Source organism: Gemmata palustris (assembly GCF_017939745.1).
Classification (GTDB): domain Bacteria; phylum Planctomycetota; class Planctomycetia; order Gemmatales; family Gemmataceae; genus Gemmata; species Gemmata palustris.
In genome coordinates this window covers 8,047,285-8,162,627 of sequence record NZ_JAGKQQ010000001.1, presented here as the reverse complement: position 1 = coordinate 8,162,627, position 115,343 = coordinate 8,047,285, and the positions used below count along the sequence as shown (strand labels likewise).

Sequence of the window (115,343 nt, the reverse complement as noted above, 5' to 3'; positions counted from 1 at the left end):
GCTGCCGGGCGATTGCGGGTACGTGGCACTGTGGCGCCCGGGTGCGGCCGTCAATTTGCCCGCGCCCGCACTCCTCGCGTGGGGACCGGACGAGGCCGCAGCTCTGGGCGCGAGCGTCCCCCCCGCGGCCCGGCGACTGATGTTCCGGGCGTGGGCCGCGCCGCTCGTCATCGAGGTGCCCGCGGCCGCGTACATCCCGGCGAGCGCGAACGGCTTCGTGCGGTTCCGCTACCCCGGACACCCGCTGTTCGACTTGGTGGTCCCGGCCGTTGCGGAACTCGGACCGGTCCTGGTCGCCGACACCGGTGACGCGACCGCACGGGCCGCAGCAGAGCGGTTGCGCCAAACGGTTGAGCTGGTCGTGAACGCGGGCACGCGAAATGCCAACGCGAAGCCGACCGTGGTTCGGGCCACCGACGCGGGCTACACGATCACCGAGCCGGGTGCGTTCCCGGGCGAAGAGATCGCGCGTCTGGCGGCGCGAATCATCCTGTTCGTCTGCACCGGGAACACGTGCCGCAGTCCGCTCGCCGAGGGATTGGCGAAGAAATTGCTTGCGGACCGACTTAAATGTACCGTGGACGAATTACCCGCGCGCGGGTTCTGGGTGCTGTCGGCGGGGGTCGCGACCTATGGCGGCAGTCCCGCGGCCGCGGAATCGTGTACGGTCGCGGCCGAGTACGGCGCGGACCTGAGCACCCATGCGAGCCGCCCCGTAAACGCGCAACTGTTGCTCGCCGCCGACGATGTGATCGCGATGACGCAGAGTCACATGTACGCGATCGCGGCTCGGTACCCCGACACCGGCCCGGTCCCGCGACTCCTGTGCGGGACCGAAGACTTGGACGACCCGATCGGGGCGGGGCCGGACGTGTACCGAGCGTGTGCCGAGACCATCTTTCGGCACCTGGAGCGGATCCTTCCAGAATGGGTGGTGTCATGAAGGTCGCCGTGGGCAACGACCACCGCGGGGTGAACGTCAAACTGCGCGTGGTCGGCTTGCTGACCGAACTCGGTCACGAAGTTCACGACCTCGGGGCGACCGGACCCACGGGCGTGGACTACCCCGACTACGCGATCCCGGTGGCCGAAGAGGTGAGCACCGGTAAGGCGGACCGGGGCGTTTTGATCTGCGCCACCGGCCACGGAATGTGCATCGCCGCGAACAAGGTGTGCGGCGTCCGGGCCGTGAACTGTCGCGACGTGATCGACGCCGAACTGAGCCGCCGACACAACGACTCGAACGTCGTGTGTGTTGCCGCCGACCTGCTTGGCGAGGACCAGATCGAGCGGATGGTTCGCGCATGGCTCGTCACCGATTTCGAGGGCGGGCGCCACACCCGCCGCCGGGAGAAGGTCACGGCTTACGAAAAGGCACACGAACCACCGGCGTAAACGAGTTCACCCCTTGGTCCGCGGGGCGGGCCGCACCCGTGCGAGCCACCCGAGCCCCGCCCCTCCCGCAGAAGACAAATCATCGGCTGGCACCGACGCGGCCACGCGCACCCGCGTCGCCCATATCGTCACCGCACACAGCATTAGCGCCTGCGCGTTGACCAACAGCCCACGTAGTGGCCACGGACTGGACACTTTTAGAAGTACCACTCCGAGAACGAACCCGATCACCGCACCCGCCCGCACCCGAGGGAGCCGGGACGGGTCAGCCGCGATCGCGAGGAGCACTACCGCCGGGACGACGAGCGGAACTAGATGGTACACTTCCAAATACGGGTTCACCGCGACCGGTCCGAGAACGAGCAGCGACACGTGCGCCAGGACGCGCGTCCCGTCGCGTTCGCTCTTGCCCCAGGACGTAGCGGCCCCCGCCAGTCCGACCAGCACCCACGCCGCGCACACCGCAAGCGCAATCCCCTTCGCGGTCCCCGCGTCGCCGGGGGCCGCATACGCAGCCGCCTTGTCGAGCGAGATCAGGATCGGGTGCTTGTGCTTCAACTCCGGGTCGGTCGCGCGGGTCAGTTCACCCGCCCAACCGCGGTACACTTCACGGGAGCCATCCGCGCCGAACGCGACCACGGGCACCGCCACCCAAAGTACGAGCGAGCACGCAGCCGCCGCGACGAAGGCGCGCCACCGGCGCGTCCAAGCCAGATACGGGAGCACTAATATGGGGAGCACCTTCAGCGCAACCGCGAGCGCGAACCAGAAGCCCGCGGCCACATCGCGCCGGCGCGTGAGCGCAGCGCACCCGAACAGAATCGTCGCGAGGACGACCAGGTTGCAGTTAATGGACCGCATGTCCCATTGGAAGTAGTACGCGGCGACGAGATGCGCGAGCGGCAGGAGGCAGAGCAACCCGGGGCGCCGGTACAAGCCGAGAGTGCGCGCGAGGGTGAAGTAACAGGCTACTGCCGCGAGCCCCGTGAGCGCGAGCCAGAGTGACGCGGCTACCGCAAACGGAAACACGGTGCCCGCCGCGTGAATCGCGACGGCCGGCGGCGGGTACGGAAAGTTGGCCGTGTACTGGTGCGTCTCGACGACGTGGCGGCTCGAGTGATACAAGATGCAGTAATCGACGGCCGACTGCGGCCACGGAGCGGCGCCGAACAGCGTGCGCGCGGTGAGATCGAACAGGAGCCACCCGACCAACCCGACAACGGCGGCGACGTCCCACCGCCGCCACGCACGTTCGTATCCCATTCGCATCCAGCGAACCCCGCGAGCCGGCGGTGAGCCGGAGAGTATTGAGAATTAGTCGGGCGTCGCGGTTTCGAGCCTGTAACGAAAAACGGGCCCGCCACTTTCGGCGCGCCCGTTATGACACAAACAGCGGTCGCAGTCTATCCAACTTACCCCTGCGCCTTGTACATCCAGGCGAGTACGCGGGCGCAATGTTCATCCCGCCGCGAACGATGACTCCCTCGCAGCGCGAAGCGCGCGACAGAATCTGCACGCACCCGCGCTAAATCACGTACTGCAACGGTTGGCCCGAATCGACGAGGTGAGCAAGCGTGGTCTGTTTGAGGATCGCGGCTTGACTCTTGAGGAACTCGTCGTGCGCGATGCGGACGCGGTCCCACACGTCGTCGAGCGCTGCGGCCAACGGCGACGCGGGCTTGCGAGCCTTGGTCCGCGTACCGGCCTGTTCGGTGCCCTCGACCGCCGCGACCACATCGGCCAGGGTGATGTCCGCCGGGCGCTTCGCGATGTGGTACCCGCCGGCCGCACCGCGGGTGCTCGTGACCAGCCCGGCCTTGTTCAACTGGATCAGAATCTGCACCAGGAACCGGGGCGACGAAATCCCGTGCTTGTTGGCGATTTCCGTCAATCGCACCGGCTTCGGGTCGCCGTACTGTGCGGCCAGCTCCAGCATCGCGAGACACGCGTACTCGGCGCGAGCGGAAAAAAGCATTGTGAAAGTCCCAAGTCGTAAAGTCGAACGTCGCAAAGTCGAGGGCCACAAGATCCGGGCCTTACGCCGTTCGACTTTCGTCAGATGCCTTCCCCGTCCTTGACCTCGATCACGTGCAACCCGCACTCCTTTTTGACCTTCCCGGCCCAGCGCCCCGCCCGATCGTCCTCGCCCTCGGCGACCGGGCGCGTACAGGGCCAGCAGCCGATGCTCGGGTAGTCGCGATCGTGGAGCGGGTTGTACGGCACGTCGTTCTTGTGGATGAAGCCCCACACGTCCTTCTTCGTCCAGTTCAGCAGCGGGTTCAATTTCACGAGATTGAATTTCGCGTCCCACTGCACCACATCGGCCTTCCCGCGATCGGTGGTCTGGTCCTTGCGAATGGCCGAGATCCACGCGAGCGGGGCGATGCGCTCCACCGCGAGGCGCAGGGGAAGAACCTTCCGGTCGTAACAGCACTGGTCGGGGCGGTGCGAGTACAACGGGCCGCCGTGCTCGGCTTCGTACTCCGCGACCGTCAGTTCGGGGCGGATGAACTCCACCTCGATCCCGTACTTCTGCTTGATTCGTTCGCGGAGCTCGAGCGTTTCCGGGAACTGGTAACCCGTTTCGAGATTGATGACCGTCGTGGCGGGCTGAATTTCGGCGAGCATGTGAATGATGCAGCAGCCTTCCGCACCGAACGCGGTCGCCATCAATAAGCGCGGGTGGAATCGCTCGGCGGCCCAGCGCAACACGGCTTGCGGCGACGCGGACCGGAGGCGCTCGTTTGCTTCCGCGATCTCCTCCATTGTCGCCTGCTTCACCGACATCCTGCACTCCTGGCCGATTCTAACAGAACCCGCATTACTATCGTAAGGATTATATACCTCAAAGAAAAGGCGAACGGTTAGTGTGAGCCACCAATCTTGGGCGAATGCCCCTAAAAATGGCCACCGGTCGGTGCGAGGCGGCCCGGGAACAGAGCGAATCCTTCGCGTCCGCTCTCCGGGCCGTCTCGCACCGACCGGTGGCCGGTGTCTTTCAGATCAATACCGGGTCAGATCCTGCGTGATCTGCCGTTGCGTTTCCGGGTCCGTGCCGACGTACATGTGCAGGTGGTCCTTGTCGATGTAGATGACTTGGACCCGCTGCTTCTTGACGTAGACCGGGAACGGGTAGTCCGACTGCACCAGTTCGGTGTAATAAATCACACATTCCCAGTGGCAGTGGTGGAGTTGCGCCTGGCCGACGAGCGGGAAGAAGCGCGGCGGATCGATCTTGTCCACGAGCCGGTTCTTGACGATCACGATGTCGTCGCGGAACGTCTCGTAGAAGTACGGCACGCCGCGCGGGTTCCGCGGCATCGCGCGGAGCACTTCTTGGTCGCTCGGCGCGTCCTCACAGATCGGGTCCGGGTACCCGGCGCGGAGCGGCGGCATGATCGGCACGCGCCCGTCGTTCTTGTGGTTGAGTTTCTGCTCCATCCGCTCCGCGGTCCACGGTTGCACCGGGACCGGCGTGAGGAAACCGAGCGTGAACGGGTTGCAGCCGGAGGCGCCCGCGAGGACGCCCACCGCCAGTACCCAGAGTTTGCGACGAATCCAGGACATACTCCCCTCCGAGCCTTGACGATTTAGCCGCGTGTGCCTGATGTATCGTCCACGCGGCGCGGAGAGTTTAAGCCGAAGTTCCAAGTTCTCACTTCCGCGTAGAAGATTTCAAAACCGTGTTGGCAGCCCGGGCAAGCGGCGCAAAATACGGGCGTGGAGCCTCGCCCGAATCCGAACGAGAACTCGGCGCTATGGTCTTTCTCTCGCGCATCTACACGAAGTCCGGCGACGGCGGTGAAACGGGCTTGGGTGACGGCTCGCGCGTGCCAAAAGACGCAGCGCGCGTCGAAGCCTACGGCGAAGTGGACGAACTGAATTCCGTTCTGGGCCTCGTTACTGCGAACTGCCCGGACTGTCCCGAAAGCAAGCTCCTGCGGGTCATCCAGAACGACCTCTTCGACGTGGGAGCAGATTTGTGCGTGCCGCAAGCTGATGGCGAAGGATCCGGAAAAGCACTGCGCGTGGTGCCCGCACAGTACGAGCGATTGGAGTGGGCCATCGATCGGTTGAACGAGGGGTTACAACCACTGAGGAGTTTCATTCTGCCGGGCGGAACGCCGGCCGCCGCGTGGTTGCATCTGGCGCGAACCGTGTGCCGACGGGCCGAACGCGCGGTGGTCACCCTTCAACGCACGGAGCAAGTCAACACACACGCGCTGATCTACCTGAACCGACTCAGCGACTTTTTGTTCGTGCTCGCCCGCGTCACGAATGACGGCGGAAAGGGAGACGTGCTTTGGGTTCCGGGAGCGAGCCGCGAGGGATAATGCACGGCGAAGAAGAGCCGCAGACAACGCGGATGAACGCAGATCAAATCGAAGAGCGAATTTGAGCATTGCCTTCTGGTTTGATCTGCGTTCATCCGCGTTGTCTGCGGCTCTTCTCTTCCCACACCTGCGCTCTGTTACTTCTCCAGGCCGCCGGGCGCACCGCCGTAGAAGTGACACGAAGCACACGACTTCGTCAGTCCGGTGAATGCCTCGGTCGCGGCCTTCTTGTCTTTGCCCCCGGCCGCCTTGCTCAGCGCCGTTGTGCTCTCGATGTACTTCGCGGGCGACGTGTAGTTGAGATTCACCTTCTGGAACGCTTCGCCCATCGCGACGAACGCCTTCACGTCTTTGGTGATCTCCTCCCAGTCGGGCGCGTCCTTCTTCAATTCTGCGGCAGTGCGCGCGTGTGGCGATTTCGCCCCGTGGTGGGCGTCCTTCATCATCTTGCCGAGATCCTTCTTCGTCAGCTTCGCATCAGTCTTCTTCGGCTCGTCGGCGGTCAAACCGTTTGCGGCCAGCAGTGCGGCGCCGAACAGTGAGAGCGCGAATACAAATCGTCGCATGGCTCATCTCCTTGAATCGGGACAGGGTTACTTTTTCTCGTTTTTTTGAAGCAAATCCGCGGGAGCGAAGTCGTCCGGCTTGACGCGCGCGGTGGCCGCGAAGAACCCGACTGATGAGCGCCGCGTGTATCCGACCGCGTGCCACAAGTTCTTGTCGCTCGCATCCCGCACGAAGATCATTGGCTCGCTACGCACTGTCAGTTCGAGAAGGCGGGCGACCGGGGTGTCGAACGAAATCGGCACCAGTTTCATGCTCGCGCCATAGGCCGCGACCCGTGGGCCGTCCGTATTGAACGACGCCTGATCCACGAATACGAATTCGAGCGGCCCTTTCGCGCCGTAAATCAGCTTCTCTCGCAGGGCATCGGGCACGACAGCGACCAACACCGGTTGCCGGTGAAAGAACTCCACGAACGTCTCGTGTCGATCGGAAACGATGGTGATGTCGCGGGCCGGGTTCGTCAGCACGAACCGGGCGTCTTTCGCAGCGCCCGCGTTCTCGCCGGCAGGCTTATCAGTGGCGGCATCGGCGAGGACCGCCGGTGCGGATCGCGCCCACGCGGCGCCGGTCGATTGTGCCCCGTTGGTCTCGACGGACTCCAGCGGGAACGGCTTCGCGGGCGACACCGGTGACACGATCCGAGGGCCGTACCCGCCGCACGCCCACACGGTCGCAGCGCCGGCCCCGGCGACTCCAACGGCGGTGAGCAGAGCCACCGCCACTGTCCTGAGTTTGCTTGAAAACATGGTTCGTATTACCTCCTTCGCCAGCGCCTCCGCGCTGGGCGAAGGGTGGCTCAACAACACGGAACACGTGAGCGCCGGAACCGCGGATGCGTGATTCGTTCCGAGAGTTGCAGCCAATCCCAGTGCCGGAACCACGACCCCGCGGCGCATCAATCGATCGGCGAGCAGCGCACGCCCGCGGGCCAGGCGGCTCGCAACCGTCCCCTCGGACCACCCCAGGCGCCCGGCCGCTTCCGACCGGGTGCGCCCCTCCAGGTCACAGGTCACCACCGCTGCCCGGTAAGCGTCTGGTAGGCCACTAAGCTCCTGGTCGATCACTTCGCGCAGGTCGTTATTCACTGGCTCCGGCCCCGGTACTTCGACCGTGAGTTCCTGCACCCGGCGCCGCGAGTTCGTATCGCGCCCGCGCCGGGCCACGTTCACCGCGACGCCGTAGAGCCAGTTGCCAAGTTGGTTTCGCGGCCGAACGGCTTCGGCCTTGCGGAGCAACACGATGAACACCGCTTGAAAAGCGTCGTCCGCATCAGTGTCATTACGGAGCACACGCCGGCACACCCCGCGGACCATCGGCCCGTGGCGCTGAACGATCGCGGCGAATGCTTCGTCCGCGATTTGGGGAACGCCGCGGCCGACCTCACGGTGCGCGAGGAAGTCGCCGAGCAGGTGTTCGTCGGTCGTCTCGCCCTCGCGATTGGAGAGCCGGGATTGCAGTCGCTGAATCAGGGAACGCATGCGTGACACTCGCGGAGCCCCGCGAGCGGCCGACCCGCGGTTCTGTCATTCTTTCCCGCGACTCGGGGGGAATTGATCCCAAAAAAGTGCGCGAAGTGAAAAAAGAACCGCCTCGCCAGTGCGAAGCGGTTTGAAGTGCGTCCGGGCAAGTACCGCCTACGGTGCGATCCAGGCGCGATTAATGTAGATGACGTTGTCCGACGAACTGGAGTATTCGCCCTTGATCTTGACCCGGTCGCCCGCCTTCAGAGTGGCGATTTGTTTCTTGGCGTCGGACGGGAGGGTCACCTTGATCCGAACCGTGCTCTTTTTCAGGTTACCAACGACATAGAGCGACTGGTCACCGTCCTTGCTCTCGATCAGTGCGCTGGTGATGGTAATCGGTTTGTCCTTGTATTTTTCATCGGTCGCTTCGTTGCCCCGGCCGTACTCTGCGATCAGGGTTGATGCCGTTACGGTCGAGGAAAGATCGGCGCCGGCGCTGTCAAAGGTCGCGTTCGCGATGTTGATTTCCAACCCGCCAAACGTCCCGTTGCACTTTCCCTTGAATTTCGCGGTCTGGCCGCGCGAAATTCCCAACACCTTATTGGTGTCGGACTTGGCCACGAACACACGAACCGTCGTAGCGAGCCGGCCGGGCGAGGCCGGGACACCGTCCAGGATCACCTGGAGTTCGCCCTCGAAGCCGTAGGTAAAGTCGTTTAGTTTCCCTTCGACGAGAACGGTCTTGTTCTTGTACTTTTCGTCCGCGGTGGTCACGTTGTCCTTGTACGCTTGAGCCAGATCCTCGGCCGTAACCGAAGTGCCGCCCGGCGGGTACTGCTGCGCGAACTTGACGTCGTTCAGCTCGCCCTCGCGTAGCGCCGCTCCACTCTTGGGGTGCCATTCCTTCGCCTGGAGGCGCGCGTTTCCGTCGGCCGTCGGATGGAACGCCGCAATGAGGTAGTCGTCGCCGTTCTGCCACAGAATCGCGCGCTTCTGGCGAACTTTGTCCGACCAGACGTCCGTGCGCCCGGGATCGGCCGCGAACACTTTCGGCAAGTCGGCATCGGTCGCGATCCGCCCGGTGCCCAATTTCGCGTCGGTCTCGGTCCGGGTGGCGGTTCCGACTTCCAGTTCGCCGTAAGTGAGAGCACCGACCCGGAAATTGATCTTGTCGACCGCCTCGACAAAGTCGTCTTTGGCCTTCTTCGCCTTGCTGTAGAGCCACCACCCGCCGTACCCGGCTCCGCCGCAGCACGTCAGCAAAGTGCCGCACAGAATCGCGACGATAATAATCGGCCCCTTTCCACCCTTCTTGCCCTCGGGCCGGTCATCGTCGCCGTCGTCGCGCGGCCGGCGGCGACGAACCGGTCGGTCGTCGTCTCGACCGGCAGCCCCTCTCCTGGTGCTCGGTCGATCGTCTCCGTTGCGCTCGTCGCGCGGGCCTCGGCGCCGTGCGGGCCGGGCCTCCTCGTCGTACTCATCGCCCTCGGGCACCGGAGTTACGGGCCGCCCGACGATCTTCCCACCCTTGGGAGGGGCCGGTTCGTCGGGTACGCCGAACAGCTCGGGGGGCGGTTCCGGCGCCGGTTCGGGAAGTGGCAGCGCCGGCATTACGGCGCGCGAGGGCGGGGGCACCGGGGCACCCGGTTGCGACGCGGGGATCACGCCCCCGCACTTTGGGCACCGCACCGCGCGCCCGGCGAACTCGTCCTTCACCGACAGCGTCGCCGAACACGACGGGCACACCAAACGCACCGGCATCGGCCTCTCCTCAAAAAGCGTGGGAACGCGCACGAGGCGCGGGTCGCGTGCAGTCGAGTGTATACGCCCGTCCGCGGGGCGAAACGAAAAAAAGCCCGGCAATTGCCGGGCTTCTCCCCGTCGTGCGACGGGCTTTTACGCCTTGATGATGTCCTTCACGGTCATGTTGGCGGGGATCATCGGGAGCACGTGCTCCTGGTGCGGCACGTGGACGTTCAGCAGGAACGGCCCGGGCGACTCGATCATCTCCACGAGGGCCGCGTCCAGATCGACCTTGTCGGTGACGCTCTTCGACGTGACCCCGAAGCCCTCGGCGATCTTGCAGAAGTCCGGGTACGGCGGTTGGTCGTCGCCCGCGCCCAAGTAGGTGTGACCGCGGTTCGAGCCGAAGAACCGGTCCTCCCACTGCATCACCATGCCGAGGTGCTGGTTGTTGAGCAGCAGCACCTTGGCCGGGATCTTCTCGGCGTAAGCGGTCGCCAGTTCCTGAACGTTCATTAGGAAGCTGCCGTCGCCGTCGATGTCGATGACGAGGTTGTTCGGGAACGCGACCTTCGCCCCCAGCGCGCTCGGCAGCCCGAAGCCCATCGTGCCCAACCCGCCGCTCGTGATCCACTTGCGCGGCGTGTTGAAGTGGAAGAACTGCGCCGCCCACATCTGGTGCTGGCCCACGCCGGTCGTGATGATCGTCTCGTTGAGCTGGTTCCGATCGCGGAGGATCTCCCACAGCCGCCGGATCGCGTACTGCGGAATGATGAGGTGTTCCGGCTCCGCGAACTTGAGCGGCTCGGCCGCGCGCCAGGCGTCGATCTGCCGCCACCAGTCCGGGTAGCGCCCGCCGGCGGTGAGGTCCGCGTTCTTCGAGTCCTTCAACATCGTGTTGAGGTCCGTCAGCGCGTGCTTCAGGTCGCTGTGGACCGGGACGTGTGCGAACTTGTTCTTATGAATTTCGCTCTGATCGATATCGATGTGTACAATCTTACCGTGCTTCGCGAACTCGGTGAGTTTGCCCGTCACGCGATCATCGAACCGCACGCCCAGCGCGATGAGCAGGTCGGCCTCGTTGACCGCGTAGTTGGAGTACACCGTGCCGTGCATGCCGAGCATTTGCAGGCACAAGTAGTGGTCGGACGGGAAGTTACCGAGCCCGTGAACGGTGAGACCCACCGGCGCGCCGACCAGTTCCGCGAACTCCTTCAGTTCCGCCGCGGCGTCGCTGTGCGTCACCCCGCCGCCGGCGTAGATGAACGGTTTCTTGCTCGCGCGGATCGCCGCGATCACGGCTTCCAGTTCCGGGCGCGTGGCCTTCCGCATCGGCCGGTACCCGGGCAGGTCCATCGGCGGGTCCCAGTCCGGCACGATGGCCTTGATCTGCACGTCCTTGCACACGTCGATGAGCACCGGCCCGGGGCGCCCCGTCGTCGCGATGTGGAACGCTTCCTTCACCACGCGGGTGATGTCCTCGGTGCGGGTGAGCAGGTAGTGGTGCTTGGTGATGCCGCGGCAGATTTCGACCATCGGCGTTTCCTGGAACGCATCGTTCCCGAGAACGGCCGTGGGCACCTGCCCGGTGATCGCGATGAGCGGGATGGAGTCCATCTTCGCGTCGGCGATGCACGTCACGAAGTTGGTGGCGCCGGGGCCGCTGGTCGAGACGCACACGCTCGCTTTACCGGTGGTGCGGCTGTACCCGTGGCCCATGAACCCGCCGCCCTGTTCGTGGCGCGGGAGGATCGTGCGGAGCTGGCCCGTGACGCGCGTGAGCGCTTGGTGGATCGGCATGCTCGCGCCGCCGGGGTACGCGAATACCGTATCGACCCCGTGCCGGATGAGGCTGTGAACAAGGATGTCGGCCCCACTCATGGGGGTGTTGGCGGGGGTCGGGGTCGTGTTCGGATCGGCCATTTCTGGTCGCCTGGTTAGTGGGAGGGCGCGAACTCTCTCGACATCGAGAAATTAGTATACTGCCCGATCGCCGGTCCGGGAACCAATTCGAGCGAAGATGTGGGCGGCGCCCTCACCCTTCGGCCGCCCTCAATCGAATCGCATCGGCCGGACAAACGAGTTCGCACACGGAACACGACACGCAGTCGCGGGGCCGCGGGAGCCACGGGCGCGGGCCGCCCATCGCGAGGCAGTCCGCCGGGCACGCGGTCACGCAGTCCCCGCACCCCGTGCAGCGGGTCGCGTCCAGGACCGGCAGTTCGGCCAGCGGGTTCATTCGTGCAACTCGTCGTCCGCGAGGTCGATCACGTCTTCCGCCGGCGCCGGGCGCCGCGGGCGCGGTTTGGGTTTCGGCTTGTCGGGCGGCGCTGCGGGCTCGGTAACGATCCCCGCGCGAACCGTCGCGGCGCCCATCAGCCCACTGACCACGTCTTCGAGTACGGGCCGGGTGAGTGGCGGGAACAGGGCGTAGCGCGCGCCGAGGTCGAACAGCGATGCGGTCCACGCGACACGGTCTGCGTCGTTGAATTTCACGTCACTCACCGCGATCACGGGCACGTCGGGGCACAGCCGGTTCGCGTCGGAAATGATTTCGAGCGCGGGCGATTTGTCGTCGGCCGGGTCCACTTGAACCACCAGTACCGACGGGCGCCGGGCGCGAACGAGCGCCACCGCACTCTCGGCGGACCACGTCCCGCGCACCAGCCACGCATTTTCGGTCGTGAGATCGCCCAACAGTCGGGCGATCCACCCATCCGTTTCGACGATTACCAGTTGCGGCGCACGCACGACGACATCCTACCGGGGACCGACGGCTAACATTCGCTAACATTTTCGGGGTGCCAGATTGTTAGCCATTTCGCCACAAGCCCCGCGACGCAATCCAGTTGCAAGAAACCAGGCGCGGGCCGGACGTTAGCCATCTTGCTCGCGAACGACCCGCGACCGCGAGGGAGCGAGAGGCACAACCGGCATCTAACGAGCCGCGACCGCAACAGTAGTTTCAAGGCGTTGCGTTGGTTGTAAGTGTATTGTGTGGCAGGGTAATACATCGTGTGCGTGGGTATCGTGAGCGGATCCGTTGCGTGAGCCAGTCGAGCATCTCGGCCAACGGGAACTGGGCGACCCAGGCGGTCGGCGCGAGCCCGCGTGCCCGAGCGATCCGGAGCGTCAGGTACACCCACACCTGGCGCAACAGCAGGGCCACGCCCTCGAGCAGCAACCGGTACTCGGGGTTGGTGCTGGTGGTCCACCCGCGGGCCTGGTTCTTCTGCCGATAGCTGGTCTCGATCCCGAACCGCTCTCGGTACCGCCGGCGCCCCAACCGAGCCCGGTTCGCCTCCGACACGGCGGTCGCATCGCCCCACCCGCGGAACGCGTACACCCGGGCGTGCGATTCGCCCTTCCGTTGCCACACGAGCACCCGAGTCGATACCGCCTTGCGGCTCTTCTCGGTGACCCACTCCATGGTGGTGATGGTGCCGTGGGGTTGGGTGTAGCTGGCGTTGCGGCGGTTGGTACCGGTGCCCTTCTTGCGCATCGGGACCGTGTAGCTCAGGTTCCGTTCCTGCAACAGCAACAGGGTCTCCCCGCTGTCGAACCCGGCGTCCAGAACCACCCCGCGGACCGTGAGCCCGCGGGCCGCCACCTGGTCCAGAAGGGTCTGCACCTGCTGGTGCGGCTTGGTTCCTTTCGTCACGCTCATCAGCCCCACGGTGTACCGCCGGTGCTTGTGAATCAGTACCCCGGTGGCGTACGCGTGAAAGAACGAGGTCCCGGCCTTCTTGGGTCCGCCGATGATCCCCGGGGTGCTGCGATCCCCATAAAAGGGGACGTAATGCACATCGATGGCACACGTCCACCGGCGCCTCCGGTCCCGGCGCGTGAACCCCGCCACCTGGTGAAGGGCATCCACCAACCGGGCCGTGAGTTGGTCCCGGGAACCCCGGTTGGCGTGCATCGCCTGTCGCGCGGTCTCGTGGGAGAACCCGAAGTACCGGGTCACTACCGCGAACAACGTGCGGGTGGTGCCCGCGATCAACAGCACCAGGTCGAGCAACTGGGTGCGCGTGACCGACCGCTTGTAGTCGGTCCAACCCAGGGCCCGTTCCAACGTTCGGCGCGTCAGTGCGTGGACCACCGCCGGGGTGATCGTAGAGTAACCACGTCGCATGGGAGGCTCCCGTTCAAGTGCCTGAGAACCTTGAACTTAGGAACTCCCATGCGGCACTGCCAAATCACTTGAAACTACTGGCAAGGGAGCGGGAGGCGCAACTCGTTTGTCGGCACAGTTCAACGCACGGGAAGCCCCGCTCCCTTGCGGTCGCGGCTCGTTCGCCGCGGCTCGAATTTCGGCCAACGTCGACATCCGTCAGCAGCGCGGCAGTTGTTACCCGGTTTGGCTAACAATCATCCAAAAACCACGTTTTCTGGCTAACATTTCGCCAATAATGGCTCCAAATACTCCACCACTCACCGACCCGTTCGACGCGCAATTAGCCGACTATTGCAATCGAGATATTACCACACCACCCTATGTGAACACAAGTACAAATTCGGGACACACAGGGCTTCCGCCCTGTGCTACGAAAGTCGGCCCCTCCGGGGCGAAGACAACAACCCACCAACCGCAGCGGCGCGGTCGGCGCCAATCACGCACATCTCGTTCTCGCTACGGCGGTGAGAACCAATGCCTTTCCGCCCCGGAGGGGCCGGCGTTTGTAGCACAGGGCGGAAGCCCTGTGTACCTGCGACACCCTGTGCATCTATGACTTGCGGTGGCCCGTTCATTCCTTGCGCGGCTTCGGCGGTTGAGGCGGAATCGGGATGCCGAGCGCGTCGAGCCGGCGCCACAACTTGGCGCGGAACACCCCGAGCAGTTCCGCCGCTTCCGTCTGGTGGTTGTTCGCCTTCCGCAGAGCGAGTTGAATGATTCGCTTTTCGACCGCTTCGAGAATCGCGTCCAAGTTCAGTGATTTCGGCGGCCCCGCGCGCATGAGTCCGGCCTTCAGTCGAAGTTCGTGCGGCAGATGCTCGCGCAGAATCGGTCCGGTTCTCCCCTCCCCTGCGGCCTCGTGCAACACGTCCACTAATTCGCGCAGGTTCGACGGCCACGTGTGCCCCCGCAACACGGCGAGCGCGGCCGGGTCGATGGTGCGATTCAGAAGCCGCGTTGCGATTCGTGGGATGTCTTCGAGGCGTTCGCGCAACGGCGGAACGTGCAATTCAAACGCAGAAAGAGACGTCTGGAACGCGGGAACCAGTTCGCCGGTCGCGACCGCGGCTTGTGCGGTACGTTCGGAACCGCAGACGAGCCGCGCGGAAGTGGGTTCGGTGAAGTGATCCGCGAGCCGCTGCTGCATGTCGCGTGGGAGCGCACGCGGCTCCTTCAGGTACACCGTACCCAGGCGATCCGAAGCACTCAGCCCGCCGTGACCGAACAGCAAGCTCTCGATCAGGTACGGCTGGAGCCCGGCACAATCGATCGCGACGAACGCACGATCTCGGAGCGCGCTCGTGTGGTGAACGACGCGGGCCACGGTTTCTTTTCCGCTGCCAACTTCGCCCACGATCCACACCGGCGCGGCGATCTGGGCCGCGAGCCGCGTTTGGGCTACCAATCGCGCGGAGGCAAGTGATTCTCCTGCGAGAAGATCCGGGCTGAAATGCGTCGCGCGCCGGTCCCGGAGCGCGGCCACACTCGGGGGCACCTTCCGCGCGGCCGCGGGAACCGGTTCACCAACCACCGCGATGAACCCGACAAAGCCGAACAGCGCGTCCCCCGCTTTCGCCGGCCCCGGTGCAGCTTCGCGCGGGCTGCCGTCACCAGCGAGCGGCGCGAACGTCACGTCCCACCACGGCGGGCCGTTGCGCCCAGGCGGTGCGGGCCTTCGCGCGCGGTCAGGGCGCCCCGCGAGTGCTTCTGGTGTCGGTGCGAGCGCTGAGGCGAGTGGCGTGCTGTGCCGGCGCTGGGAACAGACCATTCCGAGTGCTTCCGCGAGCTTCACGCCCGCGAGTTTCTCCCACGCGGGGTTCGCGTACCGCAACCGCCGACTCTTTCCGAGTACGAAAATGGGCGTCGCAGATTGGTGGAAGAAGGCGCGCCACGCGAACCCGCTCGAATCGGCCGGACGGCCCCTACCGGACGGTGGCGGCGTGGACATAGGAGAAGACACAAGTGAGTGAAGCCGAGAAGGGGCGAATGTAACCGTTCTTTTCGTTCTGACAGTCTATCCGCGCCCGCCCGCGAAGAGAACTCGGCTCTCGTCAGTGGCGACTTCGAGCGCGCGGGAATACAGCAACCAGCGACACTTCGCGCTGCGCCTCCAACTCTCGCGGTGACTCATGGCCGACGTCGAAATACCCGACCCGAAGGAAGCCGAGGAAAAGGCCGGCGACCCGTTCACCCGGCAAATCGCGCTGTGCGTGGCCGTGTACGCGGTCGCGCTGGCGGTGACCGCGCTGGGCGGCAGCAACGCCGGCAAGGACATGGTGATGGCCCAACAGCAGGCCAGCAACCAGTGGGCGTATTACCAAGCGAAGGTGATGCGCGAGAACATGTACGTCCTGGAAACCGAGAAGTTGCAACTGGACATGGACCTGCTCGGCACCGAGTTGAAGCCCGCCCAGCGCGCCCGAATGGAACAGTCGCGGAGCAAGTACCAGGCGAAAGCCGAGGAGTACAAGAAGGAAAAAGAAGAGATCATGGCGGAGGCGAAGAAGCTCGAAGCCGAGCGCGACGTGGCCGCCCGGCGCGACCCGTACTTCGACTACGCCGAGGTACTGCTCCAGATCGCGATCGTGCTCGCGTCCGTCGCGATGCTCTCGGGCAAGCGCTGGGCGTTCTACGGCAGCCTCGCCCTCGCTGGTTTGGGTGCTCTACTGTGCGCGAACGGCTACGGACTATTCCTGAAACTGCCGGGACTGGGGTGAATTGGGCGAACGGCCGGTGTAAGCCGGCCGGTGGGGTATAGCGCCAGAGTGACGAGAAGCCAGGCCCTCACCGGCCGGCTTACACCGGCCGTTCGCCCAATTGCGGCTCACTTCTTCGCGAACAGGTCGGCGACGAAGTCCCAGTTCACGACGCTGAACCACGCACTCACGTAGTCGGCGCGCTTGTTCTGGTACTTCAGGTAGTAGGCGTGCTCCCACACGTCGCACCCGAGCAGCACGGTGTGGCCGTCGGTGATGGGGTTGTCCTGGTTCGCGGTCTTCACCACGGCCAGCGGCTTGTCCTTGCCCTTCACCAGCCACGCCCACCCGCTGCCGAACTGCGTCGTCGCGGCGGTCCCGAACGCCTTCAAGAAGCCGTCGATGGAGCCGAAGCTCGTTTCGACGGCCTTCAGCAGTTCGCCCTTCAGTGGGGTGCCGCCCTTCGTCATCATCTGCCAGAACCACGAGTGGTTCAGGTGCCCGCCGCCGTTGTTGCGCACCGGCGCTTGCAGTTCCATCGGGAGCTTCTTGTAATCGCGGACCAGTTCCGCGATCGGTTTGCCCAGCCACTCGGTCTTCGCGAGGGCCTTGTTCAAGTTGTCCACGTAAGCTTGGTGGTGCTTTCCGTGGTGGATCTCCATCGTCTTCGCATCAATGCTCGGCTCAAGGGCGTCGGTCGCGTAGGGCAGTTTGGGCAGCGTGTACCCCTTCGCGTCATCGGCGCGGCCGAACGAGGGGAGGGCCAGCGCTGCGGCGCCGGCGGTCGCGGAACGGAACAGTTCGCGGCGGGAAATCATGGTGGAACGGCTCCAGCGGAGTGTGGGACGAAGAGTGGGCAGGGGCATCGTAGCGACGCGTGCTGATCGACGCCACCGGCTCGTGCCCGAAGTAGCGGATGCACTCCGTGTGCCGACTACCGTGCGGTTGCTGTATCGAGAAGTGGGGACCAGTAGGCTGGCAGCGGGGCTTCGACGGTCAGCTCTTGTTTCGTGAACGGGTGCGTGATGATCAGCCGGCGCGCGTGAAGGGCAACGACGTGATCGCGGGGCAGTTCCGCGGGCGGCCCGAACGCGCGCGGGCTGCCGTACATGGTGTCACCCAGCACGGGGTGCCCCCGCCACGCGGTCTGGACCCGGAGCTGGTGCATCCGGCCGGTTAGAGGCGCGAGTTCGAGGTGCGTGACCGAATCGAGGTGCTGAAGAACGCGGTACTCGAGCGTCGCCAGCTTCGCGCCGGGCGCTTCGGCTTCCGCGCGTTCGACACGCGCCTCGTCCGTGATCTTCCGAATCCAGTCGTCCCACACGCCCGCGTCCGGCGCCACAAGGCCCTCAACGAGCGCCCAGTACACTTTGCGCACGGTGTGCTCAGCAAACTGCGCATGAACGCGCTGCGCGGCCTTGGTGTTGCGCGCGAAGCACACGACGCCACTCACGGGCCGGTCGAGCCGGTGCGGGACGCCGAGGTACACCCCTGCGGGCTTCGCGTACTTCTCTTTGATGTAAGATTTGACCAGTTCTTCGAGGTTCGGCACGCCCGGCGGCGCTTGCGTGAGTAGAGGCGCCGGCTTGTTCACGATGAGCAGGTGGTGGTCTTCGTACAGCACGTGGGAAGAGAAGGGGTGAAAAGGCAAACCGGCGCTGGTGCCGGTCGCAACCTGGTCGTTCTGGTCGTTCGACTCCGTCACCCGTTCTCCCCTTCACCACGATCGCCCCTAGTGTTCGTGGCACGGACCTCTGGTCTGTGGGAGCGCTTCCACAGGCCAGAGGCCCAATGGCACTTACTTTGTCTGTCTGTAGCCGGGGTCTGTGACCCCGGAACTACACGTTTCCTGGAGTTCCGGGGTCACAGACCCCGGCTACAGAAGACCGGTAAATCACAAAGTAAGCGCCATTGGGCCAGAGGCCTGTGCCACCAAAAGAGTTTCACCGGCCGGCTTACACCGGCCGTTCGCCCCGACCCTTGGCGAACCGCGAGTGTTAACGAGCGGGTGGTGTTTCTCACCCCTTCACCCCCTCACACTCTCGCCCCTTCTCCGCCAGGGCTCACCCGGAGATCATCTCCGGTAACCGGCGCGGCAGCGGGGGCGCGAAGCCCAAACCGCCGATCTTCTTTTTGAGCACTTCGAGCGCCTTATTCAACGGCTGGTCCACGAACGGCTTGGAGTCGTCCATGAGCGGCTTGCCGTCCAACCCCTTCGGTGTCGGTGCCGGCCCCGGCTTGAGCCCCTCGACGCCGGGCTTGCCCGCCACCCACTGAAGCTTCAACTGCTCGAGATCGGCACGCATCTTCTCTTCTTTCGTCATCGGCACATCAATGTCGGGCTTCACGCCCCACTGGTCCGGTGCGTCTTCCGGGGCACGCACGCGATCGATGTTCACCCCGCTCGGGCGCCAGTACGTCTCGGTCGTCAGCTTCACCGCCGCCTTCTGGTCGCCCTCGCCGCCCAGGCGCAGGAGCTTCTGCACGCTGCCCTTGCCGTAAGTGCGCTCGCCGATGACGACCGCCCGCTTGTGGTCCTGGAGCGCGGCCGAAACGATCTCGCTGGCGCTCGCGCTGCCGTCGTTCACCAGAACCGCAATGTGTTTCTGCTCGGCGGGCAGGAAGAGGGTGCCGTCCTTCTTGGCCTCGAGCACGCGCTCCTTGTTGCGCCGGTCCCGCGTGCTGACGATCCTCCCCTCGGTGAGGAACAGGTCCACGACGTCGACCGCCTGGTTCAGCAGCCCGCCGGGGTTGTCGCGCAGGTCGAGCACCAGGGCCTTCCCGCCGTCGCGCTCGATCTCCTCGACCGCGGCCCTCAGTTCCTTCGTGGTCAACTCGTTGAACGCGCTGAGCCGGATGTACCCGATGCCGTTGGGCTTGTCGAGGAACCACTCCCACTTGTTCGGATCGTCCGCCCGGCGCCGGACCCCGGAAACGGGGTGCTGGGCGATCTGGGCGCGGGTCAGCGTCACTTCCTCGTCCGCGGGGTTGCGCCCCGCGCGGCGAACGGTGAGTTTGACCTGCGTGCCCGGCTCGCCGACGATCAGCTTCCGCGCGTCGGGGATCGTGGTGCCCTCGGTGGACGTGTCACCGATCTTCACGATGAGATCGTCGGCAATGATCCCGGCTTCGTAGGCGGGCGTGCCCGGCGTCGGGTGGTTGACCTTGAGGAACTTCGTCGGCGGATCGAGCGTCAACAGGATGCCGACCCCGCCGAAACTGCCCTGCGCGTCCGACTCGAACCGCTTCAGTTGATCGGCGTTGAAGTATTCGGAGTGCCGGTCGAGCTTCTGCAGCCCGCCGTTAATCATGTCCTCGACGAGCTGCTGCTTTTCTTTCTCCGAGAGCTCGCGGTAGAAGTTCGCATCCACCTCCGCGAGCACGTTCACGATCTGGCGAACGCGATCGTAGTCGCGGTCCGGTGGGGGGGCGCTGAAACTGATCGCCAGCGCCAGCCCGACGATCGCCGGTACCACCAGGAACCAGGCCAGATTGCGAAGCGGCATGTCGTCTCCTGGGTGTCTCGTTCGGACCCGCGCTGCCGCGCGACGCGCACCGGCCGAGCACCAAAACGCCAAACACATCGGGTTGTGCCGATTATACGTGACGAACGTGTCACGCGGGAGTTGAACCTCGCCCGCGTACCCAGTTGTAAAGATTACTTCAAGTCGATTTGCCCACGCAATCCGCGCCGGTTATCCTCGCGCTGTAGGCTTCGCAAAGCCTCCAATTTAACAGGCCACGAGCGAGGACCGCAAATGTACAGCATCGTGCTGATGACCGCACTCACCGCATCGCCAGATGCTCCACAATTTAACGGCTACTTCCGCGACATGTTACGCGGGAACAGTTGCAACGGGTGTAACGGGTGTTCCGGCGGCGTGCGGTACAGTTGCTACGGCGGCGGGTGCTCCGGCGCGGTCGCGTACCCGACCTCGTGCAGCGGGTGCAGCGGATCGTCGTGCTACGGGTCGTCGTGCTGCGGCGGCAGTCTCTTCGGGCTCGGCGTGGGCGACCGCGTGCGGAGCTGGTTCGAGCCGTCCGGTTGCTGCGGCTCGCGCAGCTACAACTGCTCCGGCGCGAGTTACTCGTGCAGCGGGTATTCCTGCAGCGGCTACTCGTGCTCCGGCTCCGCGTACTCGTGCTTCGGGAGCAGCCTCTCGTGCCAGGGCGGGTACCCGATGTTCCCGTCACCGGGAATGGACCAGTTCCCTCCGTACCCCAGCCAGCCGCTCATCCCCTACGCGGACCCCAGCCCCGCGCCCGGTACCTTCGGGTTGCGACCCGCGACGTTCGTTGCGCCCGGAGCGCCCCCGACGTCGACCGTGGCCAACACCCAAACCGGGCGCGCCTCGGTCATCGTGAAGCTGCCGGCCGACGCGCGCCTCTCGGCCGACGGCCGCGCACTGAACCTGACCGGCGCGGAGCGCCAGTTCGTCTCCCCGGAACTGCCACTGAACCAGGAGTTCGTGTACCGCTTCAAGGTGGAGTACGAGCGCGACGGCGAAACGGTGAGCGTGACGAAGAAGGTGAACGTGCGGGCCGGCGGAACGGTCACGATCGAGTTCACGGACCTGACCGCGTCGAAGCCGCCCGCGGCTGGTGCGGGCAAAACGACCTCGACGACTCCGGCCGCGCCCGCTTCGACGGAGCCCACAAAGGCCGAACCGCCGGTGCGCGAATCGCCAGCCGCGCCGACCGGCACCGGCGACCGTGCGACAATTACTGTGAAGCTCCCACCGGGCGCAACTCTTTATGTTGACGACCGCAAGAGCCCGTCGAAGGACGCGGTGCGCCAGTTCGCGACCCCGCCGCTGCCGGCCAACCGCGAGTTCGCTTACTTGCTGAAGGCAGAAATCCTCCGCGACGGCCAGCCCGAAACGCTGACCCAAAAGGTTCCGTTCCGCGCCGGCGAGCGGATCACGGTGGACTTCACCTCGCTCGGCGGCAAGTAAGCCCGCACCATACGCCCGGCGCGATTTCATGCGCCGGGCGAACCTCTCCTCGCGTCTTCATGATTTCCACTCATCTTCATTATTTCTTCGTTTGAAAGATTCCGCAACCCGTCTATTATTCTCATACGTCAGCTCCTCTCCGCCTCATATTTGACGCCCACACGCGATACGGCGCCCGTGGGATTCGGACAGCGACTTCGACGCAAAGCCGTCGGGTACCCATATTTGTGTGCCCGACCCCCGACGGGGAAACGTGATCGATCGGCCCGGCACTCCACATGGTGTGGAGAATGCGCGCCGGGATTCGTCACCTTATCCTCCCGAGGGAACGCGATGCGTTTTCACTCCGGTCCTCGTCGCGCGTTTACGCTGATCGAACTCCTCGTCGTTATTGCCATCATTGCCATTTTGATCGGCCTGCTCCTGCCCGCGGTGCAGAAGGTCCGCGAAGCGGCGGCTCGTCTGAAGTGCTCCAACAACCTCAAACAACTCGGGCTGGCCCTCCACAATTACGAAGGCACCCGCGGCGCGCTGCCCCCGTCGAGCGTCCAGACACCGACCGCGGCCGCTATGTCCGGTTTGAGAGACTTCCAAAAAGTCGGGACCACGGGTACTCTGAATACCGACTACGCGAAGCACTGCTTCCTCGCAATCATCCTGCCTTACATCGAACAGGGGAACGTCCTCCAGCAGAACGGGACCGTATACGACCTCCGGCAGGACTGGTTCGCCCCCAACAACCAAGCGGCGGCGGCGACCCGGATACCCACGTTCGAGTGCCCATCCGTTTCGTATGAGCACAAAATGAACCCGATCCTGGAACCGGCCACCTACGGGAGCGGGTGGAGCCCCGCGACGTCCGATTACATGGCCGTCAACCGGGGTAACAACCGAACCGCGATCTGGACCGCAATGGGACTCACTTACCCCGGGGACGACGGTATCAAGTCCGTTCTCGGTAGCAACGTGTTCACACCGTTGCTCACGGTCACCGACGGGCTGAGTAACACGATCATGCTGGCCGAAGCGGGCGCCCGCCCCCAGAGTTGGAAGTTCGGCGTGCGCCAAACCGACCCGACGTTCATGAACGGGGCGTGGGCGCACTCGGGCAACGATATTGCCGTGGACGGGTCGAACCCGGCCGGGGGCACATTGAGTGCCGCGGCCGATGTTCCCGCCGCGTGCTCGGTCAATTGCGCGAACCAGGGAGAAATCTACGCGTTCCACACCGGTGGCGCGAACGTCACGTTGGGCGACGGGTCGGTGCGGTTCCTGCGAAAGAGCATCAGCCTAGTGGTTCTGCAAAAGATGTGCGCCCGTGCCGACGGGTACCCGGTCGAATTGGACTAACTCGCCCGGGAGGCGCCGATGGTCACGGCTCGTTTGGTGGCGCTGATCGGCGCCGCCATCGCTCTCGCAGGCCTCGCAGCGGGGTGCAAGAGCGGCTCACCAAACCGGGCTCCCGTCTACCCCGTCAAAGGGTCAGTTTCGGCAAAAGGACAAGGGCTCGCACACGTCCGAGTCACGTTCATCGCCCAAGACCGTCAAGACGGGCCGGCTCTTGAAACCGATGTGCTCACGGGCCTGGACGGTCAGTTCACCGCAACCACCTACGAAATCGGGGACGGGCTACCGCCGGGCCGGTACGCGGTGTTACTGGTATGGTCTGAAGTGGTAACAGATGATCCCGCGCCCAACAGTGATCGACTTCGTGGGCGCTACAATAACCGCCAAAAACCGGCCTACACCATCGAGGTGAAACCGGAACCCAACACCCTTCCGCCGTTCGATCTTAAGTAAAACCGCCTAACTACGTGCGATCAAAACCGCGGGCCATCGCCCGGCCCGCGTCAAAACAAGCGGCCCGACCCAAAATGGGTCGGGCCGCTCCGTTTCTGAATCAGCACTGACCCAAACACCCCCGCCCTTGCGGGCAGGGGTCGCCGGATGAGGTTTACTTCGTCAGTTCCCAGTTCTTCTCGTTGGACCCGCGCTTCACCTCGTAGGTGAGCCCGGTCTTCTCGGTCTTACTGTACTTGTCCGGGAGCAGTTCCGCGGTGACCGGCATCTCCGGGCTGTTGGGGGTGTTGTAGATCTTCTTCTTGCTCACCACCTTGGCCCCCGAGATCACCACCTTGGACACCCCGACCGGAACCTTGGTGGCCGTGTACTTCCCGTCCTTGATAGTTCCCCCGGCCGGGTTCTTCCCGTCGGCCGGGTAGAACCGGATCGCCCCGTCCTCGATCGGCGCGCCCTCGAAGCTCACGGTCCCGGTCACCTCGACCAGGTCCGGCTCGTTGGAGCACCCGACCAGTGCGGCCGCGCCCGCGAGCACCGCGACCCCACCGGCCCAACGCAATCCGCGCATGGGTCGCCTCCGGTTACTGGTTGGAAACGACTTCGCCGCCGTTCATGGTGCCCATGTACGACCACGCGGTCGCGTTGACGCTGTTGGTGAAGAACCGGATGCTCCCGTCGCACAGGGCCGCGTTGACCCCGCCCGTGTGCCGGCTCCGGGCCGCGCTGAACTGAGAACCGGCCGTCGAGTACGGCATGTACGGGTCGGTCCCCACGGCCCAGTTCACCACGTCCGGGACGGACGAGTTCGGGGTCGTCAGGGTCATGAACTTGAACACCCCGTCGTCGTTGTGAATGTCCCCGCGCCAGTCGTTGTCGTCGGGGCTCTTGGCCATGAGCGTTTCGGACATCATGAGCGTGTTCGAGGTGCCGTCGGTGATCGAGGTCATCACCACTTTACCCGGGGTGCTCCGGTTCCCGCCCGAGTGGTAGAACGGCGCGAGCCCGGCCGGGGGAGCGGTGTCGTAATACGCGTTGCCCCAGTTCACCACGTAGTTGCCCCGGGCGCGCTGGTAGTACGCCCCCGCCGAGTTCAGGTCCGAGCCGTTGTCGCTCGGGCAGTAGTAGATCGAGACCCGCGCCCCGCACAACCCGTTCATCGTGTTCCCGATGGTCGCCGGGGGCTCGTAGAACTGCTGCGTCGGGTAGTTGATCTTGCTCGAGAGAGCGGTCTGCTCGACGTAGGGCCACAGGTACATGACCCAGGACTGGCGCGGGTTGTTGCGCGCGCCCATCGGGAACTGGCCCACCGCGTCGTGGTACCCGTGCATCGACAGGCCCCACTGCTTCAGGTTGTTACTGCACTTCATGCGGGCCGCGGCCTCGCGCACCTTCTGGACCGCGGGCAGGAGCAGGCCGATGAGAATGGCGATGATGGCGATCACGACGAGTAATTCGATCAGCGTGAACGCACGGCCGCGGCGAGTCGATGGACTCATGACAGAACCCCGGGAGAGAGAGGGCGAATGATTGATGCGAGCAATCAACGAAATGACAGACCCGACAATAACCCCACCTGGTTAAATGGGCAAGAGTCAAGTGCGAAAAAATGTGAAAATGAGATCAACCGAGCGGTACTAACGTGCTGCTAATCACCTCATAACAAGAGCCTTGCCGCGCGAACATCGAAGTTACTTGAGTGATCCGCAGCCGAATTTGGGAGCAGGAGGAGCCCGAAGCCAGACAAAACGCCCGGGCCACGACGCGACCAGCGCCTTCAAACGCAACGACCCGGTGTGGACACCATTGCCCCCACCGGGTCGCAATCCGAGTGCGTTCAGGCGCCCTCGGGTCGGTTTTACTTCTTCTTCTTGGTGCCCTTCAGCTCGAAGTTCACGCTCTCGTTCACCCCCGGTTTGAGCGTGATCTTGAGGGTGCTCTGCTTGTTGTACTCGGGCGGGACGAGTTCCTGGATCGTGTCCACTTCCGGGCTCTCTTTCGTGTCGAACAGCTTGTGCTTGCCGACCACTTTCGATGCGTTGATGGTGACCGTCATTTCACCGACCGAGGCATCGACCTTGTACTTCCCGTTCTCAATCCCCCCGCCGGCACTCTGGCCGGCTCCGCCCGCCGGGTAGAACTGGATAATCCCGTTCTCGACCGGTACGCCGTCCAGGGTCACGGTTCCAGTTACTTCGGCTCGTGGCGGCCCGCCACAGCCGGCCAGGAACGCACACGTTAATAGTAAGGCGGCGAGCGCAACGCGGGCTCGGGTTCGGATGGGATTACTCACTGACCAGGTCTCCGTGGGTGGCCGTTCCCAGGGCTTTCCAAGCGCCCGCGTTGATCGAGTTCGTGTAGAACGCGACCGAGCCGTCGCACCGCACGGCGTTCACCCCGCCCGTGTGCTTGCTCCGGGCGCTCATCAGATTGTCGCCGGCCTGGATGCAGGGCATCGTCTGGTCCGGGTTCGCGGCCACGCTCGGCCAGCACACGTTCGAGTTCCGGTCGATCCCCGCGTTCGGGGTGTTGAGTGTCATGAACCAGTGCGAGTTCCCGTCGTTCATGACGTCCCCGCGCCCGTCGGTGGCGTTGTCCTGGGCCGGGAGCCGCGTTTCGGACAGCATGAGCGTGTTCGAGGTGCCGTCGCTGATCCCGACCAGCGTCCGGCGGTACGGGACGTAGCCCCCGAACCCGCCACTGGACACCCACCCGAACGGGCCGTCGGCGGGGTCAACACCCGAGCCCTCGGCGAACAGGTAGTTGCCGCCGTAGTTGGCGACGTAGTTCCCGCGCACGCGGGTGTACGGGTCGTATGTCCACATCGCACCCGGTCGGTCGCTCGGGCAGTAGTACATCTTGAGCGGCTGGGCCACCAAGCCCGTCGTCGACTGGGTGCAGTTCGGCACCTCGTAGAACCCGGCCTGCAGGTTGTACTGGTTGGCCAGCGCGGTCTGTTCCAGGTACGCCCAGATCTCGACGTAGAACGTCCGCCGCGGGGTCCGCTGACCGCCGTAGGGGAGCGTGTTGTTCGCGTCGTGGTAGTTGTGCATGGCCAGCCCGAACTGCTTCAAGTTGTTCTGGCAGCTCATCCGGGCAGCGGCCTCACGAACCTTTTGCACCGCGGGGAGTAAGAGTCCGATCAGAATGGCGATGATGGCGATCACAACGAGAAGTTCAATCAGCGTAAATGCACGGTTCCGTCTCATTCAAGACTCCAGACCTAGAGAGAGAAATAGATCCGAACCGGCCCACCGTTCGTGCGCCGAAGACGTGAAGTTCCTGAAAAGTCGCGCGCTCGCGCCGGAAGCGGCGTGCGCCGCCTCGAACGTAGTTCGCTCTTTAAAAAAACCTCAGCACCGGGGCGATTTAGTAGGCGATCGGCGGCAAGGCGGGCGGGGGCGATGGCGGACAAACGAACCGAATTGAGCGAACTACAGTTTACACGCGAGAGCTTGAAAAAGGCAAGTAGACTGGCCAGCTTAAAACGGCCTAATTAATCAAGCACAATTAATAATCAACATCTACTCTCAGAATGAGCAATTCGCGAACGCACTCAATGCGCCGACCGAGCGCGCCATCACAAGTGCGTTCGCGAGCGAAGTGTGTTGCCAGTAAACGCGGCACTCACGCCACCCACATCGCCATCGTGTTGATGAGCTGTCTTCCGTAACCGGCCGCTGTGAGGCCGGTTACAGTCAGAAGATCGCACGATCACGTATCACATTGCCATCGTAACAGTCTTCACTTCGGTGTATAGCTGTAGCGCGTATTGTCCCAATTCGCGGCCGATGCCGGACATCTTGAACCCACCGAACGGCGCCCCGGCATCAAACACGTCAAAACAGTTCACCCACACCGTTCCGGCCCGCAGCCCGTTCGCCAGGCGCAGGGCCTTCTTTACATCCTTCGTCCACACCGCTGCGGCGAGACCGTAATTGGTGCGATTGCCGCGAGCGATGACTTCTTCGGCGTCCTTGAAGCGCAGAATGCTCATCACCGGCCCGAAGATCTCTTCTTGCGCGATCCTCATGTCGTCCTTCACGTCGCCGAACACGGTCGGCTGCACGAAGTACCCCTTTTCGCCCACGCGCCCGCCGCCCGTGAGCATCTTCGCGCCGTCCTTTTGACCCGCCGCGATGTAGCCGAGCACGCGGTCAAACTGCTCCTGACTCACTTGCGGCCCCTGCTCGGTGTCCGGCGCGAACGGGTCGCCGACCTTGCGCCCCTTCGCCTTCTCGACGATCTTCGCGACGAACGCATCGTACACCGAGTCCTGCACGAACAGTCGACTCCCGGCGCAGCAGCACTGCCCCTGGTTGAAGAACAGCCCGAAGTACGCCCCCTCGACCGCGGCGTCGAGGTCCGCGTCGGCGAACACGATGTTGGGAGACTTCCCGCCGAGTTCCAGCGACACGCGCTTGAGGTTGGACTGCGCCGCCGCGGTCATCACGATCTTGCCGGTCCCGGTTTCGCCCGTGAACGCGATCTTGTCCACGTCCATGTGCCCCGAAAGGGCCGCGCCCGCGGTGGGGCCGTACCCGGGGACGACGTTAATCACGCCGTCGGGGAACCCGACTTCCTGCGCGAGTTGCGCGACGCGAAGGGCGGTAAGTGGGGTCTGCTCCGCGGGCTTCAGCACGAGGGTGTTACCGCACGCGAGTGCCGGCCCCCACTTCCACGCCTGCATCAGGAGCGGGAAGTTCCACGGGATGATCTGCCCCACGACGCCGATCGGTTCGTGCCGGGTGTACGTGAAGAACGGGCCGTTGATGGGAATGGTCTGGCCATAAATCTTGTCGGCCCAGCCCGCGTAGTAGCGGTAGCACGCGATGCTCAGCGGCAGGTCGGCGGCCAGCGCGTCGTTAATGGGCTTGCCGTTGTCGAGCGATTCGAGCGCGGCGAGCTCCTCTTTGTGCTCCTCCACGGCATCCGCGAGCTTGTTGAGCAGCCGACCGCGGTCGCTCGGGGTCATGCGCGCCCACGGCCCGTTCTCAAACGCCTCGCGCGCGGCCCTCACCGCGAGATCGATGTCGGCCTTGTCCCCCTCCGCGACGTTGCAGATGACCGACCCGTCCGTCGGGTCGGTGGTGGCGAACGTCTTGCCGCTGGCGCTGTTCACCCACTTTCCGCCGATCAGCATCTTCTGATCGACGACGCGGGGTTTGGCGCGAGCGGGCTTCGCTGCGGTCGGTGCGGTGGCGGTGGCCATGAGAGGAGCTCCGGGAGAGTAATGACGGCGCGGACCGGGCGCCATTGTCCCCGGGCACGCGCGCGAGTCAAGCGGTAGAGTGGGCGCGAGGCACCGCGCGCGGGCCTGACAATCTTGAGGAAATATTGGGCCCGCCCGGAACTCCCTCGCGGTCACGAGCCACACAATCGCTTCAAGTCAATCGACCGTAAAAGACGACCCAAGATAAGACAATCAGTTCGGGGTAGCAGTCGGTGTGTCCCGGTTGGGGCCGGGCTCGCCCAGAGGGGATAGGTAACTCGGGGGGATCGCTCATGAGAACGGGATTGCGGCGAATGGGGCACGGCGCGGCGATACTGCTGCCGCTCGCGCTGGCGGCGTGTCAGACGCTCATCAAACCACCGTGCGGGGACGACGGGTGCCCGAAGTCGGTGTGCGACCCGAAGGTGCTAACCAAACCGACGATGCACGCGGCGGCCAGCGACCTGGACCACCTGGAAAAGCACATCGACTGGCACGGGAGCGTGGCCGCCAAAGTGCCCGACGTGTGGGGCCAAGCCCGGCTCACGCTGTACCGTGAGCAGTTTGAAGAGCAAATGGTAAAGGACTTGGCCAGCTTCAAGGAAAGTTTACAAGGCTCGATCGCCCGACAGGACCAAGCATTCTTACTGAATGCCACAGCTCTGAGCGCATCACTGGAGACACCGGTGCGAGGGGTCCGCAGCCAAGTTCTGCCCGCCGGGCGGTACCTTCGGCGCGACACCAGTGGTAACCCCCTCGACCCGACGAACCAGGACAACATCGTGGTTTTGGACAAGGATCAGACGATCCTGATCCCACCGGCCAACCCGCCGGCCAATCCGCCGGCCGCTCCCGCGATCCCGGGGTTGGTCGTGGAGACAAAAAACGGAACCACCACTAGTACCGCAGGTGACATCGGAGCGTTCATCGACCGCGATGGGCTGAAATTTCAGAATAATTTTCTGCGTCAAACCGACGAGAAACTGTCTCTAGCACTCGAACCCGAGCGGTACCTGGAGCAGAAGAAGCGGTACCTCGACCTGCTCGCTCAGATCCGCCGGACCAACGAGGGGGACGACACCGCGGACTCACCGGGGTACGATATGCGCCTGTTCCGCATTCCGGTGTCCGTCCTTCCGGGCAAGCACACGGACACCGGTCACGGGGCCGAGATTACCATGACCCTTACGCCGGTACTCGGCGAAGACCTGCTCCCGACCACGTTCCGCAACCTCGTCATCAACGACCTCGTGGACCAACTCGGTTTTCCGCTGACGAAGTTCCTGGACTCGAAAGAGGCTCGCGATCTGTTGACACCGGAATACCGGTGGATCGTCCGGAATCTCCCCGTATTTGAAGATGCGGCGAAAGCTGAGACTCTTGATGAATTTAAATGTCAGTTCAACAAAATCCCCCTTGAGGTCCAAAAGACTATCCTAAAAAATGCCGAAGGCGATGAAGACCTAGCAGACCTTTACAATATAATAAATGTATTAATATACAATGAAGATAGCGATGAAGTTAAAAAGGTACCCATTGACAAATTCAATAAATCATCTGTCAAAATGTTCCCCAAAGATAAAATCGACAAGCGTACAACTCAAGATAGAAAATCAAAAATCACACGGTCGTACTCAAAAATAACGACCACATTTCGCGATCTTAGTGCTGTGAAAACACCCTTCAGCCCCGGCACCCGCAATCGCCAAGCGATGCCATCGTCGCAATACGTGGAAGTATACGGCGCAGCGTTCGCTTTTGAGGTGGCATTCAAGGCCAATCAAGCGCTCGGAAAGCAAATTGCTACACAAGGGTACGCGCACTTGCCGGACGTCCAAGCGTTCCTCAAACAAGAATTGGAGGCCGGCTACCAGCTCCTGGCAAAAGCGAGCAGTCCTGAAACGACGAAGGAGGGCAATCACGACTTGCTGGAAAAGTTCTGCACGCCAGCCCTGACGGGCTACGTTCGGAACCGGGACGAATCTCAATTGTACTGTCAGCGCGAGATCTACCGTAGTCACTTGAATCACACCAAACCAGAGCCGCCGCCCGGCTACGGGGAGCTCGACAAGGATCCCCAGTTCTCCACGACCGCGGCTCTGGCTTGGGCTCTAATCGTCGATTCGGCACTCCTGACCGACCGCCTTGTCGCCGACATGAAAGAAACGGCCTCGTCCCGCGGGGTGGCGCTACCGCACTGTGGCGTGTGGCTGGACTACTATCGCCCGAACCCGTCGCCCGACGCGCGGCAGGCGTTCAACGCTTACGTTGCGGCCCGCTGGCCGGTACATGTGTTCGCCCTCGACCCGGCCGTTCAGGAACAAAACCTTGCCGACCGGCTGTCCACCCGCCGGGAATTGCAACTCGCACTGTCGCTGGCGTTCTCCCACGGATTCATGAACTTTAACCAACTCACACGGTACGCCCGGCGGTTGGAGGCCGAGTACGAGACGATCGACGTGAACCGCACCCAGGTGGGGTTCGCTCACGGGTCCGACACGTTCGGCTGGCGCTTCTACCCGCGGTACCAGACGCCCGACACGCCCGGCAACATAACGGTTATCGCCCGCGATTTGATCGCCGGCGGACCGAACAAGAATCAGTTGCTCCGCCAGCGGAGGCTGGAACCGGGACCGCGAGAATGTGTCGCAATGGTCATCATGCCGTCGTTCGTCCCGGCGGTTACTCTGAACACTACCTCAAACTTCTTCGGGCTCGCGAATCCGAAGCACAAGGTCTTCGATCACACCCAAGCAGTGAAATTGGGGAAGACGGTCCAAGCGATTAAGAACACCGGGTGCGGGCTGACCGACGCGAACTGCTACCGCGACGGCGACGCGGCCCGGCTGATTAAACGGGCCGAACAGTTGGAGGCCCGGCTGCCGATGCAGACGGTTACGTTCCCGGTACCGACAGAGGGTAGTCTCGGCGGGTTCCAGTTGTTCAGCAACTCGACCACGGACCTCGCTCCAGAGCTGTACGGGTGGTACGGTGCGCCCGGTGCCTCCGCAACCAAGTCGACCACGCTGTTCCTGGTCGGCAACCATTTCAGTCCGCTCCGCACGCGCGTGATCGTGGGGAATCGAGAAGTTTCAAAGGGAAGTCCGACCAAGATGACCTTGCTCAGCCGCCAGGTCATGCAGGTGGATTTCGGCCCGGACCTGATCCCACTCAATGGTGCAACGGTGGCGGTTCACGTCGCCACCCCATACGGCGTCAGTCGCGAACTACTCGTACCGGTTGTCAATTCCGTCCAACCCGACGGATACTACCTAACGAACGAATCGAAGCTGAATATCGGATACAGCACGACAGCGGATAAGGTGGCGGGACCGTACACCGCTACGTTCGGTGCCGTCACTTCCGATCCAGTCATGATTGCTGGGCGATTCGCGCCCGGAACGTTCCCGAAAACGATCAAGGTCGACATCGCTGGGGTATCCGGGTCCGCCACGGCAACCGCTGACACGACCGGGACGTACAAACTGGACGGAGCGGACTTCCAGGCGCTGGTCCATGCCTGGTTCAACCAGTTCACGGCCAAACCCTTCGACTCGACGGCTGACTTCGAGAGCCGGTTCCCGACCGGCGTCACCCTCCGGGTCACCCCGGAGGGCGGAACGTCGCAGGAAGTATACGGTGTGTTACGCGTCACCGCGTTCCGACAAGCCGCGCGAGTCAACATGTACCAACTGGCGAAAAACGCGACGGTCGAGCTGGACTACACATTCGATTCGACGAAAGGAACGGTAACGGCAAGCACCAAGACCGTGAGTGCGGCCATCCAAGCCCCCCCTATTGGAGCTCTCGCGATCGTGAAGGTCGGGATTGCCGACGGGCCGAGTACTTCCGTCGAGGTGAAATTCGAGGACAACCTTTACAAACTCGACAACAGCAACTTCGGAAAGGTGGTATCTGCGTGGGCGACGCAAGCGCTCGGGAAAAACACTACGTTTAAAACCGACGCGGACGTGAAAGACAAGATCCCCAAGAGCCTGACACTGGTTCTCATCCCACCTGACGGTAGGAATAACCAGATAGTTGTAGGGAACATTCTGATCAAATCAAACATTATAACGACGAAGTAGTCCTGAACGACATCGCCTCCCCGGTCGGTGCGCCCCGTGCGCGCCGGCCGGGGTTTCTCATTTTTACACCACTGGTAGGAACCGCCGCGGCGCGGGAACCTAGTTGTGATGACGACGCTGCTGCACGCGGTCGCCCGCAAAGCCGAGGCGATCACCCCGGACGCCGACCTGCTCGCACGCTTCACGCGCGAACGGGACCACGCGGCCTTTGAAGAACTCGTGCGCCGGCACGGGCCGCTCGTGTGGGCCGTGTGCCGGCACATGCTCCCCGACCACGCCGACGCGGAAGATGCGTTCCAGGCCGTGTTCCTCGCGCTCGTGCGGTCCGCGGCGACCATCCGTGACGGCCGGACCGTGCCCGCGTGGCTGCACGGGGTCGCGGTCCGCATCGCTACTCGCGCGAAGCGCTCGGGCGCCCGCCGGCGCCGGCGCGAACAGGTCGCGTCCCTTCCCGAATCCGAGCGCCCGGTGGCGTCCGCGACCTGGGACGCGCTCGTCCGATCCGTTCACGAAGAAGTTCAGCAGCTCCCGGAAGTGGAGCGCACCGCCTTTGTGCTGTGCGACCTCGAGGGCGTGTCGCAGCCGGACGCGGCGGCGCGGTTGGGCTGGCCGCTGGGGTCGCTGTCCGGGCGCCTCTGTAAGGCGCGACAGCGGCTCGTGGAGCGATTGAGCGCCCGCGGGGTGGCGCCCGCCGCACTCGGAATCGGAATGACAGCCAGCGCAGCGGGCGCGGTGCCGGGTCGACTGTTCAACGTGGTGAGAGCCTTTCCCAGCACACCAACCGCGGCCACGAACGCCGCGTCGGTGCTCGCTCGCGGATTTACTGGGGGTATTTCAATGCGCGTGAAACTGATGATGGCGAGCGTGGTAATCACCGCGCTCGGGCTGACGGGCGGCGCAGCGCTGCTGTCAAAGGCCGACGCCCAACCGCCCGGTGGCGGGACCGGCACCAGTTCGAGCGGCGGAGCGGGCAGCACCACGGGAACGAGCGGTTCCACGAACCTGGGTGGTACGGGCACGAGCAGTTCCAGCGGTTCAGAAGGCCCCGGAACGAGTTCCACGACCGGAACCGCCGGTCCCGGTGGTTCCGGCAACTTCAGTCGGTCGGGAACGGCTCCCGCGGCCGCGTGGGACTACAAGTTTGTGGACGTGAAGAGCGACCGCAAAGCGTTCGAGACGGCGATCACGCAACACGGGAAGGACGGCTGGGAGTTCTGCTCGTCCGAGCGCTTCGGGCAGTCGGAACTCGTACTCGTCTTCAAGAAGCAGAAGGGTGGCGCGGGCGGGCTTAACCCCTTCGGTGGGTTCGGCGGCGGTGGCAGTTTCGGTCAACCGGGTTCCAATTGGGGTGCGGGCGGGAACAGTTTCCCCGGAGGAGGGGGATTCGGTGGCAGCGGGTTCCCCGGCGGTGAGGGCTCGAGCGGCGGGTTCCCCGGTGGCGGGGGCTTCGGACAGCCCGGCGGGGGCGGCGGTGGGTCGGGCGGTGGAACGAACCGTGGTGGAACGAACCCCGTTGGGGCGGACCCCGAGCGCGGCTGGATGATGCTCCAGCGCCTCACGAACAGCACCGGCGACACGGTGGATCTCAGCACGATTCCGCCGCAGACGCGCGATTTCCTGAAGAGCGCGACCGAACGAGCGGGGGGCATCGCGCTTCCCGAAAAGGGCACTATGACCAAAGCCGAGTACCTCAAGTACCACGCACGAAATGAGGCCGCTCGCGGCGCGGCGTCCGGGAGCAGCGGCAGTGGCACCGGGGGACTTCGTGGCAACTCCGGCGGTGACAGTGCGGTCATAACTTTGAAAAACGCGAGCGCGGACGCCGTGGAAAAGGTCATTCAAAAGGAGTTCGAGAAGAAGGGCTTGCGCATCGCGGCCGAACGCACGACGAACGCGGTCCTGATCGTCGCGAGCACACCGGACGACCTCAAGAACGCGCTCAAGCGGATCGCGGAACTCGATGTCCCGGCAACGCCCCGAGTGGGCGACGGTTCGGGGGCACCCGGGAAACCGGATGCGTTTGTCAATGTGTTCACCCTGAAGCACGCGAAGGCCGAAGAACTGGTCCCGGTACTTCAGAAACTGTTCCCGAGGAGCGCGATGAGCGCGGACCCGCGCACCAACTCGATCATCCTCAGCGGGGGCACAGAAACGCTCGACACGGTCCGCGCGCTCATTGCCCGCCTCGACATGGAAGTGGTCAAGCCGAAGTAGTTCGCACGCGCCCCGAGAAAGAGCGCACCGGGCACCCGCCCGGTGCGCTCTTTCTTTTTGTTGCGGGTCCGCGCCCGCTCGCCGATACGCGCCCCGCCAGCGACAATGAACTCGTCTCCATCCCGACGAGTCTGTCATGCCACACCGTCCGACGTTCGACGAGTTCGCCGCACTCGCGCGCGAGCACACCGTTGTGCCCGTGTACCGCCAACTCACCGGCGACACGCTCACGCCCGTGTCCGCGTTCTGCAAGTTGCAAGAGGGGGACTGGTCGTTCCTGTTCGAGAGCGTCGTCGGCGGCGAGCGCGTGGGGCGGTACAGCTTCCTGGGCGCCGGGCCGTTCATGACGTTCCAGGCGCGCGGGACAAGCGTAGTCGTCCGGAACGCGGGCGAGCGCGAGGCGCACGAGTTCACGTGCGAAGACCCGCTCAAGCTCCTCGAAGAAACGATCGCGCGGTTCCGCGCCCCGAGTGTGCTCGGGCTCCCGCGGTTCTGTGGCGGGGCCGTCGGCTACGCGGGCTACGACACCGTGCGCTACGTCGAACACCTGCCCAACGCCCCGCAGGACGATCGCAAACTGCCCGACCTCAGTTTCGGCTTCTACGATCGCATGGTCATCTTCGACCACGCGGCAAAGACGATCCTGGTCGTTGCGCACGCGCGGCTGGACGGGTACCAGACATCGGGCGCCGAGTACCGCGAAGATGATCTGCGGGCGGCGTACCAGGCCGCGTGCCGCGGGGTCGATGAGCTGGTCGGGCGCCTGCAGCGCGGCGTCGCGGACATTCAACTGACGGACATCGACCCGAAGCGCCGGGCCTCCGCCGAACCCCGGGCGCCGATCCCGGACGCGCGAATTCAGTCGAACTTCACGCGCCCGGCGTTCGAGGCCGCAGTGGAGCAGGTGCGCGAGTACATCAACGCGGGCGATGCGTTCCAGATCGTACTCAGCCAGCGGTTCCGCACCGAAACGCGGGCGCGGCCGTTCGACATTTACCGCGCGCTGCGGGTCGTGAACCCCAGTCCGTTCATGTTCTACGTCCGGGCCGGTGAAGTTACGCTCGTCGGGGCGTCGCCGGAAATCATGTGCCGCGTCGAGAACGGCGTCATCACGAACCGCCCACTGGCCGGCACCCGGCGCCGCGGGGCCACACCTGAAGAAGACACGGCGCTCGCGGCCGAGCTAATCGCCGACCCGAAGGAGCGGGCCGAGCACATCATGCTCGTGGACCTCGCACGAAACGACGTGGGCCGCGTCGCGGAACTGGGCAGCGTGAAGATCAGCGATCTGCTCACGGTCGAGCGCTACAGTCACGTCATGCACCTCTCGAGCACCGTGACGGGCAAGCTCCGGCCGGGGCTGACCGCGTTTGATGCGCTCCGCGCGAGTCTCCCGGCCGGCACACTCTCGGGTGCGCCAAAGGTGCGGGCGATGGAAATCATCGACGAACTGGAACCGCACCGCCGGGGGCCGTATGGCGGGGCCGTCGGGTACGTTGACTTCAGCGGTAACATGGACACGTGCATCGCGCTACGCACAATGGTGCTGCTCGGCCAAACGGCCTACGTTCAGGCCGGCGCGGGGCTGGTCGCGGACAGCGTCCCCGCGGCCGAGTACCAGGAAACCGTGGACAAAGCCGCGAGCCTGCTCCGCGCCATCGAAGTGGCCGAAACGCAGCTATAACGAGGGGCCAGCGCCCATGCTGTTCGCGGACGACTTTGAAGGGTGGAAGAAACTCGCCGCGCTTATCGGGCTCGCGGTGCTCGTGACACTCGGGTTCGTATTTCGGGATTACGAATCGGGAGCCGCGGCCGGCGAACGGCTCCGGAAAAACCACCCTGTACTCGCTCGTATTGTCGGCTTCCTGATCGTGCTCGCATTCGTCAGTCTCGTCGTATTCGTCCGCTCAAGATGAACCCGGAGCCGTTATGCGCTCGCGAATCGCGTGTCTGCTCGTGGTGGCCACGGCGAGTGGCGTCGCGTTCACGCAGGAACCGAAGAAACCGCTGGTTTCGGGCGATCCGGCACGCGTCGAGCGCATCCGCAAAGCCACGATGCCGAAGATCGACACGCCCGTCCCCTTCGACACGCCCGAAGCCGACGCGATCCTCGCCGCGCTCGAAGTGTTCCCGGAAGACAACCCGTGGAACCTCGTCGTCAGCGATTGGCCGCTGCACCCCCAATCGAAGGAGATCGTCGCGTCCATCGGCGCGAACAAGCCACTGCGGTACAACGCGGACATGGGTTTCGTACTGGTCCCGCCCGGTGAGAAGAAGCTCGATGTGAAGCTCGTGAGTTATCCGAAGGAGTCCGATAAGGGACCGTACCCGCTGCCCGACACCGTGCCGATTGAGGGCTGGCCCGCGAACTATTCGCGGAACGCCAAACTGAAGAGCACCACGCTCGAAGACGTGCAACGCGACAAGCTGAAGGAGAACGGCGACCGGCACGCGATCGTCGTCGATCCGACCAACCGGATGCTGTACGAGTTCTACCAACTGAAGAAGACCGATGCGGGCTGGCAGGCCGCGTGCGAGGCGACGTTCGATCTCAAGAGCAACAAGCTCCGGCCGAACGGCTGGACGAGTTCCGACGCGGCCGGCCTACCGATCTTCCCCGCGATCATCCGTTACGACGAGTTGAAGCGCGGCGCGATCGAGCACGCGATGCGCGTGACCGTGGTGAAAACAGCGCGCTCCTACGTCTACCCCGCGACGCACTTCGCGAGTCGCAGAACCGAAGCGGACCTTCCGCGCATGGGTGAGCGCATCCGGCTGCGGAAGGACTTCGACACGTCGAAGTTCTCGGCGGAAGTGAAGGTGATTCTGGAGGCGCTGAAGAAGTACGGGATGCTGGTCGCGGACAACGGCATCGACTGGGCGCTGTCGTGCGCGCCCGACGAGCGCATTCCCGTGCTCCACGAAGAGCTGCGCAAAATCAAAGGATCGGACTTCGAGGTGGTCCTGCCCCCGGAAGGGTACAAACCGGCGAAGTGACGGCCTGTCGATCCGGGCGTCGCCCTCCGTGCGGAGATTATCCCCGAACCACCGCCCTACGCTCCGTGTCTCACAACACCTCACACGGAGCCGGTATGTATCCCAAACGGAGCCGGGCGGCCTCGATCGCGCGCGACACGATCGACATCATCGCCGCCGGGCGGTACACGAACCGCAAGGACGAAACGGTCCACGTCCGCCACCTCGTCGAATCGGCGCGGGACGGCACGCTCACGTACCCGCCGGACGAACCACTGCCGCGGTTCGTGCCTTCCGAACGCCCCACGACCTTCGAGACCATAAACGACACCACGCTCGAAGCCGCGCGGAAGTTGGTTGCTGAAGAATTTCGGCCGGTCGCACTGAACTTTGCGTCCGCACGGCACCCGGGTGGCGGGTTTCTCGGCGGCGCGCGGGCGCAGGAGGAGTCGCTCTGTCGCGCGTCCGGGTTGTATGCCTGTATCAACAACAACGCGATGTACCGGGCGCACGCGCACCTCGGTGGCGGGTTCTACACGAACTACGCGATCTATTCGCCCGCGGTGCCGGTGTTCAAGGACGATGAGGGGGAGTTGCTCGACGAGCCGTACTTGTGCGCGTTCGTGACTTCGCCCGCGGTGAACGTCGGAGCGATCCGGGACAAGGAACGGGCGCTCGTTCGCGACGAAATGCGCGAGCGCATCGATAAGGTGCTCACCCTCATGGCCGGGCACGGGCACGACGCGGCCGTTCTCGGCGCATGGGGTTGCGGGGTGTTCAAGAACGATCCAGAACTGATCGCCGAGTTGTTCGCGAAGGCGCTTCGCGGCAAGTTCGCCGGCTGTTTCGCGAAGGTCGTATTCGCGGTCCTGTCGTCCGACGGCGCAACGATCAGCCCGTTCGCGGAGCGGTTCTCGGCGTAGCAATCGACTGATACCAAATCGTGTGGAAGAGTCATCCTTCTGTAGCCGACCTCTGTCAACGAATTGCAAACGTGGGTTGTCGGTTGCCTTCGGATTGTGCCCTCTCCCCTTGCGGGAGAGGGTGGTGAGGCTTTGCGAACCGGGTGAGGGGTAACCTCCTGGGTGTGGAAGCAACCCCTCACCCCGCCGCGAAGCGCGGCGTCCCTCTCCCGCAAGGGGAGAGGGCAAAACCCAAACACCGGCCCGGCGCTATCCACGTTTGCAATCTGTTGTGTGAGGCCGGGGGGCCACAGACATGGGCGCCCCGGCCTCACAGAGGCCGGCTACAGAAGATCACCAATCAACGCAATTTGGCATTACTTGAAGGCGTCTTTCGTCTTCACGTGCTCGGGCCGAATGCCGACCCCGACGAGGCGCGCCGGGATGCGCCGCAGGAGCGGGAACCGCTGGAGCAGGCGTGCTGCGGTGGGCACCTTCAACGGCCCGCGCGCCGTCAGCGCGTGGGTAATCACCCGCTTCTGTACTTGGACCTGAATCCACTGCGTGAGCTGCGTCGGGAGCGTCCGGCGCCGTTGAACTGCGGCGAGGTCGGCCCCGGTTACGGTCCCTGCGCCGAGCTTCTCCGCGAGAATGTTCGCGGTCGCAACCGCGTCCTGAATCGCGAGGTTGATTCCGACACCGCCAACGGGCGACATCGCGTGCGCCGCGTCGCCGATACACAGCACCCCGGGGCGCCACCACTTCCGCAGTCGGTCCACCGTCACGGTGAGCAGCTTCACATCGTCCCAGCTCCGCAGTTCCTCCACACGATCCACAAGAAACGGCGCGCCAGCGACGATGTCGGCGCGGAACGCTTCGAGTCCGCGCGTCATCACCGCGGCGTGATCGCCCTTCGGAATGACGAACCCGCACTGCCAGTAGTCGCCGCGATAAATCATCACGAAGATGCGCCCGCGGTCGAACCGCCCCACGGGGCGATCGCCGTCCGACGGCTTACGCGACAGGCGCATCCACAGCACGTCCATCGGCGCGCCGAAGTCTTGTACGGGCAACCGGGCGCGGGCGCGGACCGTGGAGTGCCGACCATCAGCGCCAACGGTGAGGTCCGCGCGCACCTCGAGCAGACCCTCGGGCGTAGTTGCCCTCACGCCGAGCACGCGCCCGCTCTCTTCGATCAGGTCCGTGACCGCGGCGCGCGTGACGAGCCGGAACGTCGGGTACTTCTTCGCGTGCGCGCTCACGAAGTCCAGAAAATCCCATTGCGGCATCAGTGCGATGAACTTGCACTTGGTCGGGAGGTGCGAGAAGTCCGCGAGCGGGAACTCGGCGCCCGCCACGTTGCCCGCGAGCACGCGCGCTTCCTGGTGCGGGTGGCGGAGGAAGTCGTCGAGGAGCCCGAGTTCGTGGATCACTTCGAGCGTCGACGGGTGGATGGTGTCGCCACGGAAGTCGCGGAGGAAGTCGGCGTGCTTCTCCAGAACGACGACCTCGACGCCGGCCCGCGCGAGGAGGAACCCGAGCACCATTCCCGCGGGTCCACCGCCGGCGATGCAGCACTTCGCGCGAATCACTTCCGGGGCATTTGACATGAGCGCTCCCGACCGAATGGAGTGACGGTCGGGGTATTGTAGCTTCAGGTGCCCGCGTCGGGCGGTTTATCGTCGTCGGTCAGTTTGATGCCGCGCTTCACGAGCGCCTGACGCAGAATGAACTCGATCTGCCCGTTCAAGCTGCGCAAGTCTTCCTCCGCCCAGCGCTGCACGGCCGCGTGGACGCGCGGGTCGAGTCGCAGCAGGAACGGCTTCACGTCTTTCTTGGCCATACCCCGTTATCCTCGGTGGCGGGCGCCCAGGTGCGTTACTTCCCACTCAACGATTTCGTGAAGAACCCCACGAGTTCCGGCACCAGTTTCGGGTGCAGCGCCAGTGACGGGTCCGAATAGCTCGGGAGCTGGTCCGCCCGATCAGTTTTGGGCACCACCTTCAGCACGTGGTTCATGCCCTCAACGGTCACGACCCGCGCACTCGTGTTGGCGTCACCCAAGCACTTCGCGTCCGCGGCCGAAACCTGAATGTCGGTCGAACCGGACACGATCAGAAAGGGCGCGCTCACCCCGGCAGCCAGCTTCGCCGGGTCGTGCTTGAACATCGAAATCAGGTACGGTTGCACGCTCGGCCGGAACAACGCGGCCAGTGATTTCGGCGCCTCTTTCACCGCGCGCCCGGCTTCCAACTCGGTCAGAATCGTGTCGCTCTGCTTGTACAAATCGTCCGGCAACCCGCGCTTCAATTGCTCGCGGAGAACGACCTGGAGCGGGCGCCCCGGACCGCACAAGGAAACGATCGCATCGAACTTCGCGTCCTGCGCCGCGACCAGCCCGATAAGCGCGCCCTCGCTATGGCCGATGTAACCGAGCTTTGTGAACCGCGTATCGTTGCGGAGCAGGGACACCCACGCGAGCACGTCGGCCGCGTAAGTTTCGACCCGCACGTCTTCCTCTTTTGCCAACGCAGAAGCACTGGCACCCACCCCACGTTTGTCGATCCGCAGTACCGCAATGCCCTTCGCGGCGAGCGCCCGGCCGACCATCTTGAGATTGTCGGTGCGGGTGAGCGGCCCGTTGCCATCGCGATTCGTCGGCCCGGACCCGGCATGAAGTAACACCACCGGCCACGGCCCGGGCTTGGCGGGCAGATCGAACGTGCCGTACAGCGTGCCGGTGCCGGTTTTCAACTCCACCAGTTCGCCCAACAACCGCGGCGCGGGAACGTCCGCAAGAGGGGGAGCCGCGAGAACGAGAGTAAGTGCAAAATACATGGGTGACTCCTGAAGAACCTAACCCCCTAACCCCCTTCCCTAAAAAGGAAGGGGGAACAGAACCAAAGACAACCGACACGAAATATCTGCGACCGTTTTAAGCCCCTCCCTTTTTAGGGGAGGGGTTGGGGAGAGGTTTCTTCTCAGTTGTAAAGCGTGCCAGTGTTGACGACCGGTTGCGGCGCGCTGTGTCCGCAGAGCACCACGAGCAGGTTGCTCACCATCGCGGCCCGGCGCTCGCCGTCCAGTTCGATGATGTTCTTCTCGCTGAGCATCTGGAGCGCGTGCTCCACCATGCCCACGGCCCCTTCGACGATCTTCGCCCGGGCCGCGATGATGGCCCCGGCCTGCTGCCGCTGGAGCATCGCGGACGCGATCTCGCGGGCGTAAGCGAGGTAGCTGATGCGCGCCTCCTGAACTTCCACGCCGGCCTGCCGCATCCGCTCCTGAAGTTCGAGTTTCAACTGGTTCGCCACTTCCTCAATGTGCCCGCGGAGCGAGTGCGCATCGGTGTCGGGCGCGTCGTAACTGTAGCGACTCGCAAGATTACGCAGAGCCGCGTCCGCCTGGAGCTTCACGAACTCCTCGTAGTCGTCCACCTGGAACACCGCTTCGGCCGCGTTCACCACCTTCCACAGCACCACGGCCGCGATCTCGATCGGCGTTCCGTCGTGGTCGTTCACCTTGAGCGGCTCGCGGTGCGATGTCGCCTGTGTGATGACCCGGCCGGTCGCGTCCTTCGTTTCGTCCGTTTTGTTCATCCCGGTCTCGAACACCTGCACCCGCAGGCTCACCCGCGTGCGCCAGTAGAACGGGTTGCCGTAGAAGAACCCGGTTTTGCGCAACGTGCCGACGTAGCTCCCGAACAGTTGCACCACGCGCGCCTGGTTCGGCCCGTTCACGATGAACCCGGCTAGAGAAATCACCCACAGAACCGATAGTGGAACGATCGCCCATACCAACTTGGGCTCTTTCCACGCCGAGGCCAGCGCGATGAGGGCGATGATCGCGCCCAAACCGACCAGCACTCCGAACGCCCCGAGCCAGCCCGACCACAGTTTCAGTTCACGGTCTTCCACGGCACGCCCTCCGATATCTGAGTGATATCACATTGAAATCGTAATATCTACCCCTGTTTTCGACAAGTGAGCCAACAGATTTCGTGGATTCAGCTGATTTGAGCCAAAACCAAGCACACAGGGCTTCCGCCCTGTGCTACGAACGCCGGCCGCTCCGCGGCGTGAAAGACATTGACGGTATCTGTCTTCGCCCCGGATGGGGCCGACTTCCGTAGCACAGGGCGGAAGCCCTGTGTCTCCGCGTGCCAGCGGATCGGTAAAATACCATCATGAGCCAAACCATCCGCTTGTTACCGTTCGCCGGCGCCGATGGCGCTACGAATATGTCCGCAGACGAAGCGATGCTGGAATCCGCTGTGAGCGGGGTCGCATCGCTGCGGTTTTACACCTGGACCGCGCCGACGCTCTCACTCGGGTACTTCCAACACACCGAGGAACGCGGCGCCAACGCGAACCTCGCAGGACTGCCGTGGGTCCGTCGATCGACCGGCGGCGCGGCAATCGTCCACCACCACGAACTGACCTACGCCCTCGCGCTCCCACCGGGCAAACAGTGGGTGTCGCAGGAGCACTGGATCTGCCGGTTCCATCACATTGTGCAGGGAGTGCTGAAGGAACGCGGCGTGAAGACGCACGCGGTCGTCTGCGGCGAGGAGCAGAAGCTCGGCGCGCTCGTGTGCTTCCTGCACCAGACGCCCGGTGATCTGCTCCTGAACGGCTCGAAGGTCGCGGGGAGCGCACAGCGGAAGATGCGCGGCGCGACGCTCCAGCACGGGAGCATTCTGTTGCACCGGAGCGAATTCGCGCCGCAACTGCCCGGCATCTGCGACGACGCGGGTGCGCCGAAATTCGCCCCCGAAGTTCTCGCACGGATGTTAACGGAAGCATTCGCGACCGACACGGGCTGGACGGTGACCGCGGGCAAATGGACCGCGGAGGAACAAGAACGCACTCCAGCCATTCGTGCGGAGAAGTACGCCAACCGTGCGTGGAACGAAAAAAGATGAGAGCAAGCAGGATGGCCACAAAAAGGCACAAAGGGCACAAAAAAAGAAAACAGAAGGCAGGTGCGTTTGTAATCCCGATGGGGGTTAGAAATCGCTCTCTTGTCTGATCCGCGTGATCTGTGTCATCTGCGGTTCTGCCTTCTGCTTTCTTTTGTGCCCTTTGTGCTTTTTTGTGGCTAATTCGTCTTTTGTCCTACTTCGTGGCGAATTCTTGCCCCCGAGCGTCATGAGTGTTTCGCGTTATAACGTTCGCCAGTTGGGATGGTACCAACCCCCGCACGGCGACCCGTACACGCGGCGCGCGCCCGCCGCGACGCCCGTCGCCAGTTTCGACACCTTCGACGACGCGGAAATGCACCGGCGCGGGCGTGAATCAGCGGCGCGCGAGGCCGAGAACCCGTTTCGGTTCGGCGGGTGCTCCGTGTTCTTCCAATCGTCCCTTGATGGCCCCCGGCTCCACGACTGGCTCATGGACGCGGGCATCGATCCGCCTGTCAGCGAGTTGCGGCACGACGACTGGCGCGCGTGGTGGGAGGCGTTCGCGCACACCTGGAGCGCGGAGCAACTGGCCCACGCCTGGGCCGCGTTCGACAAAGTGCGGTTCTTCGACGTAGTGGAAGAACCGCCGAAAGTTGCCCACATCGTGATCGAAATCGCTTGGGGGGTCATCAACCGCGACTGGAACGCGATGACCGCGGGCACCGAGGGCGGGCAGGTGATCGGGGTTTACGGGCGCGCGCGAACGGCCGAAGTGGTACTCAGCCGGCAGAGGCGGACGGGTAACGACGGCCGCGCGCGGTACCGGTACGGCCGGCGCGCCGGGTATCCCAACGGTATGAACGAATCTCTGCTGGCTCACAACGCCACGTTCTTCGAGACGGTCGCGGTCCCCTCGAACGTGCCGCCGTTCGCGGGGGTCGGGTTCCTGGTGCAGCGGCGGGCGGTCATCGACACCTTCGTGGGGACCGCGTGGCGCGACCGCCCGTCCACCTCCGCGCGCGTGCCGATCGCGCTCTTCGCCGCGCGCGCGGAGGCGGTCGAGCACCGGGACCGGCTCGCGGCGGAGTGCCGGCTGCAGCTCAACCCGTTCGTGTTCGCGGACCCGGCCCGGAGCGCGACGACCGACACCATGCGCGAGGAACTGGCCGCCCTTGATCTCCCCCTCCCGATCCCCGTCGGCGACCGGCGCCGGAACTGGACGGACTGGGCCGAGTGGTGGGACTTGTGCCAGGACGAAGTGACCGACGAGCAGCGCGAAGCGGTCTGGGGCGCGTGCGACCAGCCGCTGTTCGAGGTGATTCGCGTCGAGGTGAGCGATGAGTGACGCGGCAAAAAACAGTTCGCCCGCAGCTACCGAGAGTGTGGAAACGGCCCCATCGTTCCCCGCCCTGACCGCAGAAGACCGGGTGTTCCTCCGCGCCCTCGTTGACACCCCCGAGGACCGAACGACGTGGCTCGTCTACGCGGACTGGTTCGAGGACCGCGGCGACCCGCGTGCGGAGTTCCTCCGCTTGATTGTTGATCGCGACCTGATGCCGGGAGGCGATCCGTTGGTCACGCGCGCCGACGCCCGGCTCGCGCACTTGCGGAACGAACTCGACCCGCTGTGGCTCGCGGCATTCGATCCCGCGCCCGTCATGAACTGCTCGGGCATGCGCTCCGAAGGCCTCTGCGTGTGGACCGAACTTACGGCGACTGATGCGCCGGATATCCGTCTCTGTTACGGTTGCCTGCGTCCAGTTTTCTACTGCTGCACTCCGGACGAAGCGGCACTAATCCGATCGGCCGGCGAGGTCATTGCGCTGTCAACACGCTTTCAATTCGAACAGGCCCCGCTCCCACCGCTCCCACCGAGCACGCCCCCGGTTCGATATGAACCACCGCCCGTGCCTCCGAACGTGCGAACCGCCCCGGAGTACGATCCCCGGTACACGTACCAAGCTCGATCCGATCCCCCACCCGCGCGCCCGTGGTGGAAGTTCTGGTGATGCCGGTTTCGCACGTACCGAGATAAACGGCTCACGGATTCACCCACCAAGAAACGTTACCCCTTCAGCCCGAAGAGTTTCCGGAGCGCTTCGCGGAGGCCCCCGCTGTGCCCCTCGGTGCTGGCCTCGCGCAGAGCGGCGATCGGGCCGTGCAGGAGCCGGTTCTGGAACAGGCGGAACGCGCCCTCGATGTTGTCTTTGTCTTTGCTCGTGAGTTTGCCGTTCAGTTTGTCGAGTAGCGGGCCGAGTACCGAGTCGCGGACCCGGTCCACTTCGGCTGTCAGTTGACCGATCACCGGACCGTTCGCGCGGCGGTTCCACTCCGCCACGAACTTCTCGACCTCCGCCTCGACGATGCGTTCCGCCGCGGACAGGTGCCGCTTGCGCTCGCCCATGCTGCGGTCGGCCTCGCGCGCGAGGTCGTCCACGTTGAAGACGCTCACGGTGTCGCCGTCGTGGATGCGCGCGTCGAAGTCGCGCGGCACGGCCATGTCGAACACCACGAGCGGCCGGCCCCCGCGCCGCGGGCGCACCTTCTCATCGAACCGGCCCGCACTCACGATCGGTTCCGGTGCCCCCGTGGTGCTGAGCACGATGTCGGCCTGCACGAGCGCGTCATCCAACTGCGGCCACGGTACCACGACCCCGTTGCAATCGCGCGCGACCGCCGCGGCCTTTTCCGCGCTGCGGTTCGTTACCAGGATCGCGGCGGGTTCCAGTTCCGCGAGGTGCTTCAGCGCGAGGCGCCCCATCTTCCCGGCGCCGATTACGAGCACGGTTTTGTCGGTGAACGTGTCGAACACCTGGCGCACAAAGTCCACCGCGGCGCTCGACACGGAAACGTGCCCGTGCGCGATGCCGGTTTCGGTCCGCACGCGCTTGGACACCCGGAGGGCCGTCGGGAACAGCACGTTGAGGAGCGGGCCGGTCGCGGTAGACTTGTGCGCGGACTCGTATGCGTCCTTCACCTGGCCCGCGATCTGCCCCTCGCCGATCACCACGCTGTCCAACCCGGCGGCCACGCGGAACAGGTGCTTGGCGGCGGCGGTGTCCGCGTGCTCGTAGAGGTGCGGGACGATCTCGGCCGGAGGAACGCCGTGAATTTCCGCCAGAAACTCGGCCATGAGCGGGATGTGCAACGGCGCAACCGTTTCCTGGCGCGACACGTAAATCTCGACGCGGTTGCACGTATCGAGGATGACCGCTTCGGCCGCGAACCGGGCGTTCAGTTCGGCCAGAGCCCTCTGAGTTTTCTCGGGGTTGAACGCGAGCCGCTCGCGCAACTCGACCGCGGCGGACGCCACGTTACAGCCGATCGCACGGAGGTTCACTTCGCCCCTCCGATCGCGAACGGGTGGGACGCGACCAGCGCCACGAGCAGGAGCCCGAACGCGACGATCGAGAAGAGCGCGAGCCGCCGCGCGGGGACGTGTACCCCGTAGCGCAGGTAGAGGAGCACCAGAAATTCGAGCCACAAACCCGCTGTGGAGAGCACTTTGAGTGAGAACCAGTTGTCGCCGAGGGAAGGACCGTTTGGAATGAGCAGTGTGCCGACGAGTAACCCGGCCGTGAGCATCGGGAACGCGAAGTTCAGCCACCACCGATTCATCGCTTCGAGCCGCTCCAGATTGAGCATCGGCATCACGGACCCGGGGCTGACTTTGTTCCGCAGTCGGCGCGCCTGGATCAGATACATCACACTTGCGAGGAAACTCACACTGACCCCCACCGACGCGAACAGAATCAACATGCCGTGAATACCGCCCCAGAAGCGCTCGCCGGACGCCCACCCACCGATGTCGAACGCCGCGTGCTCGGGTTCGGCGGTGAGCAAAATGCGCGACATCGCGACCAACCCGATGACGACCGGTAGCACGAACACCGCCCACGCTTGTTTCGCGTGGTGGACGGTGCCGTAGAAGTAGAAGAGCGCGAGCACCCACGCGAGCAGGAGCACGGACCCGTAGGGCACGGCGAGCGACGGCTGGTGAACGAGCAGGTACGCGGTGTGCGCGAACAGGCCCGCGGCACCGAACGCCAGCCCCGTGATCCGCCACCCCTTCGCCGGCCACAGCAGCCGGGCGATTTCGAGGAGGAAGGCGCACAGGTAACTGAGACCGATGCAGTAGTGGTGGATGTTCTTTACGATTTCTGTTGTCGTCATGCGCTCAACGCGGGTCGAATCGGCGGTTCCCCTGCCCCTCCCATTGTAAGCACAATTCCGCGCCCCGCACGGGCTTCGCGCAACTCGAATCGTTCGACATGACATTCTGGAACCAGCCGCGGCCCACATTGGCGGGCCGGGGGTGCGGTTTCGCGATACGGAATGCAGCGTTTGGAGTGGTATTTGCGCTAAATGTGAGGGCGAATGCGTGAAGTGCCGGCACGAAGCTGAAAGCCGTTCACAGGGCGATCCCCGAGCGATCTACTGATCGAGCGCGAGCCATTCGGGGAGCGGATCACGGATCTTCGCCCACAACGCCGGCCCGCCGAGCATCTCGACCTCGGTCACGAGCGCGCCATCAAGGGCGGCGCGAATGACGGCTTGGTTCAGCGCTTTCCCGATGAAGACCAGCTCTTGTCGACGGTCGCCGTAATCGCCCTCAAAGGTTGCCAAAATCTCGGCCCGCTCGTCGGGGTCGGTCGGCCACTCATCGCGGGGAACATCGGCCCACCACACGCCTTGCGGGGACAGTTCCACCACGCGCCCGGCCTGTGACCACAACGCGGCCCACTGCGGTCGGGTCGCGATCCACATGAACCCCTTTGAACGCAGGAGCGGCCCGGTCAGTTCATCGTTCACCATGAACTGGTACAGGCGCTCGGGGTGAAACGGCATCCGGGCACGGTAGACGAAACTGCTGATACCGTATTCCGCCGTTTCGGATCGCTCGTCGCCGCGCAGCACCACCATCCAGCCCGGCGCTTGCGACGCGCGGTCGAAATCGAACCTCCCGGTGTTGAGAATCTCGGCGAGCGGAACGTGCCCGCGTGCCGACCGGATGATCTTCGCAGAGCCGTTGAGCGCGCGGAGCACAGCTTCAAGTTGGTTGAGCTTCTCGGCAGTGACGAGATCGGTCTTATTCAGGACGATCACATCGGCGAACTCGACCTGATCGACCAGCAGGTTCACCACATCTCGATCATCTTCCGCGCTAAGGGCGAGGTTCCGGTCCGTCAGTGACTCGGACGAAAGATAGTCGTCGAGAAAGTTGGCCGCGTCCACGACGGTGACCATCGTGTCGAGCCGGGCGACCGCTGAAAGTGCATGCCCGGTTTCGTCCTCGAATGTGAACGTCTCGGCAACCGGGAGCGGTTCCGAAACGCCCGTAGATTCGATCAGCAAGTAATCGAAGCGGCCCTCCTTGGCCAACCGCGCTACCTCCTGTAGCAAGTCTTCGCGGAGTGTGCAGCAGATACACCCGTTCTGCATTTCCACCAGCTTCTCATCGGTGCGCGAGAGTGCCGCGCCGCCGGTCTTGACCAGTGCGCCATCAATGTTCACTTCGGACACGTCGTTGACGATCACCGCGACTCGTAACCCCTCGCGGTTCGCGAGAACGTGGTTCAACAGGGTCGTCTTCCCGGCGCCCAAAAAGCCTGAAAGAACTGTCACCGGCAACCTCGTTCGCCGATTCGGGCTCGACGCGACTGTCATATTCCAGTCCCACAATTCGTTGAATGGACGTGTACGTTTGGCTCGATAACAGGTGGTTTGTTGTCTTCGCCCCGGAGGGGCCGACGGACGTAGCACAGGGCGGAAGCCCTGTGCGCGATGTACTGCACAATTCGTTGTCACGCGAGGCACGGGAGCGGCTGGAACTCCCCGCCGAGAATCGATTTCGGGTTCGCTTTGAACCAGTTCGCGAGAACGGTCGCGTACACGCGGCGGAAGTCCGTGCCGAACTTCAGGTCGCCTTCATCGAGATCGGTCAAGTTCGGTCGAGTGCCGTGAATGCCAGCCTTCACGTTCCCGCCGGCCAGGAACATCACGCCCGCGGTGCCGTGGTCGGTCCCCTGCTGCTCGTTCTCCGCGACCCGCCGGCCGAACTCACTGAACGTCATCACCAGCGTGCGGTCGAGGTGCCCCAGAGCCTTCAAGTCCCTCACGAAGCTCCCGAGTCCCTGACTCAACTCCTGGAGCAGGCCGGCGTGCCGACCGGCCTGCGTTACGTGCGTATCGAACCCGCCGAGCGAGACGTAATACACCCGCGTCGGTACGTCCGCGGCGATCATCTGCGCGACCACTTTGAGCGACTGCGAGAAGTTGAACGGGGCGTACTCGGTCGCGGTCCGCGTGTCCTTCAGCGCGTCCTGAATCTTCTTCGAGAGCGTGAGCGTGTCGTTCGCCGTGCGCTGGAGGAAGTCGAGTTGGTCGTTCCCCGTCGGGCGCACGCGGTTCAGCCGATCCATCGCCTTGCCGGTGGAGCCGCCCTCCCACTGGAACAGGCCGGGATTGGTGAGTGTGACCGCCCTGCCCTTCGGGTGCGCGAACGTCAGCGCGGGCTTCTCCCCGAGTTGCAGCCCGAGCATCGGCGACGCGATCCCGCGGCACTCCGCGTCGAAGTACCGCCCGACCCAGCCCGTCAGCACGTCCTTCTCCGGGGTCGCGGTTTCCCAGATTTCGGTGGCGCGGAAGTGTGAACGATTCGGGTTCGGGTACCCCACGTTGCTGACAACGCCGAGCCGCCCGTCGTCGTGAAGCGCACGTAGCTCCTTCATTTCGGGGTGCAGCGCGAACTCGTCGGTTACCTTCAGCGCTTTGTCTCGCGCGATCGCGATTTTGGGGCGAGCCTTGTAGTACGCATCGTCGCGGAACGGCACGAGTGTGTTCAACCCGTCGTTACCGCCCGCGAGTTGGATCACCACCAGCACGCGATCCTTGTCCGCGGCGAGCGACGGAGTTCGGCCGTCGCCCGCGAGCAGTCGGCCGGTTTCGGACAGGAACCCGGGCACAGTTGCAGTAAGCGCCCCGACACCCAGGAGCCGCCGGCGGTCGATTTTGGGAAGCATAATAAATCTCCGTTAGGCGAGTTGGTATTCGGGGGTCATGAGGATCAGCCGGCACGCGAGCTTCACGCGCTCGGCCGGTTCGACCTGGTTGACGGCATCGACGAGCGCGGCCTTCGTGTCGGAGCGTGAGGGAACCGCGAGGAGCCGGGCCAGAAGCACATCGACCAGTGCCTCCGCTTTCTCTGGAACCTTCCCGCCCACGGCTTTCTCTGGAACGAAGGTGACCTTGAACCCGTCTTTCCTGCGTTCCGCCTTACGCATCTGGTCGGCGGCCTGGATGCGCTTGATGAGATCGCGGCGCGCGGTTTCGTCGGCCGGGAGTGCGAAAAACCTGTCGGTCGCGAGTGGCTCGAACCCGCTCGGCTCCGTGCCGTCGAAAAGCGCCTCCGGCAGGTGATAGCGGACGGCCAGCGTCCCCGAACTGATCCAGTCCCGGCCGCCCGGCCAGCCCTTCACGTTCGGCGGGTTGAACAGTTCTTGCCCCATTGCGGCCGTGGCTTGTGCCAGGCTCGGCGTGGTGGTGACGTCGAGTTCGAGCAACCGGCAGGTACCGACGAGCAAATGCACCGGCGACTTGATGAGCGTCCCGCGGCTCTCCTTCGCGAAGAACTCCGGCGCCGTCAGCAACACAGCCAGCGCCGAGGCGATGCTCCCCTTCGACGCGATGAATGCTTCAGAAACGCGGTCCCGGAGTTCGTTCTTCGGGTCCGCGGCACCAAAGAACGCGACCAACTTACCCGCAACGAACTTCGCGGTTGCGGGGTGAGCCGCAACGATATCGAGCACCTCCTTCGCCCCGAATCGCCCGACCTTGCCGAGAACGGTCTTTTCGCCCACGTCGTGCTTCTCCTTCACGAACGTCGGCACCAACCCGTCGCGGCAGAAGGCACGCGGTGCGCCCTCAACGAGCGGGCGCGTCTTGGACCCGGGCGGGGCGCTGAGCGTCCAGCCGGTGAGCGCCCGCGCGATCTCCTTGATGTCGGTTTCGGAGTAGTTGCCGATTCCGAGCGTGAACAGTTCGAGGAGTTCGCGGGCGAAGTTCTCGTTCGGCTTCTTCGCGTCGCTGTCCTCCATGTTGAGGTACATCATCATCGCCGCGTCGAGCGTGACCGCTTCGAGCAGGTCGCGGAAGTTACCCAGAGCGTGTGCTCGCAGCGCCGCGTTTTGGGTGTAGAGTGGCTGAGCGACGGACATCCGGCGCGCTTCGGTGGTGAAGTGCCCGTGCCAGAACAGCGTCATCACCTCGCGGAGCGGCGCGGGCGTGCGGATCGCGTGATCGATCCACCAGCACCGGAGCTCGTTCCGCTCACGGGACTGGCGCTCGCCCGCCTTGCGGTGGTTCTCCATCCGCTCTTCGTTGGTCGTCTCCGGGTACACGCGCTCGGTGTTCACCCACGGCTCTTTCACCCACGCGGGCTTCTGCGGCGCGGGGGCGCGCTGGGCCTCTTCGATGAGTGCGGAAACCGCGTCCTTGAGCGGGCGCGCGGCCAGTCGCTCGGCTTGCTGCGGGGCGCCGCCGAAACTGGTGCGACTGAGTAAGTGAGACGCGGCCGACACGTCCCACATTGGTTCACGGGTCATCTTTGGTCCTCGTGGGGTGTTGGGGGTGGGTGATTACTTGGCGACGTCGGCCACGAGCGTAGCGTAGTGGCGAACTTCCTCGAATTTCTTGCCGTCGTGCTCTCCCGCTCGGGTTTCGGCGTGACGGAACCACGCGGCAAACCGCCCGTTCCCCTCAAAGGCGACCGTGTAGCCCTCCTTGTCGGTCGTTACCTTTTCCTTCTTCCCGTCCGGCAGCAGCACAGTCCCCTCTGAACCGGCAACCGGCTTCCCCTTCGCGAGCAGCCGGAACCGGGTCTTCCCACCTTCCGTAGCCGGCACCACTTCCAGCGCGGCCGATTCCCCCACGGTCGCCTTGGCGCCGGTCGCCCCGCCCGTCACTGCCTTTGGGTGGTACACGAGTAGCGTCGGCTTCTCGCTCTTGGTCATCAGGCCGTAAATGACATCGCCAGAAACAACCGCGGTCCCGGCGGGTAGGGTGGCCGTGAACTGGTGCGGTTCCCGTTTGGCTTCGACCGCGACGCTCTTGCCATCCGCCGTGTGGCCGGTCAGCTTCAGCCCGGCGAGCTTGTCGGTCGTCACCTTCGTGTCGGGATCGAGCGTGTCGCTGAACACAACGACGATGGTCTTGCCATCCGCGTCGGGCACGACGTAAACCATGTGCGCGAGAGCTGCGAACGGGGCCGCGACGAGCGCCGTGAGAACGAATAATGAGCGGATCATGGGTCGGTTCCTTTCGGTCGATTGGTAGTCGGAAACAAAATCGGGGCGAAGGTCACTTCTTTTTGCGGCCGGCTTCAGCCCGCTTCTTCTTGGCCTCGTCGTCGAGGTTGTCCACGACGTAGGGGTCGTCCTTCTGCTCGGCGTCCATCTTCTGGTACTCGGACCAGGTGATCTTCCTGGCCGGTTCACCCGTCGCGGGCGCGGACGGCCCGCACCCCGCCGACACGAGGGCGATCACCAGCAACGCGAACTGCTTCACGCACATCCCTCCGTTAATCCGGTTTCCGGCTCCCTGTAACGAGCCGCGACCGCAAGGGAGCGGGAGGCGCGACGAGTGTCACGTGGTCGCGATTTAACACGGGGAGCCCCCGCTCCCTTGCGGTCGCGGCTCGTCGAACCCACTACGACCCCGAAACGCGGCTAATAGTTGCCGATCACTTCCCCACCCGCGCGGCTGCCGAGCGCCTTGTAGGTCGCCATCGGGATCGACTGACTGATGAACCGGACCGAGCCGTCGCAAAGTAGGAAATTCACCCCGCCGATGTGGGCGCTGCGGAAGCTGTACTTGCCGTCCTCCGTGGTGCGAGCCGGGTCGTAGGCCCAGCCCGCGACCTGCTGGGTGTTCATCGGGGCTTCGGTGTACTGGTAACTGAAGTAGATGTGCCCGTAGTTCCACGTCGTGTCGCCGGTCCGCGCCTGCCCCGCGAGCGGGCCGCTCGTGAACGCATACCCCTTGAGCGTGTGGTGCCCCTCGCCGGCGAGGAACGTGTTCGACGTGCCGTCGGTGATGCTCAGCAGCGTAACTCTCGCGCCTTCTTTTCCGGGGAGAATGACCCCGTCCGAAGGCGTGAACCCGTCGGCCCCCGTCCCCGGTTGCCCGACGCCCAGGTACCGGCGGTTGCCCGAGCACCAGTAGTAGCTCGACCACCCCGGGTACTGCACCGCGACCGGCTGCGGGTCGGCGGGCGCCACGAAGGTCTTCAGCGGCGTGTTCGAGATCATCTGGTTGGTGAACCCGTCACCGTCCGGGTCGGTGGTGTCGAACGGGTGCAGTTTGGGGTTGTACCGGCGGGCCAGATTGTCCTGCTCGAGGTACGGGAGGATCACGGCCCACCCGCTGCTGATGACGTGGAAGTTCGGATCGACCGACGTGTACGTGCCGTCGGGATTCGTGGTCTGCGGGTAGTAATTGGCCAGCGGAAACGAGTTGTTCACGCCCAGGAAGTTGTGCGTCGCCAACCCGATCTGCTTCAAATTGTTCTGGCTACTCATGCGGGCGGCGGCCTCGCGGACCTTTTGGACTGCGGGTAAGAGCAGCCCAATGAGAATCGCAATGATCGCGATGACAACGAGCAACTCAATCAGAGTGAACGCCGAACGGCGCATCGGCAGAGCGGCCATGAGGCTCCTCGTGCGAGAACATGGAAGAACAGGGGGCAAGAGAACGAAGTTATAATTTCTATAACCAAATATGCCAATAGATTACCTGTCAGATTTCCCAAATACTGCGTAACCCCAATCCCTGTCAGCCGTTTCGTACCTGATGTGCGTAAAGAAGACGCGCCTTGTTCCGACTGGCCGAAGAGAAAATGAAGTCCGTGACCGAACGGCTCCGGCTCCGCCTCGACCCTAAAAGTAAGTAGTCCGGCGTGGAAACGCTCTGCCGAAGCAGAGCGCCGCTGAACGGAGCGGCGGGCCGCGGTAGAATCACCCCATGTCTGTGTTCGAGCAAGCACTCATTCTGACCGGCCCGACTGCGTGCGGGAAATCCGCGCTCGCGCTCGACCTCGCCGAGCGCATTGGCGGCGAGATCGTCGCGCTCGATTCCATGACCGTTTACCGCGGGATGGACATCGGCACTGCGAAGCCACCCGCGGCCGACCGCGTGCGAGTCCCGCACCACCTCATCGACGTGCTCGATCCGTGGGAGTCGCTCACGGTCGCGTCGTGGCTCGAACGCGCGGAGCTCGCCTGCACCGACATCACCGCGCGCGGGAAGCGACCGATCTTCGTGGGCGGCACGCCGTTCTACCTCAAGGCGCTCTTACACGGGCTGTTCCCGGGGCCGCCCGCGGACGAGGAGCTGCGCCGAACGCTCGAAGCCGAAGCCGCACGCGACGGCAACTCCGCCATCCACGCCAAGCTCGCATTAGTCGACGCAAAGACCGCAGCGCGACTCCACCCGAACGACGTGCGCCGCGTGGTGCGTGCCCTCGAAGTCCACGCCCTGACGGGCAAGCCGATTTCGAGCTGGCAGCAAACCTGGGACACCCCGGCGTTCACCGACGAACCACACGCCGCGCCCCCGCCGGCCCGCATCCCGACCGTCAAACTCGATATCCCGCGGGAAACGCTGTACGACCGCATCAATCAGCGCGTCACACGGATGCTCGAAGCGGGCTGGGTGAACGAAGTGCAGCGCCTGTGCGAACTCCCGCACCCGCTCAGTCGCGAGGCCCGGCAAGCGCTCGGGTACCGCGAACTGCTCGAGTACCTGGCGACCGGCGGGAACTGGGACGAAACCGTCGACCTGATCCGCACGCACACGCGGCAGTTCGCGAAACGGCAACTCACGTGGTTCCGCGGGATGTCCTCGTGCGTGGCGGTTCCGGCGGATGCGCCCGACCTGGCCGACCGCGTGCTGAAAGCGTGGGGCGCTAATATGATGTCCCCATGATCCGCGTATCCGTTGCCAATCCCTACGAATACCCGCTCGAGTTCCAGCAACTCAAGGACGCCGCACGCACGGTGCTGGAGGGCGAGGGCACGAAGGCGGGTAAGGTCACGCTCGCGTTCGTCGATAACCCGCACATTCACCGGCTGAACAAGCAGTTCCTCGACCACGACGAGCCCACCGACGTCCTCACCTTCCCGTACACGGACCCGGGGGCAAAGACCCTCGAGGGCGAAGTGGTCATCGGCTACGAGGTCGCCAAGGAGTACGCGGCCGATCGCAACCACGAAACCAACCTGGAACTGCTGCTCTACGTCGTCCACGGGTGCCTGCACCTGTGCGGGTACACCGACACCGACGAAAAGGGCGAGCGCGAGATGCGCGCGAAGGAGCGCGAGTACCTCACAAAGCTAGGGCTGCCAGACATTGCCGGTGGGTGAACAGAATCGCGAGCTGCATTTCAATGATGATTCCACAAATTCAACCGACCGACTTGAAGCGCATCCTCGACGCGGGCCAACCGGTCGTGCTGCTCGACGTGCGCCAACCGGACGAGCACGCCTTCTGCGCGCTGCCGGGGAGCGTGCTGATTCCGCTGGGTGAACTCGCGGCGCGCGTCGAAGAAGTGCAACCGGGGGACGCGCCCGTGGTGGTGTACTGCCACCACGGGGTTCGCAGTCTGAGTGGCGCCGCGATCCTCCGCGGCGCGGGAATCGAGGCGATGTCGCTGGCCGGCGGGATCGACCGCTGGACGCTCACGGTCGATCCGAGTGTGCCGCGGTACTGACTACACCACTTCGGTGTTGCCCTCAGCAGCTTTGGCCGCTTCTTCGGCCGCTCTCATGCGCACCATCGCGCGATTGAACTGGGCCGAGACCGGGATGAAAACGACAACCACCACGGCCATCGCTCCGCCGAGCATCGCGAAGTACACGCTCGGCGTCATGTACTGGTAAAGTTGCGTGATGGGCGCGTTGATGAGCAGATTGGCCAGGAACACCACGGCCAGCCAGCACCCGGTAACGAAGCTCTTCATCGTCTTTGGGGCCGCGACGAACGCCAGTTCCAGTCCGGTCACCGAGATCAAAATTTCGGCGATGGTGATAATCAGGTACGCGAACACCTGCCACCATACCGTCACCCGTTCGTTCGGCGGCACCCAGCCGAACGTTTCCAGCGTGGCCTTCGCGGGCTCGGGCTTCACCTTCGCTAAAGCCTCACCGGACTTAAGAAGCGGTTCCGCGACGCCCCCTGCCGCAAGTTCCGCCGCACTGGGCAACGCACTCGTGCCGAGGTGACCGTTCGTGACCGTAAGCTCTTTTCCGTCCTTCAAAAGAACCTTACCCGACGCGAACGACAGCTTCTTCTTCTCACCGTCGTACTCGAAATCGGTCGCAGAAACGCGCACGTCCGTTCCCACGGTCGCGGTACCGACCACAGTGCTAAGGTCGGTGCTGTCCTTCGGCAGAACGAGCACCCCTTCCGGGGTCGTGAGCTTCACCATGTCCTGCTTCTTCCCGGCCAGGAACCCGGAGAAACTCATGATGACCATGCTCAATCCGGTGAGCGCGAACCCGAGCATCATCTTCCGTGTCGGGCTGACCCCGAGCCCCCGACGATCCAGAGTCTTGAAGAGCCACACGCTGACCGGCACCAATAGGACGATGAACACCGCGTTGAACCCCTGGATCGCGTCGGCCGACAGTCCGAACGATCGGGCACCGATGAGCGATTCCATCGTGGCCCCGGACAGCAACACGGTCGTACCGTCGGCCCGCGCACCGAACAGGGTAGTTTCCATGTAACTGTCGGCGAAGAAGATCCAGGTGCTGGCCGACTGGTCGAAGATCGCCCAGAAGAACATGACGGTGAGAAAGAGCAACCCGATGCGGCCAAGGGTCTCCATTTTCAGAGAGAAATCCGCGGCCTTCTCTTCCCGAGTCACCATCTTGTAAACGATCGGGAGCCCCGTGATCGTTTTCCCCTCGGCCAACTTCGTTTCCGGGTCGCCAACGATCTTCCGCTCGATCTTCTCCTTCGCGTAGAACCGTTTCCCGATCGCGAAGATGATGAGCGCGATCGACATCAGCGCGGCCGGGAACAGGAACGCGGTTTGGTAACCGTAATTGTTCCGCAACCACGGCATCGTGAACTGCGACAGCGCGGCACCGATGTTGATCGCCATGTAGAACCACGAAAACGCACTGGTGCGCAACTGGTCCAGACCGGGCCTCTGCTGGTCATACGTCATCCCCATTAGCGTGGAGATGTTCGGTTTTATCACCCCGCTGCCCATCGCGAGCAGCACGAGCGAACCGAAAACAATGTACTTGTCCTCGGTGCCCACCAGGTACTGGGCGACGACGTAGGGAACGGAGAACCCGACGATGGTCCAATACTTCCCGAGGAAGTTGTCCGCGATGTACCCCCCGAGGAGCGGGAAGAAGTAGCACGCCGCGATGAACAGCGACATGAACGTGCCCGCGTTCCCCTCGGCCACACCCAACTTCTCGATCATGTACTTCGCGAGAATCGCGCGCATGCCGTAATACGAGCACCGCTCGGCGAACTCCCCCCAGAAGAAGAACCAGAACCCGGGCGGGTGGCCGGTCGGCGCAGTGGCGGTGGCAACTAATGACACGTCGGAAGCCCTTGTGTGGCGAAAAGTTCAGTAAGTTGCGGTGGGAAAGTGTAGCGATCTTACCCAAGCGCGGGTCGCGTGGCACGCGGATTCTTCTATCGGGTGCCCCCATAGCTTTTGGCAGGCACCGGCGGTTAGTTGTCCAGCGCAGGTAATTCGACAGAGGCACGAGGGGTTCGCCTGGATGTTTGGAATTCCAAGCGTCGCGAAGTCGCTGGCCCTGAAGCGAATTTGCCCCGAGTTTTTGTCTAGTATGCACGTTCGAGAATCGCCCGCGACGTGCTGCTAGCCGGTTCATCGCGAGCGGCACATTCGTGGGGTGGGGCCGGAGTCACTTCACTGTGACTTCGACCGGGACGAGGTGGTTAATCATGTACGTGCGGCGGTCCGCGTCGCGCTTGTCCGACTGGGTGGTTCCTTTGTCGTCCGTACAGCGGGCCACGAGTTTGAGCGGTCCGGCTTTTTGCGGTACGAAGCTCGCCGTCCAGCGGGCGGACTTGAACGGTTCGGCTTTCCCGTTCGCGGCGAACCAGTTCTTTCCCCCGTCCGTGCTCACCTCGACCTTCGACACGCTGTTCTCGCCGGCCCACGTGTACCCCTCGATCGTACACGGCTTGCCCACCGCCAGTGCATCCACTCCCGGCGCAGTGATGACCGCTTTTGGTTGAATCGCGGTGACCGGAACGAGCTGCGGAAGTCCTTCTTTCGCGCGCTCCCAAACCGAATAGTCGAACGTCTGGAAGAAGCCCGCGTGCGGCTTGTCCAATACGACGATGCGCGACAGCCATTTCACGGCCGCCATGCCGTACCAGCCGCCGACGATGGCCCGCAGCGGGGCGCCGTGGCTCGCGGTCAGCGGTTCGTCGTTCATGTTCCAGACGAGGAGCGTTTCGTCCTTCTTCGCCTTCGCGAGCGGGATGCCCCGGTCGAAGTTGATCGGTCCCGGTGTGGCGGGGTCCGCGATCGCGCCCTTATCGGCGCCGACGAGCACCACGTCACCGGCGCCGGTTTTCACTTTCGCGCGCTCGAGGACCGCGCCGAGCGGTACCCCGGTCCACTTCGCCTGCCCGACCGCGCCGTGGCCCCACTGTAGCCCGCGCGCTTGCGGTACGAGGAACACGCGGCCGTTCCCCGCGCACTCCAGCACGATCTCGCGCGACACCGATTCCATCTTTTTCAGATCGTCGAGCGTCAGACTCAACGTGTTTTCGACGTGTCCCCCAACCGTCAGCGCGAACGTCTTCGTGTCGACTTCGGGCGTCGCGAAGTGGCTGCGCACGAAAAACTTGTCCGTTCCCGGGGCGAACAGGTCGGCGAGCGGCGTTTCGAGGTTCCGCGGCTCCTGCATTCGCACGATGAGCGGTTCGGCGGCCACCGCGGAGGTGAATTGCGAGTGCAAGCCGGCCGCGACTGCTGCGATCGGCCCGCTGCAGAGCAGTTCGCGTCGGGAAAGGCTCATCGGAACCTCCTGCGCCCCGGTCCTCGTGGCAGAGCTTTCTGGTGAGCCCCGCCCGCAAGGGCGGGGGCACCCGCACCGCTTACCACCCCAAACCCTTTGTCGTCGTCTTGACGCGGGTGAGTTTGTCGTTCGTGGCCAGGTACAGCACGCTCCCGTCGTCCCCCCAAGCGCAGTTCGCAGTCTTATCGTTGGTGAGAATGCGGCCGATCAGCGTGCCTTCGGGGGAGCACACGTACACGCCGTTCACCGCGGTGGCGAAGATGTTCCCCTTCGCGTCCACTTTCAGGCCGTCGGGCAGGCCCTTGTTCGGGTTCGCTTTGACGTCCGCCGTGGCGTCGAAGATCACCTTGCCCTTGCCGAGCGTGCCGTCGGCGTTGACCGGGAACGCCATCAGGATCGCCTTGTCCGGGTCGGAGTTGGCGACGTAAAGCGTCTTCTCGTCGGGCGCGAGCGCGATCCCGTTGGGGCGCGACATCTCTTTCGTCAGGAGCGTGACCTCGCCCTTCGGCGAGAGGCGGTAGACGCCCTGGAAGTCGAGTTCCTTCTTGGGGTCTTTCATCTGCTCGGGCAGACCGTAGGGCGGGTCGGTGAAGAACAGGTCGCCGTTCTTCGCGAACACGAGATCGTTCGGGCTGTTGAACCGCTTCCCCATGTACTTGTCGGCGAGCGTCTCGAACTTGCCGTCCTTGCCGAGCCGGGCGATCCGGCGGTCACCGTGCTGGCAGAGGATGAGGTTACCGTCTTTGTCGAACGCGAGGCCGTTGGCGCCCGGTTCGGCGCCTTTGAACTCGTCCTTGCCCGTGTACCCGCTGGGCTTGATGAAGTCTTCCTTCACCCCGTCCTTCGCGGACCAGCGCACGACGCGGTTGTTCGGGATGTCGGTGAAGAGGAGGGCGCTGCCCTTCTTGTCCCACACCGGCCCCTCGGTCCACTTGAACCCGCCGGCCAGGACTTCGATTTTCGCGTCCTTGGGAATGAGGGCGTCGAGCTTCGCGTCCTTGCGCTCGATGGAGCCGATGGTCATCGGCAGTTTCGGCTCGTCGGCGGCCGTGCTGCGCGCGGGGCGCAGCCCCCCGGTGGCGACAATGGTGGCGAGTGCGACGGTAGTCACAGCCAGGGAACGGAACATGGGGTGAGCTCTCCGATGGACGGGCCGGCGGTGGGGAAGGCGGAGTGGGTGCGTAGCCCGAACGTCGTCATCGTACCCACTGGCGGCGCGCAAGCAAGCGGATAGAAGGGGTAAGTGTGGCGGTAGTTGGTGCGAAACGTGTTCACTTCGTTATAGTTTGGAATGACGGGCGGCTTGTACCCCAGCAGGAGGCCATCACGTCCGAACCGCTCCGCCCCGGACTCGAATCCAAGGCCCAAGAGTTGGCGGCACGCACCAAGGCACGTTCTGCTGACGTCATCCTGGAAATGGCCCGGCGGCTCGTCGTAGTCACCGGCGGCCCGCTCTTCGGCGACACCGAGTTCAAACTCCGCGATCAGGCCGTGGGCATCGGCGCCGATGCCCACACCGAGCACCTCCCCAAAAAACGGGATACACCACCTCCGCTATCGACTGCCCCCACTGCGGACGGCGCGCTCCCGTCCACGGGTACCGCTCCAGGGCATCGACCACCAACCGACTGGTCATCGCCGCGTCCATCGACCAACTCACCACGCGACGGCTCATCCTTTACATTTGTTCACTATTTCCGTCGCGAGTAGAGTCTTTGCGATGCTCGAACGCAACTTCGCGCTGTACGTTTTCTAAAACCGCACTCACGCCTCAAGATTCGGGCCGCGATTGAATTCGATTCTCCCGTCGGCTTTTTGCTTGTCACTCTCGATCGATCGGCGCATCATCTACCTCGCACTTCCCAATCGGATCGCCCCAAAGCCCAAGGATTTAAGGGCGCGCTCACGGACGGGAGCCGGCCGGCCGTTGGCACCGTTCGTCCGGTTCTCGAGTGCATCACGCGGTGCGCGACTCTCCGGCTCCTTCTGATCGGGCTGGGGCACGCCCGCGGGGATCGCGCGCCGGCCCTTCATGGCGCTCGGCCGGCGACTTCGAGATGCTCGAGTACACCGCAGTCAAGGACGCGCCGGTGGACGAGTTCTGGTCGGTCAGCGTTTCCAACAAAGAGGGCTTCTTCGAGAAAAATGCCAACACGCTGAACAACGTCACCGCGAAGCGGGACGCGGACGGCTCAGTGTCAGTCCCGTTCGGCGGCGACGGGAGCGCGCTGAACGACCTGCCCATCGTGCCGGATTGGAACTACATCGTGCGCCTCTACCGGCCGCGGAAAGAGATCCTCGACTGCACTTGGAAGTTCCCCGAAGCCCAGCCCGTGAAATAGCCCGCCCCCCAACAGACACTGAGGAACAGACACCATGCGAACGCGATTCGTCCTCCCCGCCGCGGTGCTGCTCGCCGGTGTACTTGTCGTCCGGTCGAGCGGTACCGCGGCGGACGACAAGAAGCCCGAACCGGCCCTCTCCCCCGTGCAACTGGCCGAACGCACCTTACACCGGCGCGCGGTCGAGGCCGTGATTTGGGGGATGCCCGCGGTCAATTACGACCTGATGCTCCAGGAGATGCTGTCCAAGACCCCCGGTAAGGTCGGGCAAGTCATTTATTGGGGGCGCCCGCTCGACGCGAAGAACCAGACGCTCACGCCCAACCCCGACGCGCTTTATTTCATGGCATTTTACAACACGAAGGACGGCCCGGTCGTGCTCGACCTGCCGCCGGGCGACGCCGACGGCTCGTTCAACGGCAACATCGTAACCGTCTGGCAGATGCCGTTGGAAGACGCGGGGCTGCTCGGCATCGACAAAGGCAAGGGCGGGAAGTTCCTCGTGCTGCCGCCGGGGTACAAGGAGAAACCGCCGGAGGGGTACGTCCCGCTGCACTCCGACACGCTCGGCGGGTACATGCTGTTCCGAGCGAACTTCAAGAGCCACAGTGACGCCGACGTGCAGAAGTCCATCGCCTACGGCAAGCAGATGAAGGTCTACCCGCTGTCGGCAGCGGCGAACCCACCGGCGACGGTGTTCAGCGACGTGAAGGACGTCGATTTCGATTCAACGATCAAGTACGACGCGAGCTTCTTCAGGAATCTGGACCGGATCGTGCAGACGGAACCGTGGCTGGAACGCGACAAGGCGATGATTCAGAAGTTGGCGTCCCTCGGCATCGAGAAGGGCAAACCGTTCCAGCCCGACGCGGCGACCGAGAAGATCCTCGACGCGGCCGTCAAGGAGGCGGGCGCGTGGCTGGAGGCGAAGTACGACGCCGGGTTCCCATCGTTCTGGGAGGGCGGAAAGTGGTCGTTCCCGGGGTACCCCAAGCTGATCGAAGAGGTATCCCAGAAGAGCTACACGAACCCGAACGAGTACCCGATCGACGAACGCGGCGTCGTGTACACGATGGCGTTCATCGGCATCAAGCGGGTGGGCGCGGGGCAGTTCTACCTCATCAACATCCGGGACAAGAACGGCAACGCCTACGACGGCAGCAAGACGTACAAGCTCACGGTTCCACCGAACGCACCGGTGGAGCAGTACTGGTCGCTAACCGCCTACGACCGGCAAACGCACGCACTGATTAAAGGGGCGCCGCGTGCCAGTCGCTCGTCGCAAATCGCCGAACTCCAAAAGAACGCCGACGGGTCCATCGACCTCTACATCGGCCCCAAGGCGCCCGCGGGCAAGGACGGTAACTGGATACCAACCGACCCGGCCCGCAAATTCGAGCTGATGTTCCGCCTCTACGCGCCGACAAAGGCGCTGTTCGACAAGTCGTGGAAGTTGCCGGACGTCGAACTGGTCGAGTAACCGCACCGAAGTGATCCAATATAGGAGCCGACGCCATGCGAACGCGATTCGCTCTTCCAATCATTGTTCTCACACTCGCGGCCCTCGCCGTAGCGCAGGACCCGGCCCCTTTTAAGGGCGGCTTCCCGGCCCCGGACGCGGCGCAGAAGGCGCGCGACGAGGCCGACTACCAGCGCGCGGTGACCGCGTACCGGTTCTGGTACCCGACGGTATCCGTCGAAGGCATCTTCCACGGCAACCGCGAACTGGGCATCAACGACAACGAGGCCATACCGATTCTGTCGGCCGGTCCGCGTCACGTCGGCTTCACGCTGAACTCGGACACGCCCTACGGCGGCGGGGTGATCGACGTAAAGGCCGGTCCCTATGTGATCGAATTGCCACCCGGGCCGTTCATCGGTTTGGCCAACGACCACCACCAAGGGTGGATCTTGGACATGGGCCTGCCCGGACCGGACCAGGGTAGGGGCGGGAAGCATCTCGTGTTGCCGCCGAGGTACACGGGCGAAATTCCGAAGGGCTACTTCGTCGGGTACTCGTCATCGAACAAGGTGCTCGTCGCGCTCCGATCCATGCCCGTTAAGGGGGACGTGAAGGCCGCGATCGACGCACTGAAAACCGTGAAAATCTATCCGCTGGCTTCGGCCGCGGAGCCGAAGCTCGTGAAGATGGTGGACACGACCGAGAAGAAGATGGACTGCACCTGCCTGCGCTGGGAGGACAACATTGCGTACTGGGAGAAGCTCCACGCGGTCACCGACGCCGAACCGCTGAACCCGAAGTTCCTGCCCATGTACGGGGTGCTGTCGGCGCTGGGCATCGAGAAGGGCAAGCCGTTCGCGCCGGACGCGCGCATGAAGGCCATTCTGGAGCGGGCCGCCAAAGCCGGGCGGAACCAGATGCTCGTGTCGGCGTTCGATAGCGCCCGAACCGACAAGCTCGCGTGGAAGGACCGGAAGTGGGAGTGGCTCGGGCTCGTCCCCGAGAGCGCGCAATTCGAGACGAAGGCCGGCATCGATCTGGAGGCCCGCGACCGCTGGTTCGCGCAAGCCATCGTCACGTCGCCCGCGATGTTCCGGCGCACTCAGGGGGCCGGCTCGCTCTACTGGCTCGGCCACCGCGACTCCACCGGCGCGTTCGTGGACGGCGGGAAAACGTACAAGCTGAACGTGCCGCTCCCCGTGCCCGCGGGGCTGTTCTGGTCCGTCACGGTCTACGATGCCGCCACGCGAAGCGAGGTGCAGACCGCGCAGGACAAAGCCGCGCTGCGCTCGCTGTTCGAGCTGAAGGACACGGGCGACGCGAAATCGATCGACCTGTACTTCGGCCCGAAAGCGCCCGCGGGCAAGGAGGGCCAGTGGATTCAAACGGTGCCCGAGCGCGGGTGGTTCGCGTACTTCCGCATCTACGGCCCGAAGGAACCCGCGTTCGACGGAACGTGGAAGCCGGGCGATTTCGAGGAAGTGAGGTGAGTCGCGCTCACCACCCTGAGAGAAGGCTCAACTGTTCGCCCGAATCGAACGCGCTCGTCTCGAACGGTGCCCCTCAACGACCCGGCCCGGGGCACCGTCTCGTTCGCCACCCGGTCGGGTGATTGACGAATCTCTTCAAAGGAAGCACCAATGAAACGGCACCGAATGATTCTGGGCCTGGCCGTTGCGGTCAGCGCCGCCGTGCTCGTGAGCGGGGGGCGTGCCCCGTCGCCGGCGCGCGAACCCGCAGCGCAGCCGGAGAAGGCCGCGGCCCAACCCGCAAAGGCCGACGGCGCGGAAGCCGGGATCAAGAAGATCACCGCCGAGTACGCGAAGGCGTTCAACGCGGCCGATGCCAAGGCCGCGGCCGCACTCTGGACGGATGAGGGCGAGTACGTGGGGGCCGATGACGAAACCGTGACGGGGCGCGCCGCGATCGAAAAGAGCCTCGCCGAGTTCTTCAAAGCGAACCCGAAAGCCACGGCCGAAGTTCAGGTCGAATCCGTTCGGATCATCGGGCGCGGGACCGCGTCGGCCGAGGGCGTGGTGCGGTTAAAGCTCCCGGGAACCGACCCGGTGATCGAGTCGCGGTACTCCGCGCTCCACGTGCTGGAAGACGGCGTATGGCACGCCGCGTCGGTACGCGAGTGGGTGCCCGATCCCGCGACCGCGGTGACCCCCCAACACCTCGACTGGCTCGTTGGGGACTGGACCGCGAAGGGGGAAGGCGGGGAACTGAAGCTGACGTATGCGTGGGACGAGAACAAGGTGTTCATCAGCGGCAAGTACGCGATCACGAAGGACGGCAAAACGGTGTCATCGGGCACGCAGGTGATCGGGCGGAACCCGGCCGGCGGATTGCGGTCGTGGATGTTCGACAGTTCCGGGACCACGAGCGACGCCGTCTGGGTGCGCGACGACAAACGCTGGATCAACGAAGCGACGGGTGTGCTCCCGGACGGTACGGAGATCAGCTCCGTCAACGTCCTCATCCCGCTCGGTACCGACTCGTTCACCTGGCAGACCACGGACCGGGAGACCGACGGTGTCGCGCTCCCGGCGCTCCCGCCGGTCAAGGTCACGCGCGTCAAAAAGTAACGCGCCCGGCGCTCACACGGAACAATTCATAAAAGCGTCCTCCAGAGGAATCACATGAAATTCGCGATATGCGCGTTAGCGGCGGGGATGGTGGTGGCGGTTTCGACCGGTCCGGTTCAGGCGTTCGGGCGCGGGGGCGCGGTCCGCGGGGCCGCGGTCGGTCCCGGGGGCGGGGTCCGCACGGGCGGCGCCGCCCGCGGGGTCGCGACCGGTCCATACGGTGGCGTTCGCGGGGGGAACGTTCACGGCGGGACGTACTCCGGCCCGGGCGGGGCGACGGTTCAACACGTCGGCGGGCGCGGGGCCGCGGTGGGGCCGCTCGGTGGCGTTCGAGCGGGCGGGGGCGGGGCCACTCGTGTCACGGGGCCGGGCGGGAACTCGTACACAACGGGGCACCGGGGCGGGGTCGCGGTCGGGCCGGCGGGCGGGGTTCGTGCCGGCGGGGCCAGCGGAGCGGCGGTTCGTGGCCCGGGCGGGGCCGCGGCCGTGGGGCACCGCGGAGGGGTCGCGGTCGGGCCTTACGGCGGAGTCGCGGCGGGCGGCGCGCGCGGAGGGGCCGCAGTCGGCCCTTATGGTGGCGTTGTGGCCGGGGGCGCGCGCCGCGGCGGTATCGCGGGACCTTACGGCGGGTACGCCGCAGGGGGCGTGCGGGTCGGGGCGGTCGGGCACTATACCGGGTACGTCAGCCCGGTCGCGGTTCGCAGCGCGGCCGTCGGCATTCGCGCGACCCCGTACCCGTACTTCTCACCGGTGTGGTACCGCAGTCACGCGGTCGCCTGGGCCGCGCCGCGGTACGTGGTCGGGGCCGCGGTGTGGGCCGCACCGGTGTGGAACACCGTTTCGACGTTCGTCGGCGTCACCGCCGCACCGGTCGAGTACGACTACGGGAGCACGGTCGTCATTCAGGACGACGCCGTGTACGTGAACGGGGAATCGGCCGGCACCGCGACGGAATACGCGACGCAGGCGACGACGATTGCCGACGCCGGGCGCGCGGTGAAGCCGACCGAGAATGACGAGTGGCAGCCGCTCGGGGTGTTCGGGCTGATCCAGGGCGACGAGAAGGTCGCGCAGCGCATTTTCCAGATCGCGGTCAACAAGGACGGCGTAGTCCGCGGGAATTATTACGACGCCGTGGCCGACAACACGCTGCCGGTGTACGGGCTGGTGGACCGGAAGACGCAGCGCGTCGCGTGGTCGATCGGGGATAAGAAGGACATCGTGTTCGAGACCGGGTTGAACAACCTCACGAAAGACGAATCGACAGTCCTGGTCCACTACGGTAAGGAAAGCACCCAGCAAATGATCCTCGCTCGCCTGCCGGAGCCGAAGGACGAGAAGCCGTAGCGCCGCGGAGCTGTTTCGCGTCCCTTGCAACGGCTTGCTGCAAGGGGCTGAAACCGGACGAGCACGTGCCGGCGGGAACCGTTCCCGCCCGGCGCGTGCTCGATCACCGGCGCCCGTTCGCGATCAGAACGACACCTTATACTTCTCGGCGAGCTTTCGCTTCGCGTCGTACATGGTCTTGTCGATCTGCTCCCAGGTCTCGGTCCGGCGCTGCTTGTCGTCGGCGACCACCTTGGTCATCTGCTCCCGGATTTTGGGAATATTGGTGTCCACGTACACGGGGTTGCTGAACACCCCCACCCCCAGCCCCCACCACCCGAACGACCGCCCGCCCCCGTACCCGTAGAAGTACTGCTGGTCGGCCAGCGCCTTCGTGTCGATCGGGACCCCGCGCAGGCTCTGACCGATGGCCCGCAGGCGCCGGGACGACTGGTTCGCGGCCTCGACCGCGACCGGGTCGACGTTCCGGGGACTGATGTGCAGGAGCTGGTCGGCCGCCTTCTCGTGCCAGGTCGCGGTCTTCTCGTAGTTCGAGCTCTCTTTCTTCTGGGCGATCTCGCCCAGGATCGTGTCCACCGCCTGGAGGTAGCGCTTGGTCGCGCTCGCGGTCGGGGCGGCGCCGGTCGCCCCCGGCTCGGGTTCCGCGGCCGGGTTCGGGAACGCGAACAGGGACAAGATGTGCTTCAGGTCCGCGGTCGTGAGGCTCCCGGACAGGGTGAACGTCGTGTCGTTGAACTCGGCCTTCCAGCGCTCGAACCCCTCGATCGCGATCCCCTGGTCCTCGATCAGTTCGCGGACCAGGTCCGGCAGCGTGTTCCTGAAGCGGGCCGGCTCGACGGAGAACTCGATCGCGATGCGGGCCGTGATCTTGTCGGTGACCTGGGCCGAGAACGTCAGCCCCTTCACCTGAGACAAGAAGCCCGCGAGCAGGTTCACGTCCGCGTTCTTGACCTTGGCCACCGACGGGCTGGCCGGCAGGGCCATTTTCAGAATGGTCTTGTCCACCGCGTCTTCGAGGTCGACCGCGATGGTGACGGTGTTCGCCCCGGCCCCTTCGGTCGCCTTCTTCAGGTACGGCGTCAGTGCGCCCGTTTTGTTCGCGAGCGCGCTCTTCAGGTAGCGCGCGGTGTACTGGCGGTCGGCCGGGTGTACGGCCACGAGCGTCGTACCCGGGAGCCACGTGAAGTACACGTCGCGCGGGGAGAGCGCGGCCACCTGCCCGGCGATCTCGTCGCTGCTGCCGCCCTCGCGCGCGGCCACGTCGCGCATGTTCGGCAGCCCGCCCACGGTGACCAATCCGACCTGGCACCCCCGGACCAGCGTGTTCAGGTTCACGTCCGCGGCCACGACCACCGTCTCCGCGTCGGGCGGAACGAACCCCAGCCCGCCGCGGCTCCCGGGTTGGCCCTTCTCTCTCCACTTCTCGCTCTTGGCGAGCGGGCTGGCGTAGGCCCCCTTTGCGTCAACGAGCAGCAGGGTGTTGGTGTTGGTCGGCGCGTACTTCAGGAGGCCGTCATACGGCCCCGCCGCGCGCACCGGAGCGGCGAGCGCGAGGAGCAGGCACCAAACGACCGGAGCGGAGCGCGGCATGGGAGTCACCTCGGATTGGGCCGGGATGCACTCAATCTCGCTACACCGACGGGTGAAGTCAAGCGCCCGCTAGACCGGCACCTGGCAGTTTCATTCGCCCCGTATTCAATTTGCCAGCGGCGCTTCCGAGCGACAATCCGCCAGTCAAAAGCAAGTTTAAATTGATTTTGTTTGTTATGCGTAGATTGCTGTTTCCCTGCACGTTTTCACTTTTGGTCTTGGCACGGCTGCAAATTATGATAATATTTCACTCAACCTACCTGAAATCTTCATTAAACTCGCCTTCCCCGGACCCGTTTCCATGCCCTCTCTCACCCGCTCCAAGTGCCGTTCGCGGCGCTTCGTACTCCTTTTGTCGTTGTTCGCGCTCGGCTGTGGGGGAGCCGCGCAAACACCCGACGGACAAAAGCCCGTTCACCCCGTTCGCGGAAAACTGTTCATCGCGGACAAACCGGCAATCGGCGCCTTTGTCCTCTTCGTACCGGACGACGAGCCGGCCACCAACCCCGCCCCGCGCCCCCGCGCGACCGTGGACGCGAACGGCGAGTTCCAGTTGAGCACCTACGGCGAGAACGACGGCGCGCCCCTGGGAGCGTACTCCGTTGCGGTGACCTGGCCGGAAGACTCGCGCGATTCGGCCGAGGACCGGCTCAAGGGCCGGTACCGCGATCCCGGCCAAACAAAGCTGAAGGCCACAATCAAGGACGGCCCGAACGAACTCCCGCCGTTCAAGCTGAAGTGAAGTGAAGTGAAGTGAAGTGACCCGCCTGGACCACCCGAGCGGGATTCATGAATCGCCCAGTGTCGCTGATGGATTTCGTTTTTTCTCCGGAGCAGCCATGCCCCTCTCCTCTCCTCGCTCGAAACGCGGTTTCACGCTGATCGAGTTGCTGGTCGTCATCGCCATCATCGCAATTTTGATCGGCCTGCTTCTGCCCGCGGTGCAGAAGGTGCGTGAGGCCGCCGCGCGCATGAAGTGTCAGAACAACCTCAAACAACTCGGGCTCGCGTGCCACGGGTTCCACGACGCCACGGGCGTCGTCCCGCCGTCGCGGTCCGCCGGCGGCGGGTTCCCGAAGCTCGGCGTTCCCGGCGGGGCCTACCAGGGCGCGCTGGTGTGGATTTTGCCCTACATCGAGCAGGACAACATTCGGAAGGCCTACGATATCAAGCTCCACTTCGGCCACGCGAACAACCGCACCGCGGTCATGACCAAGGTGAACGTGTTCAACTGCCCGTCCACCCCGAACCCGGACCGGGTTGCGGTGAGCTGGACCCACGGCGGCTTCACGATCGACAACGCGGCCGTGACCGATTACTCGGTCATCAACCGGGTGTCCGCCGACCTGGTCAGCAGTTTCCCCAATAACGTGGACGCCTACACCGACTCGAACGCCTGGGGGCCGTTCTCGTACAACACGGGCTCCACGTACCGGGTCATGACCTGGTCGAGCGTAACGGACGGGCTGTCGAACACCCTCTTCTACGTCGAGGACGCGGGCCGGCCGAACGGGTGGCGCGCGAACCGGCGGATCAGTTCCAGCGGGGCCACGGTGGGCGGGTCCGCCTGGTGCGACGAGGCGTCCGAGTTCGGGTTCCAGGGGTGTACCCCTCCGAACGACACCCGCCCGGGCCTCCAGGCGATGAACTGCACGAACAACGGCGAGCCATACTCGTTCCACACCGGCGGGATCAGCGTCGGCCTGTGCGACGGCTCGGTGCGGTTCCTGCGTGAGAGCATGGACATCCGCATGTTCGCCCGGATGGTGACCGCGCAAGGCGGTGAAGTGAACGGGAACGATTGACCCGCGACCGACACCGCACGAAGAACCGCCGGAGGTGCCCCGGCGGTTCTTCGCGTTTCGGGGGCCGCAATTCGTACTTTTTCGTGCCCGGGAATACTCCTCGTATCGGCTCACCGAGCGGTGTATCATCCTCGGGTACGCGCTCAACCGATCCCAATCGTGACCGCGTTCACCGTGGGTCGGCCCGATTCCCGATCGTCCCCGCTGCGGGTTAGTGCGGACGATCGCATTTCATTAAACCGGACGGTCATGAATCCGATCGCGCACGCCCCGCCTGCTGCCGCACCACATGGGCTGAGTTTTCGCACGAAGTTGGTGCTGGGTGTGTGCGGGCTGGTGCTGCTCACGGGCGCGGTAGTGTTGTGGCTCGCGCACCGCAGTACGCGAACGAGTACCGAGGCCCTCACCGGCGCGGTGTTCCGGGAGGTCAGCGCGCGGGCCGCGACACACACTCACGCATTCGTGCTGCGCGCGGCGCCGGTCGTCGAATCGCTCGTGCAACTCGCCGACAACGGGCTCGCGGTGGCCGATCACGACCGCATCGCCGCCCAACTGCTCGCGGTGCTAAGGGCGAACCCCGGACTGAGTTGGGTGAGCTACGGGGACGAGGCCGGTACGTTCACCGGCGCGTACCGGACCCCGGAAGGCACGCTCCGCATCAACCACAGCCGGATCGCGGGCGGGAAGACGAAGCTGGTCGAGTACGACGTGCGGCCCGACGGCTCCCGGAACGTGTTCAAGACCGACGATGACAGCGGGTACGACCCGCGGACGCGCCCGTTCTACGTCCGGGCGAAACAATCGGGCCGGCTGGTGTGGCTCCCGCCGTATGTGTTTTACAACCAGGGGGTGCCGGGCATCTCGTGCGCGGCTCCGGTGAAAGACGGCACAGGCGCGATTCGCGGCGTGCTGAGCGTGGACTTCGATCTGAACGCGCTCTCGGATTTCGTCTCCGGGCTGTCGGTGAGCGCGCACTCGCATGTGTTCCTCTTCACCGCTGATGGAAGTTTACTCGCGCACCCGGACCACCGGGGCGTGGGAGCGTCCGGGGCGCGCGACAGCGGAAAGATTCTGGCCCTCGCGGACGTCGGCGACCCGCTCGTCGATGCGTACCGCGCGAACCTCCGCCCCGAGTACCTCACCTCCGCGGCCGGCGACGACTTCCACCGCTTCGAGTTCCGCCACGCGGACACGGACTACCTCGGATCGGTCACGACCTTCCGCGTCGGTGACGACCTCGTCTGGGCGGTCGCTGTGGTCGCGCCGAAGTCCGATTTCGTGGGCGACGTGTGGCGCACGCAGGTGCTCGCGCTCGTGGCGGCAGCGCTCGCGGTGCTGGCCGCCGTCGGGCTCGCGTTCGCGCTGGCGAACGTGGTGTCGCGCCCGGTATCCGCCCTCATCGGCTTCATGCAGCAGGTCGGTGGGGGCGACCTGGAAGCGAGAGCCGAGTTCGGCGGGAGCCGCGAGTTCCGCCAACTCGCAGACGCGCTCAACCGGATGATCGCGGACCTCCGGGACCGGCTCCGGCTCCGGCACTCGCTCGGGATCGCAATGGAGGTGCAACAGCGGTTGCTCCCCACCGCGGCCCCCGTCGTGCGCGGGCTCGATGTGGCCGGGCACAGCACGTACTGCGACGAAACCGGCGGCGACTACTACGACTTCCTCGTGCTGGACAAGGCCGCGCCGAACGCGGTCCTGGTGGCACTGGGGGACGTGATGGGGCACGGGGTCGCGGCCGCGCTCGTGATGGCCGGGGTGCGCGCCGTGCTGCGCGACCGGGCGGTGGTCGCGGGGGATCTCGCGGACCTGATGGGCCGGCTCAACCGCCTCATCTCGGCCGACCACGGCGGCGACCGGTTCATGACGATGCACCTCTCGGTGATCGACTCGAAGACCGGCACGATGCGCTGGGTGAGCGCCGGGCACGATCCGGTGATCGTCTACGACCCGGCCGACGGGAGCTTCGCCGAAGTGGGCGAGGGCGACTTGCCACTCGGCGTGATGGACGACACGCAGTACCGCGAACAAACGTCCGCGGCGTTCCCGCCCGGACGGGTTCTCTTCATCGGAACTGACGGCGTGTGGGAAATGCCCGACGCGACCGGCGAGCAGTTCGGGAAGGACCGGCTGCGCGACGTGATTCGGGCTTCGGCCGCGGGGTCCGCCGACGCGATCGCGGCAGCCCTTCGCGAGCGCCTGACCGCGTTCCGCGGGGAGGCCAAGTCGGTCGACGACGTGACCTTCGTCGTCATCAAAATGGGGGCGCTGATCGGAGCCGAGTGACACGCGGCGTCCCGGCCCGCCACCACGAAACGGGCGAACCGCTGGACATCAGAAATCGATCTTGGCCCGGAGGCCGAAGACCGTCAGGGCATCGGCCCGCTTTTGTGCGGGGATCACGAACTGCACGTCCGGGGTGATGTGGCACCACCGGGTCACCGCGCAGTTGTAGAACAGTTCGACCCCTTGTTCGTGATCCCGGAAGGGCAGCACGCGCGGGGCGAGGTTCTGGAGGGCGTTGTTCAGCCCCAAGTAGTAGTACCCGACGCCGAACGTGTCGAGCTTGCGGGACGCTATGGGGCTGCTACCACCGAAGCCGATATTCGCGAACCACCGGAACGGGCTGGGGTTCTGGTCCGCGAGGCCGAGGTTCCCGAACGTGCCCCACGAGCGCTTCGGGTTGTCCGGGGCCGCGTAGAGGGTCTGGTCGAAGTTGTACGTCAGTGCCCACGAGCCGCTCTTGGTCGGCGCGGCCAGCCCGAGGATCGGGTTGATGAACGCCGTGCGGTCGATAATGCCGTACCGCTTGGTACTGTACGATCCGGTGATCCCTTGGTGCCCGGGGAGTCCGAAGAACTTGGTCGGGACGTTGATTTGCGGGACGAACACCACGCCGTTGTCGAAGAACGTGTCGAACCCGTCGCGCGTCGGCGTGTTGTTCGCGTCGAAAATGCTGAACGAGAAAACGGGGTCGGCGCCCTTGAGGTACGCGAAGCCCGCGCCGTAGGTCGAGTACGGGATGGTGCGCACGAGCACGGCCGGGATCGTTAGCCCCCCGTTCAGGAACCCGTCGATCCCGAGCGCGCCGCCGGTAAACGGCTGGTTGAACGCCTCGGCCGTGTTAATCTTCCCGACGAACGTGATGAGCCGCTCCGACAGGGCCTGAGTGAACTTCACCCCGGTCAGGGCGCCGACGTACCCGTTGGGAGTGGGCAGAATCTGTGCGATGCTCGCCGGCTCCAGGGCGCCGGTGTACCCGCTGATCGCGGTGCCGTATGCCATTTCCGCGTGCAGGTCGATGAACGCCCCTTTCCACAACCCGGCCTTCTCACCATCGACGTGCATCAGGTAGTCGATGCGCCCGCGCTGCTGGAGGCTCTCGCGCGATCCCCCGTTCGCCACGTCGCCGAGAACATTCGTCGAATAAATGTCGAACGTGATCCCGCGCTCGCGCAATCGCTCCCGCGCGCCGCCCCAATCGCCGAGGAACTTCTGGCGCTCGAGGAGGGGGCCACCAAAGGGCGGCGGCGTTGGGGGCGCGGGCGGTTCCGCGGGCGCGCACCCTGTAATGCCCTGGAGCGCATCAAATGCTCCGGGTGAAACGGGTTGCGTCGGGATCGCGGGTGGTTGAGCGGCAGCCGGGGGCGCACCTTCGGGCAGCGCGGCCGGAGGAGCGGGAGCGGCGATCGGGTTTTGGGCCGCCCCCCGACTCGTGTGCGTCAGGCCCACGGCGACCGCCGCCAGCAGGCCGAAATAGAGTTTCCGCATGGCGTGAGTCCTTCACGACGCGCCGTCCGTGGCGCAACCTGGGCGAGATCTGGTTTAAATCACGGTCAGTGCAATTCGCCCGATCAACCACGGGAACTATCGGTGCGCTGGTAAGAACGCGGTAATGGAAAAACGGGGCGAACTACTGAAGCCGGCTAAGCGGGCTACTACACGCGGAACAGCTTGCCGTTGATTGCGTACCGTGATCCGACTATGGAGCGGGAAACCTTGAGCGATTTTTTGGGGTGCCATGACCCGCTGGGCCGCGTGGATAGCGCTCGTCGTTACGGGATCGATCTCGGCACCGACACGTGCGAGTGATCTTCCGCCGGAGCCGAGCGCGCCCGCGGGGGAGCGTGCTCCCCCCAGCCCCCCAGCGCCAGTAGCGGGCGCCCCAACTGTTCCCAATCTCCCACCGGACACGACCAACCCGCTGGCCGAGCGATTGGGATTGAAGCCGACCATTGAACTCCGCGGGCGCATCGAAGCGGACGCGGTGGTGGTCTCGCAATCGACGTCGAGCAAAGCGCTAATCGGCGACCTCCAAAACGGTTACGGGTTCCGCCGCGCGCGTCTCGGTGCGCAAGGTACGGTGGGCGATTCCGCCCGCTGGGTCGCGGAGATCGACTTCGCGAACGGGAACTTCCGCCCGCGCGACCTGTACGTGGGGCTGACCGCGCTGCCGGGGCTCCGCGAACTGCGGGTGGGCTACTTTCGCGAGCCGTTCAGCCTGGAAGGTGCGACCAGTTCGCGCTTCATCACGTTCATGGAGCGCTCGCCGCTGAACGAACTGGACCCGGCGCGCGATTGGGGCGTCGCCGGGAGGTGGTGGACCGAGAACGAGCGGGCGACGTTCGCCCTCGGAGCGTTTCGCGTCGGCACGAACAACGGCGGGTTCAGTGGCGGGGACGATGGCAACTGGGCCGTAACCACCCGGCTCACCGGGTTACCAATCTACGCGAACGACGAGGGGATCTTTCGCCTCATCCACATCGGCGGCGCGTTCTCGCACCGGGTTCCGCCCAACGGTGTGGTCCGCTACGCCCCGGACGCGCAATCGAACATCCTCGACGTGAACGACAGCCCCGTGTCGCCGTTCCTACCGACGATCAACATCCCCGCGAGCAGCCAGCAGCTCTACAACCTCCAGGCCGCGGCCGTCTTCGGGCCGCTTTCGTTCCAGGGCGAGTGGTTCGGTACCACGATCCAACAAACGGGCGCCGGGCCGGTTTTCCTGCACGGGTTCTACGTGGACGCGAGTTACTTCCTGACCGGCGAGCACCGCGGGTACGACCGGACGGACGCCGCGTTCGCGAACGTGTCCGTGTTGCGCCCGCTGGTCCGAACGCCGAGCACGCCCGCCACCGGGTTCGGCGCGGTGGAACTCGCGGCTCGGTTCGCGGTGGGCGACTTCATGTCGGCCAATTTGCCGAAGGCACCGAGCGGCCCGTTCGCGACCGCCTCCCAAGGCGCGGTCCTCTTCCAAATGACACTCGGGGCGAACTGGTACCTCAACGATTACACGCGGATCATGGTGAACTATACGATGGCCACGCCGGACGCCCGCGGTACGCCGGCGCTGCCGGTTCACGTCTTCGGGGTTCGTACCGCGCTCTTCTGGTAAGCAGTGATCGCGGAAGACGGTAGTAATCTGGTCCTCAGCGGTTCCGAGAATCGCTCGTACCTCGGGTGGCCGAAGTTGTCCAGCACCAGAGCCGGAAGCTCTGGAAGTTAACCGTTCCCCAGGCACACCACCGGCCCCATTCACATTTTCCTGCTGCGTGTGAAATCATTGGTGAGATATCAATTCGGTGAGCGGATTATGTGTCCGCTATTTCAACCGGACCCGTTACGGTTGGCAGGGCACGAATTGGGCACCATAATTCAATAACCAAAAATCCGTCCCATAGTTCCACCATCTCGCCCATAATCAGATGGGTGGAGGAGCTAACTCCCGAATTTACTCATCTCCCATAACAAACTTGAACGCCCCCCCCTCTCCCTCCCGGTCCGCCCAGGTGCCCGCCGACTCTTACCGTCTGCTGGTCGAGGCGGCTACGGACCTCGCTTTGGTCGCGCTCGACCCGACCGGCCACATCGTCACCTGGAACACCGGCGCCGAACGTCTTACCGGGTACCCGCGGGAGGAGGCCGTTGGGCGCCCGTTCGCTTTCCTGGCCCCCACTGACGCTGAAGCCGAACAACGGGAGCGAACCTTTCGGGCGGCTCTGAAGTACGGGCGCGTGGAAGAATACGGGCGGTGGATGGGGAAGGAAGGCTCGGCGTTCGCCGCGCGTTGCGTAATCACGGTGCTGGTCGATGGGGCGAACCACATCGGGTTCGCGGTCGCGCTCCGGGCCGAGAACCCGGCCCCCGTGCCGCCCGCCCGAGTGGGACTCGAAGCCGAACTGCACCGCCTCCGTGTGATCGTGGACCACACGGTCGACGGAGTGGTCGTCGCCGATACCGACGGCAATTTGTTGGAGTGGAACCCGGCCGCGCTCCGGATGCACGGGTACGCGGACCAGGGCGAGGTGCGCCGGCACCTCTCGACGTTCGCCGACACGTTCGTCCTCTCCCGGCTCGGCGAACCGCCGCTCCCGTGCTCCGAGTGGCCGATGGCCAAACTGATGCGGGGCGAGGCCGTTGGGTGCGAGCTCCAGGTTCGGCGCACCGATACCGGGGGCGAGTGGATCATTCGGTACGACGGGACCGTGGTCCCGGACCCCATTAGTGGAGCCGGCCTCGTCGTCCTGACGCTGCACGACGTGACCGAACAGCGCCGGGCAGAGGCGGACTCGCTCCGGGCCGCCGAAATGCTCCGGGCGGTGGCCGACGGCACGACCGACGCGGTGTTCGTGAAGGACCGGGCCGGCAAGTACCTGCTGTGCAACGAGGCCGGGGCGCGCTTCGTCGGCAAGCCGGTCGGGGAGATTCTGGGAAAGGACGATGCCGCGCTGTTCGAGCCCGAAAGCGCCCGGCGGGTCATGGACCGGGACCGCCGGGTTATGGAATCGGGCCGGACGGAAACGGAGGAGGAGATCCTGACCGCGATCGGGGTCACCCGGGCGTACCAGGCGACGAAGGCCCCGTACCGCGACGCGACCGGGGCCGTCATCGGTCTCATTGGGGTTTCTCGCGACGTCACGGAACGGAAACGGGCCGAAGAAGCGCTGGTTCTGTTCCGGGCGCTCGTCGACCGAACGACGGACGGGATCGAGGTGATCGACCCGGAAACGGGCCGGTTCCTCGACGTCAACGAGAAGGCGTGCCTGATCCACGGGTATTCCCGGGACGAGTACCTGGCGCGCGCCGTGGCCGACGTCGATCCGCTCGTTGCGGCCCGTTCCTGGCGGGAGGTGGCGGGTGCCGTCGGCCCGAACGAAACCAGTACCTTTGAGAGTCGGCGCCAGCGGAAGGACGGTTCGACGTTCCCGGTCGAGATCCGCGCCAACCGCGTGCGCCTGGACCGCGAATATTTGGTGGCGGTGGTTCGGGATTTCACCAAGCGGAAGCGGGCCGAGGAGTCCCTGGAGCGGGCACACGCGCTCCTGCGGACACTGATCGACGCGCTCCCCGACGCGATCTGGACCAAGGGCGCGGACGGCCGGTTCGCGGTCAGCAACCGGGCACACAACGAGATGGTCGGGGCGGGGAGCGAATCGGACCTCGGCGGGAAAACGGTATTCGACGTCCACCCGCCGCACCTGGCCCAGCAGTACCACGAGGACGATCTGCGGGTCCTGCGCGACGGCGCGACGGTGTTCAACAAGGAGGAACTGGTTCGCTCCCGGGACGGCCGGGACCGGTGGTACTTGACCGTCAAGACGCCCCTGCGCGATCGGACCGGCGCCGTGACCGGGCTCGTCGGGATCAGGCGGAACATTCAGGATCTCAAGGAAGCCGAGGAGACACTGCGGGCGAGCGAGGCCCGGACCAAGGCCGTGATTGAGACGGCGCTGGACTGTATCGTCGTGATCGACGCACAGGGGCGCGTTCTCGAATTCAACCCCGCCGCCGAACGGGTCTTCGGGTACACCCGGGAACACGTACTCGGGCTCGAGATGGCGGAACTACTCATCCCGCCCGAGCACCGGGCCGCGCACCGGGCCGGGATACTCCACTACCTGGCCACAGGGGAAGGACCGGTCCTCGGGTGCCGGCTCGAACTGCCCGCGCTCCGCAAGGGCGGTGAGCGGTTCGTGGCGGAACTGAGCATTACCCGCAACCCGGGCGCCCCGCTGACGTTCACCGGGTTCCTCCGGGACATCACGGACCGCAAGCACGCCGAAGAAGCGCTGCGCCAGGAGCGGGACCGGTTCACGCGCCTCGCGGCCGTTTCGCCCGGCGTGATCCACTCGTTCCGCGTCCGGCCGGACGGCACGCGCTGTTTCCCCTACGCCAGCCCCGGGATCTTGGACATTTACGGGGTTCCGCCCGAGGTTCTGGCCGAGGACGCTTCGGTCATCGGCCCGTTGTTGTACCCGGAGGACATCGAGCCGTTGCAAGCGGCCCTGGCCGAGTCCGTTCGGAACCTGTCGCTCTGGCACATCGAGCACCGGGTGCGGCACCCGATCAAGGGCGAGATCTGGATCGAGGGGTGGGCCGCGCCGGCGCGCGAGCCGGACGGCGGCGTCTTGTGGCACGGGGTTCTCACCGACGTCACCGAGCGCAAGCGCGCCCAGGCCGAACTGGACCGCCGGCGCGCGGAACTGGAACTGATCCTCGACACCGTTCCGGCCCTCATCTTCTTCAAGGACCAGAACCACCGACTGGTCCGGGTGAACCGGGAACTGGCCCGGCTCGTCGGCCATCCCCGCGCGGCCCTCGAAGGGCGGACCGATGAGGAACTCGGCTCCCCGCACGCCACTCGGTACCACCGGGACGAAGACGCGATCATGGCCAGCGGGCAGCCGTTGTTGGGCGTGATCGAGCCGCTGTACACCGCGACCGGAACCCGGTGGTTGCAAACGGACAAGGTGCCGTACCGCGACGCGGCCGGGCGGATCGCCGGGGTCGTCGGGTTCGCGGTGGACGTCACCGATCGGCGGGTCGCGGAAGAGGCGCTCCGGCGCGCTCAGGAGCGCCTCAGCTACGTCATTTCGTCCAGTCCCGCGGTTCTCTACACCCTCACCGTCGAGGGCGGCCGGGTCGGTGGGATCGCGTGGATGAGCGAGAACGTCCGCGGGATGCTGGGCTACACCCCGGAGGAGGTGTCCGAGCGCGCGTGGTGGGCAATGAACATGCACCCGGAGGACCGCGCGCGGGTGGCGGCGGACACGGGCGCGGACTTGTTCGCGAACGGGCGAGTGACGGACGAGTACCGGTTCCGGCACCGGAGCGGCCAGTACCGTTGGGTGCGGAGCGAGATGCGGTTGGTGCGCGCCGCGACCGGGGAACCGGTCGAGGTGGTCGGGTCGTGGGCGGACGTGACCGAGCGCAAGCAGGTCGAGGAGCAGTTCCGGCAGGCCCAGAAGATGGAAGCCGTCGGGCGCTTGGCGGGCGGCGTGGCGCACGACTTCAACAACCTCCTGACCATTATCAACGGGTACGCGGACCTCTTGATCGGGAGCACCCCCGCGGCCGACCCGGATTACAAGGCGGTGACCGCGATCGCCGCGGCCGGGGAGCGCGCCGCGGGGCTGACGGCGCAACTCCTGGCGTTCAGCCGCAAAGCGATCATCGAACCGAAGGTTCTCGACCTCAACGAGATCGTGTCGCAGTCCGCCCGGCTGCTCGCGCGCCTGATCGGGGAGGACATCACGTTGGCCGCCGTACTGACGCCCGGTTTGGCCCGGGTGAAAGTGGACCCCGGGCAGATCGAACAGGCCGTCATGAACTTGGTGGTGAACGCGCGGGACGCGATGCCAAAGGGCGGGCGCCTCACCATCGAAACGCGGGCACTCACGGTGGGGGCCGGCGACGGCGCGTACCCGGACCTGCAGCCGGGCGGCTACGTGCAGTTGGCCGTTTCGGACACCGGCGCGGGAATGACGGACGAGGTGAAGACCCGCATCTTCGAGCCGTTCTTCACGACCAAAGAGCAGGGCAAGGGCACCGGGCTGGGGTTGGCCACGGTCTACGGCATCGTCAAGACCTACGGCGGTCACATCGACGTCTACAGTGAGGTCGGGATCGGAACGACTTTCAAGCTCCTCTTCCCGGCCGTTTCCCAGGAGATCGCGCGGACGGCGGCCGAGGCGCGGCCGCCCGTCCCGCGGGGGGCCGAGACGGTGCTCCTGGTGGAAGACGACGCGGGCGTGCGCGGGGTCGCGAAGCTCGCCCTGCGGATGTACGGGTACGAGGTACTGGAGGCGGATTGCGGCGCGGAAGCGGTGCGCATTGTGGCGCGGCACCCGGGACCGCTTCACCTTCTGGTCACGGACGTGGTGATGCCCGGGGTGGGCGGGCGGGAGGTGGCGGAGACCGTGCGGGCGCGGCACCCGGGCATCAAGATCATCTACATGAGCGGGTACACGGACGACGCGGTGGTGCGCCACGGGATCGTCGAAGCGACCGATGCGTTTCTTCAGAAACCGTTCACTCCCATGTCCCTGGCACGAAAAGCGCGGGAGGTACTCGACGGGTAGCTCACATCGGTCCCAATCACGTCCTATTATTTGACAGGCGGAACGGAATCTTTTTGGCGCGGAGGCAGAATTCGCGCCCCGAACGAATGGGGTGGGAGCGTGGGGGTGGAAGAATCGGTCGATCGCGTGCGGTTGACGGGGGAGTTCGAGTCGGGGGAATTGGAAGAAGCTTACCGGCGGCGCCACGCGCCGCACGACCTGGCCTTCGGGCGGGTGATTTTGTGTACGTCCGCGGTCGCGGTCCTCGGGCTCGGGGCGATCGATTACCAACTGTTTCCCGGCCCGGAACTGATCGGGCTGTGGGGCGCCCGTATCGCGTTCGTTGTGGCGTCTGCGCTCGCACTGGCCCTCTTGCGCGCCCCGCGCAGCCCGGGCGGGTTCGCCCGCATCTTCGGCAGTTGGTACGCGCTCACTGTCGCCCTGCACGTGTTCGTCGGCGCCGTGTGGCCCGCCGGTCACATCGAGTTGCGAATGACTTCGGCGCTGGCGGTCCTCATGTCCTACTGCATCATGCCGCTCCCGCTCCGGATGCAGGTCGCGGGGGCGCTACTGCACACCGGCGGGGCGGTCCTGGTCGCCGGGTGGCTGAACCCGCCGGGCGACGTCACCTCGGTCGTCGGGGACGTGTGCTGGCTGTCGGTCGTGAACGTCCTGGGAGCGGTTCTCGCGTTCCGCACCCACGCGCGCCAGCGGCTGCTGTTCGCGGCCCTGCTCCGGCAGTCCGAACTGTCGTCGAGTTTGGGGCAGGCGCTGGCCGAGGTTCGGACCCTGCGGGGACTGATCCGCGTGTGCGCGTGGTGCCACAAGGTCCACGCCGAGAGCGGGTGGCAGCAACTCGAGGCCTACGTTCGGGACCACAGTCACGCCGAGTTCACCCACGGCATCTGCCCGATTTGTCTCGCTGCCGCGCAATCGGAGGTCGCGAGCGAGGCGGGGTGAGCCGCGCTGTGGGGCCGCTGGCACCCGCGGCGGGCCGCGTGGCCGGTGCCTTTTAACTTTGTTCGCTGTTCGCTTCGTACTCCTCTGGCGGTATTCTGGGAGCGCGTTCGCGCTATCCCCGGCGCGCTGATCGCCACAGAGGAGAAGTGTCGTGAGAACGTCGTTCGCGCTCGTGTTTCTGTTCCCGTCGTTCGTGTTCGCGCAGCCGACCGCAGCACAAAAGAAGGAAACGATCAAGTGGGTCACGGAACTGCAAGACCCCAAAGGCGGCTTCTACCTCGCCCCACAAGACCCGAACATTGACGCGGTGCCGCGTCCCAGCTTGCGCGCGACGAGCAGTGCCGCTCGCGCACTGAAGTACCTCGGCGCGGACATTCCCAATAAGGACAAGCACGCGGCGTTTGTGTTGAAGTGCTACGACCCGATGACGGGCGGCTTCGCCGAACCGGGCGGCAAACCCGACGTGGCGATTACCAGTGTCGGCGTGATGGCCGCGACGGAGTTCGGCATCCCGCACGAGAAGTACGCGAAAGCGATGGGCTACCTCAAGGACAACGCGAAGACGTTCGAGGAGGTGCGGATCGGGGCCGCGGGCGTCGAAGCGTGGGGCGTAAAGGACTGCCCGTTCAAACTGGACTCGTGGTTCGAGATCGCGGGAAATTACGGTCGCGACACGTTCAAAGGCGCGCCCGGTGCGGAGCAAGCCCGCGAGGTCGGTTCGCTACTCGCGTTCAATCTGCGGTTGAAGCCCGATGAGAAGTTCGAGCCGGGAAACCGGGCCGTTGTTGCGGCCCCGTTACTGACCGGTCAACGCGCTGATGGTGGATGGGGCAAAAAGGGGGAGAAGGCGTCGGACATCGAAACAACGTATCGCGTAATGCGGGCGCTGATGCTACTCAAAGAGAAGCCGAAGGACGTGAAAGAGTTGCGTGCGTTCATCAACACGCACCGCAATAAGGACGGGGGATTCGCGACCAAGCCCGGCGACAAGTCCAGCATGGGTGGCGTGTACTACTGCACCATCATCTCGAAGTGGCTCGACGACATGGACGCCGCGAAGAAGTGACGGGCGAGCACCAACAGAACGCCCCGGTCAAAGACCGGGGCGTGTGCTTTGTACTACACGGCGCCGGCGGCTTCCTTCGCTTTGCGCGCCTTCTTCGCCTGAATGAACGAGTTCACGCACATCCCCACGAATACCACGCACACCACAATCATCAGCTCGCCCGCGATCGCGGACCTCTTCACCGGGTCGAACTCGCCGGTCTTGTTGATCTGGCGGATGAGCGGCATGAACCCGCCGACCGCGCCGAGCAACCCGACCATTGCCGCGAGGTGCATCACGTGCTTGCGCAGCTTATCGTTGAACGCGAGCGCGCCGCACACGACGAGCGCCGCACCGAAGAACGCGGGAATCAGTGCGGTGACGGGGGGCGGTTGAACCTCCGAGGTGCCGTAGCCCACGATCCCGACCAGAACCAACAGGGCGCCGCAAATGAGCGTCGGCCAAGCCATCATCGGTGCGTCTCCGGTAGTGCGTAGATATTCGAGTTAACCGTCATCGTGCCCGGAGATTAACTGTAGGACTTGCTGCACCAGTTCGTCCGGTCCGGCCACGTCAACGAACCACGCATCAATGAACACGGACAGTTCGCCCTCGGGGAACCGAAAGCGGTGCAGGCCCACGCCGAGCGCGTCCCATTCGCCTTCGTGCGCGCCGCCGAGGGCACGAATCGCGTCGGCGAGGCGCTCGCGCGTGTCGTAATCGTCGGACGCACAGATGTCGGCGCGCATGGCTCGGTCCGGGGTTACTCCCACTCGATCGTCGCGGGCGGTTTACTGCTGATGTCGTACACCACGCGGTTGATGCCCTTCACGCGGTTAATGATCGCGGTCGCGACGCGGGCGAGCAGGTCTTCGGGAAGCCGAGACCAGTCGGCGGTCATGAAGTCGTCGGTCTGCACGCACCGCAGACAGATGGTGTTCTCGTAAGTGCGGCCGTCGCCCATCACGCCCACGGACCGCACCGGCAGTAGCACCGCGAACGCCTGGGCGGTTTTGCGGTACAAGCCGGCCTTCCGCAATTCCTCAAGGAAGATCGTGTCCGCCTTGCGGAGCGTCGCGAGCTTCGACTCGGTGACCTCGCCGAGACAGCGCACCGCGAGACCGGGACCGGGGAACGGGTGGCGCCACACCACGTCTTCCGGCAGCCCGAGTTCGATGCCCAGTTTTCGCACCTCGTCCTTGAACAGGTCGCGGAGCGGTTCGACCAGCTCGAACCCGAGTTCCGCCGGCAACCCGCCGACGTTGTGGTGCAGTTTGATCGTCGCGGCCGGGCCGTCGACGCTCCCGCCGCTCTCGATCACGTCGGGGTAGAGCGTGCCTTGCGCGAGGAAGTGCGCGTCCGGGATGCTCTTCGCCTCGTGCTTGAACACGTCGATGAACACTTTCCCGATGATCTTGCGCTTCTCTTGCGGATCGGTCACGCCGGCGAGGGCGGACAGGAAGCGCTCACCAGCGTCTACTGCGTGCAGGTCGGCTTTGAACCAGTCACGGAACGTGTGCTTCACCAGCTCCGTTTCGCCCTCGCGCATCAGCCCGTTATCGACGTAAATGCACGCCACTTGCGAGCCGATCGCTTTGACCAGGAGCGCGGCGCACACGCTTGAATCGACGCCGCCCGACAGCCCGCAGATGACCCGCTTGTTGCCGACCTTGGCCCGAATATCGGCGATCGTGTTGTCGATGAACGCCTGCATCTTCCACTGGCCGGAGCACCCGCACACGTCGCGGAGGAAGTTGGCGAGGAGTTGCCCGCCGTGCGGCGTGTGCGCCACTTCCGGGTGAAACTGCAGCCCGAAGATGGGGCGCGACTTGTGCTTCACCGCGGCCAGCGGGCACGTGTCCGTGGATGCGAGCGGCTCGAAATCGCCGCTCACGTTCTCCACCTGATCGCCGTGGCTCATCCAGACGGTCGATTCGGCCGGGTACCCCTGGAAGATCGTGTTCCGCTCGTTGACGGTGAGCGTCGCGCGCCCGTACTCGCGGGTGTGCGCCGTTCCGCCGACCTTGCCGCCGAGGAAGTGACACGCGAGCTGCATCCCGTAGCAGATCGCGAGAACGGGAATCCCCATGTTGAAGATTTCGGGGGAACAGTGCGGCGCGCCGGGTTCGTACACGCTCGCCGGCCCGCCCGAGAGGATGATCCCCTTCGGGTTCAGTTCCCGCACGCGCTCGGGCGAGAGGTCGTGGCGCACCACCTGGCAGAACACGTTCTGCTCGCGCACCCGCCGGGCGATGAGCTGCCCGAACTGTGAACCGAAATCGAAGATCAGGACGAGTTCATTTGTCATGAGTTCACAACCCAATCAGCCGCGGATGAACGCCGATAAACGCGGATTAAGACAGAAGAATTTTCAACAGGATTCACGGGATGAACAGGATCAAGAAATCTCATTCCGTCGGTCCTACTGAAGTCCTCTTCTCTGCATTGTTTTGATCCGTGCCATCCGCATTGATCCGTGGCGAATCCTCATTCCTTCTTTCCCAATTCCTGTGCCCGCTTGGTGGCGGCTTCTACCGCATCCATTGCAGCGGCGCGGAACGCAGCGCGTTCCAGTGCATGAATCCCCGCGATGGTCGTGCCGCCGGGACTGGCGACCGCGTCCTTGAGGGCGCCGGGGTGCTGGCCCGTTTCGAGCACCATGCGTGCCGCGCCGAGTACCGTCTGTGCCGCGAGGGACTGAGCCACCGCACGCGGGAGGCCGCACCGCACGCCGCCATCGGCGAGCGCTTCAATGAAGAGGTACACGAACGCCGGGCCGCTGCCGCTCAAACCGGTGACCGCGTCCAGCAGGTGTTCGGGCACCCGGTACGCCATTCCCACGGCAGTGAATAAACGCTCGACGAGAGCCGCATCGTCGGGAGTTGCGGTTGCCCCGGGGCTGAAACCGGTCGCGCTCGCGCTGACGAGGCACGGCGTGTTCGGCATCACGCGAACGAGCTTCGTGTCTGCTCCCAGGCCGTCGCCGAGCGTTTTCAGCGTGACACCAGCGGCGATGGAAACGATCAAGTGGGCCGCGCTGATGGCCGGTTTGATCTCATCGAGAACCGCTGACATGACTTGCGGCTTCACCGCGAGCACGAGGACGTCGCAGGCGGCGAGGACGTCGCGGTTGGTTTCGGTGGTCGCGATACCGGTGGCGGACTGGAACTTGGCGCGCGCATCGGGATACGGATCGGCGGCGCGGCTGCGCGAGACGTCGAGCAGGCCGGCCTTCGCCCACGCGGACGCGAGCGCGGTGGCCATCTGTCCGGCACCGAGGAAGCCGACCGCTAGCGGGAACGTGCGCTCTGCGGGCATCCGATTAGAACCTCTGCTCTCGCGAAAGCGAAAAATCTATCATAGCGACTTTGTGGCGCCCGCGGAAATGCTGGCGTCGGATCGTGCGCCCGGGTACTGTTTTCGGAACCGCCTGGACCGATTCTCGGGTTCCCGCCGTCCACTCGCCAAAGAAGAGCGCTGCCAATGTCCGTTGATCCCCCCGTCCCGTCCCCGCCGCGAACCGGGTGGGCGAGTCTCAAAGACCTGACCCGTTACCAGTGGTTCGTGTTCGTCGTCTGCTGCTTGGCGTGGGATCTGGACTGCATGGATCAGCAGCTCTTCGTGCTGGCCCGCGACCCGGCCCTCGCGACCGTGATGCAGAAACCGGCCAGTGACCCGCAGGTCGGCAGCTACGCCACCTACGCGACGTCCGTGTTCCTGATCGGGTGGGCGATCGGCGGGATCGGCTTCGGGGTTTTGGGCGACCGACTCGGCCGGGTGAAAACTCTGACGATGACCATCGGTTTGTACGCACTGTTTACGGGTTTGAGCGCCCTCTCGACCGGTCCCTGGGACTTCATGGCGTATCGATTACTCACGGGGTTGGGGGTCGGCGGGGCGTTCGCGTCGGCGGTCGTGCTTCTGGCCGAAACGGTTCCCAATAACGCCAGGCCGTACATCTTGGGTCTGTTTCAGGCATCGAGCGTACTCGGGAACTGCTCCGCCGCGCTCCTTAACATGTACCTCGGCTCGCTTCAGAAGGGCGGGGCGTTTCCGGCGGACGGGTGGTTGCTCCCGTGGCGGGTAATGTTCCTGATCGGAATTCTGCCCGGTATTTTGCTGGTCGTCGTGCAGTTTTCGCTCCGCGAGCCGGAGAAATGGAAGGCCATGCGGGAAGCGGAGGCCCTCGGGACCCGGCCATCTCCGTGGCAGGCGTTTTTCGGCACGTTAGTCGGCATTTTCTCCACGAGCCCGTGGAACAAGCGCGTTCTGTGCGGCCTGTTGTTGACCGGGGCCGGGGTCATCGGGTTGTGGGGGATCGCGTTCTTCTCGCCGCGTTTGGTGCAACTCGCCCTCGAATCCACACTGGCCAGTGAAGGACTGAGCGGGGACCAGTTGAAGGGCGAGATCGGTTGGTGGCGCGGGGTGGCGTCACTGGTACAGAACGGGGGGGCGTTCTTCGGGATCTTCGCGTTCAGTTGGGTGACCGGGATAGTCGGTCGGCGACCCACGTTCGCTCTGTTCTTTGTTCTGGCGATGCTCTCGACGGCGGGGACGTTCTGGTTCCTGAAAACCCGCGACGACGTGTTCTGGATGATCCCGATTATGGGGTTCTGCCAACTCGCGCTGTTCGGCGGGTACGCGATCTACTTACCCGAACTGTTCCCCACCAAGTACCGCAGTACCGGCACATCGTTCTGCTACAACGCGGGTCGGCTGGTCGCCGCGCTCGGGCCGGCGGCGCTCGGCCAGCTCACGACGGTGGTGTTCGCGAGCCACGGGGCCGATGCGTTCCGCTACGCGGGCGTCACGATGTGTAGTATCTTCCTCGTGGGGCTGTTCGTGTTGCCGTTCCTCCCGGAGACGAAGGGCAAGCCGTTGCCGGAGTAGGGCACAGAGCTTCCGCCCGGTGCTCCGTTAGACGGCTCCTCCGGGGCGAAAACAAGTACCTGCAACGCCTTTCACGCCGCGGAGCGGCCGGCGTTTGTAGCACCGGGCGGAAGCCCTGTGCATCAGTGGCTACCGACATTTGAATAAGGAACGAAATGAACGCACCTGATTGGTTGGCCGCGCGAAGTGGGGCGCTGAAGCCCGGCGTGCGCCCGGAGACGACGTTCGTGATGCTCGAAGCGCAACCGCTCTACAAACTCGAAGTGCGCCCCGCGGCGGGGAAATTCGCTTGTTCGGTGAGCAACACCGTGAACGGCAAGCGCCTCGACGACCTCGCCGCGACCTACCCCACGGCCGATGCCGCACTCGCGGGCGGGCTCGACCAGCTCCGCACGAAGCTCGGCTGGTAGTGTGCAACACGACCGGCCGGTCGCCTTCACCGCTTGTCGCTCAGCGGTGGCTGTTCTTCACCAGGAACGTGATCCCACCTTTCGCGCCGGCGGCGGAGAGGTGCGCGGTCTGGTCGAAGCCGTAGGCCTTCAGCACGCGGACGATGGTTTCGCCCTCCTGTGCGCTGCCCACTTGCAGTAGTTGCTTGCCGGCGTCGGTGACCATCCACTTATCGTTGACCTGCTGAACCTTCAGTGCGGCGGGGTCGAAGTTGCGCCCCTGGGCGTTGAACGGCGCCCGAGTCGGTGGCTTCCCGTCCGTGAGGAAGAACGTTAACCCGGCCGATCCCCCGAGCCTGCAAAACTCGGTGAATTTCGCGTCCCGGACCGTTCGCGCGGCCTCGCGCGCGGTCCACTCCACCGGCCCGAACCGGCCCAGCACCTCGGGGCCGGACGCGACCACCCAATCGACCCCGTCCTTGCGCACTTCGATCTTGTTCGGGTCGATCTTCACCATCTCGCCGGTGAACCCGACGCCCGGGATCGGGATGCCGGTCCGCGTCAGGCCCTCGATCTGGGCGCTCAGCATCAGTTGACCGCCGGGCGCGGGTTTGAGCTGGTCGAGCGAGGCGAACAGGTAGCTCATGACCGGCTGCGTCGGGGTTCCGACCACGCCCACGCGGTTGAACCCGTACTTCTGAATGACCGCGGTCGCTTGCTCCGCTCCGCCCTTATCCGTGCCGAAGTTGAGGAGGATGTTGTTGTCGTCGCGCACGCACCACACGCCCCGAATCGCTTCGACGCGCGTCGTGCGGAGGTCGATGGGCTGGACGAATTTCGCCGCGGTCCCGGCCGTTTGCGGGGCGTTGGGGCCGCCCGCGTGGGCCACCGGACCGGCGTTGTTGTCTTTCGGATCGGGCTGCGCTGCGCCCGCGACCGCCGGGCGCCCGTTGGTGAGCCCGTACTCGATGACCGGCTTCGCCCCGCCGATGGTGACCCACTCGGTCGGTCGGAGCTCGCGCAGTACGCGGGCCACGTCGCGGGCGTTATTTTCGTTGTCGCCCGTGTTTCGCAGTACCTTTTGCCCGGCCCAGACCTCCCACCCGCCCATGACGCGCTTGACGGACACGTCCATCGCGCTCATCGCGAGCTTCTGTTCCTGTTGCGGGAGCGCGGGTTCCGTGGCGGTCGGCTGCTTCGGCTGCGCCGGGAACCCCGGTGGCGTCATTGAGGAGCCGGGCGCGGACATACCGGGCGTAAACGTGGCCGGAGGTTTCGGCACCAGCGGCGGCAACAATCCCGGGGGAGCGGGCGCGTTCGGGATCGCCGGCGAGCCGGGAAACACCGGCATACTGGGAGACGCGGGAATGGCCAAACCGGGAGGGGAAACGCCCGGAGGGTACGCGCCCGGGCGAGTCGGTTGCGCGCTGGCGCTGGTCGCCCCGAGAAGCACCCCCAACCCCGCCGCCGCGATTCGCTTGCGCATTTGCTTCCCCCGAACGAGACGGATTACGGCTGTTCGGGTTGTATCGGCTTTGCGAGGGGCGAGAGTTGAGGGAAGAACCTCCCCCCGACTCCCTTCCCTAAAAATGAAGGGGGAGAAAAACCAAATACCGAAGACCGCACCATCAATGGTTCTGATTTAAGCCCCTTCCCTTCAGGGAGGGGGTTGGGGGTAGGTTTCTTCCCTCTTAAAACACAAGCGGTTCGGGCCACGCGAGCGGCACCACGAACACCTTGCCGTCGCCGATGCGCCCGGTGCGAGCGACCTTCGGCACGGCTTCGTTCAATGCGGTCGCTTGCTCGTCGGTTGCCCAAACGGTGATTTCCACTTTTGGCAGGTACGCGGTGCTGTACTCGGACCCGCGGTAGCGGTCGAGGTAGCCCTTCTGCCGGCCGTAGCCCTTGGCTTCGCGCACCGCGCACGCAGTCACGCCGAGATCGGCGATGGCCCGCAATACCGATTCGGCCCGGAACGGTTTCACTACGATCGTGAGCTGTTTCATGAAGCAACCGCGTGTCACGAACTACTGCTACTCGAAGGCGATGAACCCGTGCTGCCGAACCCGCCGCGACTGATGGACGAACCGGCCGGGGCCGATGGCGCGACCGAGTGCGACCCGGTACCAGTTCCAGAACGGTACGTAGTCGTGGTACTGGTGGAGCGGTAGCCGGAACCGCCGCTGAACCACGAACTTGAACTAGAACTGTGGCTGCGCATCGGTGTGTTGTACGGCACTCCCGGACCGGCGCGGCTCATCAGTATCAGCGGAATCCAGGAGCCGTTCGACCACACCCACGGGCGGTGGTGCCGATCATATGGAACGCTCGGTTCCGGGATCGGTCGGCCCTCCGCGTCGAGCACGCGGTTGCCGTTCCCGTCGGTCTTCCACTTCTCGGGGACCGCGTTACCGTGCTCGTCGTACCAGTTGTTGTCTACGGGCTCGGACGGCTCGGCCGAGGCGTCGTGCTGTTCGCTCTTGCCGCACCCGAGTGAGGCGAGACAGCACCCGGAGAGCGTCAGCCCGCCCAGTACCGTGAGAGTAATTGCGCGCGATTTTCTCATGGGTTTAACCGCCGATGGCCCGAACAACAATCAGGCTGGTCCCGAGAACCACCGCGCCGACCAAAATGCCGACCGCGATGTTGCCCTTCGCAAGTTCTTGTTCGACGTCGAGTTTGGGCGTGATCCACTCGAACACCTTGAAGCCCAGGGCCAACAGTGCGATCCCGAGCAGCCCGAATACGGCCGCTGCCAGGAGCGACATTGCGAACGCTTCGGAGTTCCAGTGTTCCGCGAACAGCAGCATGACCGCACCCGTTTCGAGTGGTGAACGAAAGCCCGAACCGGGCACCACTGTACGGTGACATTCGCGGGGTTTCACCCGTCATTTTCGCAAATCGGCGAACGATCTCGCGGCCCGCGCGGAAAAAGCCGGGCCGCGGTGTTGAATGGCGTGCGGCGGACCAGAAGCTACTTCGCGCGAACGTGGTCGCGGATTTCTCGCAGGACGGACATTGTGTACAGCCCGGCAGTAATGTGGCCCGCGTCGAGCCAGACGATGCGCTGCTTGCCGGTCGCCTCCCACAACGCGGTCGCGGCCTTCGGCGGAACGACCTCATCATCGCGCGCCGCGATCATGAGCAGGTTCTTCCCCTTCAGTTGCGCCGAGTAGGTGATCGGATCGACCGGCGCGATGATGCGCTTCACGATCGTTTTCCCGCCGATCGCGTCGAGCGCCTTCGTGATGTCTTTCGCCTTCGGGTGCTCGTAGTACGCATCGACCAGCCCGCCGCCGCCGAGAATCATGCACACGTTCTTGATCCGCGGTTCGTTCGCGGAGGTGAGCGCGGTGAGGAAGCTTCCCAGGCTGGTGCCGACCATGCCGAGGTTGTCGGCGTCGATTTCCGGTCGGGAGGCCAACCACGCGATCGCGCAGCGGCAATCGAGCACGCCCTGCCGGATGCCGTCGAGCGTGCGCGGGATGTTGGTGGAAACGAGTTTCACTTTGCTGTCCGGGGCGCGCCGTTGGTTGTAGTGCGGTAGCACCACCACGAGCGACGCGACGCCGTTCTGGGCCAACCACATCGCTTCGCCGCGCGCGATCCGCTGGTTCCCCTGCATAATGTCGAGCACGACGACCGCCGGGAACTTGCCCGGCCGGTTCGGGGTGAAATACTCCGCGTGAACGGTGTTGTTCTCCGTGATGTCGGTCGTCATCGGCGACGGGAACGTGAGGTCGCGAACGGTGACATCGCTGTGCCGTAACTCGTAACGGTCCGCGAGTTTGTACTCGCCCTTGTAGGCCTCTTTGAACCGGTAGCCTTCGGCGATCAGTGCCTTCGTGTCATCGGCGGGCACCTGGAACGTGCCCGCGCTGTTAGCCGCGGACGCGGCGGGCACAAAACACAACGCGACCACGACGGGGACGGCTAGGCGTGACATGCGTTGGGTTCCGTGGCGGCGGGAAAATGCTCCACCCGATAGTACGCGGTCGGCGCCCGCGTCTCAAGGACGTGGTCGGGATTCTCATTCTTACTCGTGCGTTGTCGGAACGGTTGTTGCTTCATCTGTGTCCCCGCCTCGAGGCTAACAATTGCTAACATTTTGGGCCATTGGGCCGGCGGCACCGGGCGAAGATCGCACTAACTGCTGACACTTCAAGTCTTTAGATTCGGCACCCCGACCCGGTGCGCTGCTCCACAGGGTAACAATCGCTAACAGACGTCAAAATTCCGGTGATTGTAGTTAACTCGGTGACTGATAATCGCTGTAAACAGCTAACAATCTTGCCGAGATTATTGGGCCGTACTTGTACCGCAAAAGCCGAAGAGTCGGGGGCAAAACCGGTGTTTGTAGGTCGGGCTGTGCCCGACGTTAGTTCCGTTTCCGTGTAGTGAGCCGCGACCGCAAGGGGGCGGGAGGCGCTCCTGTTTGTCGTCCCGGTTCAACACACGGGAAGCCCCGCTCCCTTGCGGTCGCGGCTCGTTCGGGCGCTACGGGGATCTCGAAACAAGATTCGCTAGTGGCCGCGCCGGGCCGAGAGCCGTCCACCTACGCGCTTCCGTTCGGTCCTGCCAATCCGCATTTCGGCGGCTCCACGCGCGGAGAACGAGGCGCGCCCCAATTATAGACTAGTGGACGGGCGGATAATATTGATTTAGTGTCCACACAGCAAAAAACATCACCGAATTTGCCCGGCACCGCACGGTGGGATCACGAACGCGAATCAGAGTCGCGCTTTGCCCGACGCGATGTCCGCGCCCAGTGCGAGGAACTTCGCGTAGCTCGCGGCGATGTGATTCACGTCAACGACGGCTGATAGCAGCACGGCCGCGCTGATCGCGGTGGCCGTGAGGTCGTCGCGCGGCGGGACCGCGGCGAGGTGTGGCGGCGCGAGACTCCCTCCGGACCAGAACGCCGCCGCCGCGAGGCACCCGGCCGCGGTGCCGTGGTCGGCCGCCGAAGCCGCGTCGCCGCACGCGCGCCGGTTCACCTCGGTCGGCTCCTTCACCCAGGCGTCCGCGGCGGTAATCGCGCGGGCCGCTTCGGGCGCGGGTTTGGGAAACGCGGACCGCACGCACCCGAGCGCCCACCACACGCCCTCGCGCTTGGGGAGCGCTGCGGCCAGGAAGCGGATCGCGTCTTCGGCCAGGTCCGAGTGCGCGGCGAGCGCGTCAAAGAATTGCCGCGGGGTGTGCGCCGGGCTGAGTAGGGCTTTGGCCGGTTCGGACAGCACGAGAGATTTCGCAACGTCGGCGGCGAGTCGGGCGGGTCGGGGTTGCGCGGGCGTGGTCATGTGGCGCCTTTCCGGGGCTGTTCCGCGTGCGTCGAGTCGGTGAGTGTGCGCGCGTTTCTCTGGGATCTGGCCCGCATTCGTTACCAATGGCAGAAGGGCGGGCCAGGTGCCCGCGGTCCCAGGGAAACAGTGGTTCGACCCAATATTCCCCACACTTACGCCCGCCCGGGCGCGAATCTTTCGCTGGGATTTGTTCGATACGAACGGAACGAGTCGGGGCACAACGCGAGCGGGGCCGGTCCCCACCACTCAGCGCCCGCCCCGGCCCGCGGAGTATTCGGCCCCTCACCACACCAAGTTGCGCCGATTGCCGATCTTCTGTAGCCGACCTTGCACAACGAATTGCAAACGTGGGTTGTAGGTTGGCTTGGTGTTATGCCCTCTCCCCTTGCGGGAGAGGGTGGTGAGGCTTTGCGAACCGGGTGAGGGGTAACGTCCCGAGTGTGGAAGCAACCCCTCACCCCGCCGCGAAGCGCGGCGACCCTCTCCCGCAAGGGGAGAGGGCACAACCCAAAGTGGAATCGGTGCCCACGTTTGCAATTCGTTGTGCGAGGCCGGTTACAGAAGGAAATCAAAACAATCCCTTCCATCACTGACGCACGACCCGCAGATTGGGCATTTCATCGGCGAATTTCTCGGCCCCGTCCGCGGTGATCTTTGTCGAACCCGCGTAGAGCGTGCGCAACCCGTCCAGCGTCTTCAGTTCAAACAACCCCTTGTCACTGACGGCGGTTTTGGAGAGGTACAAGGCCCGGAGCCGCTCCAGGGTTTTGATCGTCGCCATCCCCTTGTCGGTGACCTGCGGGTTCTCGGAGATGTCGAGCGATTCGAGGAGCGCGAGCTTTTTCAGGCCCACGAGTTCCGTATCGGTCAAGCCGGCGTTGGGGATACGCAGTTCGCGCAACTGGGCGCACTGTGCGATCGCGTTGACGCGGGCCACTGTCAGGTCGGACTTGCTCAGGACCAGTCGGCGCAGGTTCGGCAGGTCTTTGAGGGCGGTGTACCCTTTCTCGGTACATTTCGCGGCGTTGAACACGTCGACCGAGCCGATGTGCGGGTACTTCTTGAGTCCCACCAGCGCGGCGTCCGTTGCGGCCTCGAATTTGGCGGCCACGCGGCCCGCTTCGGGCAGTTTGGGGTCGATCTCACCCTTCCCGCCGGCCTTCGCGATGGCGTCGATCGCTTTCTGCTCGTCGGAAATCGCGGTGGGTTTTGACGGTTGCGCCAGGGCCAAAGATGTGAGGCCGAGCACGAGGGATGACGTTAGGAGGGCACGCACGGTTGATCTCCGTCTGGGGCTTGTGGTGGGCTGGGTGGGTGAAACCACGGCGGGAGTCCCGGGCAGTTTATCACAGAGTTTCGTTTCGTCACCGCACAGTTCGGGAGGACTGTTACTTGTTCTTGTTCCCCGAGCGGGGCGACGAGAGTGAGTCAAACGCCGCACGGGTTCGCGGGAGCGGGTGGTGTTTCGTGGCGTAGCAGAAATGTGGGGTATCGGGAGCCGTCTCATTTCTCTTTTGGGCGAGATGAGATAAGATGGCGCTGTCGAAATCCGCCTCACGTTCTCCAACTCCGGCGCCCCCGGCGGTCGTTGCAGAGCGGTCCGCTACGTTTAAATCGTTCATCAATGCGGCGGTTTTGCTGAACACTCTGCGGAGCCGGACAGATGCCGGATACCCAGCCGCAAACCGCACCGCGGCCCGACCTCACCGGCCGCACGCTGGGGGACTTTCACATCCTCCGCCGGATCGGGGCGGGCGGCATGGGGCAGGTGTACCTCGCCCGGCAAACGTCCCTCAAGCGCGACGTCGCGCTCAAACTGCTCCGCGACGAGCTGAACACGAACCTCACCGCGCTGGCCCGGTTCCAGGCCGAAGCTCAAGCGGTCGCGAAGCTCAACCACCCCAACATCGTTCACATCCACCAGATCGGCGAGGCCGACGGGCTCCGGTACATGGTGCTGGAGTTCGTCGAGGGGCGCAACCTGCGCGACTACATGGCCCGCAAGGGGCCGCCCGATTTGCCGATCACCCTGAGCGTGGTGCGGCAGGTCGCGCTCGCGCTCCAGAAGGCCCACGAGCAGGGCATCGTTCACCGCGACATCAAGCCGGAAAACATTCTGGTGACGCGGAAGGTCGAAGTGAAGGTGACCGACTTCGGCCTGAGCCGGTTCTTCGCCGGGGAGGTGCCGGCCACGAACATCACGCAGAGCGGCGTCACGCTCGGCACGCCGCTGTACATGTCCCCGGAGCAGGTCCAGGGCCACACGGTTGATAACCGCAGCGACATCTACTCCTTCGGTGTCACCTGCTACCACCTGCTCGCGGGGGAGCCGCCGTTCCGCGGCACGTCCGCGTTCGATGTGGCGCTGAAGCACGTGCAGGAGAAGCCCCGGCCACTGGCGGACCTGCGGCCCGACCTGCCAGCGGACGTGTGCGGCATGGTCCACAAGATGATGGCGAAGAACCCGGACGACCGCTACCAGTCCGCGCGCGACGTCCTGCGCGACCTGGTGAAAGTGCGGGACGGGTTAACAACGGGTACCGCTCAATTCGCACTCTCTCAGGGCAACGGGAAGGGCCGCTCACTGGCCACCGCGGGCGAATCCACGTCTTCACTCACTCGGGCCGCGGTGCCGTCTTCGGGGCACCCGGGGGCACGGTGGGGGCTGTGGCTCCTCATCGCGTGCGCGTGTGCGCTCGCCGCGATCGGTGGGGTGCTCCTGTACGGGGGGCTGAACCCGTCCGCGGACCCGGCGCACGCGCCCGCCGGTGCGAACCACAGCGGGCCGGGGCTGCCCGACGTGCGCTCCCCCGACCGGCTCAACACGACGCGCGAGCGCGAGTTGCTCGTGGTCCTCAACACCGAGGGGACGAAACCGGACGACGCGATCAAGGCGTCGGTTGAACTCGGGCTCCTCTACGTGAGGGAGCGGCGCTTGCCGGAAGCCAACGAGCGGTTCGAGCGCTTACGGGGGCGCGAGAAGGAGTGGCGCGACCCGCTCGCGGCGCGGACCGCCAGCGTCGCGGGGCGCCTGGGGCTGGCGGTGGTGCTGGCCCACGAGAACAAGCCGGAGCCGTCCAACAAGCTGTTCCTGGACGTGGTGCAGGATCAACCGAAATTCGGCGGCCCCGGCGGGCCGAAGTTCGAGCGGTCCGCGTTCAGCGTGAGCGGAACGCTGCTCCGCTACCCGGACCTGAGCCACGCCGTTTCGGACGCACTCAACCGCAACGCCGCGAACCTCGGCAAAACCAAGCTCGAACCCGCCGCGCTGGAGCAGCTCCGCTCCCCGCAGCGCGTCGGGAAAAAGGATTAGGGCAGGGGCTGGCGAACCGCGACGGTAACGGAGCGGGTGGGCGCGACGAATCGCCCACCCGCTCCGTTACCGTCGCGGTTCGCCAGAAACAGACTTCTTCCGGCGCTCCCGGCACATCGGTAAGATAGCGCTATGGACGACATCTTCTTCTCGATGCGGCCCGCGTACCCGTGGTCGGTTTACCCGTTCGGGCTCCCGGCGCTCGCGGCCGTCGCCGCGCTCCTCGTCCTCTTCACGGTCTGGACGTATTTGGGGCACCCGCAGGCGACGCGCAAGCGCATCTTCACCGTTCTCACGCTGCGCCTGCTCGCGCTACTGGTCACGCTCATCACCGCGACGCGCCCGAGCATCGGCGTCAACGAGAACCCGAAGCAACCGTCCGCGTTGCTCATCGGTGTGGACGTGTCCGAGAGCCTGACGGTGAAGGACGAGATCGGCGGGCAGTCGCGCGCCGATGCGGTGCGCAAGGCGATCGAGAAGTGCCAGCCGCTGATCGACGACTTGCTCACGGAGCAGGGGATCAGCGTCACGCTCTACAAGTTCGGCCCGCCGGACTTCAACGAGGCCACCAGTCGCTACGAGCCGACGGTCGTTTCCGACGCCAAGCGCTCCGACTACGGAACTTATTTGAACAAGACGTTCGAGCGGTGGCAGGGCGAGCGCGTGCGCGGGCACATCATCATCGGGGACGGTGCGGACAACGGCGAGGCGTTCAACGCGGCCTCCGAAGCCGGGCGCTGGGGGCGCAGAGGGGTTCCGGTCCACACTTTCCTCGTCGGCAAGGAAAGCTCAGACACGAAGACGAAGGACGTCGTGGTGACGAGCGTGGAGTGCAACCCGTCGCCCGCGTTCATCAAGAACGACGTGACGGTGACCGCGAAGGTGAACGCCTACAACTTCCCCGGTTCGCGCGTCACCGCCCGGGTGTTCATCGACGATAAAGCGGTGCAGAGCGAAGAGTTTACCCTCGAGCGCGAGAAGGGTAACGAGCTGAAGATGACCGTGAAGATGCCCGAAACGAAGGGCGAGTACAAGATCAAGGTCGAGGTGGGGATCGACAAGAACGGGAAGCTCGAGCCGCTCCCGGGCGAACTGTCGCCGCTCAACAACTGGTCCGAAACGTACCTCACGGTGCTCAAAGAGGGCGTCCGCGTGCTGATCGTGGACCAGCTCCGCTGGGAACAGACGTTCCTCCGGGATGCGTTCCGCAGTGAGAAGCGATTCGACGTGTACGAGGTCATCCTCCAGTCCGACCAGACCGTTCCGCAAAGCGCGCGCGACCTGCTGAACCTCGAGGCCCAGGCCTACGACGTGGTCATCATCGGGAACGTGGGCGCGGCCGTGCTGAACCGCGCCGCGCCGAACTTCCTCGCCGACCTCACCAAGCTCACCGCGACGAAGGGCGTGGGGGTCATGTTCCTCGGCGGCGAGTACGCCTACACCGGCGACCCGGGCATCCCGAAGGAGCTGCTCCCCGTGACGGGCGGCCCGATCGCGGACGCGCTCAACGACAGGGGCGATCCGGTCGTGTTCTTCCCCGTGATCCCGAACCCGAACGGGCTGAACAAGATGTTCAAGGTCGTGCCCAAACCCGGTGCGCCCGCGCCGAAGGGCAACCCGTCGAAAGAGGCGTGGGACCGGATGAACAACTTCCGCACCGGGATCTTGCTCAACGGGCACAACCGGCTCGCGCTCCGCCCGGGGCGCCTGGACACGGTGTTCGCGTGGGTTCCGCGCCTCGATCCGAACAACAAGGTGCTCTCCCCGAGCGACCCGAAAGACTGGGCGGCCGGCACCGAGTTCGACCCGGCGGTCCACGAGCCGCTCCTCGTCGGCTCGCAGCGCGGGGACGCGAACAAGGGGCGGTGGCTCGCGTTCGGCGCGTTCGACACGTACCTCTGGCGCAGCCTCGGCCAGCCCAAAGAGACGACCGGGATCGACATGCACGAGCGCTTCTGGCGCCAGTGCGTGCTGTGGCTCGCGTACCAGGACGAAGAGGAGAGCCAGGCCTACGCCCGCCCCCAGTTCCGCCAACTCAAGGTGACGACGGAGCAGATGATTCGCGTCGGCGTGAAGAAGGCGGACGGCACGGATGACCCGGCCGCACCGCTCACGGTTCACGTTCTACCGCTCGCGCCGGGGCAGCAGGAGCCGAAGCCCGAGGACGTGCGGAAGGCGGCCCCGCAAACCGTGCTGACGGACAAGGACGGCCGAAAGGTGCAGTTCCGCCCGACGGCGCCGGGCGAGTACTTCGTGTCGGTCACCAGCCCGGTCAAGAAACCCGACGGGTCGCCGGAACTGAACGCCGACGGGTCGCCGAAACTCCACCGCGGTACGGCCAAGTTCATCGCGGTCCCGGACATTTCGGACGAAATGCTCAAGGTGAGCGCGGATCAGGTTTTCATGGAACGGCTCTCGGTGCCGACCGGCGGAAAGGCGCTGCGCCTCGAAGACCTTCCCGGCTTTCTGAAAGAGCTAAAGACCGAGCTCCCGCCCGACCTGGGCAAGAAGCCGCGGTACTACCCCGATTGGCACCGGAACCGGTCGCACGGGTTCCTCCCGCTGTGGCTCGTGGTGTTCACCGCGCTCCTCGGAACGGAGTGGGGGCTCCGGCGGCTCTGGGGCCTGATTTGATGGCTCCGGCGAGGCGGCCCGGTCCGGCTGTCCTCTTGGGGAGGGGACAAGAGGCGCGCGGGCGGCTAGGTTGTCACCACCCCCTCGGGGGCGGACACGACCACTAGTTCCGTTTCGGGATCGTCGTAGCGGGTTGAACGAGCCGCGACCGCAAGGGAGCGGTAGCGCCTCCCGCTCCCTTGCGGTCGCGGCTCGTCGCAAGGACACCGAAACGGGATTAGCTCACAGCCGTTCGGCGAAACGTTGTAGGGTTCTTCATGCCACGGACAGCCTTTCTGTTCCCCGGTCAGGGCGCGCAAACGGTCGGCATGGCGGGCGCGCTGTGCCAAGCGCTCCCGGCCGCAAACGATCTGTTCCAGCGCGCGTCCGCGATTCTGGGGTACGACCTGCTCGACGTGTGCGTGAGCGGCCCGCCGGAGCGGTTGAGCGCGACGGACGTGAGCCAGCCGGCCATCTTCGTCGCGAGCCTCGCGGCGCTCGAACAACTGAAGGCCACCGAACCGGACGCGGTCACCGGTGTCGTCGCCACGGCCGGGCTGAGCCTCGGCGAGTACACGGCGCTGGCGTTCGCGGGCGCGCTGTCGTTCGAGGACGGGGTGAAACTGGTCCAGGCGCGCGGGCGGGCCATGCAGGACGCCGCGGTCGCGACGCCCTCCGGGATGGTGAGCGTGCTCGGGATGGAAGTGCCGGAGGTCGAGGCCCTCGTAATCGAAGCGCGGGGTTCCGATACGCTCGAGGTCGCGAATTTGCTCTGCCCGGGAAACACGGTGGTGTCCGGCGCGCTCGCGGCCCTCGACCGGTTCGAGCAACTGTGCGTGCAGAAGGGCGGCATTCGTACCGTGCGGCTCACGGTGGCGGGGGCGTTCCACACGAACTTGATGAAGCCCGCCGACGAGAAACTCGCCGCCGCGCTCGCGGGCGTCGCGCTCGGCGCGCCGGTGGTGCCGGTGTGGTCGAACGTGGACGCCCGCCCGCACGCGGACCCGGCCGAAATTCGCGGGCTCCTGGTGCGGCAGGTGCTCTCGCCGGTGCGGTGGGAGGACACGCTCCGGGGCCTGTTCGCCGAGAACGTGGAGCGCTTCTACGAGATCGGGCCGGGGCGCGTCCTCGCGGGTCTGCTCAAGCGGGTCCAGCGAAAGGCCGATATCCGAAACGTCACCGCGTGAGTGCGGGCGCCGCGGACGTCGCGGAAAGTTAAAAGGAAAAAGGCAAAAGGCAAACGAAGACGGGCCCGTGCCTGTGGCGCCTCTTGTGTTGTTTTACCTTTTAACTTTTGCCTTTTACCTTCCGCATCAACCGGGGCGGGCTTTTCTTTTACTGGTCGCGTCAGTAGAGTTTTGTTCGTAAGTCGCTGCACAGGCGCCGGGGAAGGCCACTCACCCTTCGCGAGCCGGGCGAGCGCCATACAAAATACCAGACGCAGTGTGCGGGGACCGGTTGGAGCCGGTCGGACCGCGGGGTTGCGGTGGCGCCACCACCGCCCGGAGGGTCGAACCGTGTCCGTTGAGCAACGTGTCATCGACATCGTGAGCGAGCACTTCGCCTACGACAAAGAAAAGATTACCCGCAACACCACGTTCATCGAAGAGATCGGCGCGGACTCGCTCGACATCGTCGAGTTCGTGATGGAGCTGGAAGAAGAGTTCGACATCCAGATCCCCGACGACCAGGCCGAAAAAATTAAGACCGTCGGCGAAGCCACCGACTACATCGACACCGCTATCAAGAACAAGCCACAGTGACTTCTTCCTCTTCCGCGACCCGCCGCAGGGTGGTAATCACCGGCCTGGGCACGGTGAATCCGCTCGCGCTGAACGTGCCGGACTACTGGCGGGGCCTCCTCGCCGGGCAGAGCGGCATCGCGCCGATCACCCTTTTCAGCACGGCCGCGCACAAACTGGTGAGCGGCGCCGAGGTGCCGTTCAAAGTCACGTTCGCCGGCGAGGTAAAGGGCTTCAGCCCCGAACCCACCATCGACACGCGCTCGGCCCGCCGACTCGACCGCTTCACGCAGTTCGCGCTCGTCGCGGCCGCCGAAGCGGTGAACGAGAGCGGCCTCGATTTCGCGAAGGAGAACCCGTTCCGCTGCGGGTGCATCCTCGGCAGCGGGATCGGCGGTATGGCCGAGTGGGAGGACGGGCACCGCACGCTCATGGAGCGCGGCCCCGACCGGCTCGGGCCGTTCCTCATCGCGAAGATGATTGCCAACTCCGCGAGCGGCAACATCTCCATCCGGTTCGGGCTCCGCGGGCCGAACACGACCGTTTCCACCGCGTGCTCGTCCGCGGCGCACGCGATCGCAGACTCGGTGGCCGCAATTCGTAGCGGGCTCGCCGACGTGATGGTCAGTGGGGGGAGCGAGGCCGCGGTGACGCCGCTCGGATTGGGCGGGTTTATTGCGTGTCGCGCGCTGTCCACGCGGAATGATGACCCGAAAGCCGCGAGCCGGCCCTGGGACAAGGACCGCGACGGCTTCGTGCTGAGCGAGGGCGCTGGGATTCTGGTTCTCGAGGAGTACGAGCGCGCCAAGGCCCGGAACGCCCCGATCTACGCGGAAGTGTGCGGGTCGGGCAACACGGCCGATGCGTTCCACATCACGGCCCCGCACGAGGACGGCATCGGCGCCGCGGAAGCGATGCGCGAAGCCGTGAAGGACGCGGGCTGGAACCTGGGCGACGTTAACTACATTAACGCGCACGGGACCAGCACCGGCCTGGGCGACGTGGCCGAGACCAAGGCCGTGAAACTCGTGTTCGGCGAGCACGCGAAAAAGGTCATGGTGTCCAGCACCAAGAGCATGATCGGGCACCTGCTCGGCGCGAGCGGCGGCGTGGAAGCGGTCGCGTGCGCGCTGAGCATCAAGCACGGCGTACTGCACCCCACGATCAACCTGGACAACCAGGACGTCGAGGGCGGGTGCGATCTGGACTACATCCCGAACACGGCCCGCGAGGTCCGCGTGCGCAAGGTGCTGTCCAACAGCTTCGGCTTCGGCGGGCACAACTGCTCGATCGCGCTCGGCGCGATCTAGCGGGCGAGATGCGAAGACCGATTGGCCACAAAAAAGCACAAAGGGCACAAAAGAAAACCAAAGCAGAAGAAGTGATTTGTATTCACTCTTGTGTCTTGGTTTTCTTTTGTGCCCTTTGTGCTTTTTTGTGGCCAATCTGCTTTTATTTACAGCTCTCGGAGACGTTCATATGCCGCTCCCCGACCTTCTGAACGGCCGTTGGGCCGACGTGTCGCTCACGCAGCCCGAGTTCGCGCGCTACTCGCGCCACGTCATCATGCCCGAGGTCGGGCTCGACGGGCAGCGGAAGCTCAAGGCCGCGAAGGTGCTCGTGATCGGCACCGGCGGGCTCGGGTCGCCGCTCGCACTCTACCTCGCGGCGGCGGGGGTCGGCACGCTCGGGCTCGTCGATTTCGATGTGGTGGACACATCGAACCTCCAGCGGCAGATCATCCACGGCACCGCGGACGTGGGGCGCTCGAAGTGCCAGTCCGCCGCGGACCGGCTCCGCGACGTGAACCCGGAAGTGCAACTCGATTTGTGGGAGACGCACTTCACGTCGAAGAACGCGCTCGACATCGTGAAGCACTACGACATCGTGGTGGACGGTACCGACAACTTCCCGACGCGGTACCTCGTCAACGATGCGTGCGTGCTGCTCAACAAACCGAACGTGTACGGCAGCATCTTCCGCTTCGACGGCCAGGCCACGGTGTTCGACCCGCGCGTGGGGCCGTGTTACCGGTGCCTCTACCCCGAACCGCCGCCCGCGGGCGAGGTGCCGAGTTGCGCGGAGGGCGGCGTGCTCGGCATTCTGCCGGGCGTGATCGGGTGCATCCAGGCCACGGAAACAATCAAACTCATTCTGGGTATCGGCGAACCGCTCATCGGCCGGCTGCTGCACTACGACGCGCTGAACATGACGTTCAAGACGTTCAAAATCCGGCGCGACCCGAAGTGGGCGGTCGGCGCCCCGCACCCGACCATTAAGGGACTGATCGACTACGAAGAGTTCTGCGGCGTGCGCGGCGGGGCTTCGGCCGCGCAACCGGCGTTCAGCGGGAGCGACATCACGCCCGAGCAACTCAAGAAGCGCATTGATGCGGGCGAGAACCTGTTCGTGCTGGACGTGCGGAACCCGAACGAGTTCCAGATTTGCCGCATCCCCGGAACGGTGCTTCTCCCGTTGCCGGAACTTCCCACCCGCGTGACCGAAGTGCCGAAGGACCGCGAGGTGATCGTTCACTGCAAGAGCGGGATGCGGAGCCAGAAGGCGATCGACTTCTTGAAGGCACAGGGGTACACGAAGCTCGTGAACCTGACCGGCGGCATCCTCGGCTGGGCCGACAAGGTCGATCCGGGGATGGTCCGGTATTGATGCGCGCTTTCGCTGTTTGTGAGGGGCGGTGCATCGAATGCACCGCCCCTTCGTGCTGAGCGGGTTATGCCCCGGGCGGAACAGCGGCTGGTTCTGACACAGGCTCCACGATTCGACCCGGGCGGTCGCGGAACACCAGCAAGAACACGCCGAGGCACACGATCACACCGATGCTGGGCACCATCCAGAAATCGGCCCAGTTCACGGTCTTCGTCGTCGGATCGGTGTACTTGTCCACCATCATGCCGCAAATCAGGCTGCCCAACCACATCCCGACGCCGTAGGTGAGGAAGCTGAACAGGGCTTGTGCGCTGGCCCGGATGTCCTTCGGTGCCTTGTTGTCGCAGTGGATGAACCCGGCGGCGAAGAAGAAGTCGAAGCAGAACCCGTGCAGCGCGACGCCCGCGATCGCCAGCGCGAAGCCCATGCCCTCCGGCCCCGCGTTGGCGAACAGGAAGTACCGCAGCCCCCAGCAGAACATGCCCAGCGCCAGCACCCATTTCATCCCGAACCGCACCAGGAACAGCGGCAGCAGCGGCAGGAACACGGTTTCACACACCTGCCCGATCAGCATCGTCGAGCCGATGTTCTTCACCCCGCACTGCTTCTCCAGGAAGTCGGACGTGACCGTGTAGTAGAACGCCAGCACCACGGTGATCGCCAGCGACACGATGAAGAACGCCGCAAACGAGAAATCCTTGAACAGCCCCAGCGCCCGCACGAACGGGATGCCCTTCACCTCGCCCTTCGGCGGGGTGTGCGGCAGGAAGAAGCTGTACACGCCGAGAACGGCGGACAGGCCCGCGGCCAGCATCAGCGGTCCGTTGGACCCCGCCGCCGTCTTACCGCCGCCCGCGAACAGTGCGTCGATGCTGAACCCGGCAGCGATCCAGCCCAGCGTGCCCAAAACGCGAATCCCGGGGAAGTCGCGCTGCCCGTCCGGGACGTGCTCGAAGGTGATCGAGTTCGCCAGCACCAGCGTCGGGTTGTACAGCAGCGCGTAGACGAACGTGAGCGCGAACAGCGTCCAATACTGGCCCGGGTCTTGCGTCTGCGCGATCAGGTACAGCAGCCCGGAACCGGCGAGGTGGCAGGCCGCCATCAGCTTCTCACTGGCGAGCAGCCGGTCGGCGATGTACCCGGCGAAGATCGTCGAGAAGATGGCGCCGAGGGCCATATTGCCGATCAGCGCGCCGGCCTGTTCGCCGGTGAAGTTCAGCCCGCGCAAGTACGGGAAGAACACGACGAACCACGCCCCCCAAACACCGAACTGGAGGAACATCATCACGGACAGGTTGAGGCGCAGCGGCAGTGCGAGCGGCGGAGCGGTGGCGGGCTGAGCAGCGGACATATCGTCTCCGAGTGTGAAGCATCAGCGAGGAATGTCGCTGAATGTAAAGCCCGGACCGCCGCGCGGCAACGAGAAACGGCGGGTATGAGCAAGTCGGAGGGCCGTTCGCGCCCGGTTCTTCTTTCTGGCCCTTGACCGGCGCGGGCGCTCCCGGACAATCGGCGCTGTTCGACCTCTTCCCATTTCGCGGAGACCGTCATGCGGGCTGCGTTCGCGTTACTCGTCGGGGGGCTGGCGTGCTCGTTCGGTGCCGGTCAGCCGGCGCCCGAGCAACTCCCGACGAAGGCCACTTACAAACTCGGTCCCGATTCGCAAAAGCAAGACGGCGTGCCCGCGGGGGAACTGATCGGCCCCGTACTCTTCAAGAGTAAGGTGTTCGACGGCACCGTCCGGCAATACTGGGTGTACGTCCCCGCGCAGTACAAGCCCGAAAATGCCGCGTGCGTGCTGGTGTTTCAGGACGGGCAGCGCGCGATCAACCCGAAGGGCGTGATCCGCGCGCCGGTGGTGCTCGACAACCTCATTCACCGGAAAGAGATCCCCGTAACGATCGGCATCTTCGTGACGCCGGGGCACAAGGGGACCGAGTACCCGGCGTCGCTCGGCACCGGGAACCCGAACAACCGCAGCGTCGAGTACGATTCGCTCGGCGACGCTTTCGCCAAGTTGATCGTCGATGAAATGCTGCCGGAGGTGGCGCAAAAGTACACGCTGACAAAAGACCCGAACGAGCGGGCGATTGCGGGCTTCTCCAGTGGCGGGATCGCGGCTTTTACGGTGGCGTGGGAGCGCCCGGAGGCGTTCCGGCGCGTGTACAGTGCGATCGGGAGCTTCACCAACTTGCGCGGCGGGCACGTGTACCCGGACCTGGTTCGCAAGGCGGACGCGAAGCCGATCCGCGTGTACGTGCAGGACGGCGTTCACGACAACCGCAGCCCGATGAATACGAAGCGCGACTGGTTCTTGCAAAATCAACTGATGGTCGAGGCGCTGCGCGAAAAGGATTACGACTACAAGTACGTGCTCGGCGCCGGCGGGCACGCCGACGACCACGGCGGGGCGCTCCTGCCGGACGCGCTCCGCTGGTTGTGGCGCGACCACGCGGCCGTGAAGGGGAAGTAATCGCACACGGTAGCGAGCCGCGACCGCCAGGGGGCAGGCCGCACATCCACGCGATAACGAGCCGCGACCGCCAGGGAGCGGGCCGCGGTTCCCGGTGGCGTCGTTCAACACTCTCGCATAACGAGCCGCGACCGCCAGGGAGCGGGAGGCACAGCCGCTCTTGGTGGTTGTCGTTAAACACACCGGGAGGCGCCTCCCGCTCCCTGGCGGTCGCGGCTCGTTCGACTCGCTACCACGACCTGGAAAGGAAGCCCCGCTCGTAGTCGGTTCACGTCTTGGGTGCGGGAACGGGATCGGGAGAACCACCGGATCGGGGATTGAGATGGGATTTCGAGTGACCGCGTTTCGTCATGGGGCCTCACTCCTCGAACACGCGAACCACACCCTTCCGCCACAGATCCTCGACCAGTTTCTTATACTCGGTGCCCGATTCCTTCAGGGCGCTGCTCACGTATTGCTCGGCCATCACCTGGCGCTCCATCTGGCGGCGGATCACCGGAACGCTCCTCCCCTGTGCCCGTAGCGCCGCGGCGAACGCCTCGTCCGACTGCGCCCCGGAGCCCGTGCGGAACGCGCGCATTTGGCGCGCGGCCGATTGCGCCGCGAATTCCTGGACCTCGTCGATGACGTTCGTCTTGTTGACTTTCTTCAGCTTCGCGCACATCTCATCGATGATGAGCTCGCGCTCGATCGTTTTCCGCAGCACCTGCTTGTATATTTCTTTTTTCATCGCAACTCGGGCGACCCAGCCGAGCGCGACCAACTCCGCGGACGGTTTCTTCTCTTGGGACATCTGGTACACGGCCTCGATCACCTCTTGGTCGGTGATGACGTTATTCGCGCCAACAATGGCAACGATTTTGACGCGCGGCACCGGCGCCTTTTCCTGTGGGGCCATGAGCGCGTGCGCGGGTTGATTCAGAGCGGCCGGTGTGGGCGGCTGCGCGGAGGTGTGCCACGCGCCGAGTCCGGTGAGCCCGAGGCACGCGGCGATCATGGCGCCGGCGAGTTTCCATTTCACGAGCATGGATTTCACAGTCCCTTGCGTGAGGAACAAAACCCCGGCCGGGACCGCACCGGCCGTTCGCGTGAGTACGTGGACCGCGTTGCGCACGGTCGCGTTCGCGAGTGGCGCGGGTACGGTGAGTGTCAGCCCCGTGGTGACCGAGGCGAGGCCGCGCTGGGCGAGTCGGTTGCGGAGCATTTTGCGCCCGCGTGCGAGTCGGCTAGACAGCGTGCCCTCGGTCAGCCCCAGTTCGCGGGCCGCGACGCGCCGGCCCGTTCCCTGGATCTCGCACAGGATGAGCGGCAGGCGGTAGATCGCGGGCAGGGCGGCGAGTTCTTCGTCGAGGACCGCGCTGGCGTCGTCCGGTTCGCTCGCCGGAATCGGTGGGTCGCTCATCGCGGGTACCTGCCTTTCGTTCGCCAGACGTTTGGCGCGGGTCGCTCGCGCCCGGCGCGCGACCCGGATTGCGACGCCGTAGAGCCAGGGGCCGAGGGCGTCGCGCCAGTCGGTGCCGCGCGCCCGGGCCACGAGTACGAGGAACGTGGCCTGGAACGCATCCTCGGCGTCCGGGGTGGCACCCAGGAACCGGCGGCACACGCCCAGGACCGCAGGTCCGTGGCGCCGGACCAGTTCGGCGAACGCATCTTGGTCGGTACTTTTGAGGAACGCCGCGATGAGGTGGGCGTCGGTGCGCGGGTCGTCGGCTCCGGCGGTTAACCGGGATACGGCGTGAAGGAGACTGGTCGGCATCGTGCGCCTCCGTGCGACGGGTCCGTTCGGAGAGGTATTGCCGTGAGAAGCCCTGCGCGTCCCTACTTTTCGGAATTAATTCGGGCGCGCAAAAAACGCGGTCGGTGCGCGAGCAGCGCTCAAATTGACAACTGTCGCTTTGTTGCAATTATAAACAAATACGACACCCAGAATCTGGCGCGGAAGATTAGTGGGAGAAGTCGCCCGCACCTTTGGGCGGGGTACGGTCGCCGTAGAAGCTGTAGAGCATCGGGACCAGCACGAGAGTGAGGATGGTGAAGAGCATCCCGCCCACCACCACGACCGCGAGCGGGCGCTGCGACTCGGACCCCATCTTGGTCGAGAACGCGGCGGGCAACAGCCCGAGGATGGCGGCCAGTGCGGTCATCACCACGGGCCGAACGAGTTGCCGCGTACCGCGGGCGAGGGCCTCGTTCAGATCGACCCCGCGGGCGCGCAACCCATTGAAGGCGGAGACGAACAGCAGCCCGTTCATCACCGCGACGCCGAGGATTGAGATGAACCCGACCGCCGCGGAGATGTTGAAATTCAGCCCCGCGAGTTTGAGCGCCCATACCCCGCCCACGCCCATCGCCAACACATTGGCAAATACCACGGCCGCGTCGAGGAAGGACCGGAACGCGAGGTACAACAGGAGCGCAATGAGCGCCAGGGACAACGCGAACATCCGCGCCATCCGCTTCTCGGCCGCCTCCATCTGCTTGAACTCGCCGCTCCACTCGGCCCGGTACGGCGCTTTCAGGAGCGGCTCCACCGCGGCCCGCGCCTCGCTGACCGTACTCGCCAAGTCGCGCCCGCGGACCTCGAACTTGATCGCGATGAGGCGCTGGCCCTGTTCGCGGTAGATCGTGGACGCACCGGGGCGCAGGAACGACCCGCCCGGGTCGGGCTGGCCGTTGGCGTTGATCGGCGTTACGAGGTCGTCGAGGCGCCGGGTCGGGGTCGTTGTCCACACGGGGGCCGCGTTGTACGGGTTGCCGGTCGATACGGGGGGCGCGACGGCCGAACCCGTGGGGGACGTGCCGGTGGCCGCGCCGCTGAACGGCGAACTCGGTGCCCCGGGCGCTCCCCCCGCGGTGACCGTGTTGCCGACCGGCACGGGGATCGAGCGAATGGCGGTTTCGTCCGCCCGCAACCGCAGCGGCCACCGGACCGTGAGGTCGGCCTGTTTCTCCCCCTCCTGGATTTGCGTCGCGGCCCTGCCGCCAACGGCCGACCCGATCACGGCCTGCACGTCCGCGGCCGACACGTTCCAGGACGCGCACTTGCTCCGGTCGATCGGGAACTCCAGGCTCGTTTGCCCCTGAATGCGGAACACGCCCGGGTTCTCGACGCCCGGAACGGAATCCAACCGGTCCTTGATCTGCCCGGCGATCCGCTCCAGGGCGTCGAGTTCCGGCCCGATCACCTTGATCGAGTTCTCCCCCTTCACGCCCGACAGCGCTTCCATCACGTTGTCGCGGATGATTTGCGAAATGTCCCAGTCCACACCGGGGAACCGCTGAGCGAGGGCCGCGTTCAGGTCGCCTACCAGTTCCGCTTTCTTCCGCGGGCGGCCGTATTTCGGGTGCGCCGGCCACTGCGGTTCCGGGCGGAGCGGGCAAAACGTCTCGACGTTGTAGTAGCCCGTAGGGTCGGTCCCGTCGTCCGGTCGACCGATCGCCGGGACGACCACAGCGAACTCGGGGAACTCGTGCAGCAGTTCGCGCAATTGCCGCGCCCGCGCCCCGGATTCTTCGAGCGACACGTTTACAGGAAACGTGCCCCGAACCATCAGGTTCCCCTCTTCCAGTTCCGGCATGAACTCGCGCCCCATGTTGGCCGAGACGACCCCGGTGTAACACAGTCCCCCGGCGAACACCGCGAGCGCGAACCAGCGCAGCCGGAGAATAACCCTAAGTTGCGTGAGGAACACCCAGTTCAGGGCACGAACGAGGCGGTTCTCGGGGTCACCGTGGCGCGGAACGAAGGCGAACTTGAGCGGTGCGAGAATCACCGGGAGCAGAAGCGCCCATGATAGAGTCCGCGTGGCGCGCGCCCAAAAACCGGTGCCGGGCGGTTTGTCTAGGTTCCCCAAGAGCAGCAGGCACAACACCGGCGACACGGTGAGAGCGAGCACTAGCGCGCCGGCCAGCGCGAACGCATACGTGTCGGCCATCGGCCCGAAAATCTGGCCCTCCGGCCCCTTCATGGTGAACAGCGGGAGCAGCGCGCATACCATGACCACGGTCGCGAAGAACAAGCTCTTCGTGACCGCGCCGCAAGCCGCCGAGATGCGCTCGGCCAACGGCACGTCCGCGTGTTCGTCCGAGTTCAGGTGGCGGTAAATGCTCTCCACGATGATAACGGATGAGTCCACGATGATGCCGAAGTCCACGGCGCCGATGGACAGCAGGTTGGCCGACTTCCCCCGCGCGTAGAGCACCCCGAATGCGAAGAGCAGCGCCAGCGGAATGTTGATCGCAACGATCACCGAGGCGCGGACGTTCCCGAGGAACATGAGCAGGATCGCCGTCACCAGTGCCATGCCGATCAACAGGTTCTCGTTGACCGTTTCGGTGGTGCGGTTGATGAGTTCGGTGCGGTTGTAAAACGGGGAAATCCGCATCCCCGCGGGGAGCTTGCCGGGCTGGTTCAGTTCGTCGATCCGGGCGAGCACGTCCGTCAGCGCGGGGAGCGACTCCTGCCCCTTGCGGAGCAGCACGATCCCCTGAACGACATCGTCCTCGTCGCTCCACCGGCCATCGTCCCACCCGTCCCACCGCCCGGCGGTCGCGTAGAAGCGCCAGCCGGTCGGTTCGCTGGGGGGCAGCCGGTCGCCCAATTCGGCGCGCACCGCAGCGCGCTCCGCGTCCGACAGCGCCGCCCACGATCGCGCACCGGCCGGGCGCTCCTGCCAGCGCATGTGTTCGTCCCGCCACCACACCGATTGCGCCGGGTCGCCCGGTTCCGGTGCGGGACCGACGAACAGGCTCCGCAACTCCTCGCCGAAACTCGGGGACGTGGGTTCGGGCCAGTTGCGCTGCTGGCGGACGTGCCGCTGTTCGCGATCGGATAGAGCCGCCCACTCGCGGGCACGCAGCGGGCGGCTGATCCCCACGCGCCCCTGCCGCGTCTGGTTCCCCACGACCACTCCGCGCCCGGTCAGTGCCTTGCTCCACGCGAGTTTCATCGCGGTCGTCGCGTCGTCATCGCGCGGGGTGCCGTCCGTGTTCAGCACCGGGCCATCGTCCCACCGCGCCGCGGGGTCCCATTCGCCGGTGCCGTCCGGCTTCTGGAACAGCTTGGCCGGGTTCACCGAGCCGTCCGCGTTGAGAACCGGTCCGCCGTCAACGAGATTGTCCACGCGAACCGGAACGGTGTTCACTGCCGCGACCGCGACTTGCCGGATCTCGCGGCACCGGCGGGCTTCTTCGACCCGGAGGTGGGCCGCGGCCCGTGCGGGGTCGCGCGCCGCCAGCGTCGGGAGGTAGGGGTCTTGCCCCTGTCCGATCAGCCCCAGCGACCGGACCACGACGGTGCGCTGGTTCCCTTGCGTGAGGTTGTCGCCGCTCCCGTTCGCGTTCGCCGCACCGAGAGCCGCTTGCAGTTGAGCGAGAGTCACGCCGTACTGCCGGAGCCGGTCCGGGTCGGGTTGGACCTCGTACCGCTTCACGGTCCCACCGATCCCGGTCACCCCGGCGATCCGAGGGACGCGCAGCAGCTCGCGCTGGACGACGTAATCCTCAATGGCTTTCAGGTCACTCAGGGCGTAGAGCGGGCGCCCGGCCGCGTCCTTCGGGTTGTAAATGGTGAACCGGAGGATCTCGCCGACCGGGGAGGCGGGGGAAATTTGGGGCGTGACACCGGGCGGCAAGTTCACCGACGCGAGCCGATTGAGCACGTCTTGTTTGGCCTGATCGTAGTCGCGCGAGTAATCGAACTGGTTGCGGACGTGGGCCAACCCGAACAGCGATTTGCTCCGGGTCGTTTCGAGTCCCGGCATACCCGCGAGAGCCACTTCGAGAGGGACCGTGACCTGGCGCTCGACCTCTTCGGCGCTGGCGCCGGGGTACAGGGCAACGACCTCGATGATTGCCGGTGCCGGGTCGGGGTACGCTTCGATGTTGACGTGAGCGAAAGCGTAGCCCCCGGTCACGGCGAGGGCGGTCACGAGAATCATGACGACGAGCGGATTCGCGACCGCCCAACCGATTAACTTCTGGATCATCGGGCGAACCCTGTTTCCGGGCGCGGTTACGGCTTCGGTTGGGGGAGGTCGGCGAACGCGCTCCCGAGCAGGAGCGAGCCGGCGGTGACGACCGCGTCACCGACCTTCGGGGCGCCGGGCAGCGCGGCGAGGGCGATCGCGTCCCGGGACCGGCGCACGACCGTCACCGGGCACCGAACGTACCGGTCCCCGGACGTGTCGGCGCGGACGAAAACGGCGCTCTCGCGGCCGTCTTCGACCACGGCCTCGGCGGGGACTTCGATCTCGTCACTCGCGGTCGGGATCTTCACGGTCACGGTCACGGCCATGCCCGCGCGCAGCTCGCCCTTCTCGTTCTCGACGGTGCCCGTCACGAGTGCGGTGTGTTGCGCGGGATCGATCGCCATCCCGATCCGTTCGAGGCGCCCGGCGTGTGCGACGCCCGGTGAAGCGGTCGCACTGATGCTCCACTCGCGCGGGAGCACGAGCTTGGACAATAAGGGAAGGTCTTCCTCGTAAACGTGAACCCACACAGCCAGGGTCGAAACGTCTCCGATGCGGAACAAGTCGGTCGTCGTGTCGACCACTTGACCCGCGGCGACGTTCTTTTCGAGAACGACGCCGCTGATCGGGGCCTTCACCTCGACCCGTGCCCACTTCGCCGGGTCGGTCCGCTTCGCGTCCGGCGCGGACAACTGGTCGGCACTCTCCCGCAGCGCGGCAATCTCGTCCGCCGGCACGCGCCAGGCGCGGAGCGTCGCTTCGGCGCGCTCAACGGCCACACGATCGGACTGAACTGTCCGCTCCGCTTCGCGCACCGACCGCTCCGCGGTCCCGTTGATCTGGTAGAGTTCTTCCAACCGGTAATAGGTCTTCTCGTCCGTTTTCAGTTTGGAAACCGCGTCCACGAACTCGCTCTTCTTGGCGCCGAGGTCCGCGCTCCACACCACCGCCAACACGTCCCCTCGATTGACCCTGTCACCAACGCGCAGAGCGGGCGCAGCGGTCGAAAGCGAAGCGGACGCGCTCGGGACAGCCCCCGACGCGCGCGCGCCATCGGCCTCCGTGACCTGGCCGGCAAACGGCGACTGCACGCGGACCAATCGGCCGTTATCGAAGTTGAGGATTCCCTGGAACGACGGGAGGTTGCGCGTGGAGGGCGCCTGCGCCGCGGGCGCGGTCTTCAGCCCGAGCGAAGCTCGCACGTCCGAGGGGACGACGATCTCGTTGACCCCACAGCGATGGATCTTGGGCGGGGCACCCGAATCTTTTCTCTCAACGGCCTCCCCGCCCCCACTGCTCGCCGAGCGCACGGTGCCCGCGGCCAGCCAGGTGGCCGTGCCACCGGCGATGAGAACAACGCCCCCGACCGCCAGCGCACGACCGACGGGACCGAGCCGTTCGGTAAGGGCGGACAGTGTGAGCATGATGTCCCCTGGTGAGCCGCCACGGTGTCGCGCACGGTTGTGTAGAAGAGCCATTATCAATTTTCGTGCCGAACAAAACCGGCAGCAAAAAATCGACAGAAATGTTTGCGAAATAGAGAGATAAGGCCCCGATACGTTTTCGATCTGAGAAGTGACAAAGTGGTACAGGTGGTCGTCGGCCGACCCGCAAAAAGCGCGTCGGCTAGTCGGCGTGGTCGTCCTCCGCGCTCAGGCTCCGCTCGATTGTCAAGCCGAGAGCCCGGAGCTTGTGACGCAGGCTCCCGCGCGTGATGCCGAGTAGCTCCGCGGCCCGGAGTTGGTTCCCGCCCGTGCGCTCCAGAACCCGCGTGAGGAGTTGCCGTTCGAGCAACGTGAGGCTCTCGGCGTACAACTCGCGCGAGCCGGCTTCCAGGCGTTCGGCAATGAACTGGTCCCAGTCGAGTGCGGGGCGGTTGGGAGCCGCGGGCGCGGGCGGCGGGGCGCCACCATTGCCGTTGCTGGTCTCGGCGGGCGGAGCCGTAACGTCTTTCTGCAGCGCCGTGAGAACGTCGGGCAGGAGAATGCCCCCGCTCATTTTGAGCATGCCCTGTTTCAGGACGCTCTGGAGCTCCCGGATGTTGCCCGGCCACCGGTACCGCCGCAGCGCGTCGCGAAATTCCGGGGCCACGACCGGCACCGGTCGGCCGAATTCCGACGCGAACCGGTTCAGGTAATAATCGGTGAGCAGGTCGATGTCATCGCCCCGTTGTCGTAGCGACGGGAGGGCGATAGTGAACACGTTGAGCCGGAAGTACAGGTCGGAGCGGAAGCGCCCCTGGGCCACCTGTTTCTCCAGATCGGCATTGGTCGCGGCGATCACGCGCACGTCGGTCTGGAGGGTCTCGGTCCCCCCCACGCGCTCGAACCGCTGCTCCTGAATAGCGCGGAGCAGTTTGACCTGGGACAAGAGCGGGAGCTCGCCCAGTTCGTCGAGGAAGAGCGTTCCGCCCGTACACTGCTCGAACTTGCCGATGCGCTTGCGATCCGCGCCCGTAAACGCGCCCTTCTCGTGCCCGAACAACTCGCTCTCCAAGAGCGGCTCGGGGATGGCCCCGCAGTTCACGGCCAGGAACGGCTTGTCGGCTCGGTTCCCGTGCTGGTAGATGGCCCGGGCCACGAGTTCCTTGCCGGTGCCGGTGTCGCCCAGAATGAGCACCGTGGCATCGGTCCCGGCGACGCGCCCGATGGCCTTGTACACCTCGTGCATCGCCGGGCACCGGCCGACGAGCGCGTCGGCATCGGCGGGAGCCGGCGCGGTCTCGGCCACCACCGCCGGCACGCTCATGAGCCGGCTCACCTCGGCCGCGCGGCCGATCAGATCCCGCAACTGCTCGAACGGGAGCGGCTTGGGCAGGTAGTCGAACGCCCCGCGCTTCATCGCCTGGATCGCGAGCTCGGTCGTCCCGTGCCCGGTAATCAGAATGACCGGCGTGCGGGCGTCGATCAGCTTGATGCGGTCGAACGTCTGCAACCCGGTCGAATCGGGGAGGTTCACGTCGAGAACCACGACGTCCGGCTTCCGCTCCGCGAACAGGGCCAGTCCC

The 115,343-nt window shown here is 65.0% G+C and carries 93 protein-coding genes and 1 pseudogene (2 of these 94 only partly in view); 40 read left to right on the top strand and 54 right to left on the bottom strand.

Annotated elements, in window-relative coordinates:
• Nucleotides 1-943: the 3' portion of an arsenate reductase/protein-tyrosine-phosphatase family protein gene (locus J8F10_RS33865; protein WP_210661402.1), read on the top strand. Its footprint begins 92 nt before the window's first position; the window shows 943 of its 1,035 coding nt (coding positions 93-1,035); the start codon falls outside the window, past its left edge; the stop codon is at nucleotides 941-943.
• Entirely contained in the window at nucleotides 940-1,395 is a 456-nt protein-coding gene (rpiB, locus tag J8F10_RS33860) for a ribose 5-phosphate isomerase B (protein ID WP_210661400.1), read from the top strand. The genes J8F10_RS33865 and rpiB overlap by 4 nt, the downstream gene beginning before the upstream one ends.
• 6 nt (nucleotides 1,396-1,401) lie before the next feature.
• On the opposite strand, the gene J8F10_RS33855 is transcribed toward rpiB, so the two are convergent.
• The 4 genes from J8F10_RS33855 to J8F10_RS33840 all read right to left on the bottom strand — a co-directional run bounded on the left by J8F10_RS33855 (nucleotide 1,402) and on the right by J8F10_RS33840 (nucleotide 4,962).
• A complete protein-coding gene (locus J8F10_RS33855; protein ID WP_210661398.1) occupies nucleotides 1,402-2,664 on the bottom strand; it encodes a glycosyltransferase family 87 protein in 1,263 nt (420 codons plus the stop codon).
• 256 nt (nucleotides 2,665-2,920) lie between these two features.
• On the bottom strand, nucleotides 2,921-3,370 hold the full coding sequence (locus J8F10_RS33850; protein ID WP_210661396.1) for an RrF2 family transcriptional regulator: 450 nt from the start codon (nucleotides 3,368-3,370) through the stop codon (nucleotides 2,921-2,923).
• Between the two features lie 80 nt (nucleotides 3,371-3,450).
• A complete protein-coding gene (locus J8F10_RS33845) occupies nucleotides 3,451-4,182 on the bottom strand; it encodes a phosphoadenylyl-sulfate reductase (RefSeq protein ID WP_210661394.1) in 732 nt (243 codons plus the stop codon).
• Between the two features lie 216 nt (nucleotides 4,183-4,398).
• The gene (locus J8F10_RS33840) at nucleotides 4,399-4,962 is read right to left on the bottom strand and encodes a hypothetical protein (RefSeq protein ID WP_210661391.1); all 564 of its coding nucleotides are present in this window, start codon (nucleotides 4,960-4,962) and stop codon (nucleotides 4,399-4,401) included.
• Nucleotides 4,963-5,153: 191 nt separating this feature from the next.
• On the opposite strand from J8F10_RS33840, the gene J8F10_RS33835 reads away from it, so the two are divergent.
• Complete coding sequence (locus J8F10_RS33835) at nucleotides 5,154-5,729, top strand: cob(I)yrinic acid a,c-diamide adenosyltransferase (RefSeq protein ID WP_210661389.1); 576 nt, start codon at nucleotides 5,154-5,156, stop codon at nucleotides 5,727-5,729.
• 137 nt (nucleotides 5,730-5,866) lie between these two features.
• On the opposite strand, the gene J8F10_RS33830 is transcribed toward J8F10_RS33835, so the two are convergent.
• From J8F10_RS33830 to J8F10_RS33790, 8 genes are all read right to left on the bottom strand, one after another.
• Nucleotides 5,867-6,295 carry a cytochrome c gene (locus tag J8F10_RS33830; RefSeq protein WP_210661387.1) on the bottom strand — a complete coding sequence of 143 codons (429 nt, stop codon included), beginning with the start codon at nucleotides 6,293-6,295 and terminating at the stop codon, nucleotides 5,867-5,869.
• Nucleotides 6,296-6,322: 27 nt separating this feature from the next.
• Nucleotides 6,323-7,774, bottom strand: a complete 1,452-nt coding sequence (locus J8F10_RS33825; protein ID WP_210661384.1) for an RNA polymerase sigma factor — start codon at nucleotides 7,772-7,774, stop codon at nucleotides 6,323-6,325.
• Nucleotides 7,775-7,930: 156 nt separating this feature from the next.
• Nucleotides 7,931-9,520, bottom strand: coding sequence for an OB-fold protein (locus J8F10_RS33820; protein ID WP_210661382.1), 1,590 nt, complete (start codon nucleotides 9,518-9,520; stop codon nucleotides 7,931-7,933).
• Nucleotides 9,521-9,655: 135 nt separating this feature from the next.
• A complete protein-coding gene (ilvB, locus tag J8F10_RS33815; protein ID WP_210661380.1) occupies nucleotides 9,656-11,425 on the bottom strand; it encodes a biosynthetic-type acetolactate synthase large subunit in 1,770 nt (589 codons plus the stop codon).
• Between the two features lie 112 nt (nucleotides 11,426-11,537).
• Nucleotides 11,538-11,741 carry an ATP-binding protein gene (locus tag J8F10_RS33810; RefSeq protein ID WP_210661378.1) on the bottom strand — a complete coding sequence of 68 codons (204 nt, stop codon included), beginning with the start codon at nucleotides 11,739-11,741 and terminating at the stop codon, nucleotides 11,538-11,540.
• Nucleotides 11,738-12,253, bottom strand: coding sequence for a hypothetical protein (locus J8F10_RS33805; RefSeq protein WP_210661376.1), 516 nt, complete (start codon nucleotides 12,251-12,253; stop codon nucleotides 11,738-11,740). The genes J8F10_RS33810 and J8F10_RS33805 overlap by 4 nt, the downstream gene beginning before the upstream one ends.
• Nucleotides 12,254-12,467: 214 nt before the next feature.
• Nucleotides 12,468-13,637, bottom strand: coding sequence for a transposase (locus J8F10_RS39535; RefSeq protein ID WP_246522717.1), 1,170 nt, complete (start codon nucleotides 13,635-13,637; stop codon nucleotides 12,468-12,470).
• Nucleotides 13,638-14,250: 613 nt separating this feature from the next.
• Nucleotides 14,251-15,627 carry a sigma 54-interacting transcriptional regulator gene (locus J8F10_RS33790; RefSeq protein WP_210661374.1) on the bottom strand — a complete coding sequence of 459 codons (1,377 nt, stop codon included), beginning with the start codon at nucleotides 15,625-15,627 and terminating at the stop codon, nucleotides 14,251-14,253.
• 181 nt (nucleotides 15,628-15,808) lie between these two features.
• On the opposite strand from J8F10_RS33790, the gene J8F10_RS33785 reads away from it, so the two are divergent.
• The gene (locus tag J8F10_RS33785) at nucleotides 15,809-16,396 is read left to right on the top strand and encodes a DUF4337 domain-containing protein (RefSeq protein ID WP_210661372.1); all 588 of its coding nucleotides are present in this window, start codon (nucleotides 15,809-15,811) and stop codon (nucleotides 16,394-16,396) included.
• A 107-nt stretch (nucleotides 16,397-16,503) separates the two neighbouring features.
• On the opposite strand, the gene J8F10_RS33780 is transcribed toward J8F10_RS33785, so the two are convergent.
• The 3 genes from J8F10_RS33780 to J8F10_RS33770 all read right to left on the bottom strand — a co-directional run bounded on the left by J8F10_RS33780 (nucleotide 16,504) and on the right by J8F10_RS33770 (nucleotide 19,881).
• Nucleotides 16,504-17,193 carry a superoxide dismutase gene (locus tag J8F10_RS33780; protein ID WP_210661370.1) on the bottom strand — a complete coding sequence of 230 codons (690 nt, stop codon included), beginning with the start codon at nucleotides 17,191-17,193 and terminating at the stop codon, nucleotides 16,504-16,506.
• Nucleotides 17,194-17,309: 116 nt separating this feature from the next.
• Nucleotides 17,310-18,080, bottom strand: coding sequence for an RluA family pseudouridine synthase (locus tag J8F10_RS33775; protein ID WP_315854213.1), 771 nt, complete (start codon nucleotides 18,078-18,080; stop codon nucleotides 17,310-17,312).
• Nucleotides 18,081-18,438: 358 nt separating this feature from the next.
• A complete protein-coding gene (locus tag J8F10_RS33770; protein ID WP_210661368.1) occupies nucleotides 18,439-19,881 on the bottom strand; it encodes a S41 family peptidase in 1,443 nt (480 codons plus the stop codon).
• Nucleotides 19,882-20,133: 252 nt separating this feature from the next.
• Here J8F10_RS33770 and J8F10_RS33765 point away from each other — a divergent pair, with 252 nt between their 5' ends.
• The 3 genes from J8F10_RS33765 (at nucleotide 20,134) to J8F10_RS33755 (ending at nucleotide 23,130) form a co-directional block, all read left to right on the top strand.
• Nucleotides 20,134-21,330 (top strand): TIGR03000 domain-containing protein, encoded by a 1,197-nt coding sequence (locus J8F10_RS33765; RefSeq protein ID WP_210661365.1) that lies wholly within the window; start codon nucleotides 20,134-20,136, stop codon nucleotides 21,328-21,330.
• A 333-nt stretch (nucleotides 21,331-21,663) separates the two neighbouring features.
• On the top strand, nucleotides 21,664-22,680 hold the full coding sequence (locus tag J8F10_RS33760; RefSeq protein WP_210661363.1) for a DUF1559 domain-containing protein: 1,017 nt from the start codon (nucleotides 21,664-21,666) through the stop codon (nucleotides 22,678-22,680).
• 18 nt (nucleotides 22,681-22,698) lie between these two features.
• Nucleotides 22,699-23,130: a hypothetical protein gene (locus J8F10_RS33755; RefSeq protein ID WP_210661360.1), complete on the top strand. Its 432-nt coding sequence runs from the start codon at nucleotides 22,699-22,701 to the stop codon at nucleotides 23,128-23,130.
• A 154-nt stretch (nucleotides 23,131-23,284) separates the two neighbouring features.
• Here J8F10_RS33755 and J8F10_RS33750 read toward each other — a convergent pair whose 3' ends face one another.
• The 5 genes from J8F10_RS33750 to J8F10_RS33730 all read right to left on the bottom strand — a co-directional run bounded on the left by J8F10_RS33750 (nucleotide 23,285) and on the right by J8F10_RS33730 (nucleotide 28,339).
• The gene (locus J8F10_RS33750) at nucleotides 23,285-23,698 is read right to left on the bottom strand and encodes a hypothetical protein (RefSeq protein ID WP_210661358.1); all 414 of its coding nucleotides are present in this window, start codon (nucleotides 23,696-23,698) and stop codon (nucleotides 23,285-23,287) included.
• 13 nt (nucleotides 23,699-23,711) lie between these two features.
• Nucleotides 23,712-24,626 carry a DUF1559 domain-containing protein gene (locus J8F10_RS33745; RefSeq protein WP_210661356.1) on the bottom strand — a complete coding sequence of 305 codons (915 nt, stop codon included), beginning with the start codon at nucleotides 24,624-24,626 and terminating at the stop codon, nucleotides 23,712-23,714.
• 359 nt (nucleotides 24,627-24,985) lie between these two features.
• A complete protein-coding gene (locus J8F10_RS33740; RefSeq protein WP_210661354.1) occupies nucleotides 24,986-25,420 on the bottom strand; it encodes a hypothetical protein in 435 nt (144 codons plus the stop codon).
• Complete coding sequence (locus tag J8F10_RS33735; protein WP_210661352.1) at nucleotides 25,413-26,336, bottom strand: DUF1559 domain-containing protein; 924 nt, start codon at nucleotides 26,334-26,336, stop codon at nucleotides 25,413-25,415. The genes J8F10_RS33740 and J8F10_RS33735 overlap by 8 nt, the downstream gene beginning before the upstream one ends.
• Before the next feature lie 512 nt (nucleotides 26,337-26,848).
• Nucleotides 26,849-28,339, bottom strand: coding sequence for an aldehyde dehydrogenase family protein (locus J8F10_RS33730; protein WP_210661350.1), 1,491 nt, complete (start codon nucleotides 28,337-28,339; stop codon nucleotides 26,849-26,851).
• Between the two features lie 293 nt (nucleotides 28,340-28,632).
• Between J8F10_RS33730 and J8F10_RS33725 the strand changes: the two genes are divergently transcribed.
• The 6 genes from J8F10_RS33725 (at nucleotide 28,633) to J8F10_RS33700 (ending at nucleotide 38,540) form a co-directional block, all read left to right on the top strand.
• Complete coding sequence (locus tag J8F10_RS33725; protein WP_210661348.1) at nucleotides 28,633-32,427, top strand: hypothetical protein; 3,795 nt, start codon at nucleotides 28,633-28,635, stop codon at nucleotides 32,425-32,427.
• Between the two features lie 108 nt (nucleotides 32,428-32,535).
• Nucleotides 32,536-34,641 carry a sigma-70 family RNA polymerase sigma factor gene (locus J8F10_RS33720; RefSeq protein WP_210661346.1) on the top strand — a complete coding sequence of 702 codons (2,106 nt, stop codon included), beginning with the start codon at nucleotides 32,536-32,538 and terminating at the stop codon, nucleotides 34,639-34,641.
• 136 nt (nucleotides 34,642-34,777) lie between these two features.
• Complete coding sequence (trpE, locus tag J8F10_RS33715; RefSeq protein WP_210661344.1) at nucleotides 34,778-36,325, top strand: anthranilate synthase component I; 1,548 nt, start codon at nucleotides 34,778-34,780, stop codon at nucleotides 36,323-36,325.
• A 16-nt stretch (nucleotides 36,326-36,341) separates the two neighbouring features.
• On the top strand, nucleotides 36,342-36,557 hold the full coding sequence (locus J8F10_RS33710; RefSeq protein ID WP_210661342.1) for a hypothetical protein: 216 nt from the start codon (nucleotides 36,342-36,344) through the stop codon (nucleotides 36,555-36,557).
• A gap of 13 nt (nucleotides 36,558-36,570) precedes the next feature.
• On the top strand, nucleotides 36,571-37,638 hold the full coding sequence (locus J8F10_RS33705; protein ID WP_210661340.1) for a hypothetical protein: 1,068 nt from the start codon (nucleotides 36,571-36,573) through the stop codon (nucleotides 37,636-37,638).
• Between the two features lie 95 nt (nucleotides 37,639-37,733).
• On the top strand, nucleotides 37,734-38,540 hold the full coding sequence (locus tag J8F10_RS33700) for a TIGR02452 family protein (RefSeq protein WP_210661338.1): 807 nt from the start codon (nucleotides 37,734-37,736) through the stop codon (nucleotides 38,538-38,540).
• Nucleotides 38,541-38,896: 356 nt separating this feature from the next.
• Here J8F10_RS33700 and J8F10_RS33695 read toward each other — a convergent pair whose 3' ends face one another.
• From J8F10_RS33695 to J8F10_RS33680, 4 genes are all read right to left on the bottom strand, one after another.
• Nucleotides 38,897-40,129 carry an FAD-dependent oxidoreductase gene (locus J8F10_RS33695; protein ID WP_210661336.1) on the bottom strand — a complete coding sequence of 411 codons (1,233 nt, stop codon included), beginning with the start codon at nucleotides 40,127-40,129 and terminating at the stop codon, nucleotides 38,897-38,899.
• Between the two features lie 44 nt (nucleotides 40,130-40,173).
• Entirely contained in the window at nucleotides 40,174-40,362 is a 189-nt protein-coding gene (locus J8F10_RS33690) for a hypothetical protein (RefSeq protein WP_210661334.1), read from the bottom strand.
• Between the two features lie 35 nt (nucleotides 40,363-40,397).
• On the bottom strand, nucleotides 40,398-41,357 hold the full coding sequence (locus J8F10_RS33685; protein ID WP_210661332.1) for an alpha/beta hydrolase family protein: 960 nt from the start codon (nucleotides 41,355-41,357) through the stop codon (nucleotides 40,398-40,400).
• Between the two features lie 143 nt (nucleotides 41,358-41,500).
• Nucleotides 41,501-42,436 carry an SPFH domain-containing protein gene (locus J8F10_RS33680; protein WP_210661331.1) on the bottom strand — a complete coding sequence of 312 codons (936 nt, stop codon included), beginning with the start codon at nucleotides 42,434-42,436 and terminating at the stop codon, nucleotides 41,501-41,503.
• A gap of 269 nt (nucleotides 42,437-42,705) precedes the next feature.
• Here J8F10_RS33680 and J8F10_RS33675 point away from each other — a divergent pair, with 269 nt between their 5' ends.
• The 3 genes from J8F10_RS33675 to J8F10_RS33665 all read left to right on the top strand — a co-directional run bounded on the left by J8F10_RS33675 (nucleotide 42,706) and on the right by J8F10_RS33665 (nucleotide 45,431).
• Complete coding sequence (locus J8F10_RS33675; RefSeq protein ID WP_210661329.1) at nucleotides 42,706-43,443, top strand: lipoate--protein ligase family protein; 738 nt, start codon at nucleotides 42,706-42,708, stop codon at nucleotides 43,441-43,443.
• Nucleotides 43,444-43,669: 226 nt separating this feature from the next.
• Nucleotides 43,670-44,767, top strand: coding sequence for a hypothetical protein (locus tag J8F10_RS33670; RefSeq protein ID WP_210661327.1), 1,098 nt, complete (start codon nucleotides 43,670-43,672; stop codon nucleotides 44,765-44,767).
• Nucleotides 44,760-45,431, top strand: a complete 672-nt coding sequence (locus J8F10_RS33665) for a TIGR02996 domain-containing protein (protein WP_210661325.1) — start codon at nucleotides 44,760-44,762, stop codon at nucleotides 45,429-45,431. The genes J8F10_RS33670 and J8F10_RS33665 overlap by 8 nt, the downstream gene beginning before the upstream one ends.
• Before the next feature lie 56 nt (nucleotides 45,432-45,487).
• Here J8F10_RS33665 and hemA read toward each other — a convergent pair whose 3' ends face one another.
• The 8 genes from hemA to J8F10_RS33625 form a co-directional block, all read right to left on the bottom strand.
• Complete coding sequence (hemA, locus tag J8F10_RS33660) at nucleotides 45,488-46,762, bottom strand: glutamyl-tRNA reductase (RefSeq protein WP_210661323.1); 1,275 nt, start codon at nucleotides 46,760-46,762, stop codon at nucleotides 45,488-45,490.
• Nucleotides 46,759-47,595 carry a cytochrome c biogenesis protein CcsA gene (gene ccsA / locus J8F10_RS33655; protein WP_210661321.1) on the bottom strand — a complete coding sequence of 279 codons (837 nt, stop codon included), beginning with the start codon at nucleotides 47,593-47,595 and terminating at the stop codon, nucleotides 46,759-46,761. The genes hemA and ccsA overlap by 4 nt, the downstream gene beginning before the upstream one ends.
• A gap of 261 nt (nucleotides 47,596-47,856) precedes the next feature.
• The gene (gene zigA, locus J8F10_RS33650) at nucleotides 47,857-49,089 is read right to left on the bottom strand and encodes a zinc metallochaperone GTPase ZigA (protein ID WP_210661319.1); all 1,233 of its coding nucleotides are present in this window, start codon (nucleotides 49,087-49,089) and stop codon (nucleotides 47,857-47,859) included.
• A 137-nt stretch (nucleotides 49,090-49,226) separates the two neighbouring features.
• Nucleotides 49,227-50,444 carry a DUF1501 domain-containing protein gene (locus tag J8F10_RS33645; RefSeq protein WP_210661317.1) on the bottom strand — a complete coding sequence of 406 codons (1,218 nt, stop codon included), beginning with the start codon at nucleotides 50,442-50,444 and terminating at the stop codon, nucleotides 49,227-49,229.
• Between the two features lie 12 nt (nucleotides 50,445-50,456).
• Complete coding sequence (locus J8F10_RS33640) at nucleotides 50,457-52,025, bottom strand: DUF1800 domain-containing protein (RefSeq protein WP_210661315.1); 1,569 nt, start codon at nucleotides 52,023-52,025, stop codon at nucleotides 50,457-50,459.
• 33 nt (nucleotides 52,026-52,058) lie between these two features.
• Nucleotides 52,059-52,727, bottom strand: a complete 669-nt coding sequence (locus J8F10_RS33635; RefSeq protein WP_210661313.1) for a DUF4198 domain-containing protein — start codon at nucleotides 52,725-52,727, stop codon at nucleotides 52,059-52,061.
• 52 nt (nucleotides 52,728-52,779) lie between these two features.
• Nucleotides 52,780-52,986 (bottom strand): hypothetical protein, encoded by a 207-nt coding sequence (locus J8F10_RS33630; protein WP_210661310.1) that lies wholly within the window; start codon nucleotides 52,984-52,986, stop codon nucleotides 52,780-52,782.
• 161 nt (nucleotides 52,987-53,147) lie between these two features.
• Nucleotides 53,148-54,128: a DUF1559 domain-containing protein gene (locus J8F10_RS33625; RefSeq protein ID WP_246523735.1), complete on the bottom strand. Its 981-nt coding sequence runs from the start codon at nucleotides 54,126-54,128 to the stop codon at nucleotides 53,148-53,150.
• A gap of 313 nt (nucleotides 54,129-54,441) precedes the next feature.
• On the opposite strand from J8F10_RS33625, the gene miaA reads away from it, so the two are divergent.
• From miaA to J8F10_RS33610, 3 genes are read left to right on the top strand one after another with little or no spacing between them, the layout of a single operon-like run.
• On the top strand, nucleotides 54,442-55,404 hold the full coding sequence (gene miaA / locus J8F10_RS33620; protein ID WP_210661308.1) for a tRNA (adenosine(37)-N6)-dimethylallyltransferase MiaA: 963 nt from the start codon (nucleotides 54,442-54,444) through the stop codon (nucleotides 55,402-55,404).
• A complete protein-coding gene (gene ybeY / locus J8F10_RS33615; RefSeq protein WP_210661306.1) occupies nucleotides 55,401-55,841 on the top strand; it encodes an rRNA maturation RNase YbeY in 441 nt (146 codons plus the stop codon). The genes miaA and ybeY overlap by 4 nt, the downstream gene beginning before the upstream one ends.
• Before the next feature lie 23 nt (nucleotides 55,842-55,864).
• Complete coding sequence (locus tag J8F10_RS33610) at nucleotides 55,865-56,188, top strand: rhodanese-like domain-containing protein (protein WP_246523734.1); 324 nt, start codon at nucleotides 55,865-55,867, stop codon at nucleotides 56,186-56,188.
• Here the strand turns inward: J8F10_RS33610 and J8F10_RS33605 are convergent, their stop codons facing one another.
• The 4 genes from J8F10_RS33605 to J8F10_RS33590 form a co-directional block, all read right to left on the bottom strand.
• The gene (locus J8F10_RS33605) at nucleotides 56,189-58,042 is read right to left on the bottom strand and encodes a POT-type proton-dependent oligopeptide transporter (RefSeq protein WP_315854211.1); all 1,854 of its coding nucleotides are present in this window, start codon (nucleotides 58,040-58,042) and stop codon (nucleotides 56,189-56,191) included.
• Between the two features lie 331 nt (nucleotides 58,043-58,373).
• Nucleotides 58,374-59,501, bottom strand: a complete 1,128-nt coding sequence (locus J8F10_RS33600; RefSeq protein WP_210661304.1) for a sulfite oxidase — start codon at nucleotides 59,499-59,501, stop codon at nucleotides 58,374-58,376.
• A 79-nt stretch (nucleotides 59,502-59,580) separates the two neighbouring features.
• A complete protein-coding gene (locus tag J8F10_RS33595) occupies nucleotides 59,581-60,630 on the bottom strand; it encodes an SMP-30/gluconolactonase/LRE family protein (RefSeq protein WP_210661302.1) in 1,050 nt (349 codons plus the stop codon).
• Nucleotides 60,609-61,016, bottom strand: a complete 408-nt coding sequence (locus tag J8F10_RS33590; RefSeq protein ID WP_210661301.1) for a hypothetical protein — start codon at nucleotides 61,014-61,016, stop codon at nucleotides 60,609-60,611. The genes J8F10_RS33595 and J8F10_RS33590 overlap by 22 nt, the downstream gene beginning before the upstream one ends.
• Before the next feature lie 560 nt (nucleotides 61,017-61,576).
• Here J8F10_RS33590 and J8F10_RS33585 point away from each other — a divergent pair.
• From J8F10_RS33585 to J8F10_RS33565, 5 genes and pseudogenes are all read left to right on the top strand, one after another.
• Nucleotides 61,577-61,843 (top strand): annotated as a pseudogene (locus J8F10_RS33585) (DUF1214 domain-containing protein); the annotation flags it as partial.
• Nucleotides 61,844-61,877: 34 nt separating this feature from the next.
• Nucleotides 61,878-63,323, top strand: a complete 1,446-nt coding sequence (locus tag J8F10_RS33580; RefSeq protein ID WP_210661296.1) for a DUF1254 domain-containing protein — start codon at nucleotides 61,878-61,880, stop codon at nucleotides 63,321-63,323.
• A 35-nt stretch (nucleotides 63,324-63,358) separates the two neighbouring features.
• Entirely contained in the window at nucleotides 63,359-64,795 is a 1,437-nt protein-coding gene (locus J8F10_RS33575; RefSeq protein ID WP_210661294.1) for a DUF1254 domain-containing protein, read from the top strand.
• A 150-nt stretch (nucleotides 64,796-64,945) separates the two neighbouring features.
• A complete protein-coding gene (locus J8F10_RS33570; protein WP_210661292.1) occupies nucleotides 64,946-65,893 on the top strand; it encodes an SgcJ/EcaC family oxidoreductase in 948 nt (315 codons plus the stop codon).
• 54 nt (nucleotides 65,894-65,947) lie between these two features.
• Nucleotides 65,948-67,240 carry a hypothetical protein gene (locus tag J8F10_RS33565; RefSeq protein WP_210661290.1) on the top strand — a complete coding sequence of 431 codons (1,293 nt, stop codon included), beginning with the start codon at nucleotides 65,948-65,950 and terminating at the stop codon, nucleotides 67,238-67,240.
• 123 nt (nucleotides 67,241-67,363) lie between these two features.
• Here J8F10_RS33565 and J8F10_RS33560 read toward each other — a convergent pair whose 3' ends face one another.
• Nucleotides 67,364-68,830 carry a hypothetical protein gene (locus tag J8F10_RS33560; RefSeq protein ID WP_210661288.1) on the bottom strand — a complete coding sequence of 489 codons (1,467 nt, stop codon included), beginning with the start codon at nucleotides 68,828-68,830 and terminating at the stop codon, nucleotides 67,364-67,366.
• A gap of 301 nt (nucleotides 68,831-69,131) precedes the next feature.
• Between J8F10_RS33560 and J8F10_RS33555 the strand changes: the two genes are divergently transcribed.
• The 3 genes from J8F10_RS33555 (at nucleotide 69,132) to J8F10_RS33545 (ending at nucleotide 72,918) form a co-directional block, all read left to right on the top strand.
• A complete protein-coding gene (locus J8F10_RS33555; protein WP_210661286.1) occupies nucleotides 69,132-69,572 on the top strand; it encodes a hypothetical protein in 441 nt (146 codons plus the stop codon).
• A 97-nt stretch (nucleotides 69,573-69,669) separates the two neighbouring features.
• Nucleotides 69,670-70,635, top strand: coding sequence for a DUF1559 domain-containing protein (locus J8F10_RS33550; protein WP_210662310.1), 966 nt, complete (start codon nucleotides 69,670-69,672; stop codon nucleotides 70,633-70,635).
• Between the two features lie 249 nt (nucleotides 70,636-70,884).
• Nucleotides 70,885-72,918 carry a SpoIIE family protein phosphatase gene (locus tag J8F10_RS33545; protein WP_210661284.1) on the top strand — a complete coding sequence of 678 codons (2,034 nt, stop codon included), beginning with the start codon at nucleotides 70,885-70,887 and terminating at the stop codon, nucleotides 72,916-72,918.
• Nucleotides 72,919-72,966: 48 nt separating this feature from the next.
• Here J8F10_RS33545 and J8F10_RS33540 read toward each other — a convergent pair whose 3' ends face one another.
• On the bottom strand, nucleotides 72,967-74,403 hold the full coding sequence (locus J8F10_RS33540) for a carbohydrate porin (RefSeq protein ID WP_210661282.1): 1,437 nt from the start codon (nucleotides 74,401-74,403) through the stop codon (nucleotides 72,967-72,969).
• Between the two features lie 250 nt (nucleotides 74,404-74,653).
• Between J8F10_RS33540 and J8F10_RS33535 the strand changes: the two genes are divergently transcribed.
• From J8F10_RS33535 to J8F10_RS33520, 4 genes are all read left to right on the top strand, one after another.
• The gene (locus J8F10_RS33535; protein WP_210661281.1) at nucleotides 74,654-76,027 is read left to right on the top strand and encodes an OprO/OprP family phosphate-selective porin; all 1,374 of its coding nucleotides are present in this window, start codon (nucleotides 74,654-74,656) and stop codon (nucleotides 76,025-76,027) included.
• 394 nt (nucleotides 76,028-76,421) lie between these two features.
• A complete protein-coding gene (locus J8F10_RS33530) occupies nucleotides 76,422-80,993 on the top strand; it encodes a PAS domain S-box protein (RefSeq protein WP_210661278.1) in 4,572 nt (1,523 codons plus the stop codon).
• 105 nt (nucleotides 80,994-81,098) lie between these two features.
• The gene (locus J8F10_RS33525) at nucleotides 81,099-81,932 is read left to right on the top strand and encodes a hypothetical protein (RefSeq protein WP_210661276.1); all 834 of its coding nucleotides are present in this window, start codon (nucleotides 81,099-81,101) and stop codon (nucleotides 81,930-81,932) included.
• A 151-nt stretch (nucleotides 81,933-82,083) separates the two neighbouring features.
• Nucleotides 82,084-82,998, top strand: a complete 915-nt coding sequence (locus J8F10_RS33520; RefSeq protein ID WP_210661274.1) for a prenyltransferase/squalene oxidase repeat-containing protein — start codon at nucleotides 82,084-82,086, stop codon at nucleotides 82,996-82,998.
• A 53-nt stretch (nucleotides 82,999-83,051) separates the two neighbouring features.
• Here the strand turns inward: J8F10_RS33520 and J8F10_RS33515 are convergent, their stop codons facing one another.
• The 4 genes from J8F10_RS33515 to proC form a co-directional block, all read right to left on the bottom strand.
• The gene (locus J8F10_RS33515) at nucleotides 83,052-83,450 is read right to left on the bottom strand and encodes a hypothetical protein (protein ID WP_210661272.1); all 399 of its coding nucleotides are present in this window, start codon (nucleotides 83,448-83,450) and stop codon (nucleotides 83,052-83,054) included.
• 33 nt (nucleotides 83,451-83,483) lie between these two features.
• Complete coding sequence (locus J8F10_RS33510) at nucleotides 83,484-83,726, bottom strand: hypothetical protein (RefSeq protein ID WP_210661270.1); 243 nt, start codon at nucleotides 83,724-83,726, stop codon at nucleotides 83,484-83,486.
• A gap of 14 nt (nucleotides 83,727-83,740) precedes the next feature.
• Nucleotides 83,741-85,285 carry a glutamine-hydrolyzing GMP synthase gene (gene guaA, locus J8F10_RS33505; RefSeq protein WP_210661268.1) on the bottom strand — a complete coding sequence of 515 codons (1,545 nt, stop codon included), beginning with the start codon at nucleotides 85,283-85,285 and terminating at the stop codon, nucleotides 83,741-83,743.
• 179 nt (nucleotides 85,286-85,464) lie between these two features.
• Nucleotides 85,465-86,295, bottom strand: coding sequence for a pyrroline-5-carboxylate reductase (gene proC, locus J8F10_RS33500; protein ID WP_210661266.1), 831 nt, complete (start codon nucleotides 86,293-86,295; stop codon nucleotides 85,465-85,467).
• Nucleotides 86,296-86,460: 165 nt separating this feature from the next.
• Between proC and J8F10_RS33495 the strand changes: the two genes are divergently transcribed.
• Nucleotides 86,461-87,867 (top strand): MFS transporter, encoded by a 1,407-nt coding sequence (locus tag J8F10_RS33495; RefSeq protein WP_210661264.1) that lies wholly within the window; start codon nucleotides 86,461-86,463, stop codon nucleotides 87,865-87,867.
• A gap of 155 nt (nucleotides 87,868-88,022) precedes the next feature.
• Nucleotides 88,023-88,277 (top strand): hypothetical protein, encoded by a 255-nt coding sequence (locus tag J8F10_RS33490; RefSeq protein WP_210661262.1) that lies wholly within the window; start codon nucleotides 88,023-88,025, stop codon nucleotides 88,275-88,277.
• Nucleotides 88,278-88,317: 40 nt separating this feature from the next.
• On the opposite strand, the gene J8F10_RS33485 is transcribed toward J8F10_RS33490, so the two are convergent.
• From J8F10_RS33485 to J8F10_RS33455, 7 genes are all read right to left on the bottom strand, one after another.
• Nucleotides 88,318-89,742 carry a hypothetical protein gene (locus J8F10_RS33485; RefSeq protein WP_210661260.1) on the bottom strand — a complete coding sequence of 475 codons (1,425 nt, stop codon included), beginning with the start codon at nucleotides 89,740-89,742 and terminating at the stop codon, nucleotides 88,318-88,320.
• A gap of 205 nt (nucleotides 89,743-89,947) precedes the next feature.
• Nucleotides 89,948-90,262: a P-II family nitrogen regulator gene (locus J8F10_RS33480; protein ID WP_210661258.1), complete on the bottom strand. Its 315-nt coding sequence runs from the start codon at nucleotides 90,260-90,262 to the stop codon at nucleotides 89,948-89,950.
• Between the two features lie 14 nt (nucleotides 90,263-90,276).
• A complete protein-coding gene (locus J8F10_RS33475; RefSeq protein ID WP_210661256.1) occupies nucleotides 90,277-90,822 on the bottom strand; it encodes a hypothetical protein in 546 nt (181 codons plus the stop codon).
• Nucleotides 90,823-90,826: 4 nt separating this feature from the next.
• On the bottom strand, nucleotides 90,827-91,066 hold the full coding sequence (locus J8F10_RS33470) for a DUF350 domain-containing protein (protein ID WP_210661254.1): 240 nt from the start codon (nucleotides 91,064-91,066) through the stop codon (nucleotides 90,827-90,829).
• A gap of 164 nt (nucleotides 91,067-91,230) precedes the next feature.
• Nucleotides 91,231-92,202 carry an alpha/beta hydrolase family protein gene (locus J8F10_RS33465; RefSeq protein WP_210661252.1) on the bottom strand — a complete coding sequence of 324 codons (972 nt, stop codon included), beginning with the start codon at nucleotides 92,200-92,202 and terminating at the stop codon, nucleotides 91,231-91,233.
• 784 nt (nucleotides 92,203-92,986) lie between these two features.
• A complete protein-coding gene (locus J8F10_RS33460; protein WP_210661250.1) occupies nucleotides 92,987-93,556 on the bottom strand; it encodes a DUF6931 family protein in 570 nt (189 codons plus the stop codon).
• 589 nt (nucleotides 93,557-94,145) lie between these two features.
• A complete protein-coding gene (locus J8F10_RS33455; RefSeq protein WP_210661248.1) occupies nucleotides 94,146-94,835 on the bottom strand; it encodes a hypothetical protein in 690 nt (229 codons plus the stop codon).
• A gap of 387 nt (nucleotides 94,836-95,222) precedes the next feature.
• Here J8F10_RS33455 and J8F10_RS33450 point away from each other — a divergent pair, with 387 nt between their 5' ends.
• The 6 genes from J8F10_RS33450 to moeB all read left to right on the top strand — a co-directional run bounded on the left by J8F10_RS33450 (nucleotide 95,223) and on the right by moeB (nucleotide 103,894).
• Nucleotides 95,223-96,872 (top strand): serine/threonine-protein kinase, encoded by a 1,650-nt coding sequence (locus J8F10_RS33450; RefSeq protein ID WP_210661246.1) that lies wholly within the window; start codon nucleotides 95,223-95,225, stop codon nucleotides 96,870-96,872.
• A 132-nt stretch (nucleotides 96,873-97,004) separates the two neighbouring features.
• On the top strand, nucleotides 97,005-99,506 hold the full coding sequence (locus tag J8F10_RS33445) for a hypothetical protein (RefSeq protein ID WP_210661244.1): 2,502 nt from the start codon (nucleotides 97,005-97,007) through the stop codon (nucleotides 99,504-99,506).
• Nucleotides 99,507-99,763: 257 nt separating this feature from the next.
• On the top strand, nucleotides 99,764-100,672 hold the full coding sequence (gene fabD, locus J8F10_RS33440) for an ACP S-malonyltransferase (RefSeq protein WP_210661242.1): 909 nt from the start codon (nucleotides 99,764-99,766) through the stop codon (nucleotides 100,670-100,672).
• 330 nt (nucleotides 100,673-101,002) lie between these two features.
• The gene (acpP, locus tag J8F10_RS33435; protein WP_052551591.1) at nucleotides 101,003-101,248 is read left to right on the top strand and encodes an acyl carrier protein; all 246 of its coding nucleotides are present in this window, start codon (nucleotides 101,003-101,005) and stop codon (nucleotides 101,246-101,248) included.
• Nucleotides 101,245-102,537 carry a beta-ketoacyl-ACP synthase II gene (fabF, locus tag J8F10_RS33430; RefSeq protein ID WP_315854210.1) on the top strand — a complete coding sequence of 431 codons (1,293 nt, stop codon included), beginning with the start codon at nucleotides 101,245-101,247 and terminating at the stop codon, nucleotides 102,535-102,537. The genes acpP and fabF overlap by 4 nt, the downstream gene beginning before the upstream one ends.
• A gap of 169 nt (nucleotides 102,538-102,706) precedes the next feature.
• Nucleotides 102,707-103,894 (top strand): molybdopterin-synthase adenylyltransferase MoeB, encoded by a 1,188-nt coding sequence (gene moeB / locus J8F10_RS33425; RefSeq protein WP_246523732.1) that lies wholly within the window; start codon nucleotides 102,707-102,709, stop codon nucleotides 103,892-103,894.
• A gap of 64 nt (nucleotides 103,895-103,958) precedes the next feature.
• Here moeB and J8F10_RS33420 read toward each other — a convergent pair whose 3' ends face one another.
• Nucleotides 103,959-105,245 (bottom strand): MFS transporter, encoded by a 1,287-nt coding sequence (locus tag J8F10_RS33420; RefSeq protein ID WP_210661240.1) that lies wholly within the window; start codon nucleotides 105,243-105,245, stop codon nucleotides 103,959-103,961.
• A gap of 198 nt (nucleotides 105,246-105,443) precedes the next feature.
• Between J8F10_RS33420 and J8F10_RS33415 the strand changes: the two genes are divergently transcribed.
• The gene (locus J8F10_RS33415; protein ID WP_210661238.1) at nucleotides 105,444-106,367 is read left to right on the top strand and encodes an alpha/beta hydrolase; all 924 of its coding nucleotides are present in this window, start codon (nucleotides 105,444-105,446) and stop codon (nucleotides 106,365-106,367) included.
• Between the two features lie 358 nt (nucleotides 106,368-106,725).
• On the opposite strand, the gene J8F10_RS33410 is transcribed toward J8F10_RS33415, so the two are convergent.
• The 4 genes from J8F10_RS33410 to J8F10_RS33395 all read right to left on the bottom strand — a co-directional run.
• A complete protein-coding gene (locus J8F10_RS33410) occupies nucleotides 106,726-108,123 on the bottom strand; it encodes an RNA polymerase sigma factor (RefSeq protein ID WP_210661235.1) in 1,398 nt (465 codons plus the stop codon).
• 187 nt (nucleotides 108,124-108,310) lie between these two features.
• A complete protein-coding gene (locus J8F10_RS33405; protein WP_246523731.1) occupies nucleotides 108,311-112,354 on the bottom strand; it encodes an efflux RND transporter permease subunit in 4,044 nt (1,347 codons plus the stop codon).
• 26 nt (nucleotides 112,355-112,380) lie between these two features.
• Complete coding sequence (locus J8F10_RS33400) at nucleotides 112,381-113,760, bottom strand: efflux RND transporter periplasmic adaptor subunit (RefSeq protein WP_210661233.1); 1,380 nt, start codon at nucleotides 113,758-113,760, stop codon at nucleotides 112,381-112,383.
• Nucleotides 113,761-113,962: 202 nt separating this feature from the next.
• Nucleotides 113,963-115,343 carry the 3' portion of a sigma-54-dependent transcriptional regulator gene (locus J8F10_RS33395; protein WP_210661231.1) on the bottom strand. The gene runs 107 nt beyond the window's last position, so the window shows 1,381 of its 1,488 coding nt (coding positions 108-1,488); the start codon falls outside the window, past its right edge; its stop codon occupies nucleotides 113,963-113,965.

Excerpts from the sequence above, each read along its gene's own strand:
- J8F10_RS33760 (WP_210661363.1), top strand. The coding sequence starts at position 21,664 with ATGCGTTTTCACTCCGGTCCTCGTCGCGCGTTTACGCTGATCGAACTC.
- J8F10_RS33550 (WP_210662310.1), top strand. The coding sequence starts at position 69,670 with ATGCCCCTCTCCTCTCCTCGCTCGAAACGCGGTTTCACGCTGATCGAG.
- J8F10_RS33685 (WP_210661332.1), bottom strand. The coding sequence starts at position 41,357 with ATGTATTTTGCACTTACTCTCGTTCTCGCGGCTCCCCCTCTTGCGGAC.
- J8F10_RS33855 (WP_210661398.1), bottom strand. The coding sequence starts at position 2,664 with ATGCGAATGGGATACGAACGTGCGTGGCGGCGGTGGGACGTCGCCGCC.
- miaA (WP_210661308.1), top strand. The coding sequence starts at position 54,442 with ATGTCTGTGTTCGAGCAAGCACTCATTCTGACCGGCCCGACTGCGTGC.
- J8F10_RS33825 (WP_210661384.1), bottom strand. The coding sequence starts at position 7,774 with ATGCGTTCCCTGATTCAGCGACTGCAATCCCGGCTCTCCAATCGCGAG.
- J8F10_RS33725 (WP_210661348.1), top strand. The coding sequence starts at position 28,633 with ATGAGAACGGGATTGCGGCGAATGGGGCACGGCGCGGCGATACTGCTG.
- J8F10_RS33840 (WP_210661391.1), bottom strand. The coding sequence starts at position 4,962 with ATGTCCTGGATTCGTCGCAAACTCTGGGTACTGGCGGTGGGCGTCCTC.
- J8F10_RS33845 (WP_210661394.1), bottom strand. The coding sequence starts at position 4,182 with ATGTCGGTGAAGCAGGCGACAATGGAGGAGATCGCGGAAGCAAACGAG.
- J8F10_RS33535 (WP_210661281.1), top strand. The coding sequence starts at position 74,654 with ATGACCCGCTGGGCCGCGTGGATAGCGCTCGTCGTTACGGGATCGATC.
- J8F10_RS33480 (WP_210661258.1), bottom strand. The coding sequence starts at position 90,262 with ATGAAACAGCTCACGATCGTAGTGAAACCGTTCCGGGCCGAATCGGTA.
- guaA (WP_210661268.1), bottom strand. The coding sequence starts at position 85,285 with ATGACAAATGAACTCGTCCTGATCTTCGATTTCGGTTCACAGTTCGGG.
- J8F10_RS33565 (WP_210661290.1), top strand. The coding sequence starts at position 65,948 with ATGAAATTCGCGATATGCGCGTTAGCGGCGGGGATGGTGGTGGCGGTT.
- J8F10_RS33540 (WP_210661282.1), bottom strand. The coding sequence starts at position 74,403 with ATGCGGAAACTCTATTTCGGCCTGCTGGCGGCGGTCGCCGTGGGCCTG.
- J8F10_RS33850 (WP_210661396.1), bottom strand. The coding sequence starts at position 3,370 with ATGCTTTTTTCCGCTCGCGCCGAGTACGCGTGTCTCGCGATGCTGGAG.
- J8F10_RS33820 (WP_210661382.1), bottom strand. The coding sequence starts at position 9,520 with ATGCCGGTGCGTTTGGTGTGCCCGTCGTGTTCGGCGACGCTGTCGGTG.
- J8F10_RS33495 (WP_210661264.1), top strand. The coding sequence starts at position 86,461 with ATGTCCGTTGATCCCCCCGTCCCGTCCCCGCCGCGAACCGGGTGGGCG.
- J8F10_RS33670 (WP_210661327.1), top strand. The coding sequence starts at position 43,670 with ATGAGTGTTTCGCGTTATAACGTTCGCCAGTTGGGATGGTACCAACCC.
- J8F10_RS33610 (WP_246523734.1), top strand. The coding sequence starts at position 55,865 with ATGATGATTCCACAAATTCAACCGACCGACTTGAAGCGCATCCTCGAC.
- J8F10_RS33485 (WP_210661260.1), bottom strand. The coding sequence starts at position 89,742 with ATGCGCAAGCGAATCGCGGCGGCGGGGTTGGGGGTGCTTCTCGGGGCG.
- J8F10_RS33410 (WP_210661235.1), bottom strand. The coding sequence starts at position 108,123 with ATGCCGACCAGTCTCCTTCACGCCGTATCCCGGTTAACCGCCGGAGCC.
- J8F10_RS33750 (WP_210661358.1), bottom strand. The coding sequence starts at position 23,698 with ATGCGCGGATTGCGTTGGGCCGGTGGGGTCGCGGTGCTCGCGGGCGCG.
- J8F10_RS33700 (WP_210661338.1), top strand. The coding sequence starts at position 37,734 with ATGTATCCCAAACGGAGCCGGGCGGCCTCGATCGCGCGCGACACGATC.
- zigA (WP_210661319.1), bottom strand. The coding sequence starts at position 49,089 with ATGACAGTCGCGTCGAGCCCGAATCGGCGAACGAGGTTGCCGGTGACA.
- ilvB (WP_210661380.1), bottom strand. The coding sequence starts at position 11,425 with ATGGCCGATCCGAACACGACCCCGACCCCCGCCAACACCCCCATGAGT.
- J8F10_RS39535 (WP_246522717.1), bottom strand. The coding sequence starts at position 13,637 with ATGCGACGTGGTTACTCTACGATCACCCCGGCGGTGGTCCACGCACTG.
- J8F10_RS33705 (WP_210661340.1), top strand. The coding sequence starts at position 36,571 with ATGCGCTCGCGAATCGCGTGTCTGCTCGTGGTGGCCACGGCGAGTGGC.
- J8F10_RS33720 (WP_210661346.1), top strand. The coding sequence starts at position 32,536 with ATGACGACGCTGCTGCACGCGGTCGCCCGCAAAGCCGAGGCGATCACC.
- J8F10_RS33640 (WP_210661315.1), bottom strand. The coding sequence starts at position 52,025 with ATGACCCGTGAACCAATGTGGGACGTGTCGGCCGCGTCTCACTTACTC.
- fabD (WP_210661242.1), top strand. The coding sequence starts at position 99,764 with ATGCCACGGACAGCCTTTCTGTTCCCCGGTCAGGGCGCGCAAACGGTC.
- J8F10_RS33710 (WP_210661342.1), top strand. The coding sequence starts at position 36,342 with ATGCTGTTCGCGGACGACTTTGAAGGGTGGAAGAAACTCGCCGCGCTT.
- J8F10_RS33675 (WP_210661329.1), top strand. The coding sequence starts at position 42,706 with ATGAGCCAAACCATCCGCTTGTTACCGTTCGCCGGCGCCGATGGCGCT.
- J8F10_RS33420 (WP_210661240.1), bottom strand. The coding sequence starts at position 105,245 with ATGTCCGCTGCTCAGCCCGCCACCGCTCCGCCGCTCGCACTGCCGCTG.
- J8F10_RS33470 (WP_210661254.1), bottom strand. The coding sequence starts at position 91,066 with ATGCTGCTGTTCGCGGAACACTGGAACTCCGAAGCGTTCGCAATGTCG.
- J8F10_RS33755 (WP_210661360.1), top strand. The coding sequence starts at position 22,699 with ATGGTCACGGCTCGTTTGGTGGCGCTGATCGGCGCCGCCATCGCTCTC.
- ccsA (WP_210661321.1), bottom strand. The coding sequence starts at position 47,595 with ATGACGACAACAGAAATCGTAAAGAACATCCACCACTACTGCATCGGT.
- J8F10_RS33450 (WP_210661246.1), top strand. The coding sequence starts at position 95,223 with ATGCCGGATACCCAGCCGCAAACCGCACCGCGGCCCGACCTCACCGGC.
- proC (WP_210661266.1), bottom strand. The coding sequence starts at position 86,295 with ATGCCCGCAGAGCGCACGTTCCCGCTAGCGGTCGGCTTCCTCGGTGCC.
- J8F10_RS33400 (WP_210661233.1), bottom strand. The coding sequence starts at position 113,760 with ATGCTCACACTGTCCGCCCTTACCGAACGGCTCGGTCCCGTCGGTCGT.
- J8F10_RS33575 (WP_210661294.1), top strand. The coding sequence starts at position 63,359 with ATGCGAACGCGATTCGCTCTTCCAATCATTGTTCTCACACTCGCGGCC.
- rpiB (WP_210661400.1), top strand. The coding sequence starts at position 940 with ATGAAGGTCGCCGTGGGCAACGACCACCGCGGGGTGAACGTCAAACTG.
- J8F10_RS33580 (WP_210661296.1), top strand. The coding sequence starts at position 61,878 with ATGCGAACGCGATTCGTCCTCCCCGCCGCGGTGCTGCTCGCCGGTGTA.
- J8F10_RS33445 (WP_210661244.1), top strand. The coding sequence starts at position 97,005 with ATGGACGACATCTTCTTCTCGATGCGGCCCGCGTACCCGTGGTCGGTT.
- J8F10_RS33465 (WP_210661252.1), bottom strand. The coding sequence starts at position 92,202 with ATGTCACGCCTAGCCGTCCCCGTCGTGGTCGCGTTGTGTTTTGTGCCC.
- J8F10_RS33600 (WP_210661304.1), bottom strand. The coding sequence starts at position 59,501 with ATGAGCCTTTCCCGACGCGAACTGCTCTGCAGCGGGCCGATCGCAGCA.
- J8F10_RS33665 (WP_210661325.1), top strand. The coding sequence starts at position 44,760 with ATGAGTGACGCGGCAAAAAACAGTTCGCCCGCAGCTACCGAGAGTGTG.
- J8F10_RS33635 (WP_210661313.1), bottom strand. The coding sequence starts at position 52,727 with ATGATCCGCTCATTATTCGTTCTCACGGCGCTCGTCGCGGCCCCGTTC.
- J8F10_RS33730 (WP_210661350.1), bottom strand. The coding sequence starts at position 28,339 with ATGGCCACCGCCACCGCACCGACCGCAGCGAAGCCCGCTCGCGCCAAA.
- J8F10_RS33405 (WP_246523731.1), bottom strand. The coding sequence starts at position 112,354 with ATGATCCAGAAGTTAATCGGTTGGGCGGTCGCGAATCCGCTCGTCGTC.
- J8F10_RS33810 (WP_210661378.1), bottom strand. The coding sequence starts at position 11,741 with ATGAACCCGCTGGCCGAACTGCCGGTCCTGGACGCGACCCGCTGCACG.
- J8F10_RS33735 (WP_210661352.1), bottom strand. The coding sequence starts at position 26,336 with ATGAGACGGAACCGTGCATTTACGCTGATTGAACTTCTCGTTGTGATC.
- J8F10_RS33765 (WP_210661365.1), top strand. The coding sequence starts at position 20,134 with ATGTACAGCATCGTGCTGATGACCGCACTCACCGCATCGCCAGATGCT.
- J8F10_RS33830 (WP_210661387.1), bottom strand. The coding sequence starts at position 6,295 with ATGCGACGATTTGTATTCGCGCTCTCACTGTTCGGCGCCGCACTGCTG.
- J8F10_RS33690 (WP_210661334.1), bottom strand. The coding sequence starts at position 40,362 with ATGGCCAAGAAAGACGTGAAGCCGTTCCTGCTGCGACTCGACCCGCGC.
- J8F10_RS33515 (WP_210661272.1), bottom strand. The coding sequence starts at position 83,450 with ATGATGGCTTGGCCGACGCTCATTTGCGGCGCCCTGTTGGTTCTGGTC.
- J8F10_RS33595 (WP_210661302.1), bottom strand. The coding sequence starts at position 60,630 with ATGTTCCGTTCCCTGGCTGTGACTACCGTCGCACTCGCCACCATTGTC.
- J8F10_RS33545 (WP_210661284.1), top strand. The coding sequence starts at position 70,885 with ATGAATCCGATCGCGCACGCCCCGCCTGCTGCCGCACCACATGGGCTG.
- moeB (WP_246523732.1), top strand. The coding sequence starts at position 102,707 with ATGCCGCTCCCCGACCTTCTGAACGGCCGTTGGGCCGACGTGTCGCTC.
- J8F10_RS33785 (WP_210661372.1), top strand. The coding sequence starts at position 15,809 with ATGGCCGACGTCGAAATACCCGACCCGAAGGAAGCCGAGGAAAAGGCC.
- ybeY (WP_210661306.1), top strand. The coding sequence starts at position 55,401 with ATGATCCGCGTATCCGTTGCCAATCCCTACGAATACCCGCTCGAGTTC.
- J8F10_RS33560 (WP_210661288.1), bottom strand. The coding sequence starts at position 68,830 with ATGCCGCGCTCCGCTCCGGTCGTTTGGTGCCTGCTCCTCGCGCTCGCC.
- J8F10_RS33625 (WP_246523735.1), bottom strand. The coding sequence starts at position 54,128 with ATGGCCGCTCTGCCGATGCGCCGTTCGGCGTTCACTCTGATTGAGTTG.
- J8F10_RS33510 (WP_210661270.1), bottom strand. The coding sequence starts at position 83,726 with ATGCGCGCCGACATCTGTGCGTCCGACGATTACGACACGCGCGAGCGC.
- J8F10_RS33570 (WP_210661292.1), top strand. The coding sequence starts at position 64,946 with ATGAAACGGCACCGAATGATTCTGGGCCTGGCCGTTGCGGTCAGCGCC.
- J8F10_RS33835 (WP_210661389.1), top strand. The coding sequence starts at position 5,154 with ATGGTCTTTCTCTCGCGCATCTACACGAAGTCCGGCGACGGCGGTGAA.
- J8F10_RS33745 (WP_210661356.1), bottom strand. The coding sequence starts at position 24,626 with ATGAGTCCATCGACTCGCCGCGGCCGTGCGTTCACGCTGATCGAATTA.
- J8F10_RS33645 (WP_210661317.1), bottom strand. The coding sequence starts at position 50,444 with ATGCTTCCCAAAATCGACCGCCGGCGGCTCCTGGGTGTCGGGGCGCTT.
- J8F10_RS33460 (WP_210661250.1), bottom strand. The coding sequence starts at position 93,556 with ATGACCACGCCCGCGCAACCCCGACCCGCCCGACTCGCCGCCGACGTT.
- J8F10_RS33780 (WP_210661370.1), bottom strand. The coding sequence starts at position 17,193 with ATGATTTCCCGCCGCGAACTGTTCCGTTCCGCGACCGCCGGCGCCGCA.
- J8F10_RS33555 (WP_210661286.1), top strand. The coding sequence starts at position 69,132 with ATGCCCTCTCTCACCCGCTCCAAGTGCCGTTCGCGGCGCTTCGTACTC.
- J8F10_RS33475 (WP_210661256.1), bottom strand. The coding sequence starts at position 90,822 with ATGAGAAAATCGCGCGCAATTACTCTCACGGTACTGGGCGGGCTGACG.
- J8F10_RS33770 (WP_210661368.1), bottom strand. The coding sequence starts at position 19,881 with ATGCCGCTTCGCAATCTGGCCTGGTTCCTGGTGGTACCGGCGATCGTC.
- J8F10_RS33695 (WP_210661336.1), bottom strand. The coding sequence starts at position 40,129 with ATGTCAAATGCCCCGGAAGTGATTCGCGCGAAGTGCTGCATCGCCGGC.
- trpE (WP_210661344.1), top strand. The coding sequence starts at position 34,778 with ATGCCACACCGTCCGACGTTCGACGAGTTCGCCGCACTCGCGCGCGAG.
- J8F10_RS33415 (WP_210661238.1), top strand. The coding sequence starts at position 105,444 with ATGCGGGCTGCGTTCGCGTTACTCGTCGGGGGGCTGGCGTGCTCGTTC.
- J8F10_RS33790 (WP_210661374.1), bottom strand. The coding sequence starts at position 15,627 with ATGTCCACGCCGCCACCGTCCGGTAGGGGCCGTCCGGCCGATTCGAGC.
- J8F10_RS33490 (WP_210661262.1), top strand. The coding sequence starts at position 88,023 with ATGAACGCACCTGATTGGTTGGCCGCGCGAAGTGGGGCGCTGAAGCCC.